The sequence below is a fragment of the Streptomyces sp. Y1 genome (genome assembly GCF_041053115.1).
GTDB classification, from domain to species: domain Bacteria; phylum Actinomycetota; class Actinomycetes; order Streptomycetales; family Streptomycetaceae; genus Kitasatospora; species Kitasatospora rubellomurina.
The window spans coordinates 2678915-2794257 of sequence record NZ_CP163445.1; the positions used below are offsets into that span (position 1 = coordinate 2678915).

The window sequence follows — 115343 nt, forward strand, 5'->3', positions numbered from 1 at the left end:
GCTGCCGCCCGCCGAGGTCGACCGGCTGGTCGGCGGGCAGCACCACGACCCGCACGCGCTGCTCGGCGCGCACCCGGTGCACGGCGGCACGGCGATCCGGGTGCTGCGCCCGCTCGCCGAGCGGGTGGTCGTCGAGACCGCCCAGGGGCCGGCCGAACTCACCCACCAGCAGGGCGGGTTGTTCACCGGGCTGGTGGCCGGCGGCGAACGCCCCGACTACACCCTGCTGGTGACGTACCCCGGCGGCGAGCCGCTGCGCCAGCAGGACGGCTACCGCACCCCCCCGACCCTCGGCGAGCTCGACCTGCACCTGATCTCCGAGGGCCGGCACGAGCAGCTGTGGCGGGCACTCGGCTCGCACGTGCGCACCGTCGACGGCGTCACCGGGACCGCCTTCGCCGTCTGGGCGCCGAACGCGGTCGGGGTCCGGCTGATCGGCGACTTCAACCACTGGGACGGCACCGGCCACCCGATGCGCTCGCTCGGCTCCTCCGGCATCTGGGAGCTGTTCGTCCCCGGCCTCGCCGAGGGCACCACGTACAAGTACGAGATCCACACCCGGCAGGGCTGGGTGCTCGACAAGGCCGACCCGCTCGCCCGCGCCGCGCAGTGCCCGCCCGGCACCGCCTCGGTGGTCACCTCCTCCGACCACGTCTGGCAGGACGACGAGTGGATGGCCCGCCGGGCCCGCGCCGCGCACCACCGCGCGCCCATGTCGGTGTACGAGCTGCACCTCGCCTCGTGGCGGCCCGAGCTCACCACCTACCGCGCGATCGCCGAGGAACTGCCCGGCTACCTCAAGGAGTTGGGCTTCACCCACGTCGAGTTCATGCCGGTGATGGAGCACCCCTTCGGCGGCTCCTGGGGCTACCAGGTCTCCGGCTACTACGCCCCCACCGCCCGGCTCGGCAGCCCCGACGACTTCCGCCACCTGGTCGACACCCTGCACCGGCACGGCATCGGCGTCATCGTCGACTGGGTGCCCGCCCACTTCCCCAAGGACGCCTTCGCACTGGCCCGCTTCGACGGCGAGCCGCTGTACGAGCCCGCCGACCCGCTGCGCGCCGAGCACCCGGACTGGGGGACGCTGGAGTTCGACTACGGCCGCACGGAGGTGCGCAACTTCCTCGTCGCCAACGCCGTCTACTGGTGCGAGGAGTTCCACGTCGACGGCCTGCGGGTGGACGCCGTCGCCTCCATGCTCTACCTCGACTACTCCCGCGAGGGCGGCGCCTGGACGCCCAACCAGTACGGCGGCCGGGAGAACCTCGACGCCGCCGCCTTCCTGCAGGAGATGAACGCCACCGTCTACCGGCGCTGCCCCGGCGTGGTCACCATCGCCGAGGAGTCCACCGCCTGGGACGGCGTCACCCGCCCCACCGACGCCGGCGGCCTCGGCTTCGGGCTGAAGTGGAACATGGGCTGGATGCACGACTCGCTGGTCTACATGTCCAAGGAGCCCGTGCACCGCAAGTACCACCACAACGAGATCACCTTCTCGATGGTGTACGCCTACTCCGAGAACTACGTCCTGCCGATCTCGCACGACGAGGTGGTGCACGGCAAGCAGGCCCTGGTCTCCAAGATGCCCGGCGACTGGTGGCAGCAGCGCGCCAACCACCGCGCCTACCTGGGCTTCATGTGGGCCCACCCGGGCAAGCAACTGCTCTTCATGGGGCAGGAGTTCGCCCAGGGAGCGGAGTGGGACCACGAGCAGGGCCCGCAGTGGTGGGTGCTCGACGAGCAGTGGCCGGCCCACGAGGACCACCGGGGCGTGCGCCGCCTCGTCCGCGACCTCAACCGCCGCTACCTCGACACCCCCGCGCTCTGGGAGCTCGACACCACCCCGGAGGGCTTCCGCTGGCTCGACGGCGGCGCCGCCGAGGACAACCTGCTCACCTTCGTCCGCCACGCCGCGGACGGCTCCCCGCTCGTCGCGGTCTGCAACTTCTCCCCCGTCGTCCGGCACGGCCACCGCGTCGGCCTGCCCGCCCTGGACGGCCGCGAGCAGCTCTGGGAGGAGGTGCTGAACACCGACGCCGAGGCCTACGGCGGCAGCGGCATCGGCAACTCCCACCCCGTCAAGGCCGATCCGACCCCCTGGGACGGCCAGCCGCGCTCCGCCGAGCTCGTCCTCCCCCCGCTCGCCACCCTCTGGCTCCGCCCGGCCTGAGGCTCTAGGCTCCCCGCCTGGGACTGATCGTCAGCAGGCGGGGGGCTTGCTCGTGTTCGTGGCTCTGGAACTGGCCTACCTGCTGCTGCCGCCGGCCTGCTGGGCGTTCCTGGTGCGCACCCGGATCGTCGGAGCGGCCGTCTTCGCCGTCCTCGCCGGCCTGGCCCTCGCGCTGGTCGGGCTGGAGGAGGACTGGTACTTCACCCGCGCCACCGCCGAGATCGAGACCGGCTACCCCGTCGCCGCCGGCCTGGTCCTCCTGGCGGGCGTGCTGGCCGAGCAGCGGCTGCGCGGCCCCCGGCCCGCGAAGGACTACGACCACCCGGTCGCCGGATCGGCCGTCGCGGTCACCGCCCACGTCCTGGTCGGCGCGGGCATCGCGTTCGCCTACCAGCTGCTCGCCCACGACGCCTTCGTCCCGAGCCGCGCGGAGCTGTCCCTGCCTCCCGGGCTGACCGCCACCGCCGTCACCGGGGGCTCCTGCGGCTCCGACTTCTGCTCCCGGACCCTCACGATCGGCAGCGACACCGGCCTGCCGGCCGACGAGGTGGAGGCCCGCCTGCGGGCCGCGCTCGCCGCCGACGGCTGGGCCCCGGGCCGCGACGGGGCCCTCGTGCGGCCGCACGGCTGGCTGGTGGACGGGCGGGTGTCGCAGGTCCACGTCACCGGGAGGACGGTGGAGCTGTCCGGCTCGGAGCTCGCCGACCGCGGGCCGTGACCTCCGCCGTTCCCGGTGGGACCTTCGTCCTCTTTTCCGCCCCGGCCCCCTGCTCGCGGACGGGCGTTCACGGTGCGAAGGTATGGTCGATATGACCACTTTCCGAGACGACGGGACGGAGACACCCGGGTGGCGCGCAGCGTGTACGTGACCGGAATCGACCGGGGGGACGGCCGCCAGGCGGTCGAGCTCGGGGTCATGGAACTGCTCACCCGGCAGGTGGACCGGGTCGGGGTGTTCCGGCCGCTGGTGCACGCGAGCGCACCCGGCGAGCCCGGGGCGGACCACGTGGTCGAGCTGCTGCGCGGGCGGTACCGGATCGACCTGCCCGGCCCGGAGCTGTACGGGCTCACCTACGAGGAGGCGGCCGCGCTGCAGGCCGCGCAGGGCCAGGACGAACTGGTCTCCGTCCTGGTCGACCGGTTCCGCGCGCTGGAGCGCCGCTGCCAGGCCGTCCTGGTGCTCGGCACCGACTTCGCGGACACCACCATCCCGGACGAACTGGCCTTCAACGCCCGCCTGGCGAACGAGTTCGGCGCCGCCGTGCTGCCGGTGGTCGGCGGGCAGGGCAAGGAGGCGGAGGCGGTGATCGCCGAGGTCCGCAACGCCCACCGGGCGTACACCGACCTCGGCTGCGAGACCCTGGCGATGATCGCCAACCGGGTCGCCCCGAGCACCAAGCAGCGCATCCAGCGCACCCTCACCGAGAAGCTGCCGATCCCCGCCTACGTCATCCCGGAGGAGCCGGCCCTGGCCGCGCCCACCGTCGCGCAGCTGGTCGAGGCGACCGGCGCCGAGGTGCTGCTCGGCGACGCCGCCGGCCTGGCCCGGGACGTCCGCGGCTTCGTCTTCGGCGGCGCCATGCTGCCCACCTTCCTGGACGCGCTGACCGAGGGCGCCCTGGTCGTCACCCCCGGGGACCGCGCCGACCTGGTGGTCGGCTCGCTGGCCGCGCACGCCGCCGGCGCCCCGCCGATCGCCGGCGTGCTGCTGACCCTCGGCCAGCACCCCGGCCCGAACGTGATGGCGCTCGCCGCCCGGCTCGCCCCCGGCACGCCCGTCGCCGTCGTCCCCGAGGGCAGCTGGCCCACCGCCGCCGCCCTGACCCACCTGGAGGGCAAGCTCACCGCGGCCAGCCCCCGGAAGGCCGAGATCGCCCTCGGCCTGTTCGAACTGCACGTCGACACCGCCGAGTTGACGAACCGGATCGAGGTCGGCCGGTCCGAGCGGGTCACCCCGATGATGTTCGAGCACGAGCTGCTGGAGCGGGCCCGCGGCAACCGCCGGCACGTCGTCCTGCCGGAGGGCACCGAGGAGCGGGTGCTGCGCGCCGCCGAGATCCTGCTGCGCCGCAACATCTGCGACCTCACCCTGCTCGGCGAGGTCGACGCGGTGCGCCGCAAGGCCGCGGCCCTCGGCATCGACCTGCCGCAGGAGGAGCCGGGCGCCGACCGCGCGCAGGCCCGGATCGTCGACCCGACCACCAGCCCGCTGCGCCGCCAGTTCGCCGAGCTGTACGCGCGGCTGCGCGCCCACAAGGGGATGACCGTCGAGCTGGCCCTGGACGTGGTCACCGACGTCTCCTACTTCGGCACCCTGATGGTGCAGGAGGGCATCGCGGACGGCATGGTGTCCGGCGCGGTGCACTCCACGGCCGCGACCATCCGGCCGGCCTTCGAGGTGATCAAGACCTCGCCGGGCGCCTCGATCGTCTCGTCCGTCTTCTTCATGTGCCTGGCCGACAAGGTGCTGGTGTACGGCGACTGCGCGGTCAACCCGGACCCGGACGCCCAGCAGCTGGCCGACATCGCCATCCAGTCCGCCGCCACCGCCGCCCAGTTCGGGGTGGAGCCGCGGGTCGCGATGCTGTCCTACTCGACCGGCACCTCCGGCTCGGGCGCGGACGTGGACAAGGTCCGCAAGGCGACCGAGCTCGTCCGCGCGCTGCGCCCGGACATCCTGGTCGAGGGGCCGATCCAGTACGACGCGGCGGTGGACCCGTACGTCGCGGCGACCAAGCTGCCGGGCTCGGAGGTCGCCGGGCGGGCCACCGTGCTGATCTTCCCGGACCTCAACACCGGCAACAACACCTACAAGGCCGTCCAGCGCTCGGCCGGCGCGGTGGCGGTCGGCCCGGTGCTGCAGGGGCTGCGCAAGCCCGTCAACGACCTCTCGCGCGGGGCGCTGGTGCAGGACATCGTCAACACGGTCGCGATCACCGCGATCCAGTCGCAGGACCGCAAGGAGCCGAACGCATGAGTGAGCGCAGCGAGCGAATCATCAGAAGGTGCGTGTTTCGCGAAGCGACCGCCGAGCGCAGCGAGGTGGACGCATGAGTGAAGGTACGCGCGTTCTGGTGTTGAACGCCGGCTCCTCGTCGGTGAAGTACCAGCTGATCGACATGCTGGACGGCACCCGGCTCGCCGCCGGCCTGGTCGAGCGGATCGGCGAGCCCAGCGGGCGGCTGGCGCACGCCCCGCGCACGGGCGACCGGCGCGAGCTGCTGCAGGTCTTCCCGGACCACTCGGCCGCGCTGAAGGCCGTCGCCGAGGAGCTGGCCGCGGACGGCCTCGGCCTGGACTCCCCCGAGCTGGCCGCGATCGGCCACCGGGTGGTGCACGGCGGCAAGCGGTTCACCGAGCCGACCGTGATCACCGACGAGGTGCTCACCGAGATCCGCCGGCTGATCCCGGTCGCGCCGCTGCACAACCCGGCGAACATCGTCGGCATCGAGGTGGCCCGCGCGCTGCGGCCCGACCTGCCGCAGGTGGCCGTGTTCGACACCGCCTTCCACGCCTCGATGCCCGAGCACGCGGCCCGGTACGCGATCGACAAGGCCGTCGCCGACGAGCACCGGGTGCGCCGCTACGGCTTCCACGGCACCTCGCACCAGTACGTCTCGCGGGCCACCGCCCGGCTGCTCGGCAAGGACCCGGCCGAGGTGAACGTGATCGTGCTGCACCTGGGCAACGGCGCCTCCGCGTCGGCGGTCAGCGGCGGCCGCTGCGTGGACACCTCGATGGGCCTGACGCCGCTGGAGGGCCTGGTGATGGGCACTCGTTCGGGTGACATCGACGCGGGCGTGGTGTTCCACCTGCACCGGGTCGGCGGCCTGTCCGTGGACGAGATCGACGACCTGCTGAACCGCCGCAGCGGCCTGCGCGGCCTGTGCGGGGACAACGACATGCGCGAGATCATGCGCCGCGCGGACGAGGGGGACGCGGACGCGAAGCTCGCCTTCGACGCGTACGTCCACCGGCTGCGCAAGTACATCGGCGGCTACTACGCGGTGCTCGGCCGGGTGGACGCGATCGCGTTCACCGCGGGGGTCGGGGAGAATGCGGCGCCGGTGCGCGCGGCGGCCACCGCCGGGCTGGACGAGCTGGGCATCGCCGTGGACGCCGAGTTGAACTCGGTGCGCTCGGCGGAGCCCCGGATCATCTCGCCCGGGTACGCCCGGGTGGCGGTCGCCGTGGTGCCCACGGACGAGGAGCTGGAGATCGCCCGCCAGTCCTTCGCCCTGGTCCACCGGGAGAGCGCACTGCCCGGGGAATGAGACCCACCCGTCTCGCTCCTCGGGACGATTCGTCGGCGATTCCTCACGATCCGTGCCGAATGCGCCTATAACACGAACGGATAGACTGACCGATATGCGCCGAGCGAAAATTGTCTGCACCCTGGGTCCGGCGACGGACTCCTACGAACAGCTGAAGGCCATCGTCGAGGCGGGCATGAACGTCGCCCGACTGAACATGAGCCACGGCAACCACGCGGACCACGAGGAGCGGTACCGAAAGGTCCGCCAGGTCTCGGAGGACACCGGCAAGGCCATCGGCGTCCTTGCCGACCTCCAGGGTCCCAAGATCCGTCTGGCGACCTTCGCCAACGGCCCGGTGACCGTCGACAACGGCGACGAGTTCACCATCACCACCGAGGACGTCCCCGGTGACCAGCACATCTGCGGCACCACCTACAAGGGCCTGCCCGGCGACGTGAAGCCCGGCGACCCGATCCTGATCAACGACGGCGTCATCGCCCTGGAGGTCGTCAGCGTCGACGGCCCGCGGGTGAAGACCGTGGTGGTCGAGGGCGGCGTGCTCTCGAACAACAAGGGCATCAACCTGCCCGGCGCGGCCGTGAACGTGCCCGCGCTGTCCGAGAAGGACAAGGACGACCTGCGGTTCGCGCTGCGCCTCGGCGTCGACATGGTCGCGCTGTCCTTCGTCCGCAACGCGGCCGACATCAAGGACGTCCACGCGATCATGGACGAGGTCGGCATCCGGGTGCCGGTCATCGCCAAGATCGAGAAGCCGCAGGCCGTCGAGGCCATGGAGGAGATCGTCCTCGCCTTCGACGCCATCATGGTCGCCCGCGGCGACCTCGCGGTGGAGTACCCGCTGGAGCGGGTGCCGCTGGTCCAGAAGCAGCTGATCACGCTGGCCCGCCGCAACGCCAAGCCGGTCATCGTCGCCACCCAGATGATGGAGTCGATGATCCACGCCTCGCGCCCGACCCGCGCCGAGGTCTCCGACGTCGCGAACGCCATCCTGGACGGCACCGACGCGGTGATGCTCTCCGCCGAGTCCAGCGTCGGCAAGTACCCGGTCGAGACCGTCCGCACCATGAGCCGGATCTGCGAGAAGGCCGAGGAGGAGCTGGTCGGCCAGGGCCTCCAGCCGCTCAACCCGGGCCGCAAGCCGCGCACCCAGGGCGGCTCGGTCGCCCGCGCCGCGTGCGAGCTCGGCGACTTCCTGAACGGCAAGGCGCTGGTCGCGTTCACCAAGTCCGGTGACACCGCGCGCCGGCTGTCCCGCTACCGCTCGCCGATCCCGGTGATCGCGTTCACCCCCGACTCGGCCACCCGCAACCAGCTCTCGCTCAGCTGGGGCGTCGAGGCCTACGTCACCGAGCAGGTCGCCACCACCGACGCGATGGTCGCCCAGGTCGACCGCGAGCTGCTGAAGATGGGCCGGCTGGAGGAGGGCTCCACGGTGATCGTCACCGCCGGTGTCCCGGTCGGCATCCCCGGCACCACCAACATGGTCCAGGTGCACCACCTGGGCACCCGGGGCGAGTGAGCCACCGGTAGCGCCAACGCCGTTGGGGCGGCCCTCCGTTCACGGAGGGCCGCCCCAACGGCGTTGTGGTGCCGACTACTTGTCGCAGCTACTTGTCGCTGTAGGGCGCGTCGTCGTTGAACAGGTGCATCCCCGGGATGTGCAGCGTGCCGCCGAACTGGCCGGCCTGCTTGGCGGTGACCTGGGTCAGCTCCAGCTCCAGCGGGATCGGGATGGAGCCGATCAGGTCGTACAGCCAGCGCGGCAGGGTGTCCGGGGTGAGGGTGATCTCGCCCAGGTCGATCGGGATCGGCAGGCCGAGCACCTTGGAGAGGTGGCCGGACAGCCGCTCCACGTACATGGTCACCGGGCCGTTGCGCATGGTCGAGGTGGTGCCCGGGCCGCCCTGCACGTGGAAGGTGACGCCGTTGCCCTCCAGAGTCGACATGTCGAGGTTCTCGATGTCGACGCTGTCCACCACGAACTTCAGCACCCGCTTGGTGCCGGTCGGGGTCCGCACGTCGTAGACGCCGTGGAAGGCCGCGCCGTGCAGGCCGAGCCGGCTGGACTGCAGCGTCCAGTTCTGCAGCGGGACGACGTCCCCGCCGGCGGCCTTGCCGGCCGTCAGGTTGCGGGCGTCCACCGCGCAGTTGGGGTCGGTGGTCGGCGTCGCGGTCGGCGAGCCGGACGGCGTGGCGGCGGGCGCGGCGGAGGCGTCCGCGCTCGGCTTGGCACCGGCGGCGGGCTTCGGCGCCGCCTTCCCGCTCGGGCCCGCGGACGGCGTGGCGGCGGGCACGGCGTCCTGCGCACCGGTGTCCTGGGTGCCGGCGCCCTGAGTGCCGGCCGCCGGGGCCTGCTGCGGCTGGGCGGGCTGGGCCTGGGTGCCGGCCCGCGGCGCGGGGGCGCCCGGGGCCGGGGCGGTGGCCGGCGCGGGCGTGGTCGCACCCGGCTTGGCACTCGGCGACGGGCTCGCCGCACTCCCCGGGTCCAGCAGGTGGGTGATGCCGCCGACGATGTCGTCGATCAGGCCGGCCTGGCTGGCCGTGCCGGTGCCCGTGCCGCCGTCCCGGTAGACCGCGCTCACCGCGCCCGAGCCGCCGGTGGCGGCGGAGCGGACGGCGGGCGGCTGGGTGGTCGGCGTCTGGACGGGCGACTTGACCGGCGAGGTCGGCTGCTGGGCGGGCACGCTCGGCGCCTGGGTCGGCGTCTGGGTGGGTGCCTGGGTGGGTGCCTGGGTGGGCAGCGAGGTCGGGCCGCCGGTGGGCACCGCGGACGGGCCGGGCGGCGGTGCGGGCAGCTCGCTCTTCGGGACGGGCGTCTCGACCGGCGCGACGTCCGGCACCGAGGCGGGGGCCGTCCCGCACTTGCCCGCCGCGGCCTCGGCCACCGCCGGGTTCGGCGTGTAGGCGGCGGCCATCAGCAGCGCGGTCGGCACCGCGGCCATCGCCAGCGCCCGGCCCCGCAGGCGGACCCGTACGGGGGTGCGCGGCGCGGCGTGCCGGCCGGCCCTGCGCGCGGGCGCGTCCGCGCCGTCCGGTTGCTCGGCCGGCCCGGTCACCGCGCTTCCCCCTGGTCCCCGGCCGCGGCCGGCGCCTCGGCGGCGGGCTCGCGCGGCTCCGCCTGCGCGGGCAGCTTCGCGGTGGGCGCCTCGGCGACGGGAGCGGCCTTGGTCTCGGTAGCGGCCTCGGCGGCGGGCGCGGCCTCGGTCGCGGTAGCGGCCTCGGCGACCGTCTCGGTGGCGACGCTCTGGACGACGGCGTTCGTGGCCACGGCGGCCTCCGCCTTCCGGGCCCGGCGCCCGCGCCGCCCCTTGGCCGCCGCCTCGGGCTTCGGCTCCGGCAGCGGCGCCCAGGACACCATCAGTCCGCCGCCGATCAGGCCGGGCAGCAGCGCCATGCCGAAGCCCGCCAGGTTGGAGACCGGGATCGACACCAGCGTCAGCAGGATCGTCGCGATGCCCGCGAAGACCCGGACGGCCGGCTGGAACCAGGCGGTCAGGCCGAGGATGATCATCAGGACCCCGATGATCAGCGATCCGGCGCCCGCCGTGGTGGACATCGCGATCGTCATGCCGCCGAGCGACAGGTGCGCGTACGGGAAGTAGAGGATCGGGACGCCGGCGATCATGGCCAGCTTGCCGCCCCAGTAGGGCCTGGTGCGGCGGAAGTCACGCCAGTGCCGCCAGAGCCACCCGATCGGGTTCTGATGGCCGGGCCGCGTCTCGACCGTTGCGCTGGACATGGTGTAACTCCTCGGCGTCGCTACGAGGTTGGAACAAAAAAGGGGGGTGGCCGGGGGCGGCGGTCGCCCGCCGCACCCGGCTCGGGGCTTGTCTGACAATTCCCGCCGGGCGCGCGACGCCGGGCATCCCGCCTGGACGCACCGGCGAATCGCCCAAGTACACCCAGTACGAGGACGATCCGCCGGCACGCCCAGCCGGGCGCCCAACGCCGCGCGCCGATCCGACGCGAATTGTCAGACAAGCCCCCAGGACCCGTCACCCGGCCGAGCCGGGCGGCGTGCCGTCAGGCGAGGCTCAGAAGCACTCGTTGCCCGCGCCGTCGCCGCTCTTCAGCGAGAGGCTCAGGCCGTTCAGCTTGAAGGTGCCGGCCGAGGTGGCCCGCGCGGTCTGCTGAACGCTGCTCAGGTCGGCCGTCTTGGCGGCCTGGGCGAAGCCGGTCGCGCCGGAGGGCAGGCCGGCGCCGCCGCCGGCCTTGGTGACGCCCGGGTGCGGGGTCCAGCCCTGGGTGGCCGAGCCGGCGAGGGTGGAGGCGTCCTGGCCGATGTTGATGTCGGTGAAGGTCGCGTCGGCCTTCAGCTGCTCCAGGTCGATCAGCAGGTTGTCGGCCACGACCGGCTTGCCCGCCTCGGTGCCGGCGTGCAGCTGGAGGGTGATCTTGCCCAGACCGAACGCGGACAGGTCGGTGACCACCGACTGGCACATGTTGGTGATCTCGGCGTGGTCGAAGGCCGAGACGGCGACCGGGTGCGGCTTGCCGTTCGCCTCGATGTCGACGGAGCCGAACTGGGCGAAGTTGGTGCCGTGCAGGTGGTCGGTGCTGACCTTGAACTGCTGGCCGGAAATGCTGAACGAGGCGGCGAGCGCGCTGTTGGCGATCGAGACGCCGACCATCGCGGTGGCCGCGACGCTCGGCACCATCACCAGGGCGAAGCGCTTCCAGCGGGTCTTGCCGTAGGTCTTGGACATGCGAGTCCTCCTTCTAGGACGTACATCTCCGGCTCCCGGCGGCGCGTCCCGCGCCGGTGGGGGCCTGGGATGGGAGAGAGCTACGTCCTCGGTAGCGGAGAGCGCCTTGGGCGTCGTCGGCCCCGGGAGCGGCCTGCGTGCGGCGGCACTCCCGTCCTTCCGCCGACCGTCCTGGTGGGACGGCGGGCCGGACCGGCGACATTCGGCGATCACCCCCGAGCGACAACCAGCGACCGCGCAGGGCCGCGCGGCCGGTCGAAGGCAGGAACCGCCGTGGGACCGCGGATACCCCCCTGCCCTCCCTACCGCCGGCCGTGGACCGGCGGAGCACCCGGTGGGGTTCCCGAACTCCGCGTCGCCGACCGGCGGTCGGAGGGTGTGGAGTCTGGGACCGGGCGTGGCCGATCGTGCTTGAATCCCGGGCGAAGCACAAGGGGTTGCTTACTGACGGGTAATGCAACATTCGGTGGCATCGATCATGGAACGACCGCGATGCGCACCCTGCGTGACGCTTCACAGAACCGCCGCTGACGAAATCCCCCGGAAACACCAGTGAAACACCCGTGGGTGGTCACGGAATGTGACCACCCACGGGTGAAATCAAGATTTGGTAAACGTCCGCCCGGTTGACGCGATTGTCGTCAAATCACCCAACGACACCGCAGGTCACCCGCCGTGCCAGGCGCCACGGCGGCCACCCCCGCGCACCGCGCCCCGGACGGGCTCAGAACAGCACCCGGGCCAGCGCCGAACGGGCCGCCGTGACCCGCGGGTCCTCCGGACCGATCACCTCGAACAGTTCGAGCAGACGGACCCGGGCGGTGTCCCGGTCCTCGCCGAAGGTCCGGCCCACGGTGTCCACCAGGCGCCCGAAGGCGTCCTCGACGTGACCGCCCACCAGGTCCAGGTCCGCCGCCTTCAGCTGCGCCTCGACGTCCTTCGGAGCGGCCGCGGCCGTCGCCCGGACCTCCTGCGGGTCCAGGGCCTCGACCCGGCGCAGCAGTTGGGCCTGCGCCAGGCCCAGCTTCGCCTCGGTGTTGCCGGGCTGCTCGGCCAGCACGTTCTGGTACGCCTGGACGGCGCCGCCCAGGTCGCCGCGGTCCAGCGCGTCGTGCGCGGCGGCCAGCGCCGGGTCCTCCGGCCGCTGCGGGGCGGCGGCCGGGCCGCCCTCGCCCGGGGCGACGGCGCCGCCGACGATGCCGAAGCGCTGCTCGGCGACCAGCAGCAGCTGGTCGAGCACCTTGCGGACGTTGGCCGCGCTCTCCGCGCCCTGGAACAGCGGCACCAGCTGGCCGGCCACCACGGCCATCACGGCCGGGATGCCCTGGATGCCGAACTGCTGGGCGATCAGCTGGTTCGCGTCGACGTCGATCTTGGCGAGCACGAAGCGGCCGGCGTACTCCTCGGCCAGGCCCTCCAGGACCGGGCTGAGCTGCTTGCAGGGGCCGCACCACTCGGCCCAGAAGTCGATGACGACCGGCACCTCGGTGGAGCGCTGGACAACCTCGGTCTCGAAGGTGTCCTCGGTGACGTCGATGACGAGCTGGTAGGCGGCGGCGGGGGCGGCGATGCCGTCCGCCTCGGCGGCGGCGACCTGCCGGGCCCGCTCGGCCCGGGCCTGCTCGGCCTTCTGGGCAGCCTCGCCGGCTGCCTTCACTGCGGCGAGGTCGACCGCACCGCGCAGGGCGGAGCTGTTGAGACGCGAATTCCGTGGCTGCATGGCACCATCCTCCCCCGTCCGCGCTGCTCGTGGGCGCCATCCTCCGGAAAGTCGCCCCGCGCGGGCCGCGCGGCGCGGATTCCCGTGCCGGGCACCCGCTCCCCGGTAGCCTGAAGCGTTCGGCGAGGGTCCCCACCCTCGCCCGCGCCGCTCCCGTCCCACGGGGTGCGGCGCCTGGTTGTCGCCAGCTTTCGCTACGAGTCGTAGCGTAACTGGATCCGGGGCCCCGGCCGCAAGCCCCACCGGTGGTTCCTGGACGTGACCTGCCCCACTTTCCCGGCCCGCGCGGCTGCCCGAACCGGCGAACAGTCGCTACCGTTACCAGCCCCACCCAAGTTACTTACCAGTAAAGCGCAAGGAGGCCCGGTGCCGGCCGCCCAGCCCCCCGCGAGCCCGCTGACCGCCGACCCCGCGGCCACCGAGCCCGCGGCCGCCGAGCCCGGAGCCGCCGGCGCCCCGGCCACCGGCCCCGCGGCCGCCACGGCCCGGGCCAAGGGCCGTCCCCGCAGCGCCGCCGCCGACCTCGCGATCCTCGACGCCACCCGCGAGGCCCTGGCCGAACTCGGCTGGGGCGGCCTGACCATGGGCCACGTCGCGACCCGCGCCAAGGTCGCCAAGACCACCCTCTACCGCCGCTGGCCCTCCAAGAACGAACTCGTGGTCGACGCCGTCGCCAGCCTGTTCGACGAACTGGAGATGCCCGACCTGGGCAGCCTGCGCGCCGACATCGAGGCCGTGGTCGCCCAGTTCGCCGACCTGCTGGCCCGCCCGGAGACCCAGGCCGCGCTGCTCGCCCTGTTCGCCGAGGGCACCCGCGACCGCCAGCTGCGCCGCCGCATCCGCGAGGCCATCGTCGACCCGCAGAAGCACCTCGTCCGGCAGGGCCGCGCCGCCGCCCAGGCCCGCGGCGAACTCGCCCCGGACGCCGACCGCGAGACGGCCTGCGCGGAGATCGACATCATCTTCGACATCGTCGCCGGCACCGTCGAACACCGCGTCCTGGTCAGCGGCGAACCGATCACCCCGGAGTGGATCACCCGCTTCACCGACCTCCTCCTGGGCTCGCTCACCCTCTGCTGAAAGCCGAGAGCGGCGCGCCGAGGGCACGGCGAAGCCGCCGTACGGGCGGTCCCGTACGGCGGCTCCGCGGTGGCTACGCGGTGGTCAGGGCCTCAGAACGCCGCGTTCTCCTGGTAGGTGCCCCACTCGGCGCGCAGGGCGTTGCAGATCTCGCCCAGCGTCGCCTCGGCGCGGACCGCGTCCAGCATCGGCGGGATCATCGACTCGCCCGAGCGGGCGGCCGCCAGCATGGCGTCCAGCCCGGCCTTCACGGCCGTCTCGTCCCGGGCCGCCTTGCGCTCGCGCAGCACGCGGACCTGCTCGCGCTCGACCTCGTGGCTGACCCGCAGGATCTCCAGCTCGGGGGTGACGCTGCGCGGGTGGCAGTTGACGCCGACCACGCGCTTCTCGCCCTTCTCCACGCCCTGCTGGTACTGGAAGGCGGCCTCGGCGATCTCGCCGGTGAACCAGCCCTCCTCGATGCCGCGCAGGATGCCGGAGGTGATCGGGCCGATCTCGTGGTCCTCGCGGCCCTTGTCGAGGATCCGCTGGAAGATCGCCTCGGCCTGCTGCTCGATCCGGTCGGTCAGCGCCTCGACGTACCAGGAACCGCCCAGCGGGTCGGCCACGTTGGTGACGCCGGTCTCCTCCATCAGCACCTGCTGGGTGCGCAGGGCGATCTCGGCGGCCTGCTCGGAGGGCAGCGCCAGGGTCTCGTCCAGGGCGTTGGTGTGCAGCGAGTTGGTGCCGCCGAGCACCGCGCTGAGCGCCTCGACGGCGGTGCGCACCACGTTGTTGTACGGCTGCTGCGCGGTGAGCGAGACGCCGGCGGTCTGGGTGTGGAAGCGCAGCCACTGCGCCTTGTCGGTCTTCGCGCCGAAGCGGTCGCGCATCCAGCGGGCCCAGATCCGGCGCGCGGCGCGGAACTTGGCGATCTCCTCGAAGAAGTCGAGGTGCGCGTCGAAGAAGAAGGACAGGCCGGGCGCGAAGACGTCCACGTCCAGGCCGCGGGACAGGCCCAGCTCGACGTAGGCGAAGCCGTCCGCGAGGGTGTACGCCAGCTCCTGCGCGGCCGTCGCCCCGGCCTCGCGGATGTGGTAGCCGGAGACGGACAGCGGCTTGTACGCCGGGATGCCCCGGGCGCAGTGCTCCATCAGGTCGCCGATCAGGCGCAGGTGCGGCTCGGGGGCGAAGAGCCACTCCTTCTGCGCGATGTACTCCTTGAAGATGTCCGTCTGCAGGGTGCCGTTGAGCACGGCCGGGTCGACACCCTGGCGCTCGGCCGCCACGATGTACATGCAGAAGATCGGGACGGCCGGGCCGCTGATCGTCATCGAGGTGGTGACGTCGCCGAGCGGGATGCCGTCGAACAGCACCTCCATGTCGGCGGCCGAGTCGATGGCCACGCCGCAGTGGCCGACCTCGCCGAGCGACTTGGCGTCGTCCGAGTCGTACCCCATCAGGGTGGGCATGTCGAAGGCGACCGAGAGGCCGCCGCCGCCCGCCTCCAGGATCATCCGGTAGCGCTCGTTGGTCTGCTGCGCGTTGCCGAAGCCGGCGAACTGGCGGATGGTCCACGTCCGGCCGCGGTAGCCGGTGGGGTGGAGGCCGCGGGTGAAGGGGTACTCACCGGGCCAGCCGATCCGTTCGAAGCCCTCCACGGCCTGCCCGGGGGCGGGCCCGTACACCGGCTCGACCTCGTCACCGGAGAGGGTGGTGAAGTCCGCGTCCCGCTTGCGGGCCCTGTCGTACCGGTCCTGCCAGCGCTGGCGTCCGCGCTCGATCTCCTCGGCGTCCATGGCCCCGAACTCCGCTCCGTACGGCCGCCACGGCACGGGCGGCACAGTGATAGGACGTCCTACTAATTTACTCGGACGTCCTACTACTTGTCGATGGATACCCGCCCGAAATGACGGGAGCGCCCCTCCCCCGCGGTTCGGGGAGGGGCGCTCTCGAAGGTCCCGCGTCGGCGGCGCTCAGGCGCTGACCGGCTCCGGCGCCTGGATCAGCGGCGCGACCTCGCGCGACACCCGGCGCTCGACGAAGAAGGCGGCGGTCGGGACGACCCCGGCCAGCAGCACCCAGGCCAGCTTGCCGACCGGCCACTTGGCCTTGGTGCCCAGGTCGAAGGCGAACACCAGGTACACCACGTACAGCCAGCCGTGCGCGATGCCGACCGCGGTGGTGAAGCCGGACGCGCCGTCGATGTCCAGCACGTACTTGGCGATCACGCCGGCGGTCAGCAGCACGAGGAGGACGCCGGTGACATACGCCATGGCCCGGTAGCGGGTCAGCACACTCTGCTTCATGGCATCGAGGGTAACCGTCCTCACGGCCTCCCCCGCGCAGCCCCCTCACCCGGATCGGTGAAGTCTCCGGCGGCCACCCGCAGCGGCCTGAGCAGCTCGAACACCTCGCGGCACTGCTCGGGGCCGTACTCCTCCAGCCCGAACTCCATCGCCATCAGCTCCCGGGTGGCCTCCTCGACGACCTCGCGGCCACGCTCGGTGATCGCCGCGAGCACCCCGCGGCCGTCCAGCGGGTTGGGGCGGCGGGCGACCAGGCCGGCTCGCTCCAGCCGGTCGACGGTGTTGGTGACGCTGGTCGGGTGGACCATCAGCCGCTCGCCGATCTTGGACAGCGACAGCTCGCCGGTCCGGCTGAAGGTCAGCAGCACCAGCGCCTCGTACCGGGCGAAGGTCAGCCCGTACGGCTTGAGCACCGCGTCGACCCGGGAGAGCAGGATCTGGTGCGCGCGCATGATCGAGGTGATCGCCGCCATCGAGGGGACACCGCCCCAGCGGCGGGTCCACAGCTCGTCGGCGCGGGCGATCGGGTCGAAGTCGAGTGCGAGGGGCTTGGCCACCTCCTTACCGTACCGGCGGACGGTACGCGTGCTACCAGCCGTCCTGATGCTGGACAAGCGCGGCACGTGGCGGGAACCCGCCAATCGGGCCGTCAGGTCCGTACCAGGACGTTGCGGGGACGTGAACCCGCGCCAACCGCCGGACGGCCGTTGGCCGTTGCCCACTTCTCCGGGCAACGTCGCACTACCAGGCCCCGGTTCAACGGGTAACCCGCTGAAAGACGGGACGGTTCGCCCCGGTTCGTCCGTCCGTTCACATTCCCGCGCTCTGGCGGGACTTGGCCAATTCATGAGCAAGACCTGTCATTTCGTTTGCCCGGTCGCCATGATTTCCGCCAACCCCGCAAGGCAGCCACCACCCCCACCCACCGGTGGTCTGCCCCTCGGCCGTACGGGGTCCCGCACGTCAGCGCCCGTCCCGCCCCTCAGGAGCCGACCCCGGCCCCCGGGACGCCGCGCGACCGCGCCCAACCGCGGTTTCCCGGAAGGACTCGTCCGTGAAGCGAAAGCTCGCAGCAGTCGCCGTACTCTCCGCCACCGCCCTGCTCACCGGCGTCGTCGGAGTGAGCAGCGCCGCCCAGGCCAGCCCGCTCGGTGCCCCGCAGCCGCAGGCCTCCGAGCAGCACGCCGCCGCGCTCGCGCTGGCCGGCGGGCAGTCGGGTCCGCTGGCCAAGGCCCTGAAGCTGGGCGGCCAGGAGCAGCTGGTGGCCAAGGACGCGGTGGTGGACCGCGACGGCACCAAGCACCTGCGCTTCGAGCGCACCTACGCCGGCCTGCCGGTGCTCGGCGGCGACCTGGTCGTCCACCAGAGCGCCGCGGGCACCGTGACCTCGGTCGACAAGGCCGTCGGCGCGCAGCTGAGCCTGCCGAGCCTCACCCCGCAGATCCCGGCCGACAAGGCCGCCGCCCAGGCCACCGGCGCCGTCCAGGCGACCGTGGGCATAGCCGCCGACAAGGACGAGTCGCCGATCAAGGCGGTGCACCAGACCGGCAAGGCCGAGCTGGTCATCTGGGCGAGCGACGGCAACCCGCGCCTGGCCTACCGGACGACGGTCGAGGGCGAGCGCGCGGACGGCACGCCGAGCAGCCAGCTGCTGGTCACCGACGCGGCGAGCGGCCAGGTGCTCTCCACCCACGAGCAGGTGCAGACCGCGGCCGGCACCGGCAACGGCGTCTTCGTCGGCACCGTCCCGCTGACCACCACCCAGACGAGCACCGGCTACTCGCTGAAGGACGCCTCCCGCGGCGGCCAGTCGACCGTCAACATGAAGAACCGCACCTCCGGTTCGGGCACCCTGTACGCGAAGACCACCAACACCTGGGGCAACGGCACCGTCTCCAGCGGCGAGTCCGCCGCGGTGGACGCCCAGTACGGCGCGGCGGCGACCTGGGACTTCTACAAGAACACCTTCGGCCGCAGCGGCATCAAGAACGACGGCGTCGGCGCGACCAGCCGGGTGCACTACGGCTCCGGCTACGTCAACGCGTTCTGGAGCGACAGCTGCTTCTGCATGTCGTACGGCGACGGCGCGAGCAACACCCACCCGCTCACCGAGATCGACGTGGCGGGCCACGAGATGAGCCACGGCGTCACCTCGGCCACCGCCGGCCTGAACTACTCGGGTGAGTCCGGCGGCCTCAACGAGGCCACCTCGGACATCCTCGGCACGATGGTCGAGTTCTACGCCAACCTGCCCAAGAACCCGCCGAACTACTGGATCGGCGAGCTGATCAACCTGAACGGCGACGGCAGCCCGCTGCGCTACATGGACAAGCCGAGCAAGGACGGCTCCTCGGCCGACTCCTGGTACTCGGGCGTCGGCAACCTGGACGTCCACTACTCCTCGGGCGTCGCCAACCACTTCTTCTACCTGCTGTCCGAGGGCAGCGGCGCGAAGACCATCAACGGGTTCAGCTACAACAGCCCGACCTCCAACGGCGCGTCGGTGACCGGCATCGGCCGGGACAAGGCCGCGCAGATCTGGTACCGCGCGCTGACCGTCTACTTCACCTCCACCACCAACTACGCGAGCGCCCGCACCGGCACCCTGAAGGCCGCGGCGGACCTGTACGGCGCGAGCAGCGCCGAGTACAACGCGGTCGCCGCCGCGTGGAGCGGCGTCAACGTCAACTGACGCACGCCGCACCGCGCCGCAGTCAGGACGCCCGGGGCCCCGCCATGGAGGGCCGGCCCCGGGCGTCCACCCAACTCCCCCGACCCGTCGAGACGACCGTCGAGACGACCGTCAAGGCGGCCCGTCAAGACGGCCCGGCTGGCGGAGTCCCGCCAGTGGGGACGAACCGCCCGCACCGGGCACGGGAACGCACCCGAACCACCCGTACCGGCACTGGCGGTTCCCGGCCAATCCCCGCACGCGGCCTGTCCTTCGCCGCCGCCGATTGTCATGCTTATGACCAAGCCCCCGTCGACGCACCGCCGCCCCACCCACCGGCGCAGCGTCAGCAGCCGCACGGGAGCCGCACGTCCGCGCCCTACCGCCCCAACGGCGCCAAGCCCGGCGCCCCGGTACGCGGCGCGCCCGCGCGCACTCGCGGGTCTCCTGGAAGGAACCCCCGTACGTGAAGCGAAAGCTGACGGCCGGAGCCGTACTCTCCGCCACCGCCCTGCTGGCCGGCGTCATCCAGATCGCCGCCGTCCCCGCCGCCCAGGCCGCCGCCCCGGGCCCCGAGCTGCAGCAGACCTCCCCGCTGAGCCTCGCCGCCGGGCAGAGCGCCCCGCTCGCCCAGGCGCTGGGGCTGCCCGGCCAGGAGCGGCTGGTCGCCAAGGACGCCGTGGTGGACCGCGACGGCACCAGGCACCTGCGGTACGAGCGCACCTACGAGGGCCTCCCGGTGCTCGGCGGCGACCTGGTCGTCCACCAGCGCACGGACGGCTCGGTGGCCTCCGTCGACCGGGCCTTCGACGGCCGGCTGGCGCTGCCGACCCTCACCCCCGGCCTGGCCGCGAACCAGGCCGGCGAGAAGGCCACCGCCGCCGTCCGGGCGACGGTCGGCCTGGCCGCCGACGAGGACGAGGCCGCGCTCGCCCGGGTCGACGGCGCCGACGCCGCCGAGCTGGTGGTCTGGGCGGCGGACGGCAACCCCCGCCTGGCCCACCGCACGGTGGTGCGCGGCGAGCGCGCGGACGGCACCCCGAGCCGCCAGCAGGTGGTCACCGACGCCACGAGCGGCGAACTGCTCTCCACCCACGAGGAGATCCAGACCGCGTCCGGCACCGGCAAGGGCGTCAACGTCGGCACCGTCCCGCTGACCACCACCCAGAGCGGCTCCACGTACTCGCTCAAGGACGCGAGCCGCGGCGGCCAGTCCACCACCGACCTGAAGGGCGCCACCTCGGGCAGCGGCTCGCTCTTCACCAGCACCAGCAACAGCTGGGGCAACGGCCTGGTCTCCAACCGCCAGTCCGCCGCCGTGGACGCCCAGTTCGGCGCGGCCGCCACCTGGGACTTCTACAAGAACACCTTCGGCCGCAACGGCATCAAGAACAACGGCGTCGGCGCGGCCAGCCGCGTCCACTACGGCTCCGCCTACGTCAACGCGTTCTGGGACGACTCCTGCTTCTGCATGACGTACGGCGACGGCGCCGGCAACACCCACCCGCTCACCGCCATCGACGTCTCCGGCCACGAGATGAGCCACGGCGTCACCTCCGCCACCGCCGGCCTGAACTACTCCGGCGAGTCCGGCGGCCTCAACGAGGCCACCTCGGACATCTTCGGCACCATGGTCGAGTGGTACGCCAACCTGCCGGCCAACCCGCCGAACTACCTGATCGGCGAGAAGATCAACATCTTCGGCAACGGCAAGCCGCTGCGCTACATGGACAAGCCCTCCCAGGACGGCAAGTCCGCGGACTCCTGGTACTCCGGCGTCGGCAACCTGGACGTCCACTACTCCTCGGGCGTCGCCAACCACTTCTTCTACCTGCTGTCCGAGGGCAGCGGCGCGAAGACCATCAACGGCTACACCTACAACAGCCCGACCTCCAACGGCGCGAAGGTGACCGGCATCGGCCGGGACAAGGCCGCGAAGGTCTGGTACCGCGCGCTGACCGTCTACTTCACCTCCACCACCAACTACAAGGCCGCCCGCACCGGCACCCTCAAGGCCGCGGCGGACCTGTACGGCGCCACCAGCGCCGAGTACAAGGCGGTCGCCGCGGCCTGGAGCGGGGTGAACGTCAACTAGCCGCCCCGGTCAGCCACCCCCGGAAAGACGGCAGGCTGCCGCGGCCCTTTGGGAGAGGAGGCCGCGGCAGCCTGTCGGACGTCCGCGCGGGGCGAGGGGTCAGGCGACGGCGGGCTCCAGCTCGCCGCGCTCCTCCTGGGCCAGGGTGCGCTCGACGTAGATGCCGCCGAACGGCACCACCGACAGGACGAACAGCAGCCGGCTGCGCTTGGCGTCCCACTTCTGCGCCAGCCGGGCCTGCTGCCAGAACACCACGTACAGGATGAAGAGGGTCCCGTGGACGGGGCCGAGCACCGGGACGGCGTTGAAGCTGGTGGTGTACTTCAACGCCGTGCAGATCAGCAGCAGGACGAAGGAGATCCCCTCGGGGGCGGAGACCAGGCGCAGGCGGTGGACGGCGCTGCTGTTCACGATGGATACCTCATTGCGGGGGTCGGTGATCACTTGTGAACCGACTCACAAGCTCCCGGTCATTATCTCCGAGCACACGTCCGGGCCCCGGGCCGGGGTGGGCGCACGTGCCCGATGTCACAGCCGCGCCCCAGAACGCGGCGGCGTGCGGCGCCGCACCGGCCGCACCCCCTATCCTGCTGCCCGCGCGCCCACCGATCCGGGCGCGCGAGGCATCGCACCACGGGGGAGTCACACGATGTTCAAGCGGGACTGGGACCGCAGGACCTGCGCCAAGCGCGGGCACATCACCTACAAGCCGACCGAGCCCGAGCTGGCCGCCCGGCTGCACGCGGCCACCGCGGTCGGCGACGCCTGGCGCTGCCTGCGCTGCGGCGACTTCGCCCTCGGCGCCCCGCACGGCTCGGGCCCGGCGCAGAACGCCCCGCTGGTGCCGCGCGGCAAGGCCCTGCGGGACCTCTTCATCCTGCGCTTCCTGGCCGTCGAACGGGTGCTGCGCGGCGTCGTCATCATCCTGATCGCGTGGGGCGTCTGGAAGTTCTCCAACAGCCAGGACGCGGTGCACCGGGTCTTCGACGAGAACCTGACGGTCTTCAAGCCGGTCACCGACCACTTCCACTGGGACCTCGAACACGCGCCGATCGTCGAGACGATCCGCAAGACCTTCGACTACAAGAAGAGCACCCTGCTGATCGTCGCCGGCGCCCTGGTGGCGTACGCGCTGATCGAGATCGTCGAGGCGGTCGGCCTCTGGCTGAACAAGCGCTGGGCCGAGTACCTGACGGTGGTCGCCACCGCCGCCTTCCTGCCGCTGGAGGGCTACGAGCTGCACGAGCACGTCAGCGCGGTGAAGATCTGCACCCTGCTGCTGAACATCGCGGCGGTGCTGTGGATCATGCTCTCCAAGCGCCTGTTCGGGCTGCGCGGCGGCGTGGTCGCCTTCGAGGCGGAGCGCCACTCGGCCTCGCTGCTGGAGGTCGAGGAGGCCGCCGGTGCCGTCCCGCACCCCGGTCACGGCCACGGGGCGCACGCGCGCACCTGACCGGCGCGAACGTACCGGACTCGTACCAGGAGGGTCGCAGTCCGACCCCGCCCCCTCCCCGTGCCGCGGCCGCGACGGCTAGATTGCGGCCGTGGCACAGTTCAGACTCCAGGGATCACGGGTGCTCGCGGTCGAGTTGGCCGGCGACGCCGTCAAGGCCCGGCACGGCTCGATGGTCGCCTACACCGGGCAGATGACCTTCAAGAAGCTGACCGGCGGCGGGGACGGCCTGCGCGGCATGGTCGCCAGACGGCTGACCGGCGAGAAGATGACCGTCATGGAGGTGAAGGGGCAGGGCACCTGCTACTTCGCCGACCAGGCCACCGAGATCAACCTGGTCCGGCTCGACGGCCGGGCGCTGTACGTCGAGGCGGACAACCTGCTCTGCACCGAGGCCTCGCTGCACACCGGCACCAGCTTCACCGGGCTGAACGGCATGTCCTCCGGCAACGGCCTGTTCACCACCAAGGTCGAGGGCCACGGCTGGGCCGCCGTCACCTCCAACGGGCCGGCCGTCGTCCTGCGGGTCGGCAAGGACATGCCGCTGCGGGTCGACCCGGGCGCGTACGTCGCGCACACCGGCGACCTGCACCGCAGCCTGAAGTCCGGCGCGGGCTGGACGACGGTGATCGGCGAGGGCGGCGGCGAGGCCGTCCAGATCGAGTTCACCGGCGAGGGCCTGGTGTACGTCCAGCCCTCGGAGAAGACCACCCTCGGGGGCGACGTCTGATGGCCTTCACCAGGATCAACGGCAAGATGGTCGAGGCCCTGGTGGCGCCCGGGCAGCAGCTGTTCAGCCAGCGCGGCGCGATGCTCGCGTACACCGGGGACGTCCGGTTCACCCCGAGCATCACCGGCGGGCAGGGCGGCGTGATGTCGATGATCGGCCGCCGGGTCGCCAACGAGGACACCCCGCTGATGACCGTCGAGGGCGAGGGCCGGGTGATGTTCGGCCACGGCGGCCACCACGTGCACGTCGTCGACCTCACCGGCGACACCCTGTTCGTCGAGTCGGACCGGCTGCTCGCCTTCGACGGCACGCTGCGCCAGTCCACCGTGTTCCTCGGCTCGCAGGGCGGGGTGATGGGCATGGTCCGCGGCCAGGTCTCCGGGCAGGGCCTGTTCACCACCCGGCTGGAGGGCCACGGCTCGGCCGCGGTGCTGGCGCACGGCGGCGTCCTCGAACTGCCGATCACGCCCGGGCAGCCGGTGCACGTCGACCCGCAGGCGTACGTGGGGCACCGCGGCGAGGTGCGCAACAAGCTGTCCACCGCGATCGGCTGGCGCGAGATGATCGGCCGGGGCTCGGGCGAGGCGTTCCAGCTGGAGCTGTCCGGCCAGGGCACGGTGTACGTCCAGGCGAGCGAGGAGAAGCTCTGATGTCCTACCCGCCGCAGCCGCCGTACGGGGCCCCGCAGCCGCCGTACGACCAGCCGACCGAGCCCGGCTTCGTCGTCCCGCCGCTGCCGCCCGCGGCGCCCGCCCCGCCCGGGTACGGGCCGCCGCAGGGGTGCCCGCCGCCGGAGCCCACCTACGTGGACCTGCAACCGGCCCACGCCCCCGCGCAGTTCGACGGGCCGGCGGTGCACGACGCGTACACCCTGCCGGTCAACGACAACGTCAACCCGTACGCCTTCTCGGTGGAGCTGAACGGGTCGTACTTCCTGCAGAAGGGCAAGATGATCGCCTACTACGGCGACATCACCTTCCGCGGCGTCGGCGCCGGCCTGGTCGACCGCGCGCTCGGGCAGCACTTCAACTCCCCGATGCACGCGGCGGACTGGGTGGTCGCCCAGGGCCGCGGCAAGCTGCTGCTGGCCGACCGGTCCTTCGACCTGAACTCCTACGACCTGGAGGACGGCAACCTGACCGTCCGCTCCGGCAACCTGCTGGCCTTCGACCCCACGCTGCGGCTCAAGCAGTCGATCATCCCGGGCTTCCTGACCCTGCTCGGCACCGGCCGCTTCGTCGCCGCCTCCAACGGGCCGGTGCACTTCGTCGAGCCGCCGATCCGGGTGGACCCGCAGGCCCTGGTCGGCTGGGCGGACTGCCCGGCGCCGTGCCACCACTACGACCACGCGTACCTGCACGGGGTGGTCGGCGGCCTGCGGCGGCTGACCGGCATCGGCGGGGCCTCCGGCGAGGAGCACCAGTTCGAGTTCATCGGCGCCGGGCAGGTGCTGCTGCAGTCCAGCGAGAAACTGCTGGCCGAGCGCTCGGTCGGCGTGGTCGGGGCCGAGGCGGGCGTCCCGATGGGCGGGGTGCCGACCCAGCCGGGGCACGACGCCGGCAACCCCCAGACCCCCGGGCTCGGTAACCTGGGCGACCTCGGTCGACGTTTCGGTCTGTAAACTTGTACAACATTTAACTAAATCGGCTATGCTAGGACCCATGGATACGCACACGATCGACACTGCGGACACCCCTCCGTCGCAGCCCGAGGAGGAGACTCCCTGGCTGACCGCCAGGGAGCAGCGGATGTGGCGCGCCCATCTGGAGGTCGCCAAGCTGCTGGAGTACCAGCTCAGCCGTGAACTCCAGCCCCACAACCTGGCCATCAACGACTACGAGATCCTCGTCGTCCTCTCCGAGGCCCCCGACCGCCGGATGCGGATGACCGACCTCGCGACCGCCACCCTGCAGTCGAAGAGCCGCCTCTCCCACCAGATCACCCGCATGGAGAGCGCCGGCCTGGTCCTGCGCCAGGAGTGCCCCGGCGACCGCCGCGGCCTCTACGCCCACCTCACCGAGCAGGGCTGGGAGACCATGCAGCGCGTCGCCCCCGACCACGTGCGCAGCGTCCGGGCCCACTTCATCGACCGCTTCACCCCGGAGCAGCTGGAAGCCATGTACGAGGCCCTGGCCCCGGTGGCCGACCACCTCCGCAACCTCCGCGGCCGCTCCTGACCCGCGGTCCCGCGCGGGAGGCCGGCCGGGCCGACTTCCCGCGCGGGTGGGGGAAGGTCAGCTCTCGGTGAGGCCGGCGACGAGTTCGTCGGCGGCGCGGTACGGGTCGAGGGCGCCCTCGGCGACGCGGTCGGCGAGGGCGGCGAGGTGGCGGTCGCCGCGCAGGTCGCCGATGCGGGAGCGCAGTTCGACGAGCGCGATCGCCTCGATCTCGGCGGCGGCCCGGCGGCGGCGGCGCGCGGCGAGTTCGCCGTGCTCCTCCAGCCAGGCGCGGTGCTTCTCCAGCGCCTCGACGACCTCGTCCACGCCCTCGCCGCGGGCCGCGACGGTCTTGACGATCGGCGGCCGCCAGTCGCCCGCCTCGCGGGCCTCGCCGAGGCCGAGCATGTGGTTGAGCTCGCGGGCGGTGGCGTCGGCGCCGTCCCGGTCCGCCTTGTTGACGACGAAGACGTCGCCGATCTCCAGGATGCCCGCCTTGGCGGCCTGGATCCCGTCGCCCATCCCCGGGGCGAGCAGCACCACGGCGGTGTCCGCCTGCCCGGCGATCTCGACCTCGGACTGGCCGACGCCCACGGTCTCGACCAGGATCACCTCGCAGCCGGCCGCGTCCAGCACCCGCAGCGCCTGCGGCGCCGCCCAGGACAGCCCGCCGAGGTGGCCGCGGGTGGCCATCGAGCGGATGAACACCTCGGGGTCGGTGGCGTGGTCCTGCATCCGGACCCGGTCGCCGAGCAGCGCGCCGCCGGAGAACGGCGAGGACGGGTCGACGGCCAGCACCCCGACGCGCTTGCCGAGCCGCCGGTAGGCGGAGACCAGGGCGGAGGTGGAGGTGGACTTGCCGACCCCGGGCGAGCCGGTCAGGCCCACCGTGTACGCCCGCCCGGTGTACGGCGCGAGCGCGGCCATCGCCTCCCGCAGCTGCGGCGCGGCGTTCTCGACCAGCGTGATCAGCCGGGCGACCGCCCGCGGCCGGCCCTCCCGGGCCTGCTCGACCAGCGTGGCGACATCGATCATCAGGATCTCCTTGCACAGATGCCGGCAGATGCCGAAGGGGCTGCGGACCACTTGTGGCGGTCCGCAGCCCCGAGGTCAGGTCGGAACGGGTCAGGCCTTCGGAACCCGCACGATCAGCGCGTCGCCCTGGCCGCCGCCGCCGCACAGCGCGGCCGCGCCGACGCCGCCGCCGCGGCGCTGCAGCTCCAGCGCCAGGTGCAGCACCACGCGGGCGCCGGACATGCCGATCGGGTGGCCGAGCGCGATCGCGCCGCCGTTGACGTTGACGATGTCCGAGGAGACGCCGAGGTCCTTGCTGGACTGGTGGGCGACGGCGGCGAAGGCCTCGTTGATCTCGATCAGGTCGAGGTCGGCGACCTCCAGGCCCTCCTTGGCCAGCGCGTGCTTGATCGCGTTGGACGGCTGCGACTGCAGCGAGTTGTCCGGGCCGGCGACGTTGCCGTGCGCGCCGATCTCGGCGAGCCAGGTGAGGCCCAGCTCCTCGGCCTTGGCCTTGCTCATCACGACCACGGCGGCGGCGCCGTCCGAGATCTGCGAGGAGGTGCCGGCGGTGATGGTGCCGTCCTTGGCGAAGGCGGGGCGCAGCTTGGCCAGGCCCTCGACGGTGGTGTCGGCGCGGATGCCCTCGTCCTGGCTGAAGAGGACGGGCTCGCCCTTGCGCTGCGGGATCGCGACGGGGGTGATCTCGGCGTCGAAGACGCCGTCCGCCTGGGCCTTGGCGGCGCGCTGGTGGGAGGCGGCGGCGATCTCGTCCTGGACCTCGCGGGAGATGCCGAGGCGGGTGTTGTGCTTCTCGGTGGACTCGCCCATCGGGATGTTCTCGTAGGCGTCGGTCAGGCCGTCGTGGGCCATCGCGTCGAGCATCGCGATCGAGCCGTACTTGAAGCCCTCGCGGGACTTGGGCAGCAGGTGCGGGGCGTTGGTCATGGACTCCTGGCCGCCGGCCACCACGATGTCGAACTCGCCGGCGCGGATCAGCTGGTCGGCCAGCGCGATGGCGTCGAGGCCGGAGAGGCAGACCTTGTTGATGGTCAGCGCCGGGACGTTCATCGGGATGCCGGCCTTGACGGCGGCCTGGCGGGCGGGGATCTGGCCGGCACCGGCCTGCAGCACCTGGCCCATGATCACGTACTGGACCTGCTCGCCGGTGACCCCGGCCCGCTCCAGCGCGGCCTTGATCGCGATGCCGCCGAGCTCGGCGCCGGAGAAGCCCTTGAGCGAGCCGAGCAGGCGGCCCATCGGGGTCCGCGCCCCGGCAACGATCACAGAGGTGGTGTTGGTCATGGGACGGGCCCCTTCGCACGTCGTGGCCAGGTTGAGGATGCGCTCAATGTACTGACCTGCTACCCGCCCGTCACCGGAGCAACGGTGTGATCGAGCGCACTGGCACCATCCAGTCAACACCGTGCCGGAACGGTCCGGGTGAACCGAGCGCGTGTGAGCAGGCTCGCACCCGCGGCACTGGCGCGGTCGGCGGGCATGCGATGCACTGGGTGCCACTTTGCTGCCTACGGCCCCGGAGGCCCGTCGTGCTGACCCGCATCGACCACATCGGCATCGCCTGCCGAGACCTCGACAAGACCGTCGAGTTCTACCGCGCCACCTACGGCTTCGAGGTGTTCCACACCGAGGTCAACGAGGAGCAGGGCGTCCGGGAGGCCATGCTCAAGATCAACGACACCGGGGACGGCGGCGCCTCGTACCTCCAGCTGCTGGAGCCGACCCGCCCGGACTCGGCGGTCGGCAAGTGGATGGAGAAGAACGGCGAGGGCGTGCACCACATCGCCTTCGGCACCGCCGACGTGGACGGCGACTCGGAGGACATCCGCGCCAAGGGCATCCGGGTGCTGTACGAGCAGCCGCGGATCGGCTCGATGGGTTCGCGGATCACCTTCCTGCACCCCAAGGACTGCGGCGGCGTGCTGACCGAGCTGGTCACCGCCGCGGAGCCGGGCGAGCACGGGGAGCACTGACCCCGCGACGGTGGTGCCGCCCGGGCCGGGCGGCACCACCGCGGCGCCCCTGCGGCACCCCGCACGGCTAGCGACCCGTCAGTAACCTCGCCGGAGAGCCGGAAAACCCCCACGCGGCCATTCCCCCGCACTGCCGTCCCACTACAATGCCCAGGTGCGCGCAGGCTCCGGGGGACGGAGACGACGGGCACGGCCGATGACAGGCCCGTCCGCCCTCCGGTGGTCGGCCCGTCGCAAGGGGAGTCCATTACGCGGGCACGGCTGAACAGTCGCAACACGGATCTGTCACCATTCTCCACAAGGCAAGAGTTCGCCCAGGAGTCCACTCGGACGGGGGAACGCGGCACACCCGCGCTCCCGCGCCCAGGATTCCGGCGACCGCGGCGGACGGCCCCGGCTAGACGGGGGTCGTTCAGCGACTGCGGATGCAAGGACCAGCAGGACCGGTGCCCCGGGAATCGGGGGCCCGGGACCGGCCGGGTCGAAGACGCGACCAGGAGATGGATGGGACCGCGGAGTGCGGGGCAACGACCGCTACGAGGTTGACGATCACCTCTCCCAGTTCGAGGCCGAGATGGGTCGGACTCGGAAGGAGCGGGACAAGGCAGTCGAACACGCCGAGGACCTCGCCTACCAGGTGGAGGTGCTCCGGGCGAAGCTGCACGAGTCCCGCCGCATGCTCGCCCAGCCGCGCGCCTTCGACGCCGTTTCCGGCCAGGCCGAGCAGATGCTCCGCACCGCCGAGATGCAGGCCCAGCAGCTGCGCGCCGACGCCGAGCGCCAGCTGCGCGACTCCCAGGCCGCCACCCAGCGGATCATGGCCGAGGCCGCCGAGCGCACCGCCCGGCTGGAGGCCGAGCTGGCCGCCCGCCGCCGCCAGCTGGAGGACGAGCTCGCCGAGCTGCGCCGCTCCGCCGAGCAGCACGTCAACGGCTGGGCCGAGCAGACCCGGGCCGGCACCGAGCAGGAGGCCAACCGCCTGCTCCAGGAGGCCCGCGTCGAGGCCGAGCGGATGATCGCCGCCGCCCGCGCCGAGGCCGTCGCGCTCTCCGACCAGGCCCGCGCCCAGACCGCCGCCGACGTGGACGCCGCCCGCGGCGAGGCCCAGGCCGCCGCCGAGGCCGCCCTGCAGCGCGCCCAGACCGACGCCGAGCGCCTCCTGCGCGCCGCCTCCGAGCAGGCCCAGCAGGCCGGCGCCCAGGCCGCCGCGGACGTCGACGCGGCCCGCGGCGAGGCCCAGCAGCAGCTGGCCGCCGCCCACGCCGCCGCCGAGCAGCAGCTCGCCGCCGCCCGGGCCGAGATCGACCGGCTCAAGGCCGAGGCCGAGGCCGAGCAGACCCGCACCGAGCAGCAGCTCGGCGCCGCGAAGGCCGAGATAGAGCGGCTGCGCGCGGAGGCCATCGCCGAGGCCGAGCGCGCCCGCCGCGAGGCCGCCGAGCTGCGCACCCAGGCCGAGCAGGCCGCCGAGCAGCTGCAGGCCGACGCCGAGGCCGCCGCCGAGCGCAAGGTCGCGGACGGCGAGGCCGCCACCGAGCAGCGTTCCCAGACCGCCCGGGCCGAGATCGCCCGGCTGGTCGCGCAGGCCACCAAGGAGTCCGAGGCCATCCGGCGGGAGGCCGAGGCCGTCCGAGCCGAGGCCGCCACCAAGCAGGCCGAGGCGGACGCCGCCAAGGCCGCCGCGGCCGAGGAGGGCGAACGGCTGCGGGCCACCGCCGAGTCCGTCGCCGCCGAGCTCAAGGCCGAGGCCGAGGCCGCGATCGCCGAGCTGCGCGCCCGGGCCGAGCGGGACGTCGCCGAGCTGCGGGCCACCGCGCAGGCGGAGGCGCAGCGACTGCGCGGCGAGGCCGAGGAGGAGGGCCGGGCGGCCGGCGCCAAGGAGGCCGCCGTCCACCTCGCCACGGCCGCCAAGACCGCCGAGGAGGTGCTCGACCGCGCCAACCGGGACGCCGAGACGGCGCGCGGCGAGGCCGCCGCCGAGGCCGAGCGGATCCGCACCGAGGCCGCCGCCGAGGCGCAGCGGCTGCGCGAGCAGGCCCAGGCCGCCGTCGAGCAGGCCCAGAACGCCGCCCTGGACGACGCCGCCGCGATCCGCGAGCGGATCGAGCAGATGCAGGACGAGGCGGCCCGGCTGCGGGCCGAGGCCGAGGAGCTGCGCGCCCAGGCCGCCGCCGAGGCCGACCGGGTGCGCGGCGAGGCCCGCCGCCAGGCCGTCCTGCAGATCGAGGAGTCGGCGAAGAACGCCGAGGAGCTGCTCACCAAGGCCAAGGCCGACGCGGACGAGCTGCGCGCGGGCGCCGCCGGGGAGATCGAGCGGCTGCGCGAGCAGGCCCAGGAGCAGGCCGCCGAGACCCAGGGACGGGCCGAGCAGACCCTGGCCCGGGCCCGCGCCGAAGCCGAGAAGATCACCGCCGCCGCCGAGCAGCAGGGCCAGGACGCCCTCGCCGCAGCCAAGGCGGCGGCCGCCGAGAACCGGGTCGCCGCCGAGCGCGAGACCGTCGAACTCCGGCGCCAGGCAACGGAGTTCGACCAGCGGGTGCGCGCCGAGGCGACCGCCGCCGCGGAGGCGCTGACCGCCGAGGCGCAGGCCGAGGCGAACGCCGTCCGGGACGCCGCGGTCGCCGACGCCGAGCGGGTGCGCACCGAGGCCGACACCGAGGCCGCCCGCACCCGGGGCGAGGCCGAGGCCGCCGCGCACGCGCTGCGCGAGGAGAGCCGGCGCGAGCACGAGGCCGCGGCCGCCGGGCTGCAGCGCGAGCGCGAGGAGACCGCCGAACAGCTGGCCGCCGCCCGGGCCGCCCGCGAGCAGGCCGAGCAGGCCGCCGCCGAGCTGCGGGACACGGCCGACCGGCAGGTCGCCGAGCAGCGCGCGGAGGCCGAGGCGTACGCCGCCCGCGTCCGCGCCGAGGCCGACCAGGCCACCGCCGAGCAGCGCGAGAGCGCCGAGCGGGAGACCACGGAGCTGCGCGAGGCCACCGAGCGGCAGGTCGCCGAGCAGCGCGTCCTGGCCCAGCAGGAGACCACCGCCCAGCGCACCGAGGCCGCCGAGTACGCCGACCGGGTCCGCACCGAGGCCGAGCAGGCCGCCGAGGAGCTGCGCACCCGCACCGAGCAGTACGTCGCCGAGCAGCACGCCGCCGCCGACGAGTACGCCCTCGGGCAGCGCCAGGACGCCGACCGCTACGCCGCCGAGCAGCGCGAGGCGGCCGACGAGCGGCTGGCGCGGGCCGAGGAGACCGCCGAGCGGCGCGTGGCCGACGCCGAGCAGGCCGCCCGGGCCGTCCGCGAGGAGGCCGCCGCCGAGCTGGCGCTCGCGAACGAGCAGGCCGAGACCGTCCGCGCCGAGGCCGGCCGCACGCTGTCCGAGGCCCGCGCGGCCGCGGAGGGCATCCGCGCCGAGGCGGCCGAGGAGCTGGAGCAGGCCCGCGCCGAGGGCCGGGAGCTGGTCGCCGCCGCCCGGGCCGAGGGGGCGGGGCTGGTCTCCGACGCCGAGGACGAGGCCGCCGAGGTCCGCCAGTCGGTGGCCGGCCTGCACGAGGCCGCCGCCGAGCAGATCGCCGCGCTGAAGGCCGCCGCCGAACGCGAGGTCGCCGAGGTCCGTGCCCTGGCCGACCAGGAGACGGCCGAGCAGCGCGCCCTGGCCGACCGGGAGACGGCCGAACAGCGCGAGGCCGCGGATCGTCACGTCGCCGAGCTGCGCGCCGCCGCCGAGCAGTACGTCGCCGAGCAGCACGCCGCCGCCGACGAGTACGCCCTCGGCCGGCACCAGGACGCCGACCGCTACGCCGCCGAGGTCCGCGAGCTGGCCGACCGCGAGACGGCCGAGCTGCGCGCCCGCACCGAGGCCGAGACCACCGCCCTGCGCGAGCGCACCGAGCTGGAGCTGGCCGCCGAGCGCGAGGCCACCGAGGCCGAGCTGGGCCGGCAGCGCGCCGAGGCGCAGGCCTACGACGAGCAGCTGCGCCACGACGCCGACGCCGAGCTGCGGGCCGCCGAGGAGGCCGGCGAGCAGCTGCGCGCCGAGGCCGAGGCGCAGGCCGCCCGTACCCTCGCCGACGCCGAGGCGCTGGCGGCCCGGACGGTCGCCGAGGCCGAGGAGCTGGCCGCCGGGCTGCGCGCCGAGGCCGAGGAGTACGCGCTCGCCACCCGCGGCCTGGCCGACGACTACGACGCCGCCACCCGCGCCCGCGCCGACGTCTACGACGCGGAGACCCGGGAGGCCGCCGAGCAGTTCGACAAGGCCACCCGCGACCGGGCCACCTCGGTGCTGGAGAAGGCCTTCGCGGACGCCGAGGCGCTCGGCGAGGACGCCCAGACCACCGCGCTGGCCACCACCGCCGCCGCCGAGGAGCAGGCGGACGCGATGGTCGCGGCCGCCCGCAAGGAGGCCGACCGGCTGGTCGCCGCCGGCGAGGCGGCCGGCCAGGCCGAGGTGGAGAAGGGCCGTTCCGACGCGGACGCCCTGCTCGCCGAGGCCCGCCGGGACGCGACCGCGATCCGCGAGCGCGCCGAGGAGCTGCGCGAGCGGACCGACGCCGAGGTGGAGGCGCTGCACGAGCGCGCCCGCAAGGAGAACGCGGCCGCCATGAAGTCGGCCGGCGAGCGGGTGGACGCGCTGGTGACGGCCGCCCAGGAGCAGCTGACGGAGGCCGAGGAGCAGGCGGTGGCCACCGTCGCCGAGGCCGAGGACCGCGCCGCCGCCCTGGTCGCGGCCGCCGAGGACCGCGCGGCCGAGCTCACCTCGGAGGCTTCGGCGGAGGCCAGCAAGGTCCGGCTCTCGGCCGTGCGCAAGGCCGAGGGGCTGCTCAAGGAGGCGGAGACCAAGCTCGCCACCTCCACCGACCGCGCCGAGGCGCTGATCGAGAAGGCGGAGGCGAAGCTGTCCGCCGCCGAGGCGGAGTCCGAGGAGCGGCTGGACAAGGCCGCCGCCGAGGCGGAGAAGCGGCTGCGGGACGCCGACCGCACCGCGGACGAGCAGGTCGAGCTGGCGAAGGCGGAGGCCGAGCGGCTGATCGCCGAGGCGAAGGCCGAGGCGAAGCGGGTCACCGACGAGGGCCGGCGCGAGCTGGACGAACTGGTGCGCCGCCGCAAGGACATCAACACCGAGATCTCCAGGGTGCAGGACGTGCTGTCCGCCCTGGAGGCCTTCGAGGCGCCGGCGCCGGTCGCGCAGACCAACGGGGGAAGCAACAGCAAGAAGGACGGGGGTGCCAAGGCCGGTGCCGGAGTTGGCTCCCCCCGGTCGGGCGGCAATCGTTCCAAGAACGCACCACCCGATTGAGCGGACATTGGCGGTCATTGTCCGTGAGAGAACGGCATATCGCCGTCGACACTCCGGTACCGTGTCAGGATTCCCTCAACCACCTCAGCGGTTTGACGACAGGAAGCCCAGAGTCCCATGAGCGACAGTCACTCCCCTCACGGCTTCGACCTGGTGCGCCGCGGGTACGAGCGCGCCCAGGTCGACGAGCGGATCACCAAGCTGGTGGCCGACCGTGACAGTGCCTTGACCCGGATCTCCGCGCTGGAGAAGCGCATCGAGGAGCTCCACCTGGAGACCCAGACCGCCCAGGCGGCGGTCGCGGACCAGGAGCCGTCCTACGCCGGCCTCGGCGCCCGGGTCGAGAAGATCCTGCGGCTCGCCGAGGAGGAGGCCAAGGACCTGCGCGACGAGGCGCACCGCGCCGCCGAGCAGCACCGCGAGCTGGCCGAGGCCGCCGCGCAGCAGGTCCGCACCGAGGCCGAGAACTACGCCAAGGACCGCAAGGCCAAGGCGGAGGACGAGGGCCTGCGGATCGTCGACAAGGCGAAGAGCGACTCCGCCCAGCTGCGCGCCGAGGCCAACAAGGACGCCCAGAACAAGCGCGAGGAGGCGGACGCCCTCTTCGAGGAGACCCGCACCAAGGCCGCCCAGGCCGCGCTGGAGTTCGAGACGAACCTGGCCAAGCGCCGCGAGCAGTCCGAGCGCGACCTGGCCGCCCGTCAGGCCAAGGCCGAGAAGCGCCTCGCCGAGATCGAGCACCGGGCGGAGCAGCTGCGCCTGGAGGCCGAGAAGCTGCGCACGGACGCCGAGCGCCGCGCCCGCCAGACCGTCGAGACGGCCCAGCGCCAGTCCGAGGACATCGTGGCGGACGCCAACGCCAAGGCGGACCGCATCCGCAGCGAATCCGAGCGCGAGCTGGCGGCGCTGACGAACCGTCGCGACAGCATCAACGCCCAGCTGACCAACGTCCGCGAGATGCTGGCGACGCTGACCGGCGCGGCCGTGGCCGCCGCCGGGGTGCCGAGCGACGACACCATGGGCGTGCCCGCCCAGCAGTCGCGCTGACGCCGCCGCGCTGACCCGTCAGCGCCGACGTCCCGCCACTGGCGCCGTGGCGCCGGCCCCCTGTACCGACGCCGACGCGAAGCAGGCCCTCACCCGTTCGGGTGGGGGCCTGTTGCGTGCACAGCACTCACTATCTCGGGTAGGCCCCGTCCGGCCGCTGGTAGCCGCTGCTGAGCTGGTTCCCCTCGTCGTCCGAGACCGTGCCGAACCAGGAGGTGCACCAGACCGACACCGAGTCGGGCCAGTACTGCACCTCGAACGGGTGGCCGGGCCCGAAGTCGCCGTACGAGGTGACGATGAAGGTCTCCCCCGGGCGCATCCAGTAGTCCTCGCCGAGCGGTTCCAGGGTCAGCTCCAGCAGCCCTTCGCCGCGGTTGGTCACCGGCATCCGGCCGGTCACTTCCAGGGCCGAGTAGTCCCAGCCGGCCGCGTCCTCGCTCATCCGGCGGCCACCCGGGCCAGGAGCCGGCGCACGGCGGCGTCGAAGGCCTCGGGGGCCTCCAGGGCGCTCAGGTGGCCCACGCCGGGGATGACGGTCAGTTCGGCGTCCGGCCGGGCCCGGAGGATCAGCTCGGCCTCGTCCGGTGCCACCAGGGAGTCCTGGGCGCCCGTCACGACGGCGACCGGCACCCGCAGGCCCGCCAGTACGTCCAGGGAGTCCGGGCGGGCCGCCATGGCCCGCTGGGCCCAGGCGACGGCGGCCGGCGGGGCGGCGGCGACCATCGCCTCCACCCGGGCGACCAGGTGCTGCGAGTCCGGCCCCAGCTGCCCGGCCGCGACCCGCTCGTCCAGCAGCAGTCCGACGCTGTCGCGGGCGGTGACGGCGGCGGCCGTCCGCTCCCGGTTGGCCCGGACGGCGTCGGCGTCGGCGGTGGCCCGGGTGTTGGCCAGCAGCAGGCCGGCGAGCCGGTCCGGGTGGCGGCGGGCGAGGGCCAGCGCCACGTAGCCGCCCATGGAGAGCCCGCCGACCACCGCGCGTTCGATCCCGGCCGCGTCCAGCATCAGCGCCACGTCGTCGGCGACCAGGTCCAGCGAGGGCTCGTCGGCCCCCAGCTCGGTGCCGCCGAACCCGCGCTGGTCGGGGGCGAGCACCCGGGCCTCGTCCCCGGTCAGGCCGGGCAGCGCGTCCAACTGGGCCGACCACATCGCGGCGTTCAACGGAAAGGCGTGCAGGAGCACGAGGGGTGTTCCGGTACCGCTCTCGCGGACGGACACTGCGGAGGGGAGCTCGGTCATGGCCCCCAACCTATTCCGGCACGCCCGCCGGGCCCACTCAGCGGGCCCTGATATCCGCTTTGTCCTAGCCTGACAAAGAGCGTAGGGAGCCCGAATGATCGAGTTGCACGACCTGACAAAACGTTACGGCAAGACACTCGCGGTGGACCGGCTCAGCTTCCGGGTCCCCCAGGGCGTGGTGACCGGCTTCCTCGGCCCGAACGGCGCCGGCAAGTCCACCACCATGCGCATGATCCTCGACCTCGACCGCCCGACCAGCGGCCGGGTCACCATCGACGGCAAGCGCTACGGGCAGCTCAGCGAGCCGCTCAAGTACATCGGCGCGCTGCTGGAGGCCAAGGCCGTCCACCCCGGCCGCACCGCCCGCGACCACCTGCGCTGGCTCGCCCAGAGCAACCGCATCCCCGAGCGCCGGGTCGACGAGGTGCTCTCCCTGGTCGGTCTCACCCCGGTCGCCCGCAAGCGCGCCCGCGGCTTCTCGCTCGGCATGGGCCAGCGCCTCGGCATCGCCTCCGCCCTGCTCGGCGACCCGGAGATCGTCATGTTCGACGAGCCGGTCAACGGCCTCGACCCGGAGGGCATCCTCTGGATCCGCAACCTGATGAAGCGCCTGGCCGGCGAGGGCCGCACCGTCTTCGTCTCCTCCCACCTGATGAGCGAGATGGCCGTCACCGCCGACCACCTGGTGGTCATCGGCAAGGGCCGGCTGCTCGCCGACCTGCCGATGCCGGAGTTCATCCGGCGCAACTCCCGCTCCGCCGTCCGCCTGCGCACCCCGCAGCCCGAGCGGCTGCTCGACCTGCTGGCCGGCGCCGGCCTGCGGCACGAACCCGGCCCGGACGGCTCCTACGAGGTCGTCGACGGCGACCTCGCGGCGCTCGGCGAGCTGGCCGCCGCCAACGGCCTGGTGCTGCACGAACTCAGCCCGCAGCAGGCCTCGTTGGAGGAGGCGTTCATGCAGATGACGGCCGACTCGGTGGAGTACCACGCGGGCGACGGCCCGGGCCGCGACGCGGCCGGAGCGCCCGGCGTCTGGGGCGCGGGCTGGAAGGCGGACGGCGCCCGGCCGGCCGCGGCCGTGCAGCAGGAGGAGAACTGAGATGACGTCCTTCCCGGCGATCCTGCGCTCCGAGTGGACGAAGATCCGCAGCGTCCGCTCGACGGTCTGGACCCTCGCCCTGGCCTTCGTGGTCACCGTGGGCATCGGCGCGCTGCTGTCCCTGCTCACCAACAACAACTTCACCGAGTTCCGCAGACACGACGCCGACACCCCGTTCGACGCGACCGGCACCGCCTTCTCCGGCATCATGCTCGGCGAACTGGCCATCATCGTCTTCGGCGTGCTGGCGATCGGCAACGAGTACAGCAGCGGGATGATCCGGGTCACCCTGGCCGCCGTCCCGCAGCGCGCCACCCTGCTCGCCGGCAAGGCCGTCGTGCTCGGCGCCCTGGCCCTGCTGGTCTCGCTGGTGACGGCCTTCGTCACCTTCTTCCTCGGCCAGGCCCTGCTCGGCTCGCACTCCACCACCCTGGGCGAGCCGAACGTGCTGCGCGCGGTGCTCGGCGCCGCGCTCTACCTGACCATGCTCTGCCTGTTCGCGGCCGGCGTGACCACCATGCTGCACAACCAGACGCTGGCGCTCGGCGTGCTGGTGCCGTTCTTCTTCCTGCTCTCGCCGATCCTCTCGGCGGTGCCGAAGGTCAAGACCCTCGCCCACTACTTCCCCGACTACGCGGGCTCGCGGATGCTGCTGGTGTACGAGCAGCACGGCCAGCCGTACGGGCCGTGGGCCGGGTTCAGCATCTGCCTGGCCTGGACGGCGGCGGCGCTGCTCGGCGGCGCGCTGGTGCTCAAGAACCGCGACGCGTAGCGGCCCGCGGGCCCGTCAGTACCGCGGAGCGCCGCGGCCCCGGAGGATGTTGGAGGCCCGGCGCTCCCGCGCGCCCCAGCAGGCCCGGTGCCAGTGCCGCCGGTCGTCGACCCCGCCGCCGTGCATCGGCCAGGCCACCAGGTGGCCCACCCCGGGCGGGATCTCCTGGTCGCAGCCCGGGCAGCGGTAGTGCCGCCCCGACGTCCCGGCGACCGTCTGGACCACCCAGTCGTCACCCTGGTAGCTCTCGGTACGGCGCAGCGATCCGCCGAGCGGGGCGGTCGGCTCGGCGCTCTCGCGGGGGGCGGCGCTCCTGTTCCGGTTGTGGCGCGGCGACACGGCGGACTGCCTCTCTTCCGGTGGCTCGGGTGCGCTCCAGCCTAGCCCTGCGGGCCGCCCACCCGATCTGAATGCCTCTATCACGAGTGCGCCCGACACTTCGCGGTTTTTACCGAGATCCACCCGGAGACCACCGAAATTCGGGGCTTCGCGTGCCATTGGCACATGACATCGGATACCCACGAAGGGACGAGGCGGGGCCCGCACCCTGCGCGCACCCGAGGAGGCCCAAGGATGACCAAGACCAGCGCCCGCGCCGAGACCCGCCGGCCCGTCGGAGTACGGCCACCGGCTCCCGGCCCGGCGCTGACCACCGTCGCGCCGGTGACGGCCGTCGCGGGCGAGCCGCTGCCCGCCGCCCAGCGGGGCGGCACGGCGGCGCCGGACACCGCCCCGGTGCGGGTCGGCGCGTTCCTGCTGTCCGCGCAGTTCCCCGGGCAGAGCCACGCCGAGGTGCTGGACCGCACCGTCCGGGCCGCCGTCGAGGCCGAGCGGGCGGGTCTGGACAGCGTCTGGCTGGCCGAACACCACTTCGTCCCGTACGGGGTCTGTCCGAACGCCGCGACGCTGGCCGCGCTGCTGCTCGGCCGGACCCGCCGGATCGGCGTCGGCACGGCGGTCAGCGTGCTCTCCACCGCCCACCCGGTGGCGCTCGGCGAGCAGGCCGCGCTGCTGCACCTCACCTCCGGCGGGCGGTTCACCCTCGGGGTCGGGCGCGGCGGGCCGTGGATCGACCTGGACGTCTTCGGCAGCGGCGTGGACGCCTTCGAGCAGGGCTTCCCGGAGCGGCTGGACCTGCTGCTGCGCTGGCTGCGCGGCTCCCGGGTGGGCGCGGACGGGCCGCAGTTCAGCTTCCCCGAGGTGGCGGTCGTCCCCCGGGCCACCGAGCCGCTGCGCCGGCCCGGCCTGGGCAGCTGGCTGGGCCTGGACGAGTCCGCGCCGGTGCGCTTCCCGCGCCAGCGCCAGGACGCCGCACCACTGCGCGGCGAACCGACCCGCGGTGAGCCCGTGCGCACCGACCCGCTGCCCGAGGACCGGCTGCGCGATGACCTGACGGCCGCCGGTCGGCCGGTGGCCGGCCCGCCGGTGGTGGTCGCCTGCACCTCGCCGGGCGGGGTCGGGCTGGCCGCCGAGCGCGGGCTGCCGATGCTGCTCGGCATGCACTCCGGCGACGAGGACAAGCTGCGGATGCTGGAGCTGTACCGCACCGCCTGGCTGGCGGCCGGCCGCTCCGAGGAGCAGCTGCGCCGGGTGAGCCGCCAGCACGTGGCCGCCGGGGTGGCGCAGGTCGACGACCGTGCCTCGGCGGCCAGGGCGACGCTGCTGAACGCGATGCCCGGCTGGTTCGAGTACGGGCTCGGCGCGCACCGCACGGTGGACGGCCGCGAGCGCAAGATGCGCGACCCCCGCCAGTACACCGAACTCCTCTGCGACCTGCACGCGGTGGGCACTCCCCGGCAGTGCGCCGACCGGCTGCTGGCCACCGCCGAGCGCACCGGCATCCGGCGGTTCGCACTCCTCGCGGAGGGCAGCGGCGACCGCGCGGCGACCCTGCACAACATCGCCCGGCTGGGCTCCGAGGTGCTCCCCCAACTGAGCTGAAAAGGAAGCGGGTTGACCGAACGACCGGGCCGTCGCCACCCTCCCGCGACCGGGGGGCGACGACGGCGCCGCGCGTCAGCAGTCCCGCAGCTCCTCGGACTGGTTGAGCAGCTGCTCCCGGACCGACGTGAAGCGGTCGTACCGCGCCTCGTTGGCCTCGGAGGGCAGGAACACCGCCACCCGGTGACAGTTCTGGAACGCCAGCCGGACCCCGAAGTGGCGCTGCAGGGCGCCCCGGATGGCGTCGCTGGCGAGGGCGCGCAGCAGCTGGCCGCGGGCCTGCTCGCTGGGCGGCGGCACCTGGTTGTCGGCGAAGTCGGTGCCGTCGACCTTCGCCTGGGCGACCAGCGAACTGATCAGGTCCCACGCGTACGGCAGCGAAACGCGGACGCAGTCGACGAATTCCCGCTCGTCGACCTCGCCCCGCTCGGCCTTCTCCAGCAGGGCCGGTGAGACGTCGAGCGACATGGATTCTCCTCTCGCGGTCCACCCGCGCGGCGCCCGGGTGGTCATGCGTAGTCCAAGCTCACAGTGAGGGTGGTGGCGGAAGCCGCGAGGGGCGTCCGGCACCCGTGGAACGGGGTTCCGGCACCTTCGCGACACCGCGGAGTGGCGCCACGGGACGTAACGACCCGGACACCGAACGCGCTCAGAACAGCGTGGCAGCCAGCAGCCGAACAGGCTGGTGATTCTTGCGGATTGCTTCTGAAATATGCAGCAGCACACCAGATTGGCCGGATCCTGTCGGATCGTTCATCTGAAGTCTCCGTCCCCGTTGACGCCGGTCCCGCGAGCGTGCCGTCACACACGGTAGAGACCCCGTGTGGCGGGCGCCAGACCGCGACGGGCGGATGCGGGACCCGCCGAAACTCCATGTTCGCGGCGTTCGCGCTTTCTTCACCCGGTCGTCCCGGAATCGCATCAACTGGCCCCGGTGGGCTAGCGTGGTCGACCGTGCGTCTCGTAATTGCCCGCTGCTCAGTCGACTATGCCGGTCGGCTCTCCGCCCACCTGCCCTCCGCCACCAGGCTCATCCTGGTCAAGGCCGACGGCAGCGTCAGCATCCACGCCGACGACCGCGCCTACAAGCCGCTCAACTGGATGTCCCCGCCGTGCGCCCTCAAGGAGGCCGACGGGGCCTGGACGGTGGAGAACAAGGCCGGCGAGAAGCTCATCATCACGCTGGAGGAGGTGCTGCACGACTCGTCCCACGAGCTCGGGGTCGACCCGGGCCTGATCAAGGACGGCGTCGAAGCCCACCTGCAGGAGCTGCTCGCGGACCGGATGGAGGTGCTCGGCTCCGGCTGGTCGCTGATCCGCCGCGAGTACCCGACCGCGATCGGCCCGGTCGACATCCTATGCCGCGACGCGGACGGCGCCACGGTGGCCGTCGAGATCAAGCGCCGCGGCGAGATCGACGGCGTCGAGCAGCTCACCCGCTACCTCGAACTCCTCAACCGGGACCCGCTGCTGGCCCCGGTCAAGGGCGTCTTCGCCGCGCAGGAGATCAAGCCCCAGGCCCGCGTACTGGCCACCGACCGGGGCATCGGCTGCGTCGTGCTGGACTACGACGAGCTGCGCGGCATCGACGACGACAAGCTCAAGCTGTTCTGAGCCGCACCTAGGCCGGCTTGGTCGGGCTCGGCGTCCCGGACGACGGCGGGGCGGTCGGGGTCGGGGTCGGCGTCGGCTGCGACGAGGGCGAGTTGGTCACCACCGGCGACGCGGACGGCTGCGTCGGCTGGGGCTGCTGCGGCGCCGGCGGCTGGACCGGCGGCTGCGCGGGCTCCTGGACGGGCGGCTGCGCCGGATCCGACTCCTGCGCCCCCGGCGAGCGGCTGGGCTTCTTCGACGACGACACCGACGCCGACGCACTCGGCGAGCGCGAGGCGCTGCCGCTCTCGGACGGCGTCGGACTGCTTCCGGCCCCCGCCGGGGCGCTCGACGCGCCGGCGGCGGGGGCGCCGGGGCTGGTGCTGGTGTGCGGCACCGGCGGCAGCCCGTCCTGACTGTCCCCGACGTCGTCCAGCCGCCCGTGCGGCTCGTTCCCCCTCGGCTCGTCCGGGCCGAGGCTCATCGCCGCCGCCGTCCCGAGCACCCCGAAGGTGAGCACGGCCGCGGTGGCGAGGACGATCCGCCGCCGCCGGCTGGAGCGCAGCCGGCGCGGCACCCGGGCCGCGATCTTGCGGATCACCGGCCCGCGCGCGGCCGCCACCGTGGTCGGCCCGGCCGGCAGCTGCCGGCCCTCGGCGCGCAGCAGCTCGATCATCCGGCGCGCGGCCGCGACCCCGCGCTGCTCCCCGGCGGCGGTGCGCAGGGTGAGTGCGGTCTCCAGTTCGGCGACGGCCCGGGACGGCTGCTGGACGCAGATCGCGTGCACGGCGGACTCGTGGTGGAACCACGCCTGCTCGGCGGGCGTGCCGACCCGCCGGGCCGCCTCCAGGCCGAGCTGCAGCACCCGCTCCCAGGCGCCCCAGCGCAGCGCGAGCGCCAGCGCGGGGGCGGCCGCCCGGGCGAGCCGGACCACCGCCTCGTGCCGTCCGGCGGCCCGGTCGGCGAGCAGCACGCCGATCACCACCTCGGCCTCGGCGGCGACCTGCTCCAGCGACACCGAGCCGTGCCCGACCCACCAGGCGAAGTGCTGGGCGGCGCCGTCCGCGCAGCCGCGCGCGGGCCAGTGCGGGACGAGCAGGTCGAGCGCGCCGGCGGTCAGCCGGTGGTGCCCGCCGATGGACACCGCCAGCCCGGCGTCGGCGAGTTCGGCGAGGGCGGCCTCGCCGTGGCCGACGTCGATCAGCGCCGGCAGGTGCGGCGCGGTGGGGCACTCGCCGCCGAGCGCGACGGCGAGGCGCAGGACGGCCTGCGCGGGCTCGCTCAGCCCCTCGGCGAGCCGGACGGCGGGCGAGGCGGTCTCGGCGACCGAGGGCAGCGGGACGGTGCGGCGCAGCGCGCTCTCGCGGACCGCCGGGTCGGGGTGGTGGACGGGCTCCTCGACGGCCCCGAAGACGTCCTTGCGGTCCTCCTCGGCGGCGACCAGCGCGTCCACCGCGACGTCCCGCTGGCGCAGCAGCGCGGCGGCCTGGACGAAGCGCAGCGGCAGGCCCTCGGACTCGAACCAGAGGTCGACCGCCCAGGCCTTCTCGGCGACGTCCAGGGGCCGCCCCGCCAGGCGCGCGGTGAGGGCGAGGCAGGCGGCGCGGGAGAGTCCGGCGACGGGGTGGTCCTGGAGCCGGGAGTCGGCGGGCAGGGCCGGGCTGCCGGGGGAGACCGAGAGCAGGAAGGCGCAGCCGGGGGCGGCGGCCAGCAGCTCCTCCAGCTCGTCGCCGGAGGGTTCGGCGCCGTCGATGACGACGACGGCGGCGACCTCGGCGAGGTGCCCGGCGAGCTGGCCGGGGTCGGGCCGGTAGCCGGGGGCGTGGTGGGTGGCGGCGAAGAGGTCCTGGAGCAGGTCGGCGCCGGTGCGGCGGTGGCCGCAGAGCTGGACGACGCCGCCGGGGGCGAGGTCGGCCGAGGCCTCGGCGACGGCCGACAGCAGCGCGCTGCGGCCCGAGCCCGCCTGGCCGACCAGGCGTATCGAGCGGCCCTCGGCGAGCAGGCCGAGCAGTTCGGCGATGTCGGCCTCGCGGTCGAGCAGCGGCAGGTCGGCGGGCCCGGCGCCCATGGCGAGCGGGCCGACCGCGCGGCCGGGGCCGCCGAGCGGGCCGCGGGCGGGTTCGCTGCGCTCGATCCGGCGGGGGCGGGGGCGCCACTCCTCGGGGCAGGGCCTGGCCTCGGAGCCGTCCGGGGCGCCGACGCCGACGAGCAGGCCGCCGGAGACCAGTTCGCCGCCGCGGGTGCGGGCGGCGGCTTCCTGCCGGAGTTCGCCGGATGGCTGTGCCACGTTCTGCTCCGCATCGTGCTCGGCCGCCGGCACCGCGCGCCGGCCGGCTGACGTCCCGTTCGCGGCCGCGCGGGGGCTGGGGGCAGCGGGCGGCGGCCGTCATTCTGACGGGCAGACTCTCGCACATCCGGTCACCGCCGCGCAGGGCGGTCCCGGAGACGGGGGGAATCCGGGGGAATCAGACGACGTGCGCCTCGGCGATGCCGCCGTCCACCGCCAGGATGCGGTGCAGCTTGGTGGCCACCAGCAGCCGCTGGAGCTGGGCCGGGACGGAGCGCAGCACCAGTCGGCGGCCGATCCGGCCGGCCCGCCGGTGGGTGCCCATGATCACGCCGAGGCCGGTGGCGTCCCAGAACTCCAGCCGGGCGAGGTCGAGCACGAGGTCGCCGAGGCCGCCGTCGACGGCCTGGTGCAGGCGGGCCCGCGCGTCGGCGGCGGTGCGCACGTCGAGGCGGCCTTCGATGGCCAGCGCCCGGTGGTCGCCGGTGATGCGCATGCTCTCCTCCTTCGCCTGGTCGCTCTGCTGGTCGCTCTGGTGGCCGGGGCGGGGTGTTGCGATCGGGTGGGCCGCCGTGGTGCGGCTCCTCGCCCGGAAGACGGCGAGAAGACGGTGAGGCGTCGGGTTCCCTCATCTGACGGTGAACCGGCACCCCAGGTTGCTGGTTTCGGCCGAATCTGAAGCAACTTCACTCGTCCGAGGGAATATACGCAGTCAGTCTCCACACCTACGCTCGATTCCCGCCCAAATCACCCGTCTGCGGCACGCAGCGTGAGGAAACTCACCCGACCCGGCACAGCGGGCCGTACGATGCTCCGATCGCACGGCCCGCCGGGTCATCGGGTCTCGGGGCTCACTTGGCCTCGTACGGGTAGAAGCCCTGGCCGCTCTTGCGGCCGAGGTCGCCGGCGGTGACCATGCGGGCCATGATCTCCGGGGCGGCGAACTTCTCGTCCTGGGTCTCGTCGTAGATGTTCCGGGCGGCGTGCAGCAGGATGTCCACGCCGGTCAGGTCGGCGGTCTGCAGCGGGCCCATCGCGTGGCCGAAGCCGAGCCGGCAGGCGGTGTCGATGTCCTCGGCGGTGGCCACGCCCGACTCGTACAGCTTGGCGGCCTCGACGACCAGCGCGGTGATCAGGCGGGTGGTGACGAAGCCGGCGACGTCGCGGTTGACCACCACGACCTCCTTGCCGACGCCCTCGGCGTAGGCGCGGGCGGCGGCCAGCGTCTCGTCGCTGGTCTTGTAGCCGCGGACGAGCTCGACCAGCTTCATCATCGGGACGGGCGAGAAGAAGTGCACGCCCACGACCGACTCCGGGCGCCGGGTGACGGCCGCGATCCGGGTGATCGGGATGGCGGAGGTGTTGGTGGCCAGCACGGCGCCGTCCTTGGCGAGCTTGTCCAGCTCGCGGAAGACGCCCTCCTTGACCTCCAGCTTCTCGAACACGGCCTCGACCACGATGTCGGCCTCGGCGACGGCGCCCAGGTCGGTGGTGGTGGTGATCCGGCCCAGCGCGGCCTCGGCGTCCTCGGCGCTCAGCTTGCCCTTGGCGACGAACTTCTCGTACGAGGCGCGGATGCCGGCGAGGCCGCGCTGCAGCGCCTCCTCGGTGACGTCCCGCAGCACCACCGGGTGGCCGGCCTGCGCGGACACCTGGGCGATGCCGGCGCCCATCAGGCCGGCACCGATCACGGCGATCTGCTTGCTGGACGCATTGCTCATGGCTGGGTCTCCCGATGCCGTCGCCGCCCCGAGGGCGGGCCCTGAAGGCGGCTCAGGGCAGGGGTCACCGCCGCGGAGCCGCGTCGCTCAGCGGGGACTCTAACGCCCAAATCCCCCGCGCATAAGCAATCGAGAGTGTGATCTGCAACCGAACCGGTCGCCCGACCGGGAAGACGATCAGATGGTCAGCCCGAGGTCCTGGGCCAGGATCGCCGCCTGCACCCGGCTGCGCAGCCGCAGTTTCGCCAGGATCCGGCTGACGTGCGTCTTCGTGGTGGCTTCCGCCATCTCCAGCCGGGCCGCGATCTCCCCGTTGGACATCCCCGCGCCGACGCAGGCCAGCACCTCGCGCTCGCGGGCGGTCAGCGCGGCCACCGCCTCCCGCGCCGCCGGGCCGACCGGCCGGTCCGGGCGGGCGAAGGTGCCGATCAGCCGCCTGGTCACCGAGGGCGCCAGCATGCCGTCCCCGCGGGCCACCGTCCGGATGCCCTCGACCAGGGTGTCCGCCTCCAGGTCCTTGAGCAGGAAGCCGGCCGCACCGGCCCGCAGCGCGCCGTAGACGTACTCGTCCAGGTCGAAGGTGGTCAGCACCAGCACCTGGGCGGCCCCGGCGGCGACCACCTCCCTGGTCGCCGAGACGCCGTCCAGCCGGGGCATCTGCACGTCCATCAGCACCACGTCCGGCCGCAGCTCCAGCGCCAGCCGGACGGCCGCCTCGCCGTCCGCGGCCTGCCCGACCACCTCGACGTCCGGTTCGGCCCGCAGGATCATCACCAGCGCCGCCCGCACCGCCGCCTGGTCCTCGGCGACCAGCACTCGGATCGTCATGCCCCTGCCTCGCTCCCCCGCCCGCACGGCAGCACCGCGCGCACGCTCCAGTACCCGTCCCGCGGCCCGGCCTCGAAGCTGCCGCCGAGCAGCCCGGCCCGCTCCGACATGCCCACCAACCCGGCCCGGGCGCCCGGCAGTTCACGCCCGGCCCCGCCCCGGTACGGGCTGTCGACGGCGATCCGCAGCCGCTCCGGCTCGAACTCCAGCCGCAGCCGGACCAGCCCGGGCCCGGCGTGCTTGAGCGCGTTGGTCAGCGACTCCTGCACGATCCGGTACGCGGCCAGCCCGACCGGCACCGGGACGTCCCGGTGCTCGCCGTGCTCGGTCAGCTCGAACTCCAGCCCCACGTCCTGCCCGGCCGCCCGGGCCTTGGCCAGCAGGGCGTCCACCGCGGCCAGGTCGGGGGCCGCGTACGACGCGTCGGCCTCTCCCCCGCCGCTGTCACGCAGCAGCCCGATCATCCGGCGCATTTCGGCCAATCCCTGGACGCTGTTCTCCCGGATCACCGCCAGCACCTCCACCAGCGGATCGTCCGCGGGCAGCTGCCGGCGCCGGGCGACGGACTGCGCGCCGGTGGCGTGGATCGCGATCGCCGACAGGTGGTTGGCCACCACGTCGTGCAACTCCCGTGCCATCCTGGCCCGTTCGGCGACGACCGCCTCGCGCCGGTCCATCTCCGAGAGCAGCGCGGTCTGTTCCGCCCGCAGCCGCTCGCTCTCCGCCTCCTGCCGGTGCTTGCGCACCAGCTCGCCGGTCCACACCGGCGCCAGGAACACCAGGGAGGCGACCACCACGATCAGCAGCCCCGCCGCGGTGCCGCTCTTCCACCACGCCAGCGCGGAGAGCACCAGCACCGTCGAGCCGCCGGTCAGGTGCAGCACCCGGGACATCCGGTGGCTGCCGTAGAGCACCGCCGCGTACAGCAGATCGGTGTACATGATCGTCGTCGCCAGCAGGCTGCCGGCGAACACCCCGGCCGCGAAGGCCAGCCCGCCCAGCGACACCGTGAGCACCGGCCGGGTGCGCCGGACCAGCTCCAGCCCCGCCATGACGAGCAGCGGCGCCACCACCGCCCACAGCGGCACCTCGTCGGCCCGGTCGTACACCCGGAAGACGATCAGTACGGCGCCGCCGAGCACCCCGCACAGGGCGATCAGCCGGTCCATGCGGCGCGGTGGGACGGATGGTACGAGCACACCCCCATCTCACCATCCCGGACGCGCCACCCGGCTCCCGTCCACGGAGGAGGCCGCTACATCGAAAGGTGCAGCCCCGGACGGCACCACGCGACGACGAAACCCGCCCGCCCGCGGAGGAGCCTGGAAGCACCGCCGAAACGCCCGGGAGCAGAACGTGATCGTCACCCTCATCGTCGCGGCCGAGATCTCCTGGTGGATCGTGCTCGGCCTCGCCCTCTCCACCCGCTACCTGCTGCGGTGGCGCCGCACCAGCACCGCCCTGCTGATCGGCCTGCCGGCGGTGGACCTCGCCCTGTACGCCCTCACCGTGCTCAACCTGCGGGGCGGCACCCAGGCGAGCTGGATGCACGCCCTCGCCGCGAGCTACGCGGGCTTCTCGGTCGGCTACGGCCCCTCGCTGGTCGCCTGGGCCGACCGGCACTTCCTGCACCGCTTCGCCGGCGGCCCCAAGCCGCTGCCCGCACCGAAGTACGGGCCGGAGCGGACGGCGCACGAGTGGCAGATCGCCAAGCGGACGGTCGTCTCGGCGGTGATCACGCTGGGCCTGATCAGCCTGCTGATGCCGCTCTCGGCCGGCGCCGCCCACGTCGGCACGTTCGCCCAGTGGTACTGGAAGCTGGGCATCGCGGCCGTCGTCAACGTGGTCGTGGCCGGCTGCTACTCGCTGTGGCCGAAGGAGCCGCCGGCCGGAGTCCGGGTCGAGGACGGCCGCGTGGTCGAGGACGGCCGCGTCGCCGAGAAGGTCGAGTCCGGTTCCTAGCGGTTCTCCCCCGGCACCCACAGCACGTCCCCGCGCTCCTTGTTGGCCACCCGGGCCAGGATGAACAGCAGGTCGGACAGCCGGTTGAGGTACTTCGCGGTCAGCGGGTTGACGGTGTCCCCGTGCTCGGCGATCGCCGCCCAGGTGGAGCGCTCGGCCCGCCGCACCACCGTGCAGGCCAGGTGCAGGTGGGCCGCGCCGGGCGTGCCGCCGGGCAGGATGAAGCTGCGCAGCTTCTCGACCTGCTCCAGGTAGTGGTCGCAGTCCCCCTCCAGCCGGTCGATGTAGGACTGCAGCACCCGCAGCGGCGGGTACTTCGGGTCCTCGACCACGGGGGTCGACAGGTCCGCGCCCACGTCGAACAGGTCGTTCTGGACCCGGATGAGCACGGCCGCCACGTCCTCGGACAGCGAACCGGCCGCCAGCGCCACCCCGATCGCCGCGTTCGCCTCGTTGGCGTCGGCGTACGCGATCAGCCGCGGATCGGTCTTGGTGGTCCGGCTCATGTCGCCGAGCGCGGTGGTGCCGTCGTCCCCGGTACGGGTGTAGATGCGCGTCAGATTGACCATGCGGCCACCCTAGCCGCCGACGTTAGGCGACGTTAACCCTCTGCCCGGGCGGGGCCGCCTCCAGCCAGGCCAGGAAGCCGGTGAGCGCGTCCTCGCTCATCGCCAGCTCCAGCGGCGCCCCGTTGTGCAGGCACCGCAGCACCACCGAACCGGAGAGCAGCGCCAGCTCCTCCTGCCCCTCCGGGTAGCGCCGGCCCAGCACCTCGATCTCCCGGCGCGGCAGCACCTTGCGCGGACGCGGGGCGTACGAGAAGACCCGGAACCACTCGATGGAGTCGCCGCTGTAGCGCCCGATACCGAAAACCCACCCCTTGCCATCGGTCGGGGGGACCGGGGCGGAGGTGGGTTTGCCGTTCTCGTCGAGGTCGGGCTGCGTCGAGGCGTCGGCGGGCATTTTGAGCCGGTAGCTGCAGTCGAAGGTGCCGCCGACCCGCTGGATCAGGCGGCGGCGCACGGCGAAGGCCATCAGCCCGATGACTCCCAGCGCCACGACCGCCGCACACACCACAAGCGCGAGGACCATGCTCACCTACCTCCTCGCTACCCGCGTTCCCCGTAACGGTCGTATCAGGCGACCGCGCTGACCTGTCAACTACGACGACAGTCCCGGGGTCACGCTCGCGCGTCCCCGGGACCGTCGGTCGACCCCGCTAAGCCGGGGTCCGGCGCACTCAGGCGTGGGCCTTGAGGCCGCGCGCCGCGAACAGCCGCACCTCGGCGCGACGCTCGGCGTGCGCGTCCAGGTCCGACTTGGCCTGCTCCAGTGCGCGCTCGGCACGGGCGACATCGATCTCGTCCGCCAGCTCGGCGATCTCCGCGAGCAGAGACAGCTTGTTGTCGGCGAACGAGATGAAACCGCCGTGGACCGCGGCGATCACGGTGCCGCCGTCCGTCGTGCGGATGGTCACCGGGCCGGTCTCCAGCACGCTCAGCACCGGGGTGTGGCCCGGCATGATGCCGGTGTCACCGGAGGCCGTACGGGCGACGACGATGGTGGCCGCACCGGACCACACCTTGCGGTCGGCTGCGACCAGCTCGACGTGCAGCTCAGCCAACGTGGGCTCCTAGGCTCATGCAACCCCCGATTACTCGGGAGTTTCGGTAAGAATAACGGCCCCGCGCCTCCGGCATGAAACCGACGGCGCGGATTTGACCGGAATCACAGCCGATGCGACGCGAGGGGTGGCCCAGGCTCGGGGGCCACCCCTCACGGTCACTCAGCTGCTACCGGCCGCGACTACTTCTTCGCCAGCTCGGCGGCGTTCTTCTCGAGGTCCTCGATGCCACCGCACATGAAGAAGGCCTGCTCCGGAACGGCGTCGTACTTGCCGTCCGCGATCGCGTTGAAGGCCTCGATGGTCTCCGACAGCGGCACGGTCGAACCCTCGACACCGGTGAACTGCTTCGCCACGTAGGTGTTCTGCGAGAGGAAGCGCTCGATGCGGCGGGCACGGTGGACCGTGATCTTGTCCTCTTCGGACAGCTCGTCCATACCGAGGATGGCGATGATGTCCTGGAGGTCCTTGTACTTCTGCAGGATCCCCTTGATACGGACGGCCGTGTCGTAGTGGTTCTGCGCGATGTACCGCGGGTCGAGGATGCGGGACGTGGAGTCCAGCGGGTCGACGGCCGGGTAGATGCCCTTCTCCGAGATCGGGCGCGACAGAACGGTGGTCGCGTCCAGGTGGGCGAAGGTGGTGGCCGGCGCCGGGTCGGTCAGGTCGTCCGCGGGGACGTAGATCGCCTGCATCGAGGTGATCGAGTGACCGCGGGTCGAGGTGATGCGCTCCTGCAGGAGGCCCATCTCGTCGGCCAGGTTCGGCTGGTAGCCCACCGCGGAGGGCATGCGGCCGAGCAGGGTCGACACCTCGGAACCGGCCTGGGTGAACCGGAAGATGTTGTCGATGAAGAGGAGCACGTCCTGCTTCTCGACGTCACGGAAGTACTCCGCCATGGTCAGCGCGGACAGCGCGACGCGCAGACGGGTGCCCGGCGGCTCGTCCATCTGGCCGAAGACCAGCGCGGTCTTGTCCAGGACGCCCGAGTCGACCATCTCGTCGATGAGGTCGTTGCCCTCACGGGTGCGCTCGCCGACACCGGCGAACACCGACACACCACCGAAGTTCTCGGCGACGCGGTAGATCATCTCCTGGATCAGAACGGTCTTGCCGACACCGGCACCACCGAACAGACCGATCTTGCCACCCTGGACGTACGGGGTGAGGAGGTCGATGACCTTGATGCCGGTCTCGAACATCTCGGTCTTGGACTCGAGGTCCTTGAAGTTCGGAGCGGTGCGGTGGATCGGCCACCGGACCTCGACCTGCTTCTCGAACTCGTCCTTGTCGACGTTCAGCACGTCACCGAGGGCGTTGAAGACCTTGCCCTTGGTGATCTGGCCGACCGGCACGGAGATGGCCGCACCGGTGTCGGTGACCTGCGAACCGCGGACCAGGCCGTCGGTCGGCTGCATCGAGATGCCGCGCACCAGGCCGTCGCCGAGGTGCTGGGCGACCTCGAGGGTCAGGGTCTTCTTGCCCGTGCCGTCGGGGTTGTCCACCTCGACGTGCAGGGCGTTGAACATCTCCGGAATCGCGTCGACGGGGAACTCCACGTCGACGACCGGGCCGATGACCCGCGCGACGCGGCCCGTCGCCGTGGTCGGCTCAACAGTGGTGGTCATACTCATTCGCTCCCGCGGCTCGCGTCAGCGAGCGCGTTCGCGCCACCGACGATCTCGCTGATTTCCTGGGTGATCTCGGCCTGACGGGCCGAGTTGGCAAGCCGCGTGAGCGACTTGATGAGCTCGCCGGCGTTGTCCGTCGCGCTCTTCATCGCGCGGCGGCGGGCGGCGTGCTCGGAAGCGGCCGACTGCAGCAGCGCGTTGTAGATCCGGCTCTCGACGTACCGCGGCAGCAGCGCGTCGAGGACGCCCTCCGCCGACGGCTCGAAGTCGTACAGCGGGAAGATCTCCGACGTGGCCGGCGTCTGGTCGCTGAGCTGGACCTCGTCCAGCTTCAGCGGCAGCAGCCGGGCCTCCACCGCGTCCTGCGTCAGCATCGACACGAACTCGGTCGAGACCACGTGGAGTTCGTCCACGCCGCCGGTCTCGGCCGTGAAGGCCTCGATCAGCTCGGCCGCCACCGTCTTCGCGTCGCCGTAGGTCGGCTTGTCCGAGAAGCCCGTCCACGAGTTCCCCACCGCCAGGTTGCGGAAGGTGTAGTACGACAGACCCTTCCGACCGACGATGTAGGTCACCACGTCCTTGCCCTCGCCGCGCAGGCGCTCGATGAGCGTCAGCGAGGCCTTGATGGCGTTGGACGAGTAACCGCCCGCCAGGCCGCGGTCCGCCGTGATCAGCAGGACGGCCGCGCGCGAGGCGTTCGGGTTCTCGGTGGTGAGCGGGTGCTTGGCGTTGGACCGGGTGGCCACCGCCGTCACCGCCCGGGTGAGCTCATCGGCGTACGGAGCGGAGGCCGCCACCGCGCGCTGCGCCTTGCCGATGCGCGCCGCGGAGATCATCTCCATCGCCTTGGTGATCTTCTTCGTCGCGGTGACAGAGCGGATCCGGCGCTTGTAGACCCGAAGCTGTGCTCCCATGGGTCGTTACGTCCTTTCCCTCGCTACCGGACTCAGGCCTGCTCGGAGAGCAGCTTGCCGTCGGCGGTCTGGTAACCCTGCTTGAAGGCCTCGATCGCGCTGGTCAGCGCGTCGACGGTGCCGTCCGCCAGCAGACCGGTCTCGACGATGCCGGCGAGCAGGTCCTTGTGCTGCAGGCGCACGTGGTCCAGGAACTCGCGCTCGAAGCGGCGGACCTCGGCGACCGGGACGTCGTCCAGCTTGCCGGTGGTGCCGGCCCAGATGGAGACGACCTGCTCCTCGACCGGGAACGGCTGGTACTGGCCCTGCTTCAGCAGCTCGACCATGCGCGCACCGCGCTCCAGCTGGGCCTTGGAGGCCGCGTCCAGGTCGGAACCGAAGCCGGCGAAGGCCTCCAGCTCACGGTACTGGGCGAGGTCCAGGCGCAGACGGCCGGCGACCGAGCGCATGGCCTTGATCTGGGCGGAGCCACCGACGCGGGAGACCGAGATACCGACGTTCACGGCCGGGCGGATGCCGGCGTTGAACAGGTCGGACTCCAGGAAGCACTGGCCGTCGGTGATGGAGATGACGTTGGTCGGGATGTACGCCGAGACGTCGTTGGCCTTGGTCTCGATGATCGGCAGACCGGTCATCGAGCCGCCGCCCAGCTCGTCGTTCAGCTTGGCGCAGCGCTCCAGCAGGCGGGAGTGCAGGTAGAAGACGTCACCCGGGTAGGCCTCGCGGCCCGGCGGGCGGCGCAGCAGCAGGGAGACGGAGCGGTAGGCCTCGGCCTGCTTCGACAGGTCGTCGAAGATGATCAGGACGTGCTTGCCGGCGTACATCCAGTGCTGGCCGATGGCCGAGCCGGTGTACGGGGCGAGGTACTTGAAGCCGGCCGGGTCGGAGGCGGGAGCGGCCACGATGGTGGTGTACTCCAGCGCGCCGGCCTCCTCCAGGGCGCCGCGGACGGACGCGATGGTGGAGCCCTTCTGGCCCACGGCGACGTAGATGCAGCGGACCTGCTTCTCCGGGTCGCCCGAGCGCCAGTTGTCGCGCTGGTTGATGATCGTGTCGACGGCCACCGCGGTCTTGCCGGTCTGGCGGTCACCGATGATCAGCTGGCGCTGGCCGCGGCCGATCGGGGTCATCGCGTCGATGGCCTTGATGCCGGTCTGCAGCGGCTGCTTGACCGACTTGCGGGCCATGACGCCGGGGGCCTGCAGCTCCAGGGCGCGGCGGCCCTCGGCGGCGATGTCGCCCAGACCGTCGATCGGGTTGCCCAGCGGGTCCACGACGCGGCCCATGAAGCCGTCGCCGACCGGAACCGAGAGGACCTCGCCCGTGCGGCGCACGGTCTGGCCCTCTTCGATGCCGCCGAACTCACCGAGGATGACGACACCGATCTCGCGGGTGTCGAGGTTCAGCGCGAGGCCGAGCGTGCCGTCCTCGAACTTCAGCAGCTCGTTCGCCATGACCGAGGGCAGGCCCTCGACATGGGCGATACCGTCCGCCGCGTCAGTGACCGTGCCGACCTCTTCCACAGAAGCGGCGTCCGGCTGGTACGACTGGACAAAGTCGGCCAGCGCGTCCCGGATCTCCTCCGGACGGATCGTAAGCTCCGCCATCAGGCTTCCCTGCTCTCCTAGTTTGCGATCCTCGGCCCGCCATTGAGGGCCGCAAGTATTCGACTCTCGGCCGGGTCTTCCGAACCGGCCGTACGATGTGCCGGCTCCATGGGGAGCCGGTTTCCCGACCGAGGGTCGGATGTGCTGCTTCGGTGCTCAGCCTTCGAGCGACTGGCGAGCGCCTTCGAGGCGGCTCGACACGGTGCCGTTGATGATCTCGTCGCCGATCTGCACCCGGACGCCGCCGACGACCTCGGGGTCGACGTCGATGTTCAGGTGGACCTGGCGGCCGTACATCCGGCCCAGAGCACCGGACAGGCGCTCCTTCTGGGTGTCCGACAGCGGCACCGCGCTGGTGACCAGGGCCACCACACGGCCGCGGCGAGCGGCGGCGAGCTTGGAGTAGGACTCCAGGCCCTGCTCCAGGCTACGGCCACGCGGCGCGTTGACCAGGGCGGTGACCAGCCGGACGGTGCCGGCGTTGGCCCGGCCGCCGAGCAGCTTCTTGATCAGCTCGGCCTTGGCGACGGCGCCGGCCTTCGGCTCGGTCAGCGCGGCGCGCAGCTCGTGCGAGCCGCTCACCACCCGGCCGAAGCGGAACAGCTCGTCCTCGACGTCGTCCAGGGCGCCGGCCTTGTCCGCGGCGATGACCTCGGCGTAGGCGGCCAGCTCCTCGACGGCGTCCACCAGGTCGCGGCCACCCGACCAGCGGGAGCGGACCAGGCCCGCGACCAGGTCGACGGTCTCGCCGGAGACCTGGCCGGTCAGCAGCGAGGTGATCAGCTGGGCCTTGTCCTGGCCCGACCGCGAGGGGTCGGTCAGGACGCGGCGCAGCGACACCTCGCGGTCCAGCACGGCCGTCACGGCGGTGAGCTCCTCGGCGACCTTGGCCGCGTCCACCGAGGTGGAGTCGGTCAGGCTCTCGAGGTTCTGCCGGCCGGCGGCGAGGGCCTCACGGCTGGCGCCGATCACTTGGCCGCACCCTGAGCAACGGCGGCCTTGGCCTCCAGCTCGTCCAGGAAGCGGTCGATCACGCCGCTCTGCCGGGCGTGGTCCTCCAGGGACTCACCCACGATGCGGGAGGCCAGCTGGGTGGCCAGCGAACCCACGTCCTGGCGCAGGGCGGCAGTCGCCTGCTTCTTGTCGGCCTCGATCTGCGCGTGGCCGGCGGCGACGATGGCCTCGCGCTGACGCTGGCCCTCCTCGCGCATCTCGGCGAGCTGGGCGGCGCCCTGCTCGCGAGCGGCCTCGACGATGCGGGCAGCCTCGTGGCGCGCCTCGGCGAGCTCGGCGCGGTACTGCTCAAGCAGGGCCTGGGCCTCGGCCTGAGCGGCCTCGGCACGCTCCATGCCGCCCTCGATGGCGTCCCGGCGCTCCGACAGCACCTTCTCGATGCTGGGGAGGAGCTTCTTGCCGAGCAGACCGAAGACGATGAAGAAGCAGAGCAGGCCGATGATCACCTCGGGCCACGCGGGGAGGAGAGGGTTCATCTTCTCCTCGGCCGCGAGCGAGAACGCGGTGTTCATGTCTGGACCTTCCTCAGAAAGGGTCTACGGCGGATTACTTGTTGCCGAAGACGAACGGCATGACGATGCCGATGAGGGCGAGCGCCTCGGTCAGCGCGAAGCCGATGAACATGTTGGAACGGATGAGACCGGCAGCCTCGGGCTGGCGGGCCATGGCCTGGACACCGTTACCGAAGATCAGACCGACGCCGATGCCGGGGCCGATGGCGGCGAGGCCGTAGCCCAGGGAGGCGACGGAACCGTAGACAGTGCCCTCAGCGATCATGCTCATTGCGATTGTCCTTTGCAGGGGTGGTGAACCGGTGGTGATTGGCCACCGGGCGATCCAGGGGGTGGTTCATGGGAGGCCAGGGCCTTAGGCTCAGTGCGCCTCTTCGAGGGCACCGGCGATGTAGCTGCTGGCCAGCATCACGAAGATGTAGGCCTGCAGGAACTGGACCAGCAGCTCGAACGCGGTCAGCGCGACGGCGACGACGAAGGACGCCGAGCCGTACAGGGCGCCCAGGGTCGGGCTGAGCAGGTACCAGGAGGCGATGGAGAACATCACGATCAGCAGGTGGCCGGCGAACATGTTCGCGAAGGCTCGGACCGCGAGCGTGAAGGGGCGCACGAAGATGTTCGAGAAGAACTCGATCGGCACCAGGATGAACATGACCCAGCCGGGGATGCCCGACGGCCAGCAGAGGTTCTTCAGACCACCGACGAAGCCGTGCTTCTTGAAGGTCAGCGTCATGTAGGTGATCCACACGATCGCCGAGAGGCCGGCCGGGAACGCGATCGCCGCCGCCACGGGGAACTGAGCGAACGGGATGATCGACATGATGTTCATCAACCAGATGAAGAAGAACATCGAGACCAGCATCGGGACGTACTTCTCGCCCTTCTTGCCGATCGTCTCCAGCACGATGGAGCGCTTGACGAAGTCGTAGCCGATCTCACCGACCAGCTGCAGCTTGCCGGGGACCAGGCGCGGCTTGGCGAAGGCGGCCCAGAAGAAGACCACGACCAGCAGTGCGACGATGATCGACAGCAGCATCGGCTTGTTGAACTCGACGCTGCCGATCGAGAAGATCGGCTTGAACTGGAACTCGTTCAGGCCCGGGGCCGGGAAGCCGCAGCCAGCGTCCCCGAAGTGGCAGCTGCCTGAGGCGAGCGAGGACGTGAGTTCAGCACTCACCGCGGACTCCTTCGTCGTGACGCATGGTTACGGCAACCTCGGTGTGTCGGCGTGGCCTGTGGCCACGGAGCGGCACTGGAACTTGATGGGTTTCTCGCCGACCCCGCGCGGCGGTGCGCTGCACCACGGCGGGATCATCGAAGACTGCGCGGGCCCGGGGGGCGATCCGTCCGCTCTCCGGACAGACCTGGCCTCTTCCCGTACTCCGTTGTTGCGACGGACGATAGCAGCCCGTCAGTGCGACATAAACACCGCCCCCCTCGTTGGGGGGACAGTCAGGCCTCGTCACTGTTGACGACCCTTGTCGGAGGGCTTGTCGTCCTTGTTTTCCGAGGCGTGGGGGTCCACGTAGAACATCTTGGCCCTGAGGGCGCCGCGCACCTGGAAGCCCGTCCAGATCAGCGCGCAGCCGAGCAGCGTGAAGGCGAAGGCCTGCCGGTGGAACAGCTCGGTGTTCTTGAAGACGGCCAGCACGATGCCGACCAGCAGGATCTGCGTGGTGTACACCAGGAGCGCCGCGGCCATCATGATCTGCGGGTTCGACCTGGTCAGCCGGTCGAGCGCGACCTGGCCGAAGCTGAAGAAGGCCATCACCAGCAAGGTGCCGAAGAGCGCGCCGAGCAGGCCCTTCCCACCGGCGACGGCGAAGGAGATCGCCATGGCGATGATCCCGGCGACCGCAGTGGGGATCGCGGCGCCTCGGAGGATCCGGGCGTCGGTGGACGGCATGTCGGCAGCTCCGGCGGCATGTCGATGTGGCGGGGGACGGGCACAGACTGTGGCGGTGAGGCCGACCGAGGCATCGCCGTGGGCCGCCCGCTGGAGCGGCGGGCCCAGTCGAGGAGACCGACAGGGACGGAGTCATCCACCTGTCAGGACTGTCGGCGTGTTCTCGGTACTCGTGAACGGTATCACAAACTATTTGATGAGAGCTTTACCATGATTGTGTGGCACCTGTCACACCATTGGCGCAATCCATCCGCCGTTCGGGTGACCCCATTTGACGCAACGTCAATTCTCTTGTCAACGGCGGCCGCTGGCCTTGTCGTGGTCGGAGGCCGCCGAGGAGCCCCGGCTGGCTTCACCCAGAATCTGCTTGTCCTTCGCCGACAGTTCCGCCATCGGGCCGGACTGCTGCCGGCGGTAGCGCGGCGGGACGAAGGACTGCACCGCGCGCGGCGCCCGCGGCCGGAACCGCGGGGTGAGCAGCACCACCAGGCCGACCAGGCAGAGCCCGGCGAGCGTCAGGATCACGGTCCGTCCGGTGTTGGTCACCGAGAAGGCCACCGTGCCGAAGGCGATCAGCGCCGCCCAGAAGTACATGATCAGTACGGCCCGGCTGTGCGAGTGCCCGACCTGGAGCAGCCGGTGGTGCAGGTGGCGCTTGTCCGCGGCGAACGGCGACTGCCCGGCCCAGGTGCGGCGCACCACCGCGAGCAGCAGGTCGGCCAGCGGCAGCGCGATGACCGTCAGCGGCAGCAGCAGCGGGATGTAGATCGGCACCAGCGCGTGCACGGTGGCGGTCTGCGAACCGGTCTCGCTGTTGATCAGGTCCGGGTCGACCCGGCCGGTGATGGAGATCGCGGCGACGGCGAGCATGAGGCCCAGCATCATCGAGCCGGAGTCGCCCATGAAGATCCGCGCGGGGTGCATGTTGTGCGCCAGGAAGCCCAGGCACATGCCGATCAGCAGCACGCTGAACAGCACGGCGGGGGCCGCGTCGGTGATCGCGTAGCCGTACCAGAGCCGGTAGCTGTACAGGAAGAAGGCCATCGCGGCGATGCAGACCATGCCGCCGGCCAGGCCGTCCAGGCCGTCGATGAAGTTCACCGCGTTGACCATGACGACGACCAGGATGACCGAGATGACCATGCCCTGGGTGGGGCTCACCGCGACGGCGCCGACGCCGGGCACCGGGAGGGTGATCACCGTGACGCCCTGCCAGACCATCACACCGGCGGCGATCATCTGGCCGCCGAGCTTCACCAGCGCGTCCACGCCCCACTTGTCGTCGAGCACGCCGAGCAGCCACATGATCCCGGCGCCGGACAGCAGCGCGCGGATGTCGGTGCCCTGGGTGAACACCTTGCTCAGGTTGTCCAGCTGCGAGGCGACCAGGATGCCCGCGCACAGCCCGCCGAACATGGCGATGCCGCCGAGCCGCGGAGTGGGCTCGCGGTGCACGTCGCGGGCGCGCACCGGCGGCATCGCGCCGGCCGCGATGGCGAACTTCCGGACCGGGCCGGTCAGCAGGTAGGTGACGGCGGCGGTGCAGAACAGCACCAGCAAGTACTCACGCACCACTGGCCTCCTGCATCACTGTCGTACGGGGAGGTACCGAAGGTACTCCCCTGCCTTCCCGGGGTTCGAGGTGTGTCGCCACGGGACACACCTTATTGAGTCGGACGCCCGGGACGCGCATCGCGGTTCGCCCTCCCGGGTAGGAGATCGGGATTCCCGTTTCAGACGCCGTCCGCGTAGGCCGCCGCCAGCTCCCGGACCCGCTGCGCGACCGGCGCGGCCGCGTCACCGGCGAGCAGCCGGCCGACCAGCCCGGCGATCTCGGCCAGCTCCGCCGGGCCCATGCCCTGGCTGGTCACCGTGCCCGTGCCCAGCCGGATCCCGGAGGCCTCGGCGGGCGGCGCCGGGTCGTACGGCAGCGCGCACTTGCCGAGCAGCAGCCCGGCCGCCGCGCAGCGCCGCTCGGCCTCCGCGCCGCTGACGCCCAGCGGGCTGACGTCCGCCGTCACCAGGTGGGTGTCCGTCCCGCCCGTCAGGGGGCGCAGACCGGCCTCCGCGAGCCCCTCGGCGAGAGCCCGCGCCCCGGACACCGTGCGCAGCGCGTAGGCCCGGTACTCGGCCGTCGCGGCCTGCGCGAGGGCCACCGCCTTGCCGGCCACCTCGTTCATCGCCGCGCCGCCCTGGCTGAACGGGAACACCGCCCGGTCGATCCGCTCGGCGAGCTCCGCGGTGCACAGCAGCAGGCCGCCGCGCGGGCCGCGCAGCAGCTTGTGGGTGGCCGCGACGGTGACGTCCGCGAACGGCACCGGCGAGGGCGCCGCCCCGGCCGCGACCAGCCCGGTGGTCTGCGCGACGGCGGCGACCAGGTAGGCGTCCACCTCGTCGGCGATCTCCCGGAAGGCCGCCCAGTCCGGGTGCCGGGGGTGCGAGATCGAGCCCGCCACGATGGCCTTCGGGCGGTGCCGGCGGGCCAGGTCGCGCACCTGGTCGAGGTCGACCAGTCCGTCCTGCTCGCGCACCCCGTAGCCGGTGAAGTCGAACCAGCGGCCGGAGAAGTTGGCCCGCGAGCCGCAGCTGAGGTGGCCGCCGTGCTCCAGCGACATCGCGAGCACCCCGTCGCCGGGCCGCAGCAGCGCCGCGTACGCCGCCAGCATCGCCGAAGTCACCGACCGGGGCTGGACGTTGGCGTGCGGGGCGGCGAACAGCGCGCGGGCCCGGTCGATCGCCAGCAGCTCGGCGGCGTCCGCCAGCGCGCAGCCGGTGTGGTGCCGGCGGCCCGGGTAGCCCTCGGCGTACTTGTCGATCAGCGGCCCGGTCAGCGCCGCCAGCACGGCCGGGCTGGTCAGGTTCTCCCCCGCCAGCAGCTGGATCGACTCGGCCCGCCGCTCGGCCTCGGCCGCGAGCAGGTCGGCGATCTGCGGATCGGCCCGGAACAGCGCCTCGGACGCCGCGGGGCGCCCCCTCGTGGCGGTCGGGCTCGTCGCGGCATCGGTGACGGTCATGGCGGTGCTCCCGGGCGTGCGGGGACGGTGCCACCAGCGTAGGACGGCACCCCGGCCGCGGCCCGCCGGAAAGCGGCCGGACGGGCCGGACGGGCCCCGGGAAACCGCCGGACGGCCCCTTTGAAGGCCGGCCGCTAGCGGGCCGGCACGCCGGTGAGGGCGGTCACCACCGGGTCGACGGCGTGGAATATCTCCTCGCCGCAGTTGCGGAACATGCCGATCGGCGCCCCGTACGGGTCGTCCAGCTCGTCCGACTCCGGGGTGGCCGCGAGCAGCCAGCCGCGCAGCGCGGCGGCGGCCCGGACGAGGGCGCGGGCGCGCTCGGTGACGTCGGCGCCGCGCCGGGGGTCGGGCAGGGTGCCCGGGTCTATCGTCCGCACCAGGCGGGTGAACTCCTTCAGCGTGAAGGTGCGCAGCCCCGCCTCGTGCCCCATCGAGATCACCTGGGCGCGGTGGTCCAGGGTCGCGGTGAGCACCAGGTCGGCCTCGACCACGTGCTCGTCCAGCAGTTCCCGGCCGGTGAAGCCGCCGCTGTCGGCGCCGTACTCGTTCAGCACGGTCGCCGCGTGGTCCTCCATCGGCGCGCCCTCGTGGCCCCAGGTGCCGGCGCTCTCCACCAGGATGCGCCCGGCCACCCGGGGGCTGAGCCGGGTGTCCAGCTCACGCCGGGTGAGCCGCTCGGCGATCGGCGAGCGGCAGATGTTGCCGGTGCAGACGAACAGGATCCGGAAGTGGTCCAGCGGCCTGGGGCCCACGCTCAGGTACGGCGCTATGCCGGGCCCGGCATGGAGCGAGGCGATGGGCGTCAACTTCCGGCCTCCAGGTCGGGGACGACCTCCCTCAGCTGCTCGATGCTGATCGCGCCGGCGCGCAGCAGGACCGGGGTCTTGCCGGTGACGTCGACGATGGACGAGGCGGTCGCGTAGTCGGCGGAACCGCCGTCCAGGTAGACCGAGATCGCGTCGCCGAGCTGGTGCTGGGCGTCGTCGCAGGTGGCCGGGGACGGCCCGCCGGTCTTGTTGGCGCTGGAGACGGCGAGCGGGCCGGTGGTGTTCAGCAGCTCGATGGCGACCGGGTGCAGCGGCATCCGCACGGCGACGGTGCCGCGGGTCTCGCCCAGGTCCCAGCGCAGCGAGGGCTGGTGCTTGGCGACCAGGGTCAGGCCGCCCGGCCAGAAGGCGTCGACCAGTTCCCAGGCCTGCTCGGAGAAGTCGGTGACCAGGCCGTGCAGGGTGGTCGGCGAGCCGACCAGCACCGGGGAGGGCATGTTGCGGCCGCGGCCCTTGGCGGCCAGCAGCTCGGCCACCGCCTCCGGGGAGAAGGCGTCCGCGCCGACGCCGTACAGGGTGTCGGTGGGCAGCACGACGAGTTCGCCGCGGCGGATGGCCGAGGCGGCCTCGCGCAGGCCGGTGGCACGGTCCCCGGCGTCGGCACAGTCGTAACGGCGGCTCATCGGTGCGGTCCCCTTCCGGAAAGGCTCATGACATTCACGGCGCGGTAGCGCTGCGCTCGGTGTTCACGATCCGGCCCGTCACGACCCGGCCCTGCGGGCGGTCGTGAAGCGCGGCCGGTTGTTCAGGTCGCGGTGGTCGGCGGTGTCCGTCCAACCGCGTTCCTCGTTGAAGATCCACGGCACCTGGCCGCCCTGCTGGTCGGCGTGCTCGACCACCACCGCGCCGCCCGGGCGCAGCAGCCGGGCGGCGACCCGCTCGATGCCGCGGATGGTGTCCAGGCCGTCCTCGCCGGAGAACAGGGACATCTGCGGGTCGTGGTCGCGGGCCTCGGGCGCGACGTACTCCCACTCGGTGAGCGGGATGTACGGCGGGTTGGAGATCACCAGGTCGAAGCGGCCGTCCCAGGAGCGGTCGTCGGCGAAGGCCCGGGTGGCGTCGCCGGCGTGCAGGGTGACCCGGGCGCGGTCGGGGCTGGCCTCGATGTTGCGCCGGGTGTACTCCAGCGCGCCCTCGTCGAGCTCGAAGGCGTGCACGCTGGAGCGCGGCAGTTCCTGGGCGAGGGCGAGCGCGATCGCGCCGGAGCCGGAGCACAGGTCGACGACCAGCGGCTCGGCCACGTCCATCTCGCGCACCGCTTCTATGGCCCACTCGACGACCGTCTCGGTCTCCGGCCGGGGCACGAACACTCCGGGGCCGACTTCGAGTTCGAGGTAGCGGAAGAACGCCCGCCCGGTGATGTGCTGCAGCGGCTCGCGCGCCTCGCGGCGGGAGACGGCCTCCCAGTAGCGGGCGTCGAAGTCCGCGTCCTTCACGGTGTGCAGCTGGCTGCGCTTGACGTTGTGGACGTAGGCGGCGAGTTCCTCCGCGTCGAAGCGCGGCGACGGCACGCCGGCCGCGGCCAACCGCTGGGTGGCCTGGGCCACCTCGGCGAGCAGCAGGTTCATCCGTACGACCTCTTGTTTCTGCGCTCCGGCTTCAGGCTTGTCGGGCTGGGGCGCGCCGGTCTCAGTTCTGTTGGGCCGCGGCGAGCTTGGCCGCGGCGTCCGCGTCGACGCAGGACTGGATCACCGCGTTCAGGTCGCCGTCCAGGACCTGGTCCAGGTTGTACGACTTGAACCCCGTGCGGTGGTCCGAGATGCGGTTCTCCGGGTAGTTGTACGTCCGGATGCGCTCGGAGCGGTCCACCGTGCGGACCTGGCTGCGACGCGCGTCCGAGGCCTCGCGCTCGGCCTCCTCCTGCGCGGCGGCCAGCAGCCGCGAACGCAGGATGCGCATCGCCTGCTCCTTGTTCTGCAGCTGGCTCTTCTCGTTCTGGCAGGACGCCACGATACCGGTCGGCAGGTGGGTGATCCGGACCGCCGAGTCCGTCGTGTTGACCGACTGGCCGCCGGGGCCCGAGGAGCGGTAGACGTCGATGCGCAGGTCGTTGGCGTGGATCTCGACCTCGACCTCCTCCGCCTCGGGGGTGACCAGCACGCCCGCCGCGGAGGTGTGGATGCGGCCCTGCGACTCGGTGGCGGGGACGCGCTGCACGCGGTGCACGCCGCCCTCGTACTTCAGCCGGGCCCAGACGCCCTGGCCGGGCTCGGCGTTGCCCTTGGTCTTGACCGCGACCGAGACGTCCTTGTAGCCGCCGAGGTCCGACTCGTTGGAGTCGATGAGCTCGGTCTTCCAGCCGACCCGCTCGGCGAAGCGCAGGTACATCCGGAGCAGGTCGCCGGCGAACAGCGCGGACTCCTCGCCGCCCTCGCCCGCCTTGATCTCCAGGATGACGTCCTTGTCGTCGCTCGGGTCGCGCGGGACGAGCAGCAGCCGCAGTTCCTCGGTCAGCTCCTCCTGCCGCGCCTCGGAGTCCTTCACCTCGGCGATGAAGTCCGGGTCCTCCGCGGCGAGTTCGCGCGCGGCCACGATGTCCTCGCCGGCCTGCCGCCACTCCCGGTAGACCCGGGTGATCGGGGTCAGCTCGGCGTAGCGCTTGGCCAGCTTGCGGGCGTTGGCCTGGTCGGCGTGGACGGACGGGTCTGCCAGCCTCTTCTCGAGGTCGGCGTGCTCGACGAGGAGCTCTTCGACTGCCTCGAACATGGGGTGGCCTTCTTCCCGGGGGCTCGGAACGTGTGGGCGGGGACGTGCGGGGTGCGGAGCGTACGGGCCGGAGCGCGTCGGGGGGACGCGAACGGCGCCGACCCCCAGCGCCCCCGGAACGAGTACGGGGACGCCGGGAGCCGGCGCCGAGGGAGCGCTAGGCCTTCGCGCTGTGCTGCTTGCCGAAGCGGGCCTCGAAGCGGGCCACGCGGCCGCCGGTGTCGAGGATCTTCTGCTTGCCGGTGTAGAACGGGTGGCACTGCGAGCAGACCTCGGCGCGGATCTCGCCGCTGGTCTCGGTCGAGCGGGTGGTGAACTCGGCGCCGCAGGTGCAGGTCACGCGCGTGACCACGTACTCGGGGTGAACGTTGGACTTCAAGGGGTTCTCCTAGGTTTCGGGAGGGCACCGGGTCGGCGGCTGGAATGCCGCTCGTGAACCGGGACCGACGAACCAGTCTGCCAGGACCGGCCGCATCTTCCCAAACCGGGTCGGGTCCGCGGGTATTCCTGGCCCGCCCGGCGCCCCGCTCAGCGCCTGGCGCGGGCGGTCGGCGAGGCGGTCGGGGCGGCCTGCGCCGGGTTCTCCGGCTGGGCCGAGACGACGGTCTGCGGGATCGGCTGGTCGGCCTTGAGCGCCGCCCACACCTGCCCGGCCTGCGGCTGCTGCTCGACCACCCGGTTGGGGTCGCTGGGGGCGGTGACCACGGGCAGGGTGACCATGCTCAGCCGGTCCGGCCCGATCCCCTTGAGTTCCTGCACCAGCCCGACCAGGGAGTTCACCGAGCCGAGCGCGGAGTCGGTGGTGATGCTCTTCGTCACGGTGTCGCCGATCGACCACAGCTTGACCGGGTCGGTGAACAGGCCCGCCCCGCCGGCCTGCTGGAGCAGCGACTTGACCATCTGCTTCTGCAGCTCGATCCGGCCGAGGTCGCTGCCGTCGCCGACGCCGTGCCGGGTGCGGACGAAGGCGAGTGCCTGCTGGCCGTTCAGGTGGTGCTCGCCGGGCGGCAGGTCCAGGCCGCTGTCCTTGTCGTGGATGGCCACCGTGGTGGTCACGGTGGCCCCGCCTATCGCGTCGACGACCCGGGCGAAGCCGGCGAAGTCGATCTGCACGTAGTGGTCCATCCGCAGCCCGGTGAGCTGTTCGGTGGTCTTGACCGCGCAGGCCGCGCCGCCGGCCTCGAAGGCGCTGTTGTACATCGCGCGCTTCACCGCCGGGACGGCCTTGCCGCTCGGGTCGGTGCAGTCCGGCCGGTCGACCAGGGTGTCGCGCGGGATGGAGACGACCGAGGCCCGCGAGTGGTCCTGGCTGACGTGCACCACCATCGCGGTGTCCGAGCGGGCGCCGTCGGTGGTGCCGCCGGCCAGGCTCCCGTTGTCGCCGGAGCGCGAGTCGGAACCCAGGACGAGGATGTTGAAGGAGCCGTCGGTGGCGGCCGGCGGACGGGCGTCGCCGAGCCGCTCGTCGATGTCGACGGTCTTGATGTTGCCGTTGAGCCTGACGTACGCGTACACGGCCGCTCCGGCGCCCAGGACGACGAGCGCGACGAACGCGCAGGCGGCCACCCGCAGGACCCTGCGGCGGCGGCTGGGGGTGCTCTTGTGCTCGGCCATACGGTCCAGAGTAAATCGGACAAGTAGCCGAAAAAGCCCAAAGTCGTCCCGATCGTGAAACAGTGCCCGGCCGGACGCACCGAACCCCGGACCGCTCGCGCGATCCGGGGTTCGGTGTCCGACAGCCGTCCGGCTACGGTCAGTCGCCGGAGCCGGGGGTGGTCTTGGCGATCTGCATCAGGAACTCGGCGTTGCTCTTGGTCTGCTTCATCTTGTCCAGCAGCAGCTCGATCGCCTGCTGCGAGTCGAGCGCGTGCAGCACCCGGCGCAGCTTCCAGACGATGGCCAGCTCCTCGCTGCCGAGCAGGATCTCCTCCTTGCGGGTGCTGGAGGCGTCCACGTCGACGGCCGGGAAGATGCGCTTGTCCGAGAGCTTCCGGTCGAGCTTGAGCTCCATGTTGCCGGTGCCCTTGAACTCCTCGAAGATCACCTCGTCCATGCGCGAGCCGGTCTCGACCAGCGCGGTGGCCAGGATGGTCAGCGAGCCGCCGTTCTCGATGTTGCGCGCGGCGCCGAAGAACTTCTTCGGCGGGTACAGCGCGGTCGAGTCGACACCACCGGACAGGATGCGGCCGGAGGCCGGCGCCGCCAGGTTGTAGGCGCGGCCCAGGCGGGTGATCGAGTCCAGCAGGATGACCACGTCGTGGCCCAGCTCGACCAGGCGCTTGGCGCGCTCGATGGCCAGCTCGGCGACGGTGGTGTGGTCCTCCGCCGGGCGGTCGAAGGTCGAGGAGATGACCTCGCCCTTCACCGACCGCTGCATGTCGGTGACCTCTTCCGGACGCTCGTCGACCAGGACGACCATCAGGTGGCACTCGGGGTTGTTGTGGGTGATCGCGTTGGCGACCGCCTGCAGCACCATGGTCTTGCCGGTCTTCGGCGGCGCGACGATCAGACCGCGCTGGCCCTTGCCGATCGGCGACACCAGGTCGATGATCCGGGTGGTCAGCACGCCCGGGTCGGTCTCCAGGCGCAGCCGCTCCTGCGGGTACAGCGGGGTCAGCTTGTTGAACTCGGAGCGGCCGCGGCCGCTCTCCGGGTCCATGCCGTTGACGGAGTCCAGCCGCACCAGGGCGTTGAACTTCTCGCGGCGCTCGCCCTCGCGGGGCTGGCGCACCGCACCGGTGATGGCGTCGCCCTTGCGCAGGCCGTTCTTGCGGACCTGGGCGAGCGAGACGTAGACGTCGTTCTGGCCCGGCAGGTAGCCGGAGGTGCGCACGAACGCGTAGTTGTCGAGGATGTCGAGGATGCCCGCGACCGGGATCAGGACGTCGTCCTCGCCGATCTGCGGCTCGACCGGGCCGGCGGCCTCGAAGCCGTCACGGCCGCGACGGCCACGGCGGTCGCGGTAGCGGCCGCGACGGCCCCGGCGGCCCTCGCCGAACTCGTCGTCGTCGTAGCCGCCCTGCTGGGCCTGCGGCTGCTGCTGCGCGGCCTGCTGGCCGGCCTCGCGGCGCTGCTGGCCGTCGCCCTGGCCGCCCTGCTGCTGGCCGCCCTGCTGGGTCTGGCGGTCGGCGCGCTCGCGGCGGTTGCGGCGGTCGCGGCGGGACTCGCGGCCCTCGCCGTCCTGGCCGGCGTCGCCGCCGTCCTGGCGCTCGGTGCGGTCCGTACGCTCGGTGCGGTCGCCGCGCTCGCGGCGCTCACGGCGGTCGCGACGGGTCTCGCGACCCTCCTCGCGGCCCTCGAAGGCACGGGTCTCGGCCGGGCGGGCCTCGGCCTGCTTGGTCTCGGCGACCACGACGGCGGCGTCCGCACCGGCGGCGGCGACGGCCTCGGCGGTCGGGGCGCCGGCGGCCGAGGTGGCACGGCGGCGGGGGCGCTCGGCACGGGCCGGCGCGGCGGTCTCGGCGGCGGCCTGGACCGGGATGTCGATCTGGGCGGCCTGCTGGGCCTGCGACTCGGCGGCGGCCGGGGCCTCGGCGGCAGCGGCGGCCTTGGTGCGGCGGGCCGGCTTCTCGGTGACCTCGGCGTCCGCCTTCGCGGCGGTGCGCTTGGCGGCCGGGGCGCCACCGGCGGCGAGCAGCGGGTCCCCGCCGCTCTTCTCCTTGATGGTCTCGATCAGCTGGCTCTTGCGCATGCGTCCGGTACCGGTGATGCCCAGGTCCGCGGCGAGCTTCTGCAGCTCGGCCAGGACCATGCCGTCCAGGCCCGCGGCGGCGCTGCGGCGGCGCCGCGCCGGGGCAGCGGGTGCGGCGGCCGCGTCGGACGCCTCTGCGTCCGGGCGCGCGCCCATCAGATCGGTGGAGTCGCTCACTAAGGGTCCTTCCCTGGAGCGGACGTCGGCCTGTCTGGCTCGGCGACCGGTTGTGCTGTCCTGACCAACGCTCGACTGCGTCGGTCCGAGGCGGTGATCCCCTCGAATGGCGGGAGCCCGTCGAGGGAGAGCTGGGAGGTGCGGTGCGTGAAGCACGGTGGTGCTGAGTGGCGCGGTGGGCCGGTCGGTGTCGACCTCCCCTGAGGGCGTTGCGCCCCCACGCTGCCTGTGAATCCCGGGCCCCCGTCGCGTGACGGTGGCCCGCGCTCCGCCCGTCCTGGCCTCCAGTGGGGAGGCCGCGGGTGGGAGTCAGGTGCCGTCACGGCTTCGGGATGCGACCGCATGTCGCGCAGGCAGGCTGCGTACGCGCTGCGGTGGGCTCCCGGAGAATCGTCGCCCCGGGCATCGCCTGGACTCCACGGCAGTGGAGTGCTGGGATCGGGACGCGGCGCACCGAGCCCCGGAGGGCACCTGGTGCAGCAATGAGGTTAACACTACCGACCCCCTCAGACATTCCCCGGCCTTGCCCTTGCCAATCGTGTCCGGACGGCCCGGCTCGCGCCGGGCCGTGACCGGCAGCTCAGACGTCCAGCGGGAGCACGGTGGCCCCGGCGCGGTCGACGTTCAGGCGGTGCGCGGCGAACGCCGGGTCGCCGCCGTGGCCGTGGTGCCCGGCGAAGGAGAGCACCTTGTCGACGCCGGCCTCGTCGGTGAGCGCGAGGACGGTCGGGCCGGCCCCGGAGATGACCGCCGGGACGCCCTCCGCGCGCAGCGCGCCGACCAGGGCGGCGCTGTCCGGCATCGCGGAGGAGCGGTAGTCCTGGTGCAGCCGGTCCTCGGTGGCGGCGAGCAGCAGCTCGGGGCGCCTGGTCAGCGCCTCCACGAGCAGCGCGGAACGGCCGGCGTTGGCGGCGGCGTCGGCCAGCGGGACGGTCTTCGGCAGCAGGCCGCGGGCGGTCTCGGTGAGCACCGCGCCGGCCGGGACGAACACCACCGGGACGACCTGCTCGGAGGGCTCCAGCGCGACCGCCTTCGCCGTCTCCTCCTCGGTCCACGCGATGGTGAAGTTGCCGCGCAGGCAGGCCGCGACGTTGTCCGGGTGGCCCTCCAGCTCGGAGGCGAGGGCCAGCAGCGCGTCGTCGTCGAGCGCGGACGGGCCGCCGATGGTGACGGCCCGGGCGGCCACGATGCCGGCGCAGATCGCGGCGGAGGAGGAGCCCAGGCCACGGCCGTGCGGTATCCGGTTGGCGCAGACCACTTCGAGGCCGCGCGGCTGGCCGCCGAGCCGGTCGAAGGCGGCCCGCATCGAGCGGACCAGCAGGTGGCGCTCGTCGCGCGGCAGCGTCTCGGCGCCCTCCCCGGCGATGTCGACGGCGAGTCCGGAGTCGGCGACCCGGACGACCACGTCGTCGTACAGACCCAGCGCGAGCCCGAAGGCGTCGAAGCCCGGGCCGAGGTTGGCGCTGGTCGCGGGAACCCTGACCCGGACGGCGGCGGCACGGAACGCAGGACCGGCCATGCGGTGGACTCTCCTGGGGAAATCGGGCGGCGCTCAGCGCGTCGTCAGGTGCGAGGTGGGGAGCCGCAGGCCCCCTCCGGGGCGGGCGGTCACGGTCGTCGGCGCGGCCCCTGTGAGGCCGAGCCCGGGGCAGGTGCCAGACGGCCGGAGCCAGAGTATCGAAGAGAGGTTCCCCAGTGGTACACCCCGTGGGCCTTCGATCTGGTGTGTTGCCGCTTCTGGCCGGAATGCGACCGGAAATCGGATCGGAATGCGCCGCCGAATTGACACAAAAGTGTCAGCGGAGAACGTCGACGGGTCGACCCCCGAAAGGGTCGACCCGTCGAACCGTCAGTCCCCGTACCGGGTGGGGGGAAGTCGGGTCAGTCGAGCAGGCCGAGGCGCCGCGCGGCGGCCTCCGGGTCGACCGGGACGACCTGCGGCTGCGGCGCGCCGGCCACCGCCCAGTCCGGGTCCTTGAGGCCGTTGCCGGTGACGGTGCAGACGATCCGCTGGCCCGGGTCGACCAGGCCGGCCTCCGCCTTGGCCAGCAGGCCGGCCACCGAGGCGGCCGAGGCGGGCTCCACGAAGACGCCCTCCTGCGAGGCCAACAGCCGGTAGGCGGACAGGATCTGACGGTCCGTCACCTTGTCGATGAGGCCGCCGGACTCGTCCCGCGCGGCGAGCGCGTAGTCCCAGGAGGCCGGGTTGCCGATCCGGATCGCGGTGGCGATGGTCTGCGGCTTCAGCACCGGGGCGCCGTCCACGATCGGGGCCGAGCCGGCGGCCTGGAAGCCCCACATCCGCGGGGTGCGGGTGGCCATCCGGTCGGTGGCGTACTCGCGGTAGCCCTTCCAGTAGGCCGTGATGTTGCCCGCGTTCCCGACCGGCAGGACGTGGATGTCCGGGGCGTCGCCGAGCATGTCGACGATTTCGAACGCGGCCGTCTTCTGACCCTCGATCCGCACCGGGTTCACCGAGTTGACCAGCGCCACCGGGTACTTCTCGGACAGTTCGCGGGCGAGCGTCAGGCAGTCGTCGAAGTTCCCGTCCACCTGCAGGATCTTCGCGCCGTGCACCAGCGCCTGGCCCATCTTGCCGAGGGCGATCTTGCCCTGCGGGACGAGCACCGCGGAGACCATCCCGGCCCGCACCGCGTACGCGGCGGCGGAGGCCGAGGTGTTGCCGGTGGACGCGCAGATGACGGCCTGCGCGCCCTCCTCCTTGGCCTTGGAGATGGCCATCGTCATCCCGCGGTCCTTGAAGGAGCCGGTCGGGTTGGCGCCCTCGACCTTGAGGTAGACCTCGCAGCCCGTGCGCTCGGACAGCACCTGGGCGGGGACGAGCGGCGTGCCGCCCTCCAGCAGGGTGACCACCGGGGTGGCCGCGGTGACCGGCAGGCGGTCCCGGTACTCCTCGATCAGGCCGCGCCACTGGTGGGTGTGCGCGCCTCGGACGACGTTCTCGGCAACGGCGTTCATGGCTGTTCCTTATTCCCCTTCGACCCGCATGATGCTGGCCACGTCCCGCACGCTGTCCAGCGCGCGGAGCTTGTCGACCGTCGCCGACAGCGCGGCGTCGGTGGCGCGGTGGGTGACCACGACGAGCGAGGCGTCGCCGTCGCGGCCCTGCTGGCGCACGGTGTCGATGGACACGCCGTGCTCGGCGAAGACGGACGCCACCTGGGCGAGCACGCCCGCGCGGTCGTCCACGTCCAGGCTGACGTGGTAGCGGGTGACGACGTCGCCCATCGGCTTGGCCGGGAGCCGGGTGTACACCGAGTCACCGGGGCCGGTGGCGCCCGCGAGCTTGTTGCGGCAGACCGCGACCAGGTCGCCGAGCACCGCGGAGGCGGTCGGCGAGCCGCCCGCGCCCGGGCCGTAGAACATCAGCCGGCCGGCCGCCTCGGCCTCGACGAACACCGCGTTGTACGCCTCGCGGACGGAGGCCAGCGGGTGCGAGAGCGGGATCATCGCCGGGTGGACCCGGGCGGTGACCGACTCGCCGTCCTTGGCCCGCTCGCAGATCGCGAGCAGTTTGACGACGCAGCCCATCTCCTTGGCCGAGGCGATGTCGGCGGCGGTCACCTCGGTGATGCCCTCGCGGTACACGTCCGCGGCGGTCACCTTGGTGTGGAAGGCGATGCCGGCCAGGATGGCGGCCTTGGCGGCGGCGTCGAAGCCCTCCACGTCGGCGGTCGGGTCGGCCTCGGCGTAGCCGAGCGCGGTGGCCTCCTCCAGCGCCTCCGAGTAGCCGGCGCCGCTGGTGTCCATCTTGTCGAGGATGAAGTTGGTGGTGCCGTTGACGATCCCCAGCACCCGGTCGACCTTGTCCCCGGCCAGCGACTCGCGCAGCGGGCGCAGCAGCGGGATCGCGCCCGCCACCGCGGCCTCGTAGTACAGGTCCACCCCGGCCTCGGCGGCCGCGGCGTGCAGCTCGGTGCCGTCCTGGGCGAGCAGCGCCTTGTTCGCGCTGACCACCGAGGCGCCCTGCTTGAAGGCGGACAGGATCAGGGACTTGGACGGCTCGATGCCGCCCACCACCTCGACCACGACGTCGATGTCGCCCCGGTTGATCAGGGCCTCGGCGTCGGTGGTGATCAGGTGCTCGGGCACCCCGGGGCGGACCCGGCCGGCCCGGCGGACCGCGATCCCGGCGAGCTCGACCGGAGCACCGATGCGAGCCGTGAGGTCGTCGGCCGTCGTCGTCATGATGCGCGCCACCTCGGAGCCCACCACACCACAACCCAGCAACGCCACCTTCAGCGGGCGCGTACGCATCATCCGACTCCGCTCTGCATTCATCGTGCTTCGGTGTTTCCGGCGGATTCTCGGGGCCGCCGGAAACTTCGGTCCGTACCAGTCTCGGGGACTTTCCGCACGGATCTACGGTCGTTCCATGATCTGAGACGAGAATTTCGTCATCCGATATCCAGGCGCAGGAGATCCTCCTCCGTCTCGCGCCGGACGATCACCCGGGCCGCGCCGCCCTCGACGGCGACCACGGGGGGCTTGAGGGCGTGGTTGTAGTTGCTCGCCATCGAGCGGCAGTAGGCGCCGGTGGCGGGCACCGCGATCAGGTCGCCGGGGGCCAGGTCGGCGGGCAGGAAGGCGTCCCGGACGACGATGTCGCCGGACTCGCAGTGCTTGCCGACCACCCTGACCAGCATCGGCTCGGCCGCGCTGGTGCGCGACACCAGCGCCACCGAGTACTCGGCGTCGTACAGCGCGGTGCGGATGTTGTCCGACATCCCGCCGTCCACGCTGACGTAGGTGCGCAGGCCCTCCAGCGGCTTGACGGTGCCCACCTCGTACAGCGTGAACATGGTCGGGCCGACGATCGCCCGGCCCGGCTCGACGCTCAGCCGGGGGACGGCCAGGCCCGCGCCGGCGCACTCCCGGCGGACGATCTCGGCCAGCGCGGCCGCGATCTCGGCCGGCTCGCGCGGGTCGTCCTCGCTGGTGTAGGCGATGCCGAGGCCACCGCCGAGGTCGATCTCGGGCAGCTCGACGCCGTGCTCGTCGCGGATCCCGGCCAGCAGGCCGACCACCCGGCGGGCGGCCACCTCGAAACCGGCCATGTCGAAGATCTGCGAGCCGATGTGCGAGTGGATGCCGCGCAGCTCCAGGCTGTCGCCGTGCGCGAGCACCCGGCGCACCGCCTCGGCGGCCGCTCCCCCGCTCAGCGACAGGCCGAACTTCTGGTCCTCGTGCGCCGTCGCGATGAACTCGTGGGTGTGCGCCTCGACGCCCACGGTGATCCGGATCAGCACCTGCTGGCGCACGCCGTGCCGGGCGGCGATCGCGGCCAGCCGCTCGATCTCCTGGTAGGAGTCGACCACGATGTGGCCCACGCCGGTCTTCACCGCGTGCTCCAGCTCGTCCGCCGACTTGTTGTTGCCGTGCAGCGCGATCCGCTCCGGCGGCATCCCGGCGGCCAGCGCCACCGCCAACTCGCCGGTGCTGCACACGTCGAGGTTCAGGCCCTCCTCGAACAGCCAGCGCACGACCGCCTTGGAGAGGAACGCCTTGCCGGCGTAGTAGACGTCCGCGTCGGCGCCGAAGGCCTCCCGCCAGGCGCGGGCCCGGGAGCGGAAGTCCTCCTCGTCCAGCACGTAGGCCGGGGTGCCGAACTCGGCCGCCAGCCGCTTGACGTCGATGCCGCCGACGACGGCCACGCCCTCGCCGTCGCGGGTGACGGTGCGCGACCAGACCTTGGGGTCGAGCGCGTTCAGGTCGGCGGGCGGGGCCTGGTAGTGGCCCTCGGGCAGGACGTCGCCGTGGCGGGGGCCTGCCGGGTGTGCGGAACGACTCATGCTCTCGTCAGTCCTTCGAGACCTATGGCGAGGGGCGGCGACGGTCTCCGTTGACCGTCAGCCGCCCCCGCTGTGCGCTTGGGGGTGGTGCCTACATCCGCTCGGGCGCCGTCACGCCCAGGAGCGTGAGGCCGTTGGCGACGACCGTGCGCGTCGCGTCGGCCAGCCAGAGGCGGGCGCGCGTGAGGTCGGTGACCTCCTCGTCGCCACGCGGCAGGATCCGGCAGTTGTCGTAGAAGCGGTGGTACTTGGCCGCCAGCTCCTCCAGGTACACGGCGACGCGGTGCGGCTCGCGCAGCTCGCCGGCCGCGGCCAGGACGCGGGGGAACTCGCCGAGGTGGCCGAGCAGGTCGGACTCCCACTCGGTGCTCAGCAGCTCCGGTTTGAAGTCCTCGGCCGTGCCGCGCGTGATGCCCTGCTCGTCGGCGTTGCGCTGGACGGCGCACATCCGCGAGTGGGCGTACTGGACGTAGTAGACCCGGTTCTCGTTGGTCTGGCTGGTCAGGATGTTGATGTCCAGCGTGATCGTCGAGTCCGTGGACGAGCGCGCCAGGGTGTAGCGGGCGGCGTCGACGCCGATCCACTCGACCACGTCGTCGATCGTGATGATGTTGCCGGCCCGCTTGGACATGCGGACCTCTTCGCCGTCGCGAAGCATCTTCACGAACTGGCCGATCTTCACCTCGATGTTGTGGTTCAGGTCGTCGCCCGCGCAGGCCGAGATGGCCTTGAGGCGGTTGACGTAGCCGTGGTGGTCGGCGCCCAGCATGTAGAGCGCGACCTCGGCGCCGCGGTCCCGCTTGGACAGGTAGTACGCGGCGTCGGCGGCGAAGTAGGTCTTGTCGCCGTCCGCCTTGATCAGGACGCGGTCCTTGTCGTCCCCGAAGTCGGTGGTGCGCAGGAAGACCGCGCCGTCCTGCTCGAAGACGTGGCCTTGCTCGCGCAGCCGGTCGATGGCCTTCTCGACGGCGCCGGAGTCGTGCAGCGTCTTCTCGGAGAACCAGACGTCGAAGTGGGTGCCGAACTCGTCCATCGAGCGCTTGATCTCGGCGACCATGAGCTTCAGGCCCTCGGTGCGGAAGACCTGGAGCTGCTCCTCCTCGGAGAGGTCGAGCACGCCCGGGATCGCGTCGGTGAGCGCCTTGGCGATGTCGACGATGTACTCGCCGACGTAGCCGCCCTCCGGCACCTCACGGCCGTTCGCGGCGGCCTGCAGCGAGGCGGCGAACTTGGTGATCTGCACGCCGGCGTCGTTGAGGTAGTACTCGGTGGTGACGTCGGCGCCGGAGGCCCGCAGCACGCGCGCCAGCGAGTCGCCGACCGCCGCCCAGCGGACGCCGCCGATGTGGATCGGGCCGGTCGGGTTGGCGGAGACGAACTCCAGGTTGATCTTCAGGCCCTTGAGGGCCTCGTTGCGGCCGTAGGCCTCGCCCGCCTCGACGATGGTGCGCGCGAGCGCACCGGCGGTGGCGGTGTCCAGGGTGATGTTCAGGAAGCCCGGACCGGCGATGTCGACCTTGGCGACGCCGGTGATCCCTCGCAGGCGGTCGGCCAGCAGCTCCGCGACGGCTCGCGGCGGCTTGCCGGCCGCCTTGGCGAGCTGGAGGGCCACGTTCGTCGCGTAGTCGCCGTGGTCCCGGTTCTTGGGCCGCTCGACCGTCACGTGCTCGGGCACGGCGACGGTCAGCTCGCCCGCCTCGACGGCGGCGCTCACTGCGGCCTGGACTGCCTGGGAAAGGTCTGCGGGGGTCACGACGCCAAGCGTAGGCGAGACGGGGTACCCGCCCGCCACCCGGTTTACCGGTTGAGACGGCGCCGCGCCGCCCCGCCCGGGTTGTCAGCCGCGATCCGTGTACTCCGTTCGCTCAGGGCGAAACCCGCCGGGGCTCCCCTGCGGCCGCATCAGCCGCCGGACCAGCGCCACCAGGTCGGCCGGGTCGAAGGGCTTGCCGAGGTAGCCGTCCACGCCGACCGTCTCCCCCAGGTCGAGGTCCGCCGGGGTGCAGGCGCTGACGATCGCGATCGGCAGCTCGCGGGTGTCCGGGGTCGCGCGCAGCCGGGCCGCCGTCCGCAGGCCGTCCAGGCGCGGCATCACCACGTCCAGCGTGATCACGTCGGGCTTCACCCGGCGGACGACCTCCAGGCACTCGGCACCGTCGGTCGCGGTCACCACCTCGAAGCCTTCGAGCTCCAGGTTGACCCTGATCAGCTGGCGGATCACCTCGCTGTCGTCCACCACGAGGACCCGCCCGGACACTCCCGACACCTCACCGAGGGTATCGGCGGCCCCGCCGCCCCGTCCGGCCTTTGGGCACTTCTGCCTCCCGCCGCCCGCCCGGACGATCTTCCGGGCCCCGACTGGATCTTCGGGAAACGTGTGCGCGGAGCACGGCCGGAGCCTGGTAGTGTTCTCGACGTCGGAAGCGCGAGCGGCCGACGAGGCCAGTAGGCCCCCGTAGCTCAGGGGATAGAGCACCGCCCTCCGGAGGCGGGTGCGTAGGTTCGAATCCTACCGGGGGCACTTCGCAGGAAGTGCAACTGAGGCCCAGATCAGTGGAGTTGATCCACGGATCTGGGCCTTCGTCGTGTTCCGGGCCGGACGGCCGCCCGCCCGCCGGGCGGCTCAGGCAGCGCCCTCGACCTGGGAGTAGAGGGACGCGATGGTGTGGTCGAAGTACGCGCTGTACGAGGTGTCGTCGCTCTCGCCGCCCTGCTGGTAGCCGCCGATGGCGCCGATCACGTCGCCGGTCGCGGTGTTGATCCACGGGCCGCCGCTGGTGCCGGCCGGGTAGGCCGGGCACTGGACGACCCGCTGGTAGGTGCTCTGCTGGGCGGTGGTGTTGGTGCAGAGGCTGGGCTCCTCGGTGTCGCCCGGGTAGCCGTACAGGCGGACGGTCGCGCCGAACGGCTCGTCGGTGCCGAGCTTGTTGCCGCCGACCACGTCCTCGACCTTGCGGCCGTTGCTGGGGGCGGTCTCCAGGATCGCGAAGTCCTCGTCCGCGTCGCCCTTCTGGGACCAGTCGGCGGTGGTGTGGATCGCGGTGACCTGCCAGGTGCCGTACGGGGCCTTGCCGTCGCGGTAGCCGGGGGCGAAGAGGACGCCGTCGGTGCTGGTGAGGCAGTGCGCGGCGGTCAGCAGCAGGTTGCCGGTGGGGCTGTGCAGCACGCTGGCGGTGCAGAAGTGGTTGCCGGCCGTCACCGAGCCCTGGAACAGCGCGCCCACCGTGGCGGCCTCGTGGTCGTCGCCGGGGGCGGTGGCGGTGGTGCCCAGGACGGCGCCGCGCCCGCTCGGGGTGGGGGTGGCGCTCGGGGTGTCGGCGGGGGCCGGGGTGTCGGTCGGCGTCGGGGCGGCCCCGGTCGGGGTCGGCGTGGGGCTCGGGGTCTGCGCGGGGGCGGTGACCGGCGCGGGCGGGGCCGGGGCCGGCGTGGTGCTCGGCGCGGCGGTGAGCGCGGGCCGGGCGCTGCGGGCCGCCTTCCCGGCGGCCGAGGCGTCGTTCAGGCTCAGCCCGTGGGTGCCGACCACGACCGCGGCGACGGCGGCGGCCGAGAGGGCGGTGAGCAGGGTCGGGGCCAGCACGCGGCGGCTCGCCTTCGGACGGCGGTGCTGACCCATGGCCTTGCTCTCCTGTCGTCGAACGGTGGAGTACCGGTCACTGACTATGACGCGTTCGCCTGCAAAGGGCGTTACTCGCGCCTTGGAGAGTCATGAGAAAAACGTCACCCGGCCCCGGGCAAGCGTATCGACCCCGTTCCGAACGGGGTCGACACCTCCTCCAACTGTGGCTTTCAGCCCGTCCGTTGGCGATCCGATGGGGCGGCGGCGCGGGCCTTGTCGGTCGGCTTTCCGTCCACCGCGGCGGCCGGGGCCCGGTGCGTCGCGGCCTCCCGGGCCGGCTGGGCCGACTCCGCGGCGGCCCCGCCCGGGACGGTGGTGGCCTCGCCGGGGGCGGGCCGGTGGTCGACCATCACGAAGGCGACCAGGGCCGCCAGGATCAGCACGCCCATCGCGACCCAGGTCGCGACCACGTAGCCGTGCACCGCGCCCTGGGCCCGTACCGCCGGGTCGGAGGCGAGCCGGGTGCCCAGGTACGTCGCGGTGGCGCTGGCCGCGATCGTGTTCAGCAGCGCGGTGCCGAAGGAGCCGCCCACCTGCTGGGCCGAGTTGATGGTCGCCGAGGCGGCGCCGGCCTCGTTCGGGGCGACCCCGAGGGTGGCCAGGCTCATCGACGGCATGAAGACCAGGCCCATGCCGAAGCCGAGCAGCAGTTCGGCGGGCAGCACCATGGCGGCCCACGGACTGTCGACCTTCATCTGGGTCAGCCAGGCCATGCCGCAGGCGGCGAGCAGCAGCCCGGGGCCGATCAGGTTCCGGGACGGCACCCTGGTCATCAGCCGGGCCGCGAAGCCGGTCGAACTGATCACGATGGCGCCCGTCATGGGCAGGAAGGAGAGGCCGGCGACCACCGGCGAGAAGTGCTTGATGGCCTGCAGGTAGTAGGTCAGGAACAGGAACAGGCCGAACATGCCGACCATGGCGAGGCCCACCGCGAGCGCGCCGCCGCCGCGGTTGCGGTCGGCCACGATGTGGATCGGCAGCAGCGGGTGCGAACTGCGCTTTTCGACCAGGACGAACAGCGCGAGCAGGGCCACGCCCAGCAGCAGCGAGCCGATCACCAGGCCGTCGCTCCAGCCCCGGGTGACGGCCTCGGAGGTGCCGAAGACGATCGCGAGCAGGCCGCCGCAGCCGAGCAGTGCCCCGGGCAGGTCGAGTTTGATCCGCCGGCCCTTGGCGATGTGGTCGCGCTGGAGCACCGAGAACGCGGCGAAGGCGGTGGCCACCGCGATCGGGGAGTTCACGAACAGGCACCAGCGCCAGTTCAGGTACTCGGTGAGCAGGCCGCCGGTGATGAAGCCGATCGCGGCGCCGCCGGCGGCGATCGCGCCGAAGATGCCGAAGGCCGTACTGCGTTCCTTCGGGTCGGAGAACGTGGTGGAGAGCAGTCCCAGCGCGGAGGGCGCGAGCAGGGCGCCGAACGCGCCCTGCAGGGCACGGGCGCCGAACAGCATGGACGGGTCGACGGCGGCGCCGCCGAGGGCGGAGGCGAGCGCGAAGCCCAGCAGGCCCACGGTGAAGACGCGCTTGCGGCCGAAGAGGTCGCCGAGGCGCCCGCCGAGCAGCAGCAGGCCGCCGAAGGCGAGCGTGTAGGCGGTGATCACCCATTGCCGGTCCGCGTCCGAGATGCCGAGATCCTTCTGGGCGGACGGCAGGGCGATGTTCACGATGGTGATGTCGAGGACGATCATGAGCTGGGCGATGGCGATGACGGCCAGCGCCCACCAGCGGCGACGGTCCGCGTCCTCATGACCGGTGGCGGGTTGCGCAGACACTGGTCGAGCCTTCCGTTGGGGGGCGGAGAGGTCACGCAGTCGCCTTCCAGTCGACCTCCGTCCCGGACGGATCGCAAGGAAAAACCTTGCCAAATCGACCTTTCTCGGACAAAAGGACCAGGCCCTGGGACCTCCGGCGGAGGTCCAGGGCCCGGTCCCGCGGCCCGTCGTCAGAGCGCGGACAGCTCCGCGACCAGGTCGTCCAGCCCCAGCGAGCCCTGCGACAGCGCCGCCATGTGCCAGGCCTTGAGGTCGAACTCCGCGCCGCGCGCCTCGTGCGCCGCCCGCGCCGCCGCCCGGCCGCGCAGCCAGGCGCGCTCGCCGAGCTTGTAGCCGATCGCCTGGCCGGGCAGGCCCAGGTAGCGGACCAGCTCGCTGTCCAGGAAGTCGGCGGACAGGCCGCAGTACAGGCCGAAGAACTCCCGGGCGTGGTCCGGGGCGACCGGTTCGCCCGGGCGGTACGGGGAGTCGGCGGGGAAGTCCAGACCGACGTGCATGCCGATGTCGACGATCACCCGCAGCGCGCGCATCATCTGCGCGTTGAGGTAGCCGAGGCGGTGGCCCGGGTCGGTGAGGTAGCCGAGCTCGTCCATCAGGCGCTCGGCGTACAGCGCCCAGCCCTCCATGTTGGCGCTGACCCCGCCGAGGGTCACCTGGTAGGTGGAGAGCCGGTCGGCGACGTACACCCACTGCGCGAGCTGCAAGTGGTGGCCCGGGACGCCCTCGTGGTACCAGGTCGAGACCAGGTCCCAGACCGGGAAGCGCTCCTCGCCGAGCACCGGCAGCCAGGTCCGGCCGGGGCGGCTGAAGTCCAGCGACGGCTGGGTGTAGTACGGCGCGGCGGCGCTGCCGGGCGGGGCGATCCTGGACTCGACCCGGGTGATCGGCTCGGCCAGGTCGAAGTGGGTGCCCTGGAGGTCGCGGATCGCCTGGTCCATCAGGCCCTGCAGGTACTCGCGGGCGGCGTCGGAGCCCTCGATGGCCGGGCCGTCCGACTCCAGCCACTTCATCGCGGCCATCGGGCCGACGCCCGGGCGGACCTTCTCCGCCTCGGCCTCCATCTGCGCGCGCAGGTCGTGGAACTCGCTCCAGGCCCAGGCGTAGGCCTCGTCCAGGTCGAGGTCGGCGCCGGTCCAGTAGCGGACGAACCGGCCGTAGCGCTCCCGGCCGACCGGGTCCGGGGTGTCGGCGGCCGCCGGCCCGTACACGTCGCGCAGCCAGTCGCGCAGCGCGGCCAGCGCCTCGGCGGCGGCCACCGCGTGGCCGTCCAGCTCGGCGCGCAGGCTCTCCGGGGCGTCCTGGACGAACGTCCCGAACCACCCGCCCGGGACCTCCCCCTCCAGCCAGTCGCCGAACTGCCCGACCACGGTCGTCACCTGGCGCGGGCCGGAGAGCAGGCCGCGCTCGATGCCCTCGGCCAGGGTCTGCCGGTACTGCTCCAGCGCCAGCGGCACCCGGGCCAGGCGGCCGGCGACCACCCGCCACTCGGCCTCGGTGCCGGTGGCCATCAGCGTGAAGCACTCCCGCACGTTGTGCACCGGCGAGCCGAGGTTGCGCAGCGAGCGGTAGTCCTCGCCCGCGTCGTGGACGGCGAGTTCGGCGGTCAGCCGCTCGCGCAGCAGCCGGGCGCAGCGGCGCTCGGCCTCGTCCTCGACGGCGCCGCCCCGCTCGGCCTCGTCGAGCCGGGCGAGGGTGCGGCGGCCGAGCTCGGCCAGCCGGGCGGAGCCGGCCGGGGAGAGGTCGGGCAGGCGGTCGTCCTCGGGATTGACGCCGAGGTAGACCGCGATCAGCGGGTCCAGTTCGGCGAGTTCGCGGACGTAGTCGTCGGCGATGCGGCGCGGGGTGGTGCCGCCGGAGGTGATCGGTTCTTCAGCCATCCGCACATCATGGCGTGGCCTCGGGCGATTGCAAGACCCCGGCGATCAAGGGCGGCGATCGACCGGGGCGCCTCACCGGACGCAAACATCCATTCGGAAACGACCGTGCGGAGACAGGACCGGATCGCCCCGATGCCCATTACCCTGACGCCATGAAAGCCCGCCCCACCACGGCAGACGACCCGGCCACCGCCCCGACCGCGCCCGAGCCGCGCCCGCGGCGCAGCGGCTACCGGCGGCTGCCGGTCCAGCAGCGCCGCGAGCAGCTGATCGCCGTCGCCCTGGAGCTGTTCGCCTCCCGGCCGCCGGAGGAGGTGAGCCTGGACGACGTCGCCGAGGCCGCCGGGGCGTCCCGCCCGCTGGTCTACCGCTACTTCGCGGGCGGCAAGCAGCAGCTGTACGAGGCCGCGCTGCGCACCGCGGCGGACGAGCTGACCAGCCGGTTCACCGTGCCGGCGGCGGGCACGCCGTCCGAGCAGCTGGCGGCCGTCCTGGACGGCTACTTCGCCTTCGTGGCCGAGCACGACGCCGGCTACTCGGCGCTGCTGCGCGGCGGTTCGGTGGTGGAGACGGCCCGCACCTCGGCGATCGTCGACGACGTCCGGCGGGTGGCGCTCAAGCGGACCCTGCGCCACCTGGGGGTCCGGGAGGCCGGGCCGCGGCTGACGCTGCTGGTCCGCTCGTGGATCGCGGTGGTCGAGGGCGCGTCGCTGAGCTGGCTGGACGAGGGGCGCGCGCTGCCGGTGGACGGGCTGCGCGACTGGCTGGTGGACCAGTTCACCGCGATGGCGGCGGCGACGGCGCTGCACGACCCGCAGACGGCCGAGGTGCTGGCGGCGGTGCTGGCGCTGGAGGGCCCGCAGGAGGAGCGGGCCGGGCGGCTGCGCGCGGTGCTGGGCGGGAGCTGAGTCCGGGAGGTCCCGACCCCCGTGCCAAGGGTCGGGGCCCCAAGGGTCGGGGCCGCTGTCAGGCCTTGCCGAGCACCTGGCGCTGCCGGCCGAGGCCGTCGACCTCGATCTCGACGACGTCGCCGGGGGCGAGGAACGGCGTGCCGGGGTGGCCCAGGGTGACCCCGGCCGGGGTGCCGGTGACGATCACGTCGCCCGGGTCGAGCACCATGAACCGGCTCGCGTAGCGGACGAGCTCCAGCACCGGGAAGATCATCTGCGCGGTGCTGCCGTCCTGCCGCAGCTCGCCGTTGACCCACAGCCGCAGCGCCAGGGCCTGCGGGTCGGGCACCTCGTCGGCGGTGACCAGCCAGGGCCCGAGCGGGGTGAAGGTCTCCGCCGACTTGCCCTTGTCCCACTGGCCGCCGCGCTCGAACTGGAAGGCCCGCTCGGTGACGTCGTTGGCGATCGTGTAGCCGGCGATCACCCCGGCGGCCTCGGCGTGCGAGTCCAGGTAGCGGGCGGTGCGGCCGATCACGACGGCCAGTTCGGCCTCGTAGTCGGTCTTCTCGCCGTCGCGCGGCACCAGCACCTCGTCGTACGGGCCGACCACGGTGTTGCCCGGCTTGAGGAAGATCACCGGCTCGGCCGGGATCGCGAGGCCGGCCTCGGCCGCGTGGTCGCGGTAGTTGAGCCCGATGCCGACGACCTTGCCCGGCCGGGCCACCGGGGCGCCCACCCGCAGGCCGTCCAGGTCCACCACCGGCAGCAGACCGGCGGCGGCGTCCCGCGCCAGCTCGGCGGTGTCCAGCCCGGACAGGAAGGCCCCGTCGAGGTCGCGGGCCCGTCCGGACAGGTCGTACGCGGTGCCGTCCTCGCCCAGCAGGACCGGGCGCTCGGCGCCCTGCGGTCCGACGCGGAGCAGTCTCATCGATCCGTCACCAGCCTTTCGTCGCGGCTCACCGGAGCGGCGGGGCGCCGCTCCGGGGTCCGGTGACGAGGTATACCAACCGTCCGGGGCGGCGGACCAGACCGTCCCGATGGGCGAAATCCTCCCGACTCGCCCGGGTGGGGCGAGGGCGAATCGGCCGCCCGTACGGTTGACAGGCCGGTGCGCCCGGGCTTCGCCGTTGGCGGAACCGGGCGCGCGGCGGCGCCGGGGCGCGTGATCATCCGGTCATGGAGATCACCCGGGTACGCGAAGAACTGCACATGATCACACTGGAGTTCGGCACCGCCTACCTCTGGCGGGACGAGCACGGGCTCACCCTCGTCGACACCGGCATCGCCGGCTCGGCGGGCCCGATCGAGCGGGCCGTCCGCGAGCTCGGGCTGGACCCGGCCGCGCTGCGCCGGATCGTGCTCACCCACCACCACGAGGACCACACCGGCTCCGCCGCCGAACTCGCCCGCCGCTGGTCCGCCGAGGTGGTCGCGCACCGGCTGGACGCCCCGGTGATCCGGCGCGAGCAGCCGCCCGTGCCGCCGGTGCTGAGCCCGTTCGAACAGGAGCTGTGGGACGGGCTGCCGCCGATACCGCCCGCCGAGCCCTGCCCGGTGCACCGGGAGGTCCGGGACGGCGACGTGCTCGACATCGGCGGCGGCGCGGTGGTCGTGCACGTGCCCGGGCACACCGACGGCAGCATCGCGCTGCACCTGCCCGGGCCCGGCGTGCTGTTCACCGGCGACATCGCCTCCCACGTGCAGGGGCGGACCAGGCCAGGGGTGTTCCACACCGACCCGGCCCGGGCCCTGGAGTCCTTCCGGCGGCTGGCCGAACTCCCGGTGGAGACGGCCGTGTTCGGGCACGGCGACCCGATCGCCGCGGGCGCCTCAGCCGCGCTGCGCGGCGCCGCCGAGCAGCTCGGACAGCGCTAGCCCCCAGGAGGCGCCGGCGCCGTCGCGGGCCACCACCCGCTGCCAGCGGTCGAGGTCGCGCTCGGCGTCGGCCCGGGCCGCCGGGTGGGCGGCGAGGGCGGGCAGCAGCTCGCGCAGCAGGGCGACGGCGGCGCCCGGCCGGCCGTCCCGGGCCAGCCAGAGGGCCAGGTCGTGGCAGGTGCGCAGGGTGCGCGGGTCGGCGGCGCCGCAGGTCCGGGCGAGCTCGGGCAGCAGCGCGGTCAGGGTCTCGACGGCCCGCCCGAACGCGCCCTCCTCGCCGTACCGCCACGCCCGGTGGGCCTGGTCGCGCAGCTCCTCGGGGGTGCGGTCGCCGGCGCCGAGCATGCCCGGCCGGACCGTCCGCAGCCGGGCCCGCACCTCGGCGGCCGTGGCGGGCCGGTCGGCCGGGTCCTTGGCGAGCAGCTGGTCGACCAGGTCGGCCAGGGCCGGGTCGACGCTGCGCAGCCGGGGCGGGGCCTCGGTGGCGTGCTTGGTCAGGTAGCCGAGGGGCGTGTCGGCGCGGAACGGGAGCCGGCCGGCGCAGACCTCGAACAGCATGATGCCGAGGGCGTAGAGGTCGGCCCGGCCGTCCACCGCGCCGTCCGCCCAGCACTCGGGCGCCAGGTAGGGCACGGTGCCGACCACGCTGCCGCTGGAGGTGAGCCGGGGGCCGGTCTGGCTGAGCAGCCGGGCGATGCCGAAGTCGACCACCTTGACCCGGCGGTCGGCGTCGATCATCACGTTCCCGGGCTTGATGTCCCGGTGGACGACGCCGCTGCGGTGCGCGGCGTCCAGCGCCTTGCACACCTGGCCCATCCACTTCAGCGCGAGCCCGTTCTCCGGCCGCTCCCGCTTGAGGACCGCGGACAGCGCCTCGCCGCGGACCAGCTCCATCACCAGGTAGTGGGCCTCCCCGGCGCCGTCCGGGGCCCTCCCGTAGTCGTGCACGGCGGCGATGTGCGGGTTGGAGAGGCTGCTCGCCGTCCGGGCCTCGCGGACGAACCGCTCCACCGCCTCCCGGTCGGCGGCGTGCTCGGCGAGCAGCACCTTCACCGCGACCTGCCGGTTGAGCACGATGTCGCCCGCCCGCCACACCGCGCCGTAGCTGCCCCGCCCCAGCGGCGCCTCCAGCCGGTACCGGCCGCCGAGCAGGTCCCCCTGCCGCATCCGCTCCCCCAAACCCCGACCGACCCAGCCCGGCGTGCGCCGGGCGGGGACACGATAGCGGCGGCCGGGAACGAACGGGTGAACGGCCGCGCTACGCGGGCTGCTTGGGCAGGCCGGGCGGGTTCAGCTCGGACGTCCGGACGGCTTCGGCCTCCAGGCCCCAGCGCTTGAGCACCTGCCCGTACGTGCCGTTCCTGATCAGCTCGTTCAGCGCCTGGTTGAGCGCCTGGACCAGCCCGTTGTCCTTCTTGGTGGCCGCGGCGATCTTGCCCTGGACGTCCTTGCCGCCGCCCGAGTAGGTGCCGACGATCTCGGTCTCGCCGGTCTGCGCGACGTGGAAGGACAGGCTCGGGTTGGGGCCGACGTACGCGTCGATCCGGCCGGAGGAGAGCGCCAGGTAGAACTCGGTGCCCTGGAAGTACTTGATGTCGATCGGCTTGCGGCCGGCCTTGACGTTCTCCTCGCTCCAGGAGATCAGCAGCTTCTCCTGGTTGGTGCCGGAGGAGACGCCGACCGACCGGCCGGCCAGGTCGGCGGGCCCGGTGACCTTGAGGCCGCTGCCCTTCTTCGCCTCGAAGCCGAGGTTGTCCAGCCGGTAGGTGGCGAAGTCGTACTTCTCCTTGCGCGCCTCGGTGACGGTGATGTTGGAGACGCCGACGTCGTACTTGCCGCTGTCCAGGCCGACGAAGATGTTCTCCCAGGAGCCCGAGTCGATCTGCACCTCAAGACCGAGCACGTTGCCGAGCAGGTACGCGATGTCCGGCTCGACGCCGATCACGGTCGTGTCGTCGGTGGCGTGGAAGTCCAGCGGCGGGGTGGTGCCGAGCGAGTCGACGACCTTCAGCGTGCCTCTCCGTCTGATCTCCTCCGGGACCAGCGCCGCGATCGCGTCGACCTTCGGCGTGGTGACCCGGTTCTGGTTCGGCGACAGGTTCACCACGGTGCCGTTCGGCGCTACGGTGCCCCCGGCCGGGGCGAGGCCCGCCGCGGCGTCCGTGGCACCGCTGCCGCAGCCGGCCAGGACGAGGGCGGCGGCGAGTGCGCCGGCGGCGGTCACGAGGGCGCGACGGGGGAGGGACATGGCTCGAACTCCTGCTCGGTGAGGGGGGGTCGGTGACGGGGAAAGGGGGGTGCGTCAGAGCACCTTGGCCAGGAAGGCCCGGGTGCGCTCGTGCCGCGGCCGGTCCAGCACCTCGGCCGGCGGGCCCTGCTCGACGACCACGCCGCCGTCCATGAACACCACGGTGTCGGCGACCTCGCGGGCGAAGCCGATCTCGTGGGTGACCACGATCATCGTGGTGCCGCTGCGGGCCAGGTCCTTCAGCACGTCGAGGACCTCGCCGACCAGCTCGGGGTCGAGCGCCGAGGTCGGCTCGTCGAACAGCAGCACCTTCGGCTCCAGGGCCAGCGCCCGGGCGATCGCCACCCGCTGCTGCTGCCCGCCGGACAGCTGCCGGGGGTAGGCGGCGGCCTTGTCGGCCAGCCCGACCCGCTCCAGCAGCGCCAGCGCCGCCGCCCTGGCCGCGGCCTTGGGCCGGCGCAGCGCGGCCACCGGCGCCTCCACCAGGTTCTCCAGCACGGTCAGGTGCGGGAACAGGTTGAAGTTCTGGAACACGAAGCCGATGCCGGTGCGCTGGCGCAGCACCTCGCGCTCCTTGAGCTCGTACAGCTTGTCGCCGGAGCGCCGGTAGCCGATCAGCTCGCCGTCGATCGCCACGTGGCCGCGGTCCAGCTTCTCCAGGTGGTTGATCGTCCGCAGCAGGGTGGACTTGCCGGAGCCGGACGGGCCGAGCACGACCGTCACCGAGCCGGCCGGGACGTCCAGGTCGACGCCGCGCAGCACCTCCAGCGGGCCGTAGCTCTTGTGCAGTCCGCGCACCCGCACCATCGGGGCGGGCGTCGGGGCGCTCTTCGTCAGGGTGGTCATCCTCGTCCTCCGGGGAGACGGGCCGGCAGGGCCGGTACGGCGGCGCGCAGGCGCTGCCACGGGGTGGGCGGCGGGGTGCGTTCGGCGCCGCGGGCGAAGTGGCGCTCGACGTAGTACTGGACGACCGACAGCAGCGTGGTCAGCAGGACGTACCAGACGGTGGCGACCATCAGCAGCGGCACCACCCGGCCCGTCCGGCCGTAGATCACCTGGGCCTGGTAGAACAGCTCGCCGATCGCCATCACGTAGACCACCGAGGTGCCCTTGAGCAGCGAGACCACCTCGTTGGCGGCGGCCGGCAGGATGCCCCGCATGGCCTGCGGCAGCACGATCCGCCAGGCCTGCCGCCAGCGCGGGATGCCCAGTGCGGCGGCGGCCTCGCGCTGGCCGCCGTCCACCGCGAGGATGCCGCCGCGGATGATCTCGGCGGCGAACGCGGCCTGGTGCAGCCCGAGGCCGAGCACCGCGGCGCCGAGCGCGCTGAGCACGCCGACCACCTCGAACTCGCCGAAGGTCGGGCCGAACGGGATGCCGAAGCCGAGGCGCTTGTAGAGGTACGAGAGGTTGAACCAGAACACGAGCTGCACGATCAGCGGGATCGAGCGGAACACCCAGACGTACCCCCAGGCGATCGCCCGCAGGATCGTGCTGCGGGACAGCCGCATCGCGGCCACCACGGCGCCCAGCGTGAAGCCCAGGACGGTTCCGTAGAACGTGAGCTGAAGGGTGATGCCGATCGCCCGCAGGATGCTGTCGGCGGTGAAGTAGAGGCGGAAGGTGGGCCAGTCCCAGCCGGGGTTGGTGGCCAGGCCGTGGCCGAACTGCACCAGCAGCACGAGCGCGGTGATCCCGGCCGCCCAGCGCAGCGGGTGCCGGGCGGGGACGGTCCGCAGGCCGTCCAGTTCGGCGAGGTCGAGGTCGGGGTCGGCGGCGCCGGGCCCGGGGCGGGTCGGGGGCGCGGCGGCTTCGGTGGTGACGGTCATCGCAGGTCTCCTTCGACGGGCCCGGCAGTCACGGGTGCTCGGGCAGTCACGGGTGCTCGGGCGGGCTGATCTGCGACTCCTTGATCGCCGAGTCGGCGACCCCCCACTTCGCGAGGATCCGCTGGTACGTCCCGTCCTTGATCAGCTGGTTGACCGCCGCCTGGAAGGCCGGGGTGAGCTTCGAGCCCTTCTTGAAGGCGAACCCGACGTCCAGCCGGTGGAACTCGCCGAGGAACCTCGTCCCGGACGCCTCCTGCGCGGCCTGGTGGCGCAGGCCGTTGATGGTGGACATCTCGACGTCGATCCGCCCCTGCTGGAGGCCGGTCAGCAGGGCGCCCGACTCGCTGAACGCCTTGACCTCGTACGGCTTCTTCCCGGCGTCGGTGCAGACGTTGCGGTGGCTGTTCAGCGTGGTCTCGAAGGTGGTGCCGGCGCCGGTGCCGATGGTCAGGCCGCACAGCTGCACCAGGTCGGTGACGGGCCGGCGCTCGGTGTCGTCCTTCCGCACCGCGAAACCCTGGCCGTCGTCGATGTAGGTGACGAAGTCGATGGTCCGCAGCCGGGCGGCGGTGACCCCGAAGTTGCCGGTGCCGACGTCGAACTTGCCGCTGTCCAGGGCGGGCAGGATGGTCTCGAAGGCGGCGTCCTCGCGCTGCACGGTCAGGCCGAGCACCTTGGCCACGGCGTCGGTGAAGTCCACGTCGATCCCGGCGGGCTTCTTCGTGGCCGGGTCGGGATAGAAGGCGGTGGGCGGCACGCCGAAGGAGGAGCCGAACCGGATCGTGCCGGCGGCGCGGACCTCCTCGGGCAGCAGCGCGGCCGCGGCCTCCGACTTCGCGACCCCGGAGACGACGTCCTGCGAGGCGGTGGCGGCGGCCCCGCTCGCGCCGGCCGCGCCCGCGATCTTCGGGTCGGAGCCGCAGCCGGCCAGCGCCAGGGCCGGCAGCAGGACGGCGGCGGCCAGGGCGGCGCGGCGGCGGGCGGTGGTGGTTCTCACGGGGGGCCTTTCAGTGGGGTGCGGGCGGTGCGGGGTCGGCCGTTGGTGCGCCCTCGACGGGCGGAGCTTCCTCGACGGACGGTGCGCCTTCGACGGGCAGCGGCTTCTCGAAGGGCAGCGGCCCGATGGTCAGCGGATCGGCCGCGAGGTCGAACAGCGGCGTGTAGCCGGCCGCCAGGTAGAGGCCCCTGGCCTCGGGCTGGCGCGGCCCGGTCGTCAGGTAGATCCGGGCGTAGCCGGCGGCCGCCGCCGTGCGCTCCAGCTCGGCCAGCACCCGGCGGGCGAGGCCGCGGCGCCGGTGGGCGGAGTGCGTCCACATCCGCTTCACCTCGGCGGTGCGGTCGTCGTAGCGCTTGTACGCGCCGCCGGCCACCGGTTCGCCGTCCTCCAACAGGAGCAGCAGCACCCCGCCGTGCGGTTCGGTGAAGGCCTCCCCGGGGTAGCGGGTCAGTTCCTGCCGCGCCTGGGGCCCGTACCGGCGGACGTACTCCTCGGCGAGTTCGCGCAGCAGCGGCTCGACCAGCGGGTCGTCCACGGCGACCCGGCGGAACTCCGGGCCGCGGGGAGCGGCCCGCGGGCCGTCGCCGGTGGGGGCGCGGCCGAGGACTTCGACGGGCATGGCTCAACCTTTCGGGGCAGGCCTTCGGGGCAGGCGGGGGCGTGGCCGCGGCGAACGGCCGTGAAGCGGTGGAGCACGCGGAGTGCACGGAGCACGGGCGGGCGGGGGCGCGACGGAGGCGGCGGAACTGCCGGAGCGCAGTGCGAAGCCGTCGACGGACGAGGAGATCTGACGCTACGTCAGCACAGGAGGGCAGGCCGAGGGAGGCGCCCCGGGAGGGTCGGGCCGGGCGGGCGGCCCGCCGCCGGTTCAGCCGCGACAGGCCGCCGACCACACCCGACCGAAGTCGATGTGGTCGCGGGTGACCAGGGGCTGCTGGGCGTTCATGGGCTCAAGTTGAGCAGTCGCCCGAGTGGTACGTCAACCATCCATCGTTGCCGCTCTGTTGCGATCTCTTGTCACCTTTTCGACCTCGCCGGGCGACCCGTTCACCGCCCTTGACAGCCGTCGATCGCGCCCGCGTACGATCGGCGGCGGAGCGCAGTGTGCCAGCGCACCGGCCGCGTTGAGGGACGCCGGCCGGCGCGGGGCCCGTACGTGACGACCCCCCGTACGTGACGACCACCCGTACCACCCGCCCGCACCCCCTGCCCGCCTCCACTCCCGCCAGGAGCCTCCGCCATGGCCACCCCGCCGGCCGTCCTGCCCGCGCCCTCCGTCCGCAAGCCCCCGCCCGCCCCGGCCGAGCCCCGGATCGTCCCCCGCCGTAAGCCCGGCCAGTGGGCCGCCGCGGCCGTCGCGCTGCTGCTGGCCGCGATGGCCGCCGCCTCGGTGGTCCGCAACGACGCCTTCCAGTGGGGCGTGGTCGCCGACTGGTTCACCGCCCGCTCGGTGCTGAACGGCCTCGGCCTGACCCTGTGGCTGACCGGGCTCACGCTCAGCCTCGGCTTCCTCTTCGGCACCCTCCTCGCCACCATGCGGCTGTCCGCCAACCCGGTGCTGCGCACGCTGAGTTGGGCTTACATCTGGGTGTTCCGCTCCACCCCACCGCTGGTGCAGCTGCTGTTCTTCTTCAACATCGGCGCGCTCTACCCGACGCTCGGCCTCGGCATCCCGTTCGGCCCCGAGTTCGTCACCGTGAGGACGGTCAACCTGATCGGCCCCACCCTGACCGCCGTCATCGGCCTCACCCTGCTGGAGTCCGCGTACGCCGCCGAGGTGATCCGCGGCGGCATCCTGTCCGTCGACCGCGGCCAGCTGGAGGCCGCCGCCGCGCTCGGGCTCGGCCGCTGGCGGGTGCTGCGCCGGATCGTGGTGCCGCAGGCGATGCGGGCGATCGTGCCGAGCGCCGGGAACATGCTGATCGGCGCGCTCAAGGGCACCAGCATCGTCAGCGTACTGGCCGTCTCCGACCTGCTCTACTCGGTGCAGCTGGTCTACCTGCAGTCGTACCAGGTGATCCCGATGCTGGTGGTCGCCACCCTCTGGTACCTGGTGGTCACCACCGTGCTGTCCATCGGCCAGTACTACGTGGAGCGGCACTTCGCCCGGGGCGCGACCCGGGACGGCCTGCCGCCCACCCCGCTGCACCGCGCCCGCACGGCCGTGCGCACCGCCGCCCGCGCCGCCGTCCACCGGGCGGCGCGGTCATGACGGCGCTGGTGATCGTCGGCGCCGGCCCGCGCGGCACCGGCCTGCTGGAGCGGATCGCCGCCAACGCCGCCGAACTCCTGCCACCCGACCGGCCGTTGGCGATCCATCTGGTCGACCCGTACCCGCCCGGCGCGGGCCGGGTCTGGCGCCGCGACCAGTCCCCGCTGCTGCGGATGAACTCGATGGCCGAGGACGTCACCATGTTCACCGACGAACGCTCCACCCTGGACGGCCCGGTCCGCCCCGGCCCCTCGCTCGCCGAATGGGCCCGCCGCCCCGAGGAGTTCGCGCCCTACCGGGAGGTCGCCGACCCGGCCGTACGGGCCGAGCTGCGCGCCCTCGCGCCCACCGACTTCCCCACCCGGCGCGCCCAGAGCGCCTACCTGGACTGGGTGTTCCGGCGCGCCGTCGCCGACCTGCCGCCGCACGTCACGGTCACCGTCCACCGCGACACCGCCCGGCGGATCGACGGCCCGGCGGACGGCCCGCAGACCGTCCACCTCACCGGCCGGGCGCTCACCGCCGACCACGTCGTGCTCACCCTCGGCCACCTCGACTCCGCCCCGCACCCCCGCCACGCCGCCGACGCCGAGTTCGCCGCCCGGCACGGCCGGTTCCACCTGCCGCCCGCCTACTCCGCCGACGTGGCGGGCGAGTTGGCGGCCCTCGCACCCGGCGAGCCGGTGGTGCTGCGCGGCCTGGGCCTGGCCGCCGTCGACCTGGTCGCGCTGCTCACCGAGGGCCGCGGCGGCCGCTTCGAGCCGGCCGGCGACGGGCCCGCCCTGCGCTACCGGCCGTCCGGGCGCGAACCGGTGCTGCACCTCGGCTCCCGGCGCGGCGTGCCGTACCACGCCAAGACCGGCTACCGGCTGCAGGGCCCGCCGGCCCCGCTCCCCCGGTACTTCGACGCGGCCGCCGTCGACGCGCTGCTCGCCACCCCGGGGCCGCTCGAACTGCGGCGCGACCTCTGGCCGTCGATGGCCAAGGAGGTCGCCTTCGGGCACTACCACGAGCTGTTCCACGCCCACCCCGAGCGCACCGCCCTGCCCTGGCCCGCGTTCCTGGCCCGCTACGACCGCTGCGCCTGGTACTCGCCCAAGCGCGCCGCCCTGGTCGCCGAGGCCGTCCCCGACCCGGCCGACCGGATCGACTTCGAACGGCTCGACCAGCCGCTGGCCGGCCTCGCCCTCGGCTCCGCCGAGGAACTGCAGGCCCACCTGCGGGCGTACGTCGCCGCCGACGCCGACCGCCGCGCCGATCCCGCGCACAGCGCCGACCTCGGCGCCTTCCTCGCCCTGCTCTCGCTGTTCGGCCAGCTCCCCCGGGTGGTCGCGAGCGGTCGGCTCACCGCCCGCTCGGTCGCCGAGGAGGTGGACGGGTGGTTCTCCGGCTACTTCAACTCGCTCGCCTCCGGCCCGCCCGGCTTCCGGCTGCGCCAGCTGCTGGCGCTCTCCGAGGCCGGGGTGGTGCGCTTCCTCGGTGCGGGCGTCCGGGTCGACCGGGACGAGGCCACCGGCACCTGGCGGGCCTCCGGCGCCACCGTGCCCGGCCACACCGTCACCGCCACCGCCCTGATCGAGGGGTACCTGCCGCAGCACGCGCTGCACCGCACCCTCGACCCGGTGCTGCGCCAACTGCACGGCGCCGGGCGGCTGGTGGAGGAACAACTGGCCGACCGGGAGCACACCCACCGCTCCGGCCTGGTCGCCATCGCCCCCGCCGACGGCCGGCTGCTCGACCCGGCCCTGGGCGGCGCCCCGCACCCCCGGCGCACCGCCCTCGGCCCGCACACCAGCCTGCGCGCGGCGGCCGCCTTCGCCCGCCCGCGCACCGACGCCCCGGCCTTCCGCCAGAACGACGCCGCCGCCCGGGCCCTGCTGCGCTCCCTCGCCGCGCTCCCGGCGGAGGTGCTGGCGGCATGACCGGGGCGCGTCCCACGGCCCCTACGGCCCCTACGGCTCCTCCGACGACTTCTACGGCCCGAGGATCTCCTCCACCAGGTCCGCGTCCGAAACGAAGCCCGGCGCCTCGGCCACCCGGTCCACGACACCCTTGACGCCCGTCCCGCGGCGCAGCGCCCGGGCCGCCTCCGCGCCGGACTCCCCGCCGGCCCGGACCAGCCGGACCAGCCGCTCCGCCTCCGCCCGGTCGAGCCGGATCCGCCAGCCGCGGACGACCTGGTTCGGCCCGTGCCGGAAGCGGGCCCGCTTCCGGTACTCCGCCAGGTCGGCCCGGGCGTGCATGCTGCGCCGGTCGTGCGGGCCGAAGGCCTCGACGAGGTCGGGCAGCAGTTCGTCCAGCCGGAGCGCGGCGCCCTGGAAGTCGCCCCGCTGGGCCTGGCAGGCCGCGAGGTCGCGCCGGGCCTGGAGGAGGAGCGGGTCGCGCGGGCCCCCGGCGAGCTCCAGCACCGGCAGCAGTTCGGTCAGCAGCCGGATCGCGGTCACCGTCTCGCCGCTGTTCCGGACGATCCGGACCAGGTCGCACCGCACCTCGACGGTCTGCGGATCGCCCGCCCCGAGGGCCGGCTCCAGGTCCGCCAGCAGGTCCTGCACCAGCAGGACGGCCTGCGCCGGCCGGCCGGCCCGGGCGAGGTGCGCGCCGAGCTCCCGCCGGACGGCGACGACCTCCGGATCGGTCGCGCCCAGCGCCGGCAGCGCCGCGTCGACCACCGGCCCGAGGAGGCGCACCGCCTCCGCGGGGCTCGCGTCCCGCGCGGCCCGGCCGTGCTCCAGCAGCCGGGCCCGCAGGACCGCCCGGTCCTCGACCGGTACGGGCACCGCGTCGCCCGGCACGGCCCGTCCGGCGTGCCACGCCGCCGGGGGCTCGGGGTAGGCCAGTGCCGGCCGCCCCACCGGCCGCAGCGTCGGCTGCCCCGGCCGGCGGACCGCGGCGCGCCGCCGCACGGGGGCGACGGCCGGGCGCCGGGCCGGCGCGGTCCGGGTGACGACGGTCGGGGCCGGGGGCACGGCCCGCCCCTGCGCCGCGTCGGCGAGCCGCCGCTCGACCGTACGGGCGTCGGCCGGCCGCTCGGCCGGGTCCTTCGCGAGCAGGTCGGCGACCAGCGCGGGCAGGTGCTCCGGCAGCCCGTACCGGGCCGGGTCGAGCGCCGGTGGCGGCTCGTTGAGGTGCTGGTACATCAGCACCGGGGTCGAGTCCCCGGCGAACGGCCGTGCCCCGGTGAGGAGTTCGACCAGCAGGCAGCCGAGCGCGTACAGGTCGGCCCGGCCGTCCACCCGGCCGCCGGTCCACCGCTCGGGCGCCATGTACGCCGGGCTGCCGATGACCGTCCCGACTGTGGTCAGCCCGCCCGCGCCGGTGTCCAGCTGCGCGATGCCGAAGTCCAGCACCTTCAGCTGCCCGGCCTCGGTGATCATGATGTTGTCGGGCTTGATGTCGCGGTGCACCACGCCCGCGTCGTGCGCCGCGGCCAGCGCCCCGCAGATCTCCCGTGCCCAGCGCAGGCTCAGCACCGGCTCGGGCACGCCGCCCCGCAGCACCGCGGTCAAGGTTCGCCCGGTGAGCAGTTCCATCACCAGGAAGGTGACGTCCTCGCCGTCGGCGCGGCAGTGGCCGAGGTCGTACACGGTGACGATGTGCGGGTGGGACAGGTTGCCCGCCGCGGACGCCTCCCGGGCGAAGCGCAGCGCCGCCTTGGCCTGGTCGCCGTCGTCGTGCCGGATGAGCTTGACCGCCACCGGCCGGTGCATCCGGGTGTCCTCGGCCCGCCACACCACGCCGAAGCCGCCCTGCCCCAGCCTCTCCTGGAGCTCGTACCGGCCGTCCAGGACGTCCCCGACCCGCACCCGTGCCTCCCCCGTTCTCCGCTGCCCCGGCTCCGAACCCCGTTCAGGGACCGAAGATCTCCTCCACCAGGTCCTCGTCCGAGACGAAGTCCGGAGCGTCGAACACCACGTCCGCGACGCCCTTCAGGCCGACGCCGCGCTCCAGCGCCTCGACGCAGTCCTGGCCCTGCCGGTCGTCGGCGAAGTCCCAGACCCGCAGCCGGCGGATCAGCACCAGCGCCTCGATCGGGCTCATCCTCGGTGCCCGGCGGCGCTGGCCGGGCAGGCCCTTGCGGCCGGCCTGGGCGAGCCGCTGCTGGTAGCCGGCCAGGTCCTGCCAGACCTGGACGGTGCTCGGGTGGTGCTCGCCGAGGGCGCGGGCGAGGTCGGGCAGCAGCGCGTGCAGCTGGATGACGGCGCCCTGCAGGTCGCCCCGGTTGGCCCGGTACACGGCGAGGTCGTGCCGGGCCTTCAGGACCCGGGCGTCCTGCGGGCCCCAGGCGGCGTGCAGGTCGGGCAGCAGCTCGGTCATCAGCCGGATCGCGGTGACCTCGGCGCCGTTCTCGCCGATGCACCACACCAGGTGGTAGCGGGCGCCGAGGGTGTCCGGGTCGGTGGGGCCGAGCGCCGCGCGCATGTCCTCGACCACGGTGGACAGCAGCCGGATCGCGCCGTCCACGTCCCCGGCCCGGCTGAGGTACCAGGTGAAGTCCCGCCAGGCGCACAGGGTGTCGCGGTCGGCGGCGCCGAGCACGGTCACGCACTCCTGCGCGACCGCCTGCAGCTGGACCGCCGACTCGCCCGCGGTCGGCGCCCGGAAGGCGGCCGCGCGCCGCTCGCGCAGCGCGGCCCGGGCGGCGTCGGACGGTGCGGCGGCCACCACCGGCGGGGTGGTCAGCGGCGGCAGCACCTGCGAGGCCCCCGGCCCGGGCGGCGCGGCGGGCGGCGCGGGCGGCACCGGCGGGGCGACGGGCGGCGCGGCAGGCGGAGCGACGGGCGCGGCCGGCACCGGCGGCGCCACCGCCCCCGGCCGGTCCACCACGGTCGGCGCCGGCCCCGGCACCCCGGCGGCTCCCCCGCGCCGCTCGGCCAGCTCCGCGAGCCGCCGCTCGACCGTCCGGGCGTCCGCCGGCCGCTCGGCCGGGTCCTTCGCCAGCAGCTCCGCGACCAGCCCGGCCACCTGCGGCGGCAGCCCGAACTGCGCCGGGTCGAGCGCCGGCGGCGGCTCGTTGAGGTGCTGGTACATCAGCACCGGCGTCGAGTCCCCGGCGAACGGCCGCGCCCCGGTGAAGAGTTCGACCAGCACGCAGCCGAGCGCGTACAGGTCGGCCCGGCCGTCCACCCGGCCGCCGGCCCACCGCTCGGGCGCCATGTACGCCGGGCTGCCGACGATCGTCCCGGTGGTGGTCAGCCCGCCCGCGCCGGTGTCCAGCTGCGCGATGCCGAAGTCCAGCACCTTCAGCTGCCCGGCCTCGGTGATCATGATGTTGTCGGGCTTGATGTCGCGGTGCACCACGCCCGCGTCGTGCGCCGCGGCCAGCGCCCCGCAGATCTCCCGCCCCCAGCGCAGGCTCAGCACCGGCTCGGGCACGCCGCCCCGCAGCACCGCGGTCAAGGTTCGCCCGGTGAGCAGCTCCATCACCAGGAAGGTGACCTGCTGGTCCCCGAGTTCGCACTGCCCGAGGTCGTGCACCGTGACGATGTGCGGGTGGGACAGGTTGCCCGCCGCGCAGGCCTCCCGGACGAACCGCAGCGCCGCCTTGGCCTGGTCCCCGCCGTGGTGCCCGATGACCTTGACCGCCACCGGCCGCAGCATCCGGGTGTCCTGGGCCCGCCAGACCACCCCGAAGCCGCCCTGGCCCAGCTTCTCCCGCAGTTCGTACCGACCGTCGAGGACGTCACCGACTCGCATGCGCCGCTCCCCCATCCGCTGTGACGCACCGACTCTACCGACGCCCGCTCCACCGGCGCCCGCGGCCGCCCCTCCCCCGGCAGGGGGCCAAGTGGAAGGATGGGCAGCGAGCCCCCGTAACGACGCGGCGGGCCCGGCAGAGCCCGAGGAGCGCAGTCATGGCCAAGCAGGCCCCGCAGAGCGACCCGGCGCAGGACGCCCCCGAGGTGTCCGCGCCCAAGCACTCGGCCGTCGGCCTGCCCGCGGTCGGCCACACGGTACGGATGGCCGCCGAGCAGATGGGCGCCCGCCGCGCCGTCTCCACCCTGCTCAAGGTGAACCAGCACACCGGCTTCGACTGCCCCGGCTGCGCCTGGCCCGAGCCGGACAAGCCGCACGCCGTCGAGTTCTGCGAGAACGGCGCCAAGGCCGTCGCCGAGGAGGCGACCGAGCGCCGCATCCGGGCCGAGTTCTTCGCCGCCCACCCCGTCGCCGAGCTGGCCGAGCGCTCCGGCTACTGGCTCGGCCAGCAGGGCCGGCTCACCCAGCCGATGCTGCTCGACGAGGGCGCCACCCACTACACCCCGGTCTCCTGGGACGACGCCTTCGCGCTGATCGCCGAGGAGCTGCGCGCCCTGGACACCCCGGACGCCGCCGCCTTCTACACCTCGGGCCGCACCAGCAACGAGGCCGCGTTCGCCTACCAGCTGTTCGCCCGCCGGCTGGGCACCAACAACCTGCCGGACTGCTCCAACATGTGCCACGAGTCGTCCGGTTCGGCGCTCACCGAGACGCTCGGCGTCGGCAAGGGCAGCGTCAGCCTGCAGGACCTCTACCAGGCCGACCTGATCATCGTGGCCGGCCAGAACCCGGGCACCAACCACCCCCGGATGCTCGCCGCCCTGGAGCGCGCCAAGCGGGCCGGCGCCACCATCGTCAGCGTGAACCCGCTGCCGGAGGCGGGCCTGGAGCGGTTCAAGAACCCGCAGAACGTCCGCGGCGTGGTCGGCAACGGCACCAAGCTGACCGACCTGTTCCTGCAGATCCGCCTCGGCGGGGACCTGGCGCTGTTCCGCGCCGTCAACCGGATGATCCTGGAGCAGGACGGCGTCGACCGCGCCTTCGTCGCCGAACACTGCCACGGCTTCGAGGAGTTCGAGGCGCAGGCGCTGAAGACCGACCGGGACGAGGTGCTGGCCGCGACCGGCCTGCCCTGGGAGCAGATCGAGGAGCTGGGCCGGCTGGTCCTCGCCTCGCGGAAGGTCATCGTCTGCTGGGCGATGGGCCTCACCCAGCACAAGCACTCGGTGCCGACCATCCGCGAGGTGGTCAACTTCCTGCTGCTGCGCGGCAACGTCGGCCGCCCCGGCGCCGGGGTCTGCCCGGTGCGCGGGCACAGCAACGTCCAGGGCGACCGGACGATGGGCATCTTCGAGCGGCCCAGCGCCGCCTTCCTGGACGCGCTGGGCGCCGAGTTCGACTTCGAGCCGCCGCGCGAGCACGGCCACGACGCGGTGGACACCATCCGCGCGATGCGGGACGGCCGGGTCAAGGTGTTCCTCGCGATGGGCGGCAACTTCGTCGCGGCCACCCCGGACACCGAGGTCACCGAGGCGGCGATGCGCCGCTGCCGGCTGACCGTCCACGTCTCCACCAAGCTCAACCGCTCGCACCTGGTCACCGGCGCCCGCGCGCTGATCCTGCCCACCCTGGGCCGCACCGACCGGGACACCACCGCGGCCGGCGACCAGTTCGTCAGCGTCGAGGACTCGATGGGACAGGTGCACGCCTCGCGCGGCCGGCTGCGCCCGCCCGCCGACGACCTGCTCTCCGAGACCGCCATCGTCTGCCGCGTCGCCCAGGCGGTCTTCGGGCCGGAGGACTCCGTGCCGTGGGCGGAGTTCGCGGCCGACTACGACACCCTGCGGGACCGGATCGCCCGCGTCGTCCCCGGCTTCGAGGACTACAACGCGAAGCTCCACCGCCCCGGCGGCTTCACCCTCCCGCACGGCCCGCGCGACTCCCGCACCTTCCCCACCGCGACCGGCAAGGCCAACTTCACGGTCAACCCGCTGACCGCCCCGGAGGTCCCGCCGGGCCGCCTGCTGCTGCAGACGCTGCGCTCGCACGACCAGTACAACACCACCATCTACGGCCTCGACGACCGCTACCGCGGCATCAAGGGCGGCCGCCGGGTGGTCCTGGTCAACCCGGCCGACGCCGCCGAACTCGGCCTCACCGAGGGCGGGTACACCGACCTGGTCAGCGAGTGGACGGACGGCAGCGAGCGCCGCGCGCCGCACTTCCGGGTCGTCCACTACCCCGTCGCCCGCGGCGGCGCGGCGGCCTACTACCCGGAGACCAACGTGCTGGTGCCGCTGGACTCCACCGCCGACATCAGCAACACGCCCACCTCCAAGGCCGTCGTCGTCCGCTTCGAGCCCGACTCGGGCCCGGTCGCGTAGCGCCGCGAACGCGGGAAGGCCGCCCCCGGTGCCGGGGGCGGCCTTCCCGTCGTTCCGGGCTACTTCGTCGGCGTGCCCAGCGGCAGCGTCGCGGTGGCGCTGCCCGGGGCCGATGCCGCCCCGGTGCCGCTCGGCGTCCCCGGCGTGCCGGTGCCGGTCGGGGTCGGCGTGGCCGGCGTCCCCGTCCCGGAGGGCGTCCCGGTGCCGGACGGCGTGCCGGTGGGCGTCCCGGTCGGGGTCGGGGTTCCGGTGCCGGACGGCGTGCCGGTGGGCGTGCCCGGCACGCTCGGCGTGCCGGTCGGCGTACCGGACGGCGTCCCGGTGGTCGGCGTTCCGGTCGGCGTGCCGGGGGCGGTCGGGGTGCCGGTCGCGGGCTGGCCCGGGGCGGGGGCCGCCGGGGTCACCGGAGTCGCCGGGCTGGGCGCGATCGGCGTGACGCTGTCCCAGCCGGAAGGCAGGTCCGGCACCTTCCAGGCGCCGCCCGCGTCGTCCGCCGCGCCGTCCGGGTCCGGCCGGACGGCTCCGAGGATCGCCATCGAGCCGATCGGCGACACCTTGATGTACGCCCCGGGCCGCGGGGCCTGCACGATCAGCCCGCCGCCGATGTACATCCCGACGTGCGAGGCGTCCTGGAAGTAGACGACCAGGTCGCCGGGCCGCAGCTGGTTCAGCGGGACGTGCGGCAGCTGCGCCCACTGCTCCTGGCTGGTGCGCGGGATCGGCCGGCCGGCGTGCAGCCAGGCCTGCGAGGTGAGGCCGGAGCAGTCGTACGAGTCCGGGCCGATGCCGCCCCACAGGTACGGCTTGCCGAGCTGCGCGAGCGCGAAGGCGACGGCCGCGCGCCCCTGGACCGAGGGCGTGCGCTCCCCCTTGCCGAGCGCGCCGGAGGCGAGGAAGGCCAGCTGGGCCTCGTCGGCCTTGGCCTTCTCCAGCTGCTCCAGCTCGTTGCGCTGCGCGCCGGTGAGCGAGGAGACCATCGTCTCGACGGCCGCGAGGTCGGCGGCGGCCTTGGCCTTGGCGGCGTCCTGCTGGGTGACCAGCGCCCTGGAGGTGTTCAGCGCCTCCTCGGTCTGCTTCTTCAGCCCGTCGAGGGCGTCGCGGTCGCCCTTGAGCTTGTCCAGGAACTCCGACTGCGAGCGGCTGGCCGCCCGGAGCAGTTCGGCGATGGTGACCGCCTCGTACGGGTCCTTGGAGAGCAGGAGCTCGGCGTAGGCGGAGGCGCTGCCGTTGCGGTACTGGGCGGCGGCCAGCTGGGACGCGAGGTCGGTGCCGGCGTCGACCTGCTTCTGCTGGCGGTCGAGCCTGCCCTGGAGGTCGGTGAGCGCGGTCTGCTGCTCGGCGACCTTGGCGACGGCGCCGTTGTACTGCTCGGTGGCCTTCTCGGCGTTCTGGTAGAGCTCGTGCAGCCGGTCGAGCATCGGGCCGACGGTGGCCTTGGCGGCGGCCAGCGGGTCCTGGGCGGTGACGGACCCGCCCGGGTCGGGGGCGGCCCAGGCACCCTGGGCGCCCAGGGGGAGGGCGAGTGCGGCGGCGGCGAGGGCCGCTCCGCAGCGCAGCGCCGCCCGCACCCAGGGGCGCACGCCCGTCGATCCCGCGTCCCGCGCAGCTCTGACTTCCGCAGCCCCGCCCATGGGTTGGTCCTCCCCGGCCCCGACCTTCTGCCTCCCCCGGGATCCCCGGTTGCCGCAGATCCTCCCACGGGTTACTCGCCGGAAACAGAGCGCACACCGACCGCCGGGTTAAATCTCCGTTCGAAGTGTGAGACAACTCTCAGCAAACCTGATCGAATCCGGAGGTTTCCCGACAAACTCCAGCTCAACACGCCGATGGACACCCCTGCGAAAGCCCCCAGACATTCTCGGGCAACCATGGGAACCACGATTCCCGCCCTAGTTCACCTTCCGTTCACCCAGCAGACCTACCGTCACGACGGCACCAACGTCCGTGCGACAACTACGACGATTGTTTGGGTATGGAACACATCTCGTTCCTGGTAGCCGTTGTGATCATCACGGCGCTCGCCTTCGACTTCACCAACGGGTTCCACGACACCGCCAACGCGTCCGCCACCGCGATCGCGACCGGGGCCCTCCGTCCGAAGGTCGCGGTCACCATCGCGGCCCTGCTCAACTTCGCGGGCGCGTTCCTGTCCGTGAAGGTCGCGACCACCATCTCCGGTGGCATCGTCAACGAGAAGGCCGGCGTCCACCCAGAGATCATCTTCGCGGCACTGGCCGGTGCGATCCTCTGGAACCTGCTGACCTGGCTGCGCGGCCTGCCGTCCAGCTCGTCGCACGCGCTGTACGGCGGCCTGATCGGCGCCACGATCGTCGGCGTCGGCATGAACGGGGTCAACTTCGACACCGTGGTCACCAAGATCATCATCCCGGCGGTCGCCTCCCCGCTCGTCGCCGGCCTCGCCTCCTGGGGCGCCACCAAGCTGGCCTACGCGATCACCCGCAAGGGCAACCCGGCGGTCACCGACAAGGGCTTCAAGACCGGCCAGGTCGTCTCCTCCTCGCTGATCTCGCTCGCGCACGGCACCAACGACGCCCAGAAGACGATGGGCATCATCACCCTGACCCTGGTCTCGGTCGGCGCCCTGCCGCACGGCGCGCTGCCCCCCACCTGGGTGATCGTCTCGGCCGGCGCCGCGATCGCGCTCGGCACCTACATGGGCGGCTGGCGGATCATCCGCTCGATGGGCAAGGGCCTGGCGGACATCAAGCCGCTGCAGGGCTTCGCCTCCGAGTCGGCCGTCTCGACCGTCATCCTGACCTCCTCGCACATGGGCTTCGGCCTCTCCACCACCCAGGTCTGCACCGGCGGCATCATGGGCGCCGGCCTCGGCGGCCCGAAGCCGGAGCTGCGCTGGAGCATGGTCCGCCGCATGGTCTACACCTGGGGCCTGACCCTGCCGGCCGCCGGCCTGGTCTCCGGCGGCGCCGCGCTGCTGGCCCAGCAGGGCACCTGGGGCGTCGTCCTGGTCGGCGCCGCGCTGGTGGCCGGTTCGGCCACGATGTGGCTGATCTCCCGCCGCCAGCCGGTCGGCGCGGACAACGTCAACGACGTCGCCGAGGTCACCCCGGTCGAGCTGACCCCCGCCGCCGCCCCCGCGAACCCCACCCCCGCCTCGACCACGGTCGCGGCCTGATCGGCCGAGGAGCCCTCACATGCACATCAAGTGGAACGCCCTCGCCCAGACCGCCGGCTTCAGCTTCGGCATCACCGTCACCGTGGTCGCGGTCTTCGCGCTCGGCATCCTGGCCCTGTCCCGCCGCGAGGCCGCGCTGAGCGCCCGCGAGGGCGACGGCGCCGGGGGCGCCGCCAAGCCCGCCCTGCTGGCCGGCGCGTACGCCTGCTTCGCCCTGTGCGCGGCGGCCGTGGTCTACGGCCTGGTGCTGATCGCCGCGCCGTAACGGACCGGAACACCCGAACGGGCCGGGGAGTGCACACCGCACTCCCCGGCCCGTTCGCGTCGCGGCAGCTCAGCCCTGGCTGGTCCGCAGCGCGGTCTCGCGGATGAACAGGACCGTGACGAAGGCCAGCAGCGCGAACGGCGCCGCGAACAGGAACACCATGCCGACGCCGTGGCCGAAGGCGTCCGTGACCAGCGGGACGATCGGCGCGGGCAGCTTGTGCAGGTCCGGGATGCCCCCGCCGCCGACCGCGTGCCCGGCCGGGACGTGCGCGGCCGCCAGGTTCTCCGCCAGGTAGTGCGTCACCTTGTTGTTCATCAGCGCGCCGAGCGCGGAGACGCCCATCGCGCCGCCCATGGTGCGGAAGAAGGTGACCACCGAGCTGGCCGCGCCGAGCTCGTGGCGCGGCACGGTGTTCTGCACCGCGAGCACCAGGTTCTGCATGGTCAGGCCCAGGCCGACGCCGGTGACCGCCATGTAGACGGACAGCAGGGTGTAGTCGGTGTCGACCCGCACGGTGCCCAGCAGCCCGAAGCCGATCGCGAGCAGCGCGGTGCCGGAGACCAGGTAGGCCTTCCACCGGCCGTACTTGGTGATCAGCCGGCCGGCGACGGTGGAGGACAGCGCCAGGCCGAGGATCATCGGCAGGGTCATCAGGCCGGCCATGGTCGGGGACTTGTCCTTGGCCAGCTGGAAGTACTGGCCGAGGAAGGTGGTCGCGCCGTACATCCCCACGCCGACCAGCACGCTGGCCAGCGCGGCCAGGGCGACGGTGCGGTGCCGGAAGAGGTCCGGCGGGATGACCGGCTCGGCGGCGCGGCGCTCGACCACGACGGCCAGCGCGCCCAGCAGCAGGCCGCCGCCGACCATCGCGGCGGTCTGCCAGGACAGCCAGGCGTAGTTCTTTCCGGCCAGGGTGATCCAGATCATCAGCAGGCTGACGGCGCCGGTGATGGTCAGCGCGCCCAGGTAGTCGATCTTCACCTTGCGCTTGACCACCGGCAGCTTCAGGGTGCGCTGGACGACCAGGATCGCGGCGATCGCGAACGGGATGCCGACGTAGAAGCACCAGCGCCAGCCCAGCCAGGAGGTGTCCACGATGACGCCGCCGATGAGCGGGCCGCCGATGGTGGCGAGGGCGAAGACCGCGCCGAAGTATCCGCTGTAGCGGCCGCGCTCGCGCGGCGGGACCATCGCGGCCAGGCAGATCTGGCCGAGCGCGACGACACCGCCGGCGCCGATGCCCTGCAGGGCGCGGCAGGCGATCAGCTCGCCGGTGTTCTGGGAGAGGCCGGCCAGCGCGGAGGCGCCGATGTAGATCGCCAGGCCGATCTGCAGCAGCAGCTTCTTGCTGGCGAGGTCGGAGAGCTTGCCCCAGATCGGGGTGGAGGCGGTCAGCGTGAGCAGGGCGGCGGTGATCACCCAGGTGTACGCGGACTGGCCGCCGTGCAGGTCGGTGAGGATGTGCGGCAGGGCGTTGGAGACGACGGTGGACGAGAGCACGGCCACGAAGGTGCCGAGCAGCAGTCCGGACAGCGCCTCCATCACCTGCCGGTGGGTCATCGGTCGGTCGTCGGCGGCTGCGGGGGTGCCGGTCGGGGCCTCAGTGGTCACGGTCATCCGAGTCCTTAGAAATTCGTTGTCTAACGCAACCATATGCCTGAATGGTTGACTTAGGCAACTTTCCCCAAGGCCAAGCAAAGCCGGGTCGATGCCGGAGGAGTGGCCGGATCCGGCGCGCGGGAGTGCGACAAGCGAACTACTTCATGGTATTAAGTATCCGTTTTCCCCCGATACGCAAGGAGATGTGGATGGCAGCCCCGGGGCAGGGTTTCGTCGCCGAACTGAAGAGCGCGGTCACCCCGCGCGCGGCACTGCTCGTGATCGGCGTGCTGCTGCTGCAGCTCGGCTTCATCACCTCGTACGTGGGGGCGCTGCACCACCCGACCCCGCACAAGCTGTCCATCGCGGTGGTCGCCCCGCCGCAGGCCACGCCCAAGCTGGTGGCCGCGCTGGAGGGCGTGCCGGGCGAAGCCGTCAAGGCCGTCACCGCGCCGGACGCCGAGACGGCGACCCAGCAGATCAAGGACCAGAAGATCTACGCGGCGCTGGTCCTGAACCCGAACGGCACCGAGGACACCCTGCTGGTCGGCAACGCCCGCGGCACCTCCGCCGCCAAGGCCGCCGAGAGCATCACCACCGCACTGGACAAGGCCCAGGGCCGCACCGTCGCGGTCCAGGACGTCCTGCCGCTGGCCAAGGGCGACACCAACGGCCTCTCCTCGTTCTACCTGGTCATCGGCTGGTGCGTCGGCGGCTACCTGGTCGCCTCGATCCTCGGCATCAGCGCCGGCTCCAAGCCCGCCAACGTCAACCGCCTGCTGATCCGCCTCGGCGCCCTGGCGCTGTACTCGGTGGTCGCCGGCCTCGGCGGCACGGTCATCGCCGGTCCGGTGCTGGACGCGCTGCCCGGCTCGGTCCTGTCCCTGACCGCGATCGGCGCCCTGGTGGTGTTCACGGTCGGCGCCTTCACCATGGCGCTGCAGTGCCTGTTCGACATCCTCGGCATCGGCATCGCGGTGCTGATCTTCGTGGTGCTGGGCAACCCGAGCGCAGGCGGCGTCTACCCGGCCCCGATGATGCCGCCGTTCTGGCGGGCGATCGGCTCGCTGCTCCCGAACGGCGCGGGCACCAGCGCCACCAAGTCGATCGCCTACTTCGGCTCCACCCACCTGGGCATGCCGATCCTGGTGCTCGTGGTCTGGGCGCTGATCGGCATCGGCGTCGCCGTGCTGGCCGTGCTGCGCGGCCCGCGCTCCGGCGGCCGCGAGCTGGTCAGGGAGACCGCCGCGGCAGCCTGAGCCCCGTGCTCGCCCGGGCCCCCGGCCCCACCAGGGTCCGGGGGCCCGGCCTGTCCAGGGCCCGGGGGCCCGGCCTATCCGGGGCCCGTCCAGCCCTCCCCCGGCCCGGGCGCCGCCAGCGGCCCCGGATCGGCGACGATCGCCCGCACCACCCCCACCGCGGCCCCCAGCAGCGGCCCGCGCCGGCCCAGGCGGGCGACCGTCAGCCGTTCCTCCGCCCACGGCCGGACCGTCACCCGGGCGGCCAGCTCGGCCCGCAGGGCCGGCAGCAGCCAGGGCGCCAGCTCGGCGTAGCCGCCGCCCAGCACCACCTCGGCCGGGTCCAGCAGGTTGACCGCCCCGGCGGCGGCGATGCCCAGCGCCCGGGCGGCCCCGGCCAGCGCCATGCGGGCCGCGGTGTCCCCGGCCGTCGCCCGTTCGGCGAGCAGCGCGACCCAGTCGCCGCGGGCTCCGGTCAGCCGGGCCGCCCGGAGCACCGCGGCCTCGCCGGCGTACTGCTCCAGGCAGCCGCGCGCGCCGCAGGCGCAGCGGAGCCCGTCCGGGTGCACCGGCACGTGGCCGAACTCGCCCGCGTAGCCGCGTGCCCCGCGCAGCAGCCGGCCGCCGACCACGATCGCGGCGCCGACCCCGGCCTCGGCGGAGACGTACAGGAAGTCCTCCGGGCCCGCGCCCAGCCAGCGTTCGGCGAGCCCGCCGAGGTTGGCCTCGTTGTCCGCGCCGACCGGCAGTTCGGCCAGGTCGTCGCCGGCCGCGCGCAGGGCCGGGCGCAGTTCGGCGGCCAGCGGGACGTCCTGCCAGCCGAGGTTCGCGGCCCGCTGCAGCACCCCGTCCGCGCCGACCAGGCCGGGCACGGCGAGGGTCAGCCCGGCCGGGCGCAGGCCGGCCTCGGCGGCGGCCGCGTGCAGCAGGTCGGCGAGGTCCGCCATGACGGCGGCGGGCCGGCGGCCCTGGTTGCGGATCTCCAGGCGGCGCCAGGCGCGGACCTCGCCGCGCAGGTCGACCACGCAGGCGCCGAGGTGCCGCACGCCGATCTCGGCGCCGAGCCCGGCGGGGCCGTCCGGATTGAGCCCGAGCGCGGTGCCGGGGCGGCCGACCTTGCCGCTGGGCGCGGCCGGGCCCTCCTCGACGACCAGGCCCGCGGCGATCAGCCGCTCGGCGAGGGAGGAGACCGCGGCCCTGGTCAGCCCGGTCTCGGCGGCGACCTCGGCGCGTGAGCGCGGGGCGCGGGCGATCACGCCGAGCACCAGCGCCAGGTTGGCCCGGCGCATCCCCTGCTGGCTGGCGGGCCCGGCCCGGAAGCCGTTCGGTTCCCCGCGCATCGCGCTCACCTCGTGGTTCTCCGACTGGGCACCTCGGGTGCAGGGTAACCGGCGTCGGTGCCGGTCGGCGTGCCGGTGAAGACCCAGCGCTGGATCGCCCAGAACCGGAACAGCATGGCGACGAAGGTGCCGACCACCATGCCGCTGAGGAAGTCGGCGACCTCCTGGGCGAACGGCCCGACGTACGGCTCGCGCAGGTCCAGCAGATAGCGGGAGACGGCCAGCGGCAGGTCGTTGACGGCGACGGCCACCGCGCTGACCAGCGCGAACAGCAGCGGCTCGCGGCGGCGCCCGCAGGCCCGGAAGGCCCACCGCCGGTTCAGCACGTACGAGACCACGGTGCCGATCACGGTGGCCACGGTCAGCGCGATCACCGGCTTGTGCTCCAGCACGGTGAACTTCAGCTCGAAGTCGATCACCAGGGTGAGCGCGAAGCAGAAGCCGCCGACCAGCAGGAACTTCACCAGTCGGCGGTGCCGCACCAGGGCCGGGCGGAGCCGCTCCGGCACCCGGGCCAGGGCGCGCTGCGTGGGGGACGGCACCTCCGCAGTGTCACACGCGGAGGTGCCGCCGGCCTCCCGGCCGGTGGCTCAGGCCGCCGCGACCAGCACCTCGGCCGGCTCCAGCGCCAGCTCCAGCACCTCCCGCACGTCCGCCACCGGGTGGACGGTGAGCCGCTCCAGCACCTCGGCCGGGACGTCGTCCAGGTCGGCCTCGTTGCGCTTGGGGATGATCACCGTGGTGACGCCGGCCCGGTCGGCGGCGAGCAGCTTCTGCTTCACCCCGCCGATCGGCAGCACCCGCCCGGTGAGCGACACCTCGCCGGTCATCGCCACGTCGGTGCGGACCTTGCGGCCGGAGAGCAGCGAGGCCAGCGCCGTGGTCATGGTGATGCCGGCGCTCGGCCCGTCCTTGGGGACGGCCCCGGCCGGGACGTGCAGGTGCACGCCGCGGTCGCGCAGCGAGGTGACCGGCAGCTCCAGTTCGGCTCCGCGCGAACGCAGGTAGGAGAGCGCGATGTGCGCGGACTCCTTCATCACGTCGCCCAGCTGCCCGGTGAGGGTGAGCCCGGTGCCGCCGGTCTCGGCGTCGGCGAGCGAGGCCTCGATGTAGAGGACGTCGCCGCCGGCGCCGGTGACGGCCAGCCCGGTGGCCACGCCGGGGACGGCGGTGCGCCGCTCGGCGGGCTCCTGGGCGGCCTCCGGCACGTGGTGCGGCCGGCCGATCAGGGCGCGCAGGTCCGCCGCGCCGACCGCGGCGGGCAGCTCGCGCTCGCCCAGCTCGGCCTGGGCGGCGATCTTGCGCAGCACCCGGGCGATCGAGCGCTCCAGGTTCCGGACGCCGGCCTCCCGGGTGTACTCCCCGGCGAGCTTGCGCAGCGCCTCCTCGTCGACGCCGACCTGCTCGCCCCCGAGGCCGGCCTTCTCCAGCTGGCGCGGGAGCAGGTGGTCGCGGGCGATGACGACCTTCTCGTCCTCGGTGTAGCCGTCGAGCCGGACCAGCTCCATCCGGTCGAGCAGCGGCTCGGGGATGGCCTCCAGCACGTTGGCGGTGGCCAGGAAGACGACGTCGGAGAGGTCGAGTTCGACCTCCAGGTAGTGGTCCCGGAAGGTGTGGTTCTGGGCCGGGTCCAGCACCTCCAGCAGGGCGGCGGCCGGGTCGCCCCGGTAGTCGGAGCCGACCTTGTCGATCTCGTCGAGCAGGACGACCGGGTTCATCGAGCCGGCCTCCTTGATCGCCCGCACCAGCCGGCCGGGCAGCGCGCCGACGTAGGTGCGCCGGTGGCCGCGGATCTCCGCCTCGTCCCGGACGCCGCCGAGCGCGACCCGGACGAACGTGCGGCCCATGGCGCGGGCCACCGACTCGCCGAGCGAGGTCTTGCCGACGCCGGGCGGGCCGACCAGGGCCAGCACCGCGCCTCCCCGGCGGCCGCCGACCGGCCCGAGGCCCTGGTCGGCCCGGCGCTTGCGGACGGCCAGGTACTCGACGATCCGCTCCTTCACGTCGGCCAGGCCGGCGTGGTCGGCGTCCAGCACGGCGCGGGCGCCGGCGATGTCGTAGGCGTCCTCGGTGCGCTCGTTCCAGGGCAGCTCCAGGACGGTGTCCAGCCAGGTGCGGATCCAGGAGCCCTCCGGCGACTGGTCGGAAGCCCGCTCCAGCTTGGAGACCTCCTTGAGCGCGGCCTCCCGCACCTTCTCGGGCAGGTCCGCGGCCTCGACCCGGGCGCGGTAGTCGCCCTCCTCGTCGGCCGGGTCGCCGTTCAGCTCGGCCAGCTCCTTGCGGACGGCCTCCAGCTGGCGGCGGAGCAGGAACTCCTTCTGCTGCTTGGCCACGCCCTCCTCGACGTCCTTGCGGATGGTGTCGTTGACCTCCTCCTCGGCGAGGTGGTCGCGCAGCAGGGTGAGCGCGTACTCCAGTCGGGCGACCTGGTCGGCCTCCAGCAGCACCTTGAGCTTCTGCTCGGCGGTGGCGAAGGGCGCGTAGCCGATGTTGTCGGCGAGCTCGCCGACGCCCTCGATCTGCGCGACCCGGTCGACGATCTGCCAGGCGCCGCGCTTGCGCAGCCACTGGGTGGACAGCGCCTTGTACTCCTTGACCAGCTCGGCGGCCCGCCCGGCGACCGGGGTGCCCACCGAGGACTCCTTGAACGGCGTGGTCTCGACCCAGAGGGCGGCGCCGGGGCCGGTGGTGCCGACCCCGATCCGGACCCGGCGCACGGCGCGCACCAGCGCCGCCGGGTCGCCGTCGGCCAGCCGGCCGACCTGCTCGACGGTGGCCAGCGTGCCGGCCGCCGCGTACGAGCCGTCCACCCGCGGAACCAGCAGGACCTGCGGCTTGCCGGGGCCGGCGGCCGCGGCGCGGGCGGCCTCGACGGCGGCGCGCACCTCGGTGTCCTTCAGGTCCAGCGGGACGACCATGCCCGGCAGGACGACCTCGTCGTCGAGCGGCAGGACGGGCAGGGTGAGCGGTGTGGACGTCGATGCCATGATCTCTCCCCAGTCAGTGAACTTGAGTCGACCTGACTTAAGGATTCGCGGCCCGTGGATGTTCCCGGCACATTGTTCGCCGTGAGCGAACGCTTCGAACCCGGAAACGGTGCTCGAACGTGCGTCGGGGAGCCCCCGTCAAAAACCGGCCGTCCGGGCGGCCGGCGGGCGGGCGGAGCGCTCTCAGCGCGCGGCCGGCACCCCGGCGGCCCCCGGCCCGGCGGCGACCCCGGCGGCCCGCGCCGCCGCTTCCCGGCGCGGCCGGCGCCGCTCGACCCCGCGCAGCCAGCGCCACAGCGCCACCCCGGCGAGCACCGCCGCCGGGTGCCCCACGGCGGTGACCACGTCCTTCTCGGCGGCGATCTGCTCGGCGATCATCAGTCCGACCCCGCCCAGCGCGAGCACCCGCCCGCGCCGGGACAGCAGCCCGGACACCGCACCCAGGCAGGCCAGCACGCCGTAGCTGACCCCGATGTCCAGGCGCTCCATCACCGCCGGGTCCATCCGCCCGGTCTCCACCGCGACGAACACCACGCCCTGCGAGAGCAGCGTGGCCGTGACGTGCCCGACCGCGAACACCAGGGCCGCCCGGGCCGGCCCGACCCTGCGCTCCAGCGGCGCCAGGGTGAAGGCGAACCCCCACAGGTAGGGCATCCAGACCTCGCCGGCCACCCAGAATCCGCTCAGCACCAGGGCGCGCAAAGGGTGCTGCAGGAGGTTGTGCCCGTCCGAACTGGACGCCTCCTGGAGGCGCTGCACGAGTTCCGGGTCGGCGAGTTTCGCGAAGGTCGTGGTGAGGCCCACCACCGCGAGGTATCCGAGCGTGAAGGGATTGCGCCGGGGCGTCGGCACCCGCTCCAGCAACCAGTCGAGGACGGCGGTGCGCAGGCCGTACCGGAGCATTCCGTACGGCACGCCCGCCGATGGCGGACCCTGCCGTCCGGCCTCCTGCCGCAGTCCCGCCATGCCGCCTCCGCTCCACGCCCGCAGCCGCCCGAGTCCCTCGCGCCAGTGCCCAACGTACCGGCGGGCGCGGAGGATTCCGCTGGTCGGGTGTCGACGCGACCACGTTACGTCGAGGTTCTGAGAGGCAACTGGGAAAAGCCCGTGAAGACCTGCCCGGAGTCGGAGACTCCGAATAGCGGGAATTGGTCCGGACCTAGTTCTGATTGACGCGTCAGTAGCGGCTCTGACCGGCGACTCAACGCCAACTGGACCGCATACGTACCGTTACGCAGAGAAAATTCGCCGGGTAAGGTATCGGCCCGTGCCCACCCCTCGGTGGGCCCGCGGGCGGTCCGACAGGCCGGCCCGCGGGCCGGAAACGTCCGGTCCACCTGCCGGAAAGCATCCGCTGTCCGTACGCTGCGGAGTGCGTGGGAGAACAGCGGGCGGCGACCATCCGCCCGCACGGCTCCCGAATCGCGCGGCGGGACGGCGGACCCGGCACAGTCCACGACGGAACAAGACTACGAGCGGAGCCCCGCCATCCCCACAGGTGGCCGGCCCGCAGCCCTGGGGGCGGTGGCGTGACCGTGACAGAAATTCAGCAGGACCACCACAACACCGGCGGCACGGTGAGCAGCCAGCGCAGAGTGCTGGTGGTGGAGGACGAGCCCACGATCGCCGAGTCGATCGCGGCCCGACTGGGCGCGGAGGGCTTCAAGGTCGCCGTGGCCCACGACGGGCCCGGCGCGGTGGACGGCTTCCACACCTGGCAGCCGGACCTGGTCGTCCTCGACATCATGCTGCCCGGCTTCGACGGCCTGGAGGTGTGCCGCCGCATCCAGGCCCAGCGGCCGGTGCCGGTACTGATGCTGACCGCCCGCGACGACGAGACGGACCTGCTGGTCGGCCTCGGCGTCGGTGCGGACGACTACATGACGAAGCCGTTCTCGATGCGCGAGCTCGCGGCCCGGGTCAACGTGCTGCTGCGCCGCGTCGAGCGCGCCCAGCAGGCGGCCCGCACGCCCGCGCTCGGCAGCCTGCGCTTCGGCGAACTGGAGATCGACCACGTGCAGCGCCGGGTGCGGCTCGCCTCGGGCGACGTCCACCTGACGCCGACCGAGTTCGACCTGCTCGCCTGCCTGGCCGCCCAGCCGCGCGCGGTGCTCACCCGCGAGCAGCTGCTGGCCGAGGTGTGGGACTGGACCGACGCGTCCGGCACCCGCACCGTCGACAGCCACGTCAAGGCGCTGCGGCGCAAGATCGGCGCCAGCTGGATCCGCACCGTCCACGGCGTCGGATACGCACTGGAGGCCCCGCTCTCGTAGGCGGGCTTCGGGCGAGGGCCACCGGGGGGCCCGCGTCCCGACACCGCCGTGCGAGCAAGCGGGGATCACAGGGATCCATGACCTTTCCACAGCAACGCAACGGCGACGCCGAGGCCGGGCGCTCGCAGACGCTCGCGGCCCGCGCCGCCCGACGGGTCTGGGCCGACATCCGGCCGCTCGACCCGGTCCGCTCGATCAAGGGCAAACTCGCCCTGCTGGTGATCGTCTCCGTCTTCCTGGCCACCGGCATGGTGGTCGTGGCGATCCAGTCCGCGACCCAGATCCGGATCATCATGGTCTTCTCCATGATCGCCTCGCTGCTGTTCATGCAGTTCCTCGCGCACGGGCTGGCCTCGCCGCTGCGCGAGATGACGGCCGCCGCCCGCGCGATGGCCTCCGGCGACTACAGCCGCCGGGTCGAGGTGAGCTCGCGCGACGAGATCGGCGAGCTGGCGGCCGCCTTCAACGCCATGGCGGCCGACCTCCAGGCCGCCGACCAGCACCGCCGCGAGATCGTCGCCAACGTCTCGCACGAGCTGCGCACGCCCATCGCCGCGCTGCGCGCCGTGCTGGAGAACGTGGTGGACGGCGTCGTCCAGCCGAACCCCGCCACCCTGCAGGCCGCGCTGGAGCAGACCGAGCGGCTCGGCCGCCTGGTCACCCACCTGCTGGACCTCTCCAAGATCGACGACGGCGTGGTCGACCTGGACGCGCGCCCCTTCGAGGTGCGGGAGTTCCTGGACGGCGTGCTGCGCGGCGTCACCGTGGACGGCGCGACGGCCGGCGGGGCGTTCTCCCGACGCGGCGACGTCCGGCTCGCCCTGGAGGTCAGCCCGGCCGGCCTGACCGGCGTGGCGGACCCGGAACGGCTCCACCAGGTGGTCGCCAACCTGGTCGACAACGCCTGCAAGCACTCCCCGCCCGGCGGCACCGTGACGGTGCGGGCCCGGCCGGACGGCGAGGACGGCGGCCTGCTGCTGGAGGTCCAGGACGAGGGCCCGGGCATCCCGGCGGCCGACCGCGACCGGGTCTTCGAGCGGTTCAGCCGCAGCGGCAGCGCGACGGCCTCCGGGCCGGGCGCGGACGGCGGCACCGGGCTGGGACTGGCCATCGCCCGCTGGGCGGTGGACCTGCACGGCGGGCGGATCGCGGTGGCGGAGTCGCCGAAGGGCTGCCGGATTGAGGTCCGGCTGCCGGGGCACCCCTGAGCGGAGTCGAACGGCGAGCGGCCGGAGATGGTTCGACCGCACTCCGTTTGTCACAGAACCGACACAGACGCATACGAAGATCGTGAGGGCATTCGATCGGAGCTATGTCCGGTTTCGTCCGGATTTGCGGCCCGGTCGCTTCCCCTCAGATCCGGCTTTCTAACGCAGTTTTTCGGCCAAATCGCAGGTCAGGACTGTGATCTGGGCGACGCCTGGGGCCCGGGGACTGCGCGATCACTGGTCAGGGGCGTAGCCTTAATCCCCGCTGTCCAAACATCCCAAAAGGAAGCGGAAGAGGGCGGTTGCCGCCGTGTCGCCACAGTCCCCAGAGACCCCCAACAGCTCGGCAAGCTCCACTGGCTTCGGCCCCAATGAGTGGCTCGTCGACGAGATCTACCAGCAGTACCTCCAGGACCCGAACTCGGTCGACCGAGCCTGGTGGGACTTTTTCGCCGACTACAAGCCCGGTACCGAGGTGACCCCAGTGACCCAGGCCGCGACCCAGGCCGGCCCCGCGCCGACCCCTGCCGCTGCCCCCGTGCCCGCCGCTGCTGCTCCGGCCGCACCCGCCCCCGCCGCGCCGGCCGCCCCGGCCCCCGCGGCGCCGGCCCCGGTTGCCGCCCCGCTCGCCGCCGCGCCCGCCGCGCCCCCGGCCCCGAAGGCCGCCGCCCCGGCGCCGGCCCCGGCCCCGGCCGCCGCCGGCCCCGAGCTGGTCCAGCTGCGCGGCCCGGCGAAGGCCGTCGCCACCAACATGGACGCCTCGCTGGAGGTGCCGACCGCGACCTCGGTCCGCGCCGTCCCGGCGAAGCTGTTGATCGACAACCGCATCGTCATCAACAACCACCTGCAGCGCGCCCGCGGCGGCAAGGTCTCCTTCACCCACCTGATCGGTTACGCCCTGGTCCAGGCCATCAAGGCCGCCCCGGGCATGAACCACAGCTACAAGGTGGAGGACGGCAAGGCCTACCTGGTCAAGCCGGAGCACATCAACCTCGGCCTGGCCATCGACCTGGTCAAGCCGAACGGCGACCGCCAGCTCGTCGTCGCGGCCATCAAGAAGGCCGAGACGCTCGACTTCTTCGGCTTCTGGCAGGCCTACGAGGACATCGTCCGCCGGGCCCGCGCCAACAAGCTGACCATGGACGACTTCACCGGCGTCACGGTCTCGCTGACCAACCCCGGCGGCATCGGCACCGTGCACTCCGTGCCGCGCCTGATGCAGAACCAGGGCACCATCGTCGGCGTCGGCGCCATGGAGTACCCGGCCGAGTTCCAGGGCTCCGCCCCGGAGACCCTGTCCCGCCTGGGCGTCTCCAAGATCATGACGCTGACCTCGACCTACGACCACCGCGTCATCCAGGGCGCGGCGTCCGGCGAGTTCCTGCGCGAGATCCACCGCCTGCTGCTCGGCGAGAACGGCTTCTACGACGAGATCTTCGAGTCGCTGCGGATCCCGTACGAGCCGGTCCGCTGGGCCACCGACGTCGCCACCACCCACGACGACGAGGTCAACAAGACCGCCCGCGTCATGGAGCTGATCCACGCGTACCGCGTGCGCGGCCACCTGATGGCCGACACCGACCCGCTGGAGTACAAGCAGCGCAAGCACCCCGACCTGGACGTCGTCCAGCACGGCCTCACCCTGTGGGACCTGGAGCGCGAGTTCGCGGTCGGCGGCTTCGGCGGCCAGAAGATGATGAAGCTCCGCGACATCCTCGGCCTGCTGCGCAACACCTACTGCCGCACCGTCGGCGTCGAGTACATGCACATCCAGGACCCGAAGCAGCGCAAGTGGCTGCAGGAGCGCCTGGAGAAGCCGTACACCAAGCCCGAGCGCGAGGAGCAGCTGCGGATCCTCCGCCGCCTGAACTCCGCCGAGGCCTTCGAGACCTTCCTGCAGACCAAGTACGTCGGGCAGAAGCGTTTCTCGCTGGAGGGCGGCGAGTCGCTCATCCCGCTGCTGGACGCCACCATCGACGCCGCCGCCGAGCACCGCCTCGACGAGGCCGTCATCGGCATGGCCCACCGCGGCCGCCTGAACGTGCTGGCCAACATCGTCGGCAAGCCGTACGGCAAGATCTTCGGCGAGTTCGAGGGCAACCTCGACCCGAAGTCGATGCACGGCTCCGGCGACGTCAAGTACCACCTGGGCGCCGAGGGCACCTTCACCGGCCTGGACGGCGAGACCATCAAGGTCTCGCTCGCCGCGAACCCGTCCCACCTGGAGACGGTCGACCCGGTCGTCGAGGGCATCGTCCGCGC

Annotated in this window: 95 protein-coding genes and 1 tRNA gene (2 of these 96 running past the window's edge); 33 read left to right on the forward strand and 63 right to left on the reverse strand. The window is 73.1% G+C overall.

From position 1 onward, the window contains the following. The 5 genes from glgB to pyk all read left to right on the forward strand — a co-directional run. Positions 1–2173, forward strand: the 3' portion of a protein-coding gene (gene glgB / locus AB2U05_RS11160) for a 1,4-alpha-glucan branching enzyme (protein ID WP_078859788.1). Its footprint begins 197 nt before the window's first position; the window shows 2173 of its 2370 coding nt (coding positions 198–2370); the start codon falls outside the window, past its left edge; its stop codon occupies positions 2171–2173. Between the two features lie 58 nt (positions 2174–2231). After that, positions 2232–2891 (forward strand): hypothetical protein, encoded by a 660-nt coding sequence (locus tag AB2U05_RS11165; RefSeq protein WP_369183130.1) that lies wholly within the window; start codon positions 2232–2234, stop codon positions 2889–2891. Between the two features lie 129 nt (positions 2892–3020). Next, positions 3021–5150, forward strand: coding sequence for a phosphate acetyltransferase (gene pta / locus AB2U05_RS11170; protein WP_369183131.1), 2130 nt, complete (start codon positions 3021–3023; stop codon positions 5148–5150). A gap of 73 nt (positions 5151–5223) precedes the next feature. Beyond that, complete coding sequence (locus tag AB2U05_RS11175) at positions 5224–6447, forward strand: acetate kinase (RefSeq protein WP_045711471.1); 1224 nt, start codon at positions 5224–5226, stop codon at positions 6445–6447. Between the two features lie 94 nt (positions 6448–6541). Continuing rightward, positions 6542–7969 carry a pyruvate kinase gene (pyk, locus tag AB2U05_RS11180; protein ID WP_045694889.1) on the forward strand — a complete coding sequence of 476 codons (1428 nt, stop codon included), beginning with the start codon at positions 6542–6544 and terminating at the stop codon, positions 7967–7969. An 88-nt stretch (positions 7970–8057) separates the two neighbouring features. Here pyk and AB2U05_RS11185 read toward each other — a convergent pair whose 3' ends face one another. From AB2U05_RS11185 to AB2U05_RS11200, 4 genes are all read right to left on the reverse strand, one after another. Then, on the reverse strand, positions 8058–9506 hold the full coding sequence (locus AB2U05_RS11185; protein WP_369183132.1) for a hypothetical protein: 1449 nt from the start codon (positions 9504–9506) through the stop codon (positions 8058–8060). Further along, positions 9503–10189 (reverse strand): DUF6114 domain-containing protein, encoded by a 687-nt coding sequence (locus tag AB2U05_RS11190; protein WP_369183133.1) that lies wholly within the window; start codon positions 10187–10189, stop codon positions 9503–9505. The genes AB2U05_RS11185 and AB2U05_RS11190 overlap by 4 nt, the downstream gene beginning before the upstream one ends. A 295-nt stretch (positions 10190–10484) precedes the next feature. After that, positions 10485–11156, reverse strand: coding sequence for a DUF6230 family protein (locus AB2U05_RS11195; protein ID WP_045694885.1), 672 nt, complete (start codon positions 11154–11156; stop codon positions 10485–10487). Between the two features lie 724 nt (positions 11157–11880). Further along, entirely contained in the window at positions 11881–12876 is a 996-nt protein-coding gene (locus AB2U05_RS11200) for a tetratricopeptide repeat protein (RefSeq protein WP_045694883.1), read from the reverse strand. A 366-nt stretch (positions 12877–13242) separates the two neighbouring features. Here AB2U05_RS11200 and AB2U05_RS11205 point away from each other — a divergent pair, with 366 nt between their 5' ends. Continuing rightward, positions 13243–13956 carry a TetR/AcrR family transcriptional regulator gene (locus AB2U05_RS11205; RefSeq protein ID WP_244178720.1) on the forward strand — a complete coding sequence of 238 codons (714 nt, stop codon included), beginning with the start codon at positions 13243–13245 and terminating at the stop codon, positions 13954–13956. Positions 13957–14048: 92 nt separating this feature from the next. Here the strand turns inward: AB2U05_RS11205 and AB2U05_RS11210 are convergent, their stop codons facing one another. From AB2U05_RS11210 to AB2U05_RS11220, 3 genes are all read right to left on the reverse strand, one after another. After that, complete coding sequence (locus AB2U05_RS11210) at positions 14049–15734, reverse strand: methylmalonyl-CoA mutase (protein WP_369183134.1); 1686 nt, start codon at positions 15732–15734, stop codon at positions 14049–14051. A 177-nt stretch (positions 15735–15911) separates the two neighbouring features. Further along, a complete protein-coding gene (locus AB2U05_RS11215) occupies positions 15912–16244 on the reverse strand; it encodes a DUF3817 domain-containing protein (RefSeq protein ID WP_369183135.1) in 333 nt (110 codons plus the stop codon). 20 nt (positions 16245–16264) lie between these two features. Beyond that, positions 16265–16801 (reverse strand): MarR family winged helix-turn-helix transcriptional regulator, encoded by a 537-nt coding sequence (locus tag AB2U05_RS11220; protein ID WP_045694876.1) that lies wholly within the window; start codon positions 16799–16801, stop codon positions 16265–16267. Between the two features lie 497 nt (positions 16802–17298). Here AB2U05_RS11220 and AB2U05_RS11225 point away from each other — a divergent pair, with 497 nt between their 5' ends. Further along, on the forward strand, positions 17299–18936 hold the full coding sequence (locus AB2U05_RS11225; protein ID WP_369183136.1) for a M4 family metallopeptidase: 1638 nt from the start codon (positions 17299–17301) through the stop codon (positions 18934–18936). A 445-nt stretch (positions 18937–19381) separates the two neighbouring features. Next, positions 19382–21010, forward strand: coding sequence for a M4 family metallopeptidase (locus AB2U05_RS11230; protein ID WP_045694872.1), 1629 nt, complete (start codon positions 19382–19384; stop codon positions 21008–21010). A gap of 99 nt (positions 21011–21109) precedes the next feature. On the opposite strand, the gene AB2U05_RS11235 is transcribed toward AB2U05_RS11230, so the two are convergent. After that, on the reverse strand, positions 21110–21421 hold the full coding sequence (locus AB2U05_RS11235; RefSeq protein WP_369183137.1) for a DUF3817 domain-containing protein: 312 nt from the start codon (positions 21419–21421) through the stop codon (positions 21110–21112). A 238-nt stretch (positions 21422–21659) separates the two neighbouring features. Here AB2U05_RS11235 and AB2U05_RS11240 point away from each other — a divergent pair, with 238 nt between their 5' ends. From AB2U05_RS11240 to AB2U05_RS11260, 5 genes are all read left to right on the forward strand, one after another. Beyond that, a complete protein-coding gene (locus AB2U05_RS11240; protein ID WP_045694869.1) occupies positions 21660–22463 on the forward strand; it encodes a DUF2127 domain-containing protein in 804 nt (267 codons plus the stop codon). A gap of 91 nt (positions 22464–22554) precedes the next feature. Continuing rightward, complete coding sequence (locus AB2U05_RS11245; RefSeq protein ID WP_045694867.1) at positions 22555–23193, forward strand: AIM24 family protein; 639 nt, start codon at positions 22555–22557, stop codon at positions 23191–23193. Beyond that, the gene (locus tag AB2U05_RS11250) at positions 23193–23843 is read left to right on the forward strand and encodes an AIM24 family protein (RefSeq protein ID WP_045694865.1); all 651 of its coding nucleotides are present in this window, start codon (positions 23193–23195) and stop codon (positions 23841–23843) included. Before AB2U05_RS11245 ends, AB2U05_RS11250 begins: the two co-directional genes overlap by 1 nt. After that, complete coding sequence (locus AB2U05_RS11255) at positions 23843–24814, forward strand: AIM24 family protein (RefSeq protein WP_369183138.1); 972 nt, start codon at positions 23843–23845, stop codon at positions 24812–24814. Before AB2U05_RS11250 ends, AB2U05_RS11255 begins: the two co-directional genes overlap by 1 nt. A gap of 40 nt (positions 24815–24854) precedes the next feature. After that, a complete protein-coding gene (locus AB2U05_RS11260; protein ID WP_078859785.1) occupies positions 24855–25370 on the forward strand; it encodes a MarR family winged helix-turn-helix transcriptional regulator in 516 nt (171 codons plus the stop codon). Between the two features lie 57 nt (positions 25371–25427). Here AB2U05_RS11260 and meaB read toward each other — a convergent pair whose 3' ends face one another. Further along, positions 25428–26384 (reverse strand): methylmalonyl Co-A mutase-associated GTPase MeaB, encoded by a 957-nt coding sequence (meaB, locus tag AB2U05_RS11265; RefSeq protein WP_045694941.1) that lies wholly within the window; start codon positions 26382–26384, stop codon positions 25428–25430. A 90-nt stretch (positions 26385–26474) separates the two neighbouring features. Continuing rightward, positions 26475–27668 (reverse strand): acetyl-CoA C-acetyltransferase, encoded by a 1194-nt coding sequence (locus AB2U05_RS11270; RefSeq protein WP_052706845.1) that lies wholly within the window; start codon positions 27666–27668, stop codon positions 26475–26477. A 245-nt stretch (positions 27669–27913) separates the two neighbouring features. Between AB2U05_RS11270 and mce the strand changes: the two genes are divergently transcribed. The 3 genes from mce to AB2U05_RS11285 all read left to right on the forward strand — a co-directional run bounded on the left by mce (position 27914) and on the right by AB2U05_RS11285 (position 34682). Further along, a complete protein-coding gene (mce, locus tag AB2U05_RS11275) occupies positions 27914–28357 on the forward strand; it encodes a methylmalonyl-CoA epimerase (protein WP_045694860.1) in 444 nt (147 codons plus the stop codon). A 574-nt stretch (positions 28358–28931) separates the two neighbouring features. Then, the gene (locus AB2U05_RS11280) at positions 28932–33635 is read left to right on the forward strand and encodes a hypothetical protein (RefSeq protein WP_369183139.1); all 4704 of its coding nucleotides are present in this window, start codon (positions 28932–28934) and stop codon (positions 33633–33635) included. Between the two features lie 117 nt (positions 33636–33752). Further along, positions 33753–34682 (forward strand): cellulose-binding protein, encoded by a 930-nt coding sequence (locus AB2U05_RS11285; protein ID WP_045694855.1) that lies wholly within the window; start codon positions 33753–33755, stop codon positions 34680–34682. A 130-nt stretch (positions 34683–34812) separates the two neighbouring features. Here the strand turns inward: AB2U05_RS11285 and AB2U05_RS11290 are convergent, their stop codons facing one another. Both AB2U05_RS11290 and AB2U05_RS11295 read right to left on the reverse strand, forming a co-directional pair. Beyond that, positions 34813–35124, reverse strand: a complete 312-nt coding sequence (locus tag AB2U05_RS11290; RefSeq protein WP_369183140.1) for a hypothetical protein — start codon at positions 35122–35124, stop codon at positions 34813–34815. After that, positions 35121–35918 carry an alpha/beta fold hydrolase gene (locus tag AB2U05_RS11295; protein ID WP_045694853.1) on the reverse strand — a complete coding sequence of 266 codons (798 nt, stop codon included), beginning with the start codon at positions 35916–35918 and terminating at the stop codon, positions 35121–35123. Before AB2U05_RS11295 ends, AB2U05_RS11290 begins: the two co-directional genes overlap by 4 nt. A 94-nt stretch (positions 35919–36012) precedes the next feature. Between AB2U05_RS11295 and AB2U05_RS11300 the strand changes: the two genes are divergently transcribed. Both AB2U05_RS11300 and AB2U05_RS11305 read left to right on the forward strand, forming a co-directional pair. Beyond that, positions 36013–37017, forward strand: a complete 1005-nt coding sequence (locus AB2U05_RS11300) for an ABC transporter ATP-binding protein (protein WP_045694851.1) — start codon at positions 36013–36015, stop codon at positions 37015–37017. Position 37018: 1 nt separating this feature from the next. Further along, positions 37019–37789 carry an ABC transporter permease subunit gene (locus tag AB2U05_RS11305; RefSeq protein WP_045694850.1) on the forward strand — a complete coding sequence of 257 codons (771 nt, stop codon included), beginning with the start codon at positions 37019–37021 and terminating at the stop codon, positions 37787–37789. Positions 37790–37804: 15 nt separating this feature from the next. Here AB2U05_RS11305 and AB2U05_RS11310 read toward each other — a convergent pair whose 3' ends face one another. Beyond that, positions 37805–38128, reverse strand: coding sequence for a hypothetical protein (locus AB2U05_RS11310; RefSeq protein WP_045694848.1), 324 nt, complete (start codon positions 38126–38128; stop codon positions 37805–37807). A 396-nt stretch (positions 38129–38524) separates the two neighbouring features. Here AB2U05_RS11310 and AB2U05_RS11315 point away from each other — a divergent pair, with 396 nt between their 5' ends. Beyond that, complete coding sequence (locus AB2U05_RS11315; protein ID WP_045710893.1) at positions 38525–39730, forward strand: LLM class flavin-dependent oxidoreductase; 1206 nt, start codon at positions 38525–38527, stop codon at positions 39728–39730. A gap of 75 nt (positions 39731–39805) precedes the next feature. On the opposite strand, the gene AB2U05_RS11320 is transcribed toward AB2U05_RS11315, so the two are convergent. Next, a complete protein-coding gene (locus tag AB2U05_RS11320) occupies positions 39806–40198 on the reverse strand; it encodes an SCO5389 family protein (protein ID WP_045694845.1) in 393 nt (130 codons plus the stop codon). Between the two features lie 486 nt (positions 40199–40684). Between AB2U05_RS11320 and nucS the strand changes: the two genes are divergently transcribed. Then, positions 40685–41344 carry an endonuclease NucS gene (nucS, locus tag AB2U05_RS11325; RefSeq protein ID WP_369183141.1) on the forward strand — a complete coding sequence of 220 codons (660 nt, stop codon included), beginning with the start codon at positions 40685–40687 and terminating at the stop codon, positions 41342–41344. Between the two features lie 7 nt (positions 41345–41351). Here nucS and AB2U05_RS11330 read toward each other — a convergent pair whose 3' ends face one another. The 5 genes from AB2U05_RS11330 to AB2U05_RS11350 form a co-directional block, all read right to left on the reverse strand. Then, on the reverse strand, positions 41352–43610 hold the full coding sequence (locus AB2U05_RS11330) for an ATP-binding protein (RefSeq protein WP_369183142.1): 2259 nt from the start codon (positions 43608–43610) through the stop codon (positions 41352–41354). A 178-nt stretch (positions 43611–43788) separates the two neighbouring features. After that, entirely contained in the window at positions 43789–44106 is a 318-nt protein-coding gene (locus AB2U05_RS11335; RefSeq protein ID WP_045694841.1) for an STAS domain-containing protein, read from the reverse strand. A 355-nt stretch (positions 44107–44461) separates the two neighbouring features. Then, a complete protein-coding gene (locus AB2U05_RS11340; RefSeq protein ID WP_045694839.1) occupies positions 44462–45331 on the reverse strand; it encodes a 3-hydroxyacyl-CoA dehydrogenase family protein in 870 nt (289 codons plus the stop codon). Between the two features lie 177 nt (positions 45332–45508). Then, positions 45509–46159 (reverse strand): response regulator transcription factor, encoded by a 651-nt coding sequence (locus tag AB2U05_RS11345; protein ID WP_045694837.1) that lies wholly within the window; start codon positions 46157–46159, stop codon positions 45509–45511. After that, entirely contained in the window at positions 46156–47358 is a 1203-nt protein-coding gene (locus AB2U05_RS11350; RefSeq protein WP_369183143.1) for a sensor histidine kinase, read from the reverse strand. Before AB2U05_RS11350 ends, AB2U05_RS11345 begins: the two co-directional genes overlap by 4 nt. Before the next feature lie 157 nt (positions 47359–47515). Here AB2U05_RS11350 and AB2U05_RS11355 point away from each other — a divergent pair, with 157 nt between their 5' ends. After that, complete coding sequence (locus AB2U05_RS11355; RefSeq protein WP_369183144.1) at positions 47516–48121, forward strand: hypothetical protein; 606 nt, start codon at positions 47516–47518, stop codon at positions 48119–48121. Here AB2U05_RS11355 and AB2U05_RS11360 read toward each other — a convergent pair. The 26 genes from AB2U05_RS11360 to AB2U05_RS11485 form a co-directional block, all read right to left on the reverse strand. Beyond that, a complete protein-coding gene (locus tag AB2U05_RS11360) occupies positions 48118–48690 on the reverse strand; it encodes a cob(I)yrinic acid a,c-diamide adenosyltransferase (protein WP_045694827.1) in 573 nt (190 codons plus the stop codon). The two genes, AB2U05_RS11355 and AB2U05_RS11360, sit on opposite strands and share 4 nt — an antisense overlap. Positions 48691–48712: 22 nt before the next feature. Further along, positions 48713–49213, reverse strand: a complete 501-nt coding sequence (locus tag AB2U05_RS11365; RefSeq protein ID WP_030057523.1) for a DUF2550 domain-containing protein — start codon at positions 49211–49213, stop codon at positions 48713–48715. A 148-nt stretch (positions 49214–49361) separates the two neighbouring features. Further along, on the reverse strand, positions 49362–49745 hold the full coding sequence (locus tag AB2U05_RS11370; protein WP_045694825.1) for a F0F1 ATP synthase subunit epsilon: 384 nt from the start codon (positions 49743–49745) through the stop codon (positions 49362–49364). A 182-nt stretch (positions 49746–49927) separates the two neighbouring features. After that, the gene (gene atpD, locus AB2U05_RS11375; protein WP_045694824.1) at positions 49928–51373 is read right to left on the reverse strand and encodes a F0F1 ATP synthase subunit beta; all 1446 of its coding nucleotides are present in this window, start codon (positions 51371–51373) and stop codon (positions 49928–49930) included. Between the two features lie 2 nt (positions 51374–51375). Beyond that, a complete protein-coding gene (locus tag AB2U05_RS11380) occupies positions 51376–52290 on the reverse strand; it encodes a F0F1 ATP synthase subunit gamma (protein WP_045694821.1) in 915 nt (304 codons plus the stop codon). Positions 52291–52322: 32 nt separating this feature from the next. Then, entirely contained in the window at positions 52323–53897 is a 1575-nt protein-coding gene (gene atpA / locus AB2U05_RS11385) for a F0F1 ATP synthase subunit alpha (protein WP_045694817.1), read from the reverse strand. A gap of 156 nt (positions 53898–54053) precedes the next feature. Beyond that, a complete protein-coding gene (locus tag AB2U05_RS11390; RefSeq protein ID WP_369183145.1) occupies positions 54054–54869 on the reverse strand; it encodes a F0F1 ATP synthase subunit delta in 816 nt (271 codons plus the stop codon). Next, complete coding sequence (locus AB2U05_RS11395) at positions 54866–55423, reverse strand: F0F1 ATP synthase subunit B (RefSeq protein WP_045694811.1); 558 nt, start codon at positions 55421–55423, stop codon at positions 54866–54868. Before AB2U05_RS11395 ends, AB2U05_RS11390 begins: the two co-directional genes overlap by 4 nt. Positions 55424–55457: 34 nt before the next feature. Further along, positions 55458–55694 carry an ATP synthase F0 subunit C gene (gene atpE / locus AB2U05_RS11400; protein ID WP_078859784.1) on the reverse strand — a complete coding sequence of 79 codons (237 nt, stop codon included), beginning with the start codon at positions 55692–55694 and terminating at the stop codon, positions 55458–55460. A gap of 90 nt (positions 55695–55784) precedes the next feature. Then, on the reverse strand, positions 55785–56600 hold the full coding sequence (gene atpB / locus AB2U05_RS11405; protein ID WP_045694809.1) for a F0F1 ATP synthase subunit A: 816 nt from the start codon (positions 56598–56600) through the stop codon (positions 55785–55787). Between the two features lie 285 nt (positions 56601–56885). Next, on the reverse strand, positions 56886–57329 hold the full coding sequence (locus AB2U05_RS11410; protein WP_045694806.1) for a hypothetical protein: 444 nt from the start codon (positions 57327–57329) through the stop codon (positions 56886–56888). A 294-nt stretch (positions 57330–57623) separates the two neighbouring features. Then, positions 57624–58901, reverse strand: coding sequence for an MraY family glycosyltransferase (locus AB2U05_RS11415; protein WP_045694803.1), 1278 nt, complete (start codon positions 58899–58901; stop codon positions 57624–57626). Positions 58902–59062: 161 nt separating this feature from the next. Continuing rightward, the gene (glyA, locus tag AB2U05_RS11420) at positions 59063–60343 is read right to left on the reverse strand and encodes a serine hydroxymethyltransferase (protein WP_369183146.1); all 1281 of its coding nucleotides are present in this window, start codon (positions 60341–60343) and stop codon (positions 59063–59065) included. Between the two features lie 134 nt (positions 60344–60477). Further along, positions 60478–61116, reverse strand: coding sequence for a low molecular weight phosphatase family protein (locus AB2U05_RS11425; RefSeq protein ID WP_045694932.1), 639 nt, complete (start codon positions 61114–61116; stop codon positions 60478–60480). A 32-nt stretch (positions 61117–61148) separates the two neighbouring features. Then, positions 61149–61796: an L-threonylcarbamoyladenylate synthase gene (locus AB2U05_RS11430; protein WP_045694797.1), complete on the reverse strand. Its 648-nt coding sequence runs from the start codon at positions 61794–61796 to the stop codon at positions 61149–61151. A gap of 78 nt (positions 61797–61874) precedes the next feature. Next, positions 61875–62741: a peptide chain release factor N(5)-glutamine methyltransferase gene (prmC, locus tag AB2U05_RS11435; protein WP_045694794.1), complete on the reverse strand. Its 867-nt coding sequence runs from the start codon at positions 62739–62741 to the stop codon at positions 61875–61877. A gap of 61 nt (positions 62742–62802) precedes the next feature. Beyond that, positions 62803–63879: a peptide chain release factor 1 gene (gene prfA, locus AB2U05_RS11440; protein ID WP_045694792.1), complete on the reverse strand. Its 1077-nt coding sequence runs from the start codon at positions 63877–63879 to the stop codon at positions 62803–62805. 157 nt (positions 63880–64036) lie between these two features. Further along, entirely contained in the window at positions 64037–64258 is a 222-nt protein-coding gene (rpmE, locus tag AB2U05_RS11445) for a 50S ribosomal protein L31 (RefSeq protein WP_030235761.1), read from the reverse strand. Positions 64259–64407: 149 nt separating this feature from the next. Continuing rightward, positions 64408–65493 carry an LCP family protein gene (locus AB2U05_RS11450; RefSeq protein ID WP_045694789.1) on the reverse strand — a complete coding sequence of 362 codons (1086 nt, stop codon included), beginning with the start codon at positions 65491–65493 and terminating at the stop codon, positions 64408–64410. Positions 65494–65632: 139 nt separating this feature from the next. Then, a complete protein-coding gene (gene rho, locus AB2U05_RS11455) occupies positions 65633–67747 on the reverse strand; it encodes a transcription termination factor Rho (protein ID WP_369183147.1) in 2115 nt (704 codons plus the stop codon). A gap of 580 nt (positions 67748–68327) precedes the next feature. Continuing rightward, positions 68328–69266, reverse strand: a complete 939-nt coding sequence (thrB, locus tag AB2U05_RS11460) for a homoserine kinase (RefSeq protein ID WP_045694784.1) — start codon at positions 69264–69266, stop codon at positions 68328–68330. 362 nt (positions 69267–69628) lie between these two features. Next, a complete protein-coding gene (thrC, locus tag AB2U05_RS11465; protein ID WP_045694781.1) occupies positions 69629–70726 on the reverse strand; it encodes a threonine synthase in 1098 nt (365 codons plus the stop codon). 9 nt (positions 70727–70735) lie between these two features. Continuing rightward, positions 70736–72028 (reverse strand): homoserine dehydrogenase, encoded by a 1293-nt coding sequence (locus AB2U05_RS11470; RefSeq protein WP_045694780.1) that lies wholly within the window; start codon positions 72026–72028, stop codon positions 70736–70738. 137 nt (positions 72029–72165) lie between these two features. Further along, on the reverse strand, positions 72166–73560 hold the full coding sequence (lysA, locus tag AB2U05_RS11475; protein ID WP_045694779.1) for a diaminopimelate decarboxylase: 1395 nt from the start codon (positions 73558–73560) through the stop codon (positions 72166–72168). Between the two features lie 91 nt (positions 73561–73651). Further along, positions 73652–75313: an arginine--tRNA ligase gene (gene argS, locus AB2U05_RS11480; protein WP_045710741.1), complete on the reverse strand. Its 1662-nt coding sequence runs from the start codon at positions 75311–75313 to the stop codon at positions 73652–73654. 84 nt (positions 75314–75397) lie between these two features. Further along, the gene (locus AB2U05_RS11485; RefSeq protein WP_045694773.1) at positions 75398–75817 is read right to left on the reverse strand and encodes a response regulator; all 420 of its coding nucleotides are present in this window, start codon (positions 75815–75817) and stop codon (positions 75398–75400) included. Between the two features lie 192 nt (positions 75818–76009). Between AB2U05_RS11485 and AB2U05_RS11490 the strand changes: the two genes are divergently transcribed. After that, positions 76010–76081, forward strand: a tRNA-Arg gene (locus AB2U05_RS11490). Between the two features lie 102 nt (positions 76082–76183). Here the strand turns inward: AB2U05_RS11490 and AB2U05_RS11495 are convergent. The 3 genes from AB2U05_RS11495 to AB2U05_RS11505 form a co-directional block, all read right to left on the reverse strand. Further along, entirely contained in the window at positions 76184–77173 is a 990-nt protein-coding gene (locus AB2U05_RS11495; RefSeq protein WP_369183148.1) for a serine protease, read from the reverse strand. A gap of 173 nt (positions 77174–77346) precedes the next feature. Continuing rightward, entirely contained in the window at positions 77347–78864 is a 1518-nt protein-coding gene (locus AB2U05_RS11500) for an MFS transporter (protein WP_078859790.1), read from the reverse strand. Positions 78865–79118: 254 nt separating this feature from the next. Continuing rightward, positions 79119–80825: a DUF885 domain-containing protein gene (locus tag AB2U05_RS11505; RefSeq protein WP_369183149.1), complete on the reverse strand. Its 1707-nt coding sequence runs from the start codon at positions 80823–80825 to the stop codon at positions 79119–79121. Positions 80826–80977: 152 nt separating this feature from the next. Between AB2U05_RS11505 and AB2U05_RS11510 the strand changes: the two genes are divergently transcribed. After that, positions 80978–81733, forward strand: coding sequence for a TetR/AcrR family transcriptional regulator (locus AB2U05_RS11510; RefSeq protein WP_078859783.1), 756 nt, complete (start codon positions 80978–80980; stop codon positions 81731–81733). Between the two features lie 58 nt (positions 81734–81791). Here AB2U05_RS11510 and AB2U05_RS11515 read toward each other — a convergent pair whose 3' ends face one another. Then, complete coding sequence (locus tag AB2U05_RS11515) at positions 81792–82643, reverse strand: fumarylacetoacetate hydrolase family protein (RefSeq protein WP_045694762.1); 852 nt, start codon at positions 82641–82643, stop codon at positions 81792–81794. A 248-nt stretch (positions 82644–82891) separates the two neighbouring features. Between AB2U05_RS11515 and AB2U05_RS11520 the strand changes: the two genes are divergently transcribed. Next, positions 82892–83590 carry an MBL fold metallo-hydrolase gene (locus tag AB2U05_RS11520; protein ID WP_045710743.1) on the forward strand — a complete coding sequence of 233 codons (699 nt, stop codon included), beginning with the start codon at positions 82892–82894 and terminating at the stop codon, positions 83588–83590. Here AB2U05_RS11520 and AB2U05_RS11525 read toward each other — a convergent pair. From AB2U05_RS11525 to AB2U05_RS11550, 6 genes are all read right to left on the reverse strand, one after another. Beyond that, the gene (locus AB2U05_RS11525) at positions 83546–84757 is read right to left on the reverse strand and encodes a serine/threonine-protein kinase (RefSeq protein ID WP_369183150.1); all 1212 of its coding nucleotides are present in this window, start codon (positions 84755–84757) and stop codon (positions 83546–83548) included. The two genes, AB2U05_RS11520 and AB2U05_RS11525, sit on opposite strands and share 45 nt — an antisense overlap. A 91-nt stretch (positions 84758–84848) precedes the next feature. After that, a complete protein-coding gene (locus AB2U05_RS11530; protein ID WP_045694757.1) occupies positions 84849–85838 on the reverse strand; it encodes an ABC transporter substrate-binding protein in 990 nt (329 codons plus the stop codon). Positions 85839–85892: 54 nt separating this feature from the next. After that, on the reverse strand, positions 85893–86684 hold the full coding sequence (locus tag AB2U05_RS11535; RefSeq protein WP_045694754.1) for an amino acid ABC transporter ATP-binding protein: 792 nt from the start codon (positions 86682–86684) through the stop codon (positions 85893–85895). Next, a complete protein-coding gene (locus AB2U05_RS11540; RefSeq protein WP_045694751.1) occupies positions 86681–87667 on the reverse strand; it encodes an amino acid ABC transporter permease in 987 nt (328 codons plus the stop codon). Before AB2U05_RS11540 ends, AB2U05_RS11535 begins: the two co-directional genes overlap by 4 nt. A gap of 46 nt (positions 87668–87713) precedes the next feature. Then, complete coding sequence (locus AB2U05_RS11545) at positions 87714–88664, reverse strand: ABC transporter substrate-binding protein (protein ID WP_045710744.1); 951 nt, start codon at positions 88662–88664, stop codon at positions 87714–87716. A 10-nt stretch (positions 88665–88674) separates the two neighbouring features. Then, complete coding sequence (locus AB2U05_RS11550) at positions 88675–89283, reverse strand: GNAT family N-acetyltransferase (RefSeq protein ID WP_369183151.1); 609 nt, start codon at positions 89281–89283, stop codon at positions 88675–88677. A 621-nt stretch (positions 89284–89904) separates the two neighbouring features. On the opposite strand from AB2U05_RS11550, the gene AB2U05_RS11555 reads away from it, so the two are divergent. Beyond that, positions 89905–90876, forward strand: a complete 972-nt coding sequence (locus tag AB2U05_RS11555; RefSeq protein ID WP_369183152.1) for an amino acid ABC transporter permease — start codon at positions 89905–89907, stop codon at positions 90874–90876. Continuing rightward, positions 90873–92798, forward strand: coding sequence for an FAD/NAD(P)-binding protein (locus AB2U05_RS11560; RefSeq protein WP_369183153.1), 1926 nt, complete (start codon positions 90873–90875; stop codon positions 92796–92798). Before AB2U05_RS11555 ends, AB2U05_RS11560 begins: the two co-directional genes overlap by 4 nt. A 51-nt stretch (positions 92799–92849) precedes the next feature. On the opposite strand, the gene AB2U05_RS11565 is transcribed toward AB2U05_RS11560, so the two are convergent. Next, positions 92850–94679: a protein kinase gene (locus AB2U05_RS11565; RefSeq protein ID WP_369183154.1), complete on the reverse strand. Its 1830-nt coding sequence runs from the start codon at positions 94677–94679 to the stop codon at positions 92850–92852. A 43-nt stretch (positions 94680–94722) separates the two neighbouring features. Continuing rightward, positions 94723–96570 carry a protein kinase gene (locus AB2U05_RS11570; RefSeq protein ID WP_369183155.1) on the reverse strand — a complete coding sequence of 616 codons (1848 nt, stop codon included), beginning with the start codon at positions 96568–96570 and terminating at the stop codon, positions 94723–94725. Between the two features lie 158 nt (positions 96571–96728). Between AB2U05_RS11570 and AB2U05_RS11575 the strand changes: the two genes are divergently transcribed. After that, a complete protein-coding gene (locus tag AB2U05_RS11575; RefSeq protein WP_369183156.1) occupies positions 96729–99014 on the forward strand; it encodes an FdhF/YdeP family oxidoreductase in 2286 nt (761 codons plus the stop codon). 59 nt (positions 99015–99073) lie between these two features. On the opposite strand, the gene AB2U05_RS11580 is transcribed toward AB2U05_RS11575, so the two are convergent. After that, a complete protein-coding gene (locus AB2U05_RS11580; RefSeq protein ID WP_052707754.1) occupies positions 99074–100594 on the reverse strand; it encodes a C40 family peptidase in 1521 nt (506 codons plus the stop codon). Positions 100595–100986: 392 nt separating this feature from the next. On the opposite strand from AB2U05_RS11580, the gene AB2U05_RS11585 reads away from it, so the two are divergent. Together AB2U05_RS11585 and AB2U05_RS11590 are read left to right on the forward strand one after the other, a co-directional pair. Beyond that, entirely contained in the window at positions 100987–102168 is a 1182-nt protein-coding gene (locus tag AB2U05_RS11585) for an inorganic phosphate transporter (protein ID WP_045704541.1), read from the forward strand. Positions 102169–102187: 19 nt separating this feature from the next. Continuing rightward, entirely contained in the window at positions 102188–102433 is a 246-nt protein-coding gene (locus AB2U05_RS11590) for a hypothetical protein (protein ID WP_045704542.1), read from the forward strand. Between the two features lie 69 nt (positions 102434–102502). Here AB2U05_RS11590 and AB2U05_RS11595 read toward each other — a convergent pair whose 3' ends face one another. Continuing rightward, positions 102503–104053 (reverse strand): MDR family MFS transporter, encoded by a 1551-nt coding sequence (locus AB2U05_RS11595; protein WP_369183157.1) that lies wholly within the window; start codon positions 104051–104053, stop codon positions 102503–102505. 191 nt (positions 104054–104244) lie between these two features. Here AB2U05_RS11595 and AB2U05_RS11600 point away from each other — a divergent pair, with 191 nt between their 5' ends. After that, positions 104245–105294: an ABC transporter permease gene (locus tag AB2U05_RS11600; RefSeq protein WP_045704546.1), complete on the forward strand. Its 1050-nt coding sequence runs from the start codon at positions 104245–104247 to the stop codon at positions 105292–105294. Between the two features lie 74 nt (positions 105295–105368). Here AB2U05_RS11600 and AB2U05_RS11605 read toward each other — a convergent pair whose 3' ends face one another. From AB2U05_RS11605 to AB2U05_RS11620, 4 genes are all read right to left on the reverse strand, one after another. After that, positions 105369–106613: an ROK family protein gene (locus AB2U05_RS11605; RefSeq protein WP_369183158.1), complete on the reverse strand. Its 1245-nt coding sequence runs from the start codon at positions 106611–106613 to the stop codon at positions 105369–105371. Between the two features lie 5 nt (positions 106614–106618). Then, on the reverse strand, positions 106619–107155 hold the full coding sequence (locus AB2U05_RS11610) for a GtrA family protein (RefSeq protein WP_045704548.1): 537 nt from the start codon (positions 107153–107155) through the stop codon (positions 106619–106621). A 48-nt stretch (positions 107156–107203) separates the two neighbouring features. Beyond that, positions 107204–109600 (reverse strand): endopeptidase La, encoded by a 2397-nt coding sequence (gene lon / locus AB2U05_RS11615; RefSeq protein WP_369183159.1) that lies wholly within the window; start codon positions 109598–109600, stop codon positions 107204–107206. A 183-nt stretch (positions 109601–109783) separates the two neighbouring features. Continuing rightward, positions 109784–110566: a rhomboid-like protein gene (locus tag AB2U05_RS11620; protein WP_157882275.1), complete on the reverse strand. Its 783-nt coding sequence runs from the start codon at positions 110564–110566 to the stop codon at positions 109784–109786. A 569-nt stretch (positions 110567–111135) separates the two neighbouring features. On the opposite strand from AB2U05_RS11620, the gene AB2U05_RS11625 reads away from it, so the two are divergent. The 3 genes from AB2U05_RS11625 to AB2U05_RS11635 all read left to right on the forward strand — a co-directional run. Beyond that, a complete protein-coding gene (locus AB2U05_RS11625; RefSeq protein ID WP_167352983.1) occupies positions 111136–111873 on the forward strand; it encodes a response regulator transcription factor in 738 nt (245 codons plus the stop codon). Positions 111874–111950: 77 nt separating this feature from the next. After that, complete coding sequence (locus AB2U05_RS11630; protein ID WP_045704552.1) at positions 111951–113081, forward strand: cell wall metabolism sensor histidine kinase WalK; 1131 nt, start codon at positions 111951–111953, stop codon at positions 113079–113081. A 310-nt stretch (positions 113082–113391) separates the two neighbouring features. Continuing rightward, a protein-coding gene (locus AB2U05_RS11635) for a multifunctional oxoglutarate decarboxylase/oxoglutarate dehydrogenase thiamine pyrophosphate-binding subunit/dihydrolipoyllysine-residue succinyltransferase subunit (protein ID WP_369183160.1) crosses the window boundary here: on the forward strand, positions 113392–115343 show its 5' portion. It continues 1801 nt past the right edge of the window; 1952 of the gene's 3753 nt are visible here — the first part of the coding sequence; it begins with the start codon at positions 113392–113394; its stop codon lies off the right edge, out of view.

What these genes read in the sequence shown, in the direction of transcription:
- thrB (WP_045694784.1), bottom strand. Translation starts at nt 69,266, where the DNA reads ATGGCCGGTCCTGCGTTCCGTGCCGCCGCCGTCCGGGTCAGGGTTCCC.
- AB2U05_RS11585 (WP_045704541.1), top strand. Translation starts at nt 100,987, where the DNA reads ATGGAACACATCTCGTTCCTGGTAGCCGTTGTGATCATCACGGCGCTC.
- AB2U05_RS11495 (WP_369183148.1), bottom strand. Translation starts at nt 77,173, where the DNA reads ATGGGTCAGCACCGCCGTCCGAAGGCGAGCCGCCGCGTGCTGGCCCCG.
- AB2U05_RS11210 (WP_369183134.1), bottom strand. Translation starts at nt 15,734, where the DNA reads ATGGACGCCGAGGAGATCGAGCGCGGACGCCAGCGCTGGCAGGACCGG.
- AB2U05_RS11305 (WP_045694850.1), top strand. Translation starts at nt 37,019, where the DNA reads ATGACGTCCTTCCCGGCGATCCTGCGCTCCGAGTGGACGAAGATCCGC.
- AB2U05_RS11555 (WP_369183152.1), top strand. Translation starts at nt 89,905, where the DNA reads ATGGCCACCCCGCCGGCCGTCCTGCCCGCGCCCTCCGTCCGCAAGCCC.
- AB2U05_RS11630 (WP_045704552.1), top strand. Translation starts at nt 111,951, where the DNA reads ATGACCTTTCCACAGCAACGCAACGGCGACGCCGAGGCCGGGCGCTCG.
- AB2U05_RS11380 (WP_045694821.1), bottom strand. Translation starts at nt 52,290, where the DNA reads ATGGGAGCACAGCTTCGGGTCTACAAGCGCCGGATCCGCTCTGTCACC.
- atpE (WP_078859784.1), bottom strand. Translation starts at nt 55,694, where the DNA reads ATGAGCATGATCGCTGAGGGCACTGTCTACGGTTCCGTCGCCTCCCTG.
- AB2U05_RS11240 (WP_045694869.1), top strand. Translation starts at nt 21,660, where the DNA reads ATGTTCAAGCGGGACTGGGACCGCAGGACCTGCGCCAAGCGCGGGCAC.
- AB2U05_RS11190 (WP_369183133.1), bottom strand. Translation starts at nt 10,189, where the DNA reads ATGTCCAGCGCAACGGTCGAGACGCGGCCCGGCCATCAGAACCCGATC.
- AB2U05_RS11340 (WP_045694839.1), bottom strand. Translation starts at nt 45,331, where the DNA reads ATGAGCAATGCGTCCAGCAAGCAGATCGCCGTGATCGGTGCCGGCCTG.
- AB2U05_RS11600 (WP_045704546.1), top strand. Translation starts at nt 104,245, where the DNA reads ATGGCAGCCCCGGGGCAGGGTTTCGTCGCCGAACTGAAGAGCGCGGTC.
- AB2U05_RS11295 (WP_045694853.1), bottom strand. Translation starts at nt 35,918, where the DNA reads ATGACCGAGCTCCCCTCCGCAGTGTCCGTCCGCGAGAGCGGTACCGGA.
- AB2U05_RS11360 (WP_045694827.1), bottom strand. Translation starts at nt 48,690, where the DNA reads ATGGTCAATCTGACGCGCATCTACACCCGTACCGGGGACGACGGCACC.
- lon (WP_369183159.1), bottom strand. Translation starts at nt 109,600, where the DNA reads ATGGCATCGACGTCCACACCGCTCACCCTGCCCGTCCTGCCGCTCGAC.
- AB2U05_RS11520 (WP_045710743.1), top strand. Translation starts at nt 82,892, where the DNA reads ATGGAGATCACCCGGGTACGCGAAGAACTGCACATGATCACACTGGAG.
- meaB (WP_045694941.1), bottom strand. Translation starts at nt 26,384, where the DNA reads ATGATCGATGTCGCCACGCTGGTCGAGCAGGCCCGGGAGGGCCGGCCG.
- AB2U05_RS11345 (WP_045694837.1), bottom strand. Translation starts at nt 46,159, where the DNA reads ATGACGATCCGAGTGCTGGTCGCCGAGGACCAGGCGGCGGTGCGGGCG.
- atpD (WP_045694824.1), bottom strand. Translation starts at nt 51,373, where the DNA reads ATGACCACCACTGTTGAGCCGACCACGGCGACGGGCCGCGTCGCGCGG.
- AB2U05_RS11575 (WP_369183156.1), top strand. Translation starts at nt 96,729, where the DNA reads ATGGCCAAGCAGGCCCCGCAGAGCGACCCGGCGCAGGACGCCCCCGAG.
- AB2U05_RS11260 (WP_078859785.1), top strand. Translation starts at nt 24,855, where the DNA reads ATGGATACGCACACGATCGACACTGCGGACACCCCTCCGTCGCAGCCC.
- AB2U05_RS11200 (WP_045694883.1), bottom strand. Translation starts at nt 12,876, where the DNA reads ATGCAGCCACGGAATTCGCGTCTCAACAGCTCCGCCCTGCGCGGTGCG.
- AB2U05_RS11320 (WP_045694845.1), bottom strand. Translation starts at nt 40,198, where the DNA reads ATGTCGCTCGACGTCTCACCGGCCCTGCTGGAGAAGGCCGAGCGGGGC.
- AB2U05_RS11255 (WP_369183138.1), top strand. Translation starts at nt 23,843, where the DNA reads ATGTCCTACCCGCCGCAGCCGCCGTACGGGGCCCCGCAGCCGCCGTAC.
- AB2U05_RS11175 (WP_045711471.1), top strand. Translation starts at nt 5,224, where the DNA reads ATGAGTGAAGGTACGCGCGTTCTGGTGTTGAACGCCGGCTCCTCGTCG.
- AB2U05_RS11535 (WP_045694754.1), bottom strand. Translation starts at nt 86,684, where the DNA reads ATGACCACCCTGACGAAGAGCGCCCCGACGCCCGCCCCGATGGTGCGG.
- atpA (WP_045694817.1), bottom strand. Translation starts at nt 53,897, where the DNA reads ATGGCGGAGCTTACGATCCGTCCGGAGGAGATCCGGGACGCGCTGGCC.
- AB2U05_RS11470 (WP_045694780.1), bottom strand. Translation starts at nt 72,028, where the DNA reads ATGATGCGTACGCGCCCGCTGAAGGTGGCGTTGCTGGGTTGTGGTGTG.
- prfA (WP_045694792.1), bottom strand. Translation starts at nt 63,879, where the DNA reads ATGTTCGAGGCAGTCGAAGAGCTCCTCGTCGAGCACGCCGACCTCGAG.
- AB2U05_RS11450 (WP_045694789.1), bottom strand. Translation starts at nt 65,493, where the DNA reads ATGGCCGAGCACAAGAGCACCCCCAGCCGCCGCCGCAGGGTCCTGCGG.
- AB2U05_RS11430 (WP_045694797.1), bottom strand. Translation starts at nt 61,796, where the DNA reads ATGAGCCGCCGTTACGACTGTGCCGACGCCGGGGACCGTGCCACCGGC.
- AB2U05_RS11285 (WP_045694855.1), top strand. Translation starts at nt 33,753, where the DNA reads ATGAGCGACAGTCACTCCCCTCACGGCTTCGACCTGGTGCGCCGCGGG.
- AB2U05_RS11590 (WP_045704542.1), top strand. Translation starts at nt 102,188, where the DNA reads ATGCACATCAAGTGGAACGCCCTCGCCCAGACCGCCGGCTTCAGCTTC.
- lysA (WP_045694779.1), bottom strand. Translation starts at nt 73,560, where the DNA reads ATGAGTCGTTCCGCACACCCGGCAGGCCCCCGCCACGGCGACGTCCTG.
- AB2U05_RS11515 (WP_045694762.1), bottom strand. Translation starts at nt 82,643, where the DNA reads ATGAGACTGCTCCGCGTCGGACCGCAGGGCGCCGAGCGCCCGGTCCTG.
- AB2U05_RS11510 (WP_078859783.1), top strand. Translation starts at nt 80,978, where the DNA reads ATGAAAGCCCGCCCCACCACGGCAGACGACCCGGCCACCGCCCCGACC.
- AB2U05_RS11280 (WP_369183139.1), top strand. Translation starts at nt 28,932, where the DNA reads ATGGGTCGGACTCGGAAGGAGCGGGACAAGGCAGTCGAACACGCCGAG.
- AB2U05_RS11605 (WP_369183158.1), bottom strand. Translation starts at nt 106,613, where the DNA reads ATGCGCGGGGAACCGAACGGCTTCCGGGCCGGGCCCGCCAGCCAGCAG.
- prmC (WP_045694794.1), bottom strand. Translation starts at nt 62,741, where the DNA reads ATGAACCTGCTGCTCGCCGAGGTGGCCCAGGCCACCCAGCGGTTGGCC.
- AB2U05_RS11525 (WP_369183150.1), bottom strand. Translation starts at nt 84,757, where the DNA reads ATGCGGCAGGGGGACCTGCTCGGCGGCCGGTACCGGCTGGAGGCGCCG.
- AB2U05_RS11270 (WP_052706845.1), bottom strand. Translation starts at nt 27,668, where the DNA reads ATGACCAACACCACCTCTGTGATCGTTGCCGGGGCGCGGACCCCGATG.
- AB2U05_RS11570 (WP_369183155.1), bottom strand. Translation starts at nt 96,570, where the DNA reads ATGCGAGTCGGTGACGTCCTCGACGGTCGGTACGAACTGCGGGAGAAG.
- AB2U05_RS11595 (WP_369183157.1), bottom strand. Translation starts at nt 104,053, where the DNA reads ATGACCGTGACCACTGAGGCCCCGACCGGCACCCCCGCAGCCGCCGAC.
- AB2U05_RS11540 (WP_045694751.1), bottom strand. Translation starts at nt 87,667, where the DNA reads ATGACCGTCACCACCGAAGCCGCCGCGCCCCCGACCCGCCCCGGGCCC.
- AB2U05_RS11530 (WP_045694757.1), bottom strand. Translation starts at nt 85,838, where the DNA reads ATGTCCCTCCCCCGTCGCGCCCTCGTGACCGCCGCCGGCGCACTCGCC.
- AB2U05_RS11335 (WP_045694841.1), bottom strand. Translation starts at nt 44,106, where the DNA reads ATGCGCATCACCGGCGACCACCGGGCGCTGGCCATCGAAGGCCGCCTC.
- glyA (WP_369183146.1), bottom strand. Translation starts at nt 60,343, where the DNA reads ATGACCGTCACCGATGCCGCGACGAGCCCGACCGCCACGAGGGGGCGC.
- thrC (WP_045694781.1), bottom strand. Translation starts at nt 70,726, where the DNA reads ATGAACGCCGTTGCCGAGAACGTCGTCCGAGGCGCGCACACCCACCAG.
- AB2U05_RS11250 (WP_045694865.1), top strand. Translation starts at nt 23,193, where the DNA reads ATGGCCTTCACCAGGATCAACGGCAAGATGGTCGAGGCCCTGGTGGCG.
- AB2U05_RS11365 (WP_030057523.1), bottom strand. Translation starts at nt 49,213, where the DNA reads ATGGTCCTCGCGCTTGTGGTGTGTGCGGCGGTCGTGGCGCTGGGAGTC.
- AB2U05_RS11560 (WP_369183153.1), top strand. Translation starts at nt 90,873, where the DNA reads ATGACGGCGCTGGTGATCGTCGGCGCCGGCCCGCGCGGCACCGGCCTG.
- AB2U05_RS11215 (WP_369183135.1), bottom strand. Translation starts at nt 16,244, where the DNA reads ATGAAGCAGAGTGTGCTGACCCGCTACCGGGCCATGGCGTATGTCACC.
- AB2U05_RS11290 (WP_369183140.1), bottom strand. Translation starts at nt 35,124, where the DNA reads ATGAGCGAGGACGCGGCCGGCTGGGACTACTCGGCCCTGGAAGTGACC.
- AB2U05_RS11550 (WP_369183151.1), bottom strand. Translation starts at nt 89,283, where the DNA reads ATGCCCGTCGAAGTCCTCGGCCGCGCCCCCACCGGCGACGGCCCGCGG.
- pyk (WP_045694889.1), top strand. Translation starts at nt 6,542, where the DNA reads ATGCGCCGAGCGAAAATTGTCTGCACCCTGGGTCCGGCGACGGACTCC.
- AB2U05_RS11410 (WP_045694806.1), bottom strand. Translation starts at nt 57,329, where the DNA reads ATGCCGTCCACCGACGCCCGGATCCTCCGAGGCGCCGCGATCCCCACT.
- AB2U05_RS11505 (WP_369183149.1), bottom strand. Translation starts at nt 80,825, where the DNA reads ATGGCTGAAGAACCGATCACCTCCGGCGGCACCACCCCGCGCCGCATC.
- AB2U05_RS11395 (WP_045694811.1), bottom strand. Translation starts at nt 55,423, where the DNA reads ATGAACACCGCGTTCTCGCTCGCGGCCGAGGAGAAGATGAACCCTCTC.
- AB2U05_RS11300 (WP_045694851.1), top strand. Translation starts at nt 36,013, where the DNA reads ATGATCGAGTTGCACGACCTGACAAAACGTTACGGCAAGACACTCGCG.
- AB2U05_RS11500 (WP_078859790.1), bottom strand. Translation starts at nt 78,864, where the DNA reads ATGATCGTCCTCGACATCACCATCGTGAACATCGCCCTGCCGTCCGCC.
- AB2U05_RS11195 (WP_045694885.1), bottom strand. Translation starts at nt 11,156, where the DNA reads ATGTCCAAGACCTACGGCAAGACCCGCTGGAAGCGCTTCGCCCTGGTG.
- AB2U05_RS11620 (WP_157882275.1), bottom strand. Translation starts at nt 110,566, where the DNA reads ATGGCGGGACTGCGGCAGGAGGCCGGACGGCAGGGTCCGCCATCGGCG.